Annotated in this window: 95 protein-coding genes and 1 tRNA gene (2 of these 96 only partly in view); 52 read left to right on the forward strand and 44 right to left on the reverse strand. The window is 60.7% G+C overall.

Translation table 11 applies throughout. The annotated features are described in order from the left end of the window. From VJ698_RS02435 to VJ698_RS02465, 7 genes are all read left to right on the forward strand, one after another. Positions 1–768, forward strand: partial view of a FecR family protein gene (locus tag VJ698_RS02435; RefSeq protein WP_324101067.1) — the 3' portion only. The gene continues 567 nt to the left of window position 1, outside the view; only the last 768 of its 1,335 coding nucleotides appear in the window; its start codon lies beyond the left edge, outside the window; its stop codon occupies positions 766–768. A 365-nt stretch (positions 769–1,133) separates the two neighbouring features. Further along, entirely contained in the window at positions 1,134–5,672 is a 4,539-nt protein-coding gene (locus tag VJ698_RS02440; protein WP_324101068.1) for a beta strand repeat-containing protein, read from the forward strand. Positions 5,673–6,061: 389 nt separating this feature from the next. Next, positions 6,062–6,310: a helix-turn-helix transcriptional regulator gene (locus VJ698_RS02445; RefSeq protein ID WP_324101069.1), complete on the forward strand. Its 249-nt coding sequence runs from the start codon at positions 6,062–6,064 to the stop codon at positions 6,308–6,310. Further along, positions 6,310–6,708 (forward strand): hypothetical protein, encoded by a 399-nt coding sequence (locus VJ698_RS02450; RefSeq protein WP_324101070.1) that lies wholly within the window; start codon positions 6,310–6,312, stop codon positions 6,706–6,708. The genes VJ698_RS02445 and VJ698_RS02450 overlap by 1 nt, the downstream gene beginning before the upstream one ends. Before the next feature lie 77 nt (positions 6,709–6,785). Then, complete coding sequence (locus tag VJ698_RS02455; protein ID WP_324101071.1) at positions 6,786–9,575, forward strand: hypothetical protein; 2,790 nt, start codon at positions 6,786–6,788, stop codon at positions 9,573–9,575. Positions 9,576–10,207: 632 nt separating this feature from the next. Beyond that, on the forward strand, positions 10,208–11,071 hold the full coding sequence (locus tag VJ698_RS02460; RefSeq protein WP_324101072.1) for an EAL and HDOD domain-containing protein: 864 nt from the start codon (positions 10,208–10,210) through the stop codon (positions 11,069–11,071). A gap of 451 nt (positions 11,072–11,522) precedes the next feature. Then, positions 11,523–11,729, forward strand: a complete 207-nt coding sequence (locus VJ698_RS02465; RefSeq protein ID WP_324101073.1) for a hypothetical protein — start codon at positions 11,523–11,525, stop codon at positions 11,727–11,729. Positions 11,730–11,987: 258 nt separating this feature from the next. Here the strand turns inward: VJ698_RS02465 and VJ698_RS02470 are convergent, their stop codons facing one another. Next, positions 11,988–13,175 carry a site-specific integrase gene (locus tag VJ698_RS02470; protein WP_324101074.1) on the reverse strand — a complete coding sequence of 396 codons (1,188 nt, stop codon included), beginning with the start codon at positions 13,173–13,175 and terminating at the stop codon, positions 11,988–11,990. 55 nt (positions 13,176–13,230) lie between these two features. Between VJ698_RS02470 and VJ698_RS02475 the strand changes: the two genes are divergently transcribed. The 3 genes from VJ698_RS02475 (at position 13,231) to VJ698_RS02485 (ending at position 19,514) form a co-directional block, all read left to right on the forward strand. Next, complete coding sequence (locus tag VJ698_RS02475; protein ID WP_324101075.1) at positions 13,231–13,569, forward strand: helix-turn-helix transcriptional regulator; 339 nt, start codon at positions 13,231–13,233, stop codon at positions 13,567–13,569. 270 nt (positions 13,570–13,839) lie between these two features. Further along, positions 13,840–17,562: a hypothetical protein gene (locus VJ698_RS02480; RefSeq protein ID WP_324101076.1), complete on the forward strand. Its 3,723-nt coding sequence runs from the start codon at positions 13,840–13,842 to the stop codon at positions 17,560–17,562. Positions 17,563–17,945: 383 nt separating this feature from the next. Continuing rightward, a complete protein-coding gene (locus VJ698_RS02485) occupies positions 17,946–19,514 on the forward strand; it encodes a hypothetical protein (RefSeq protein ID WP_324101077.1) in 1,569 nt (522 codons plus the stop codon). Between the two features lies 1 nt (position 19,515). On the opposite strand, the gene VJ698_RS02490 is transcribed toward VJ698_RS02485, so the two are convergent. Continuing rightward, positions 19,516–21,321 carry a chondroitinase-B domain-containing protein gene (locus VJ698_RS02490; protein ID WP_324101078.1) on the reverse strand — a complete coding sequence of 602 codons (1,806 nt, stop codon included), beginning with the start codon at positions 21,319–21,321 and terminating at the stop codon, positions 19,516–19,518. Between the two features lie 239 nt (positions 21,322–21,560). Between VJ698_RS02490 and VJ698_RS02495 the strand changes: the two genes are divergently transcribed. Next, positions 21,561–22,949, forward strand: coding sequence for a DUF4214 domain-containing protein (locus tag VJ698_RS02495; protein WP_324101079.1), 1,389 nt, complete (start codon positions 21,561–21,563; stop codon positions 22,947–22,949). Positions 22,950–23,121: 172 nt separating this feature from the next. On the opposite strand, the gene VJ698_RS02500 is transcribed toward VJ698_RS02495, so the two are convergent. Continuing rightward, on the reverse strand, positions 23,122–25,254 hold the full coding sequence (locus tag VJ698_RS02500; RefSeq protein WP_324101080.1) for a DUF4214 domain-containing protein: 2,133 nt from the start codon (positions 25,252–25,254) through the stop codon (positions 23,122–23,124). 592 nt (positions 25,255–25,846) lie between these two features. Here VJ698_RS02500 and VJ698_RS02505 point away from each other — a divergent pair. Genes VJ698_RS02505 through VJ698_RS02515 form a run of 3 tightly spaced genes read left to right on the forward strand, consistent with a single transcriptional unit; the run spans position 25,847 to position 30,497 of the window. Further along, the gene (locus VJ698_RS02505; RefSeq protein WP_324101081.1) at positions 25,847–27,655 is read left to right on the forward strand and encodes a type I secretion system permease/ATPase; all 1,809 of its coding nucleotides are present in this window, start codon (positions 25,847–25,849) and stop codon (positions 27,653–27,655) included. Further along, complete coding sequence (locus VJ698_RS02510) at positions 27,652–29,028, forward strand: HlyD family type I secretion periplasmic adaptor subunit (protein WP_324101082.1); 1,377 nt, start codon at positions 27,652–27,654, stop codon at positions 29,026–29,028. The genes VJ698_RS02505 and VJ698_RS02510 overlap by 4 nt, the downstream gene beginning before the upstream one ends. A 2-nt stretch (positions 29,029–29,030) precedes the next feature. Further along, positions 29,031–30,497, forward strand: a complete 1,467-nt coding sequence (locus VJ698_RS02515) for a TolC family outer membrane protein (RefSeq protein WP_324101083.1) — start codon at positions 29,031–29,033, stop codon at positions 30,495–30,497. Positions 30,498–30,803: 306 nt separating this feature from the next. On the opposite strand, the gene VJ698_RS02520 is transcribed toward VJ698_RS02515, so the two are convergent. Together VJ698_RS02520 and VJ698_RS02525 are read right to left on the reverse strand one after the other, a co-directional pair. Further along, positions 30,804–32,864 carry a DUF4214 domain-containing protein gene (locus tag VJ698_RS02520; protein WP_324101084.1) on the reverse strand — a complete coding sequence of 687 codons (2,061 nt, stop codon included), beginning with the start codon at positions 32,862–32,864 and terminating at the stop codon, positions 30,804–30,806. 147 nt (positions 32,865–33,011) lie between these two features. Next, on the reverse strand, positions 33,012–33,866 hold the full coding sequence (locus VJ698_RS02525) for a sulfurtransferase (RefSeq protein ID WP_324101085.1): 855 nt from the start codon (positions 33,864–33,866) through the stop codon (positions 33,012–33,014). Between the two features lie 230 nt (positions 33,867–34,096). On the opposite strand from VJ698_RS02525, the gene dnaE reads away from it, so the two are divergent. Next, complete coding sequence (gene dnaE / locus VJ698_RS02530; protein ID WP_324101086.1) at positions 34,097–37,549, forward strand: DNA polymerase III subunit alpha; 3,453 nt, start codon at positions 34,097–34,099, stop codon at positions 37,547–37,549. Between the two features lie 281 nt (positions 37,550–37,830). Here the strand turns inward: dnaE and VJ698_RS02535 are convergent, their stop codons facing one another. After that, on the reverse strand, positions 37,831–38,502 hold the full coding sequence (locus tag VJ698_RS02535) for a GNAT family N-acetyltransferase (RefSeq protein WP_324101087.1): 672 nt from the start codon (positions 38,500–38,502) through the stop codon (positions 37,831–37,833). 25 nt (positions 38,503–38,527) lie between these two features. Next, positions 38,528–38,911, reverse strand: a complete 384-nt coding sequence (locus VJ698_RS02540; RefSeq protein ID WP_324101088.1) for a DUF2917 domain-containing protein — start codon at positions 38,909–38,911, stop codon at positions 38,528–38,530. 127 nt (positions 38,912–39,038) lie between these two features. On the opposite strand from VJ698_RS02540, the gene VJ698_RS02545 reads away from it, so the two are divergent. Together VJ698_RS02545 and VJ698_RS02550 are read left to right on the forward strand one after the other, a co-directional pair. Next, positions 39,039–39,944, forward strand: coding sequence for a LysR family transcriptional regulator (locus VJ698_RS02545; RefSeq protein WP_324101089.1), 906 nt, complete (start codon positions 39,039–39,041; stop codon positions 39,942–39,944). A gap of 140 nt (positions 39,945–40,084) precedes the next feature. After that, the gene (locus VJ698_RS02550; protein WP_324101090.1) at positions 40,085–41,278 is read left to right on the forward strand and encodes a glycosyltransferase; all 1,194 of its coding nucleotides are present in this window, start codon (positions 40,085–40,087) and stop codon (positions 41,276–41,278) included. A 227-nt stretch (positions 41,279–41,505) separates the two neighbouring features. Here the strand turns inward: VJ698_RS02550 and VJ698_RS02555 are convergent, their stop codons facing one another. The 4 genes from VJ698_RS02555 to VJ698_RS02570 form a co-directional block, all read right to left on the reverse strand. Then, positions 41,506–42,336 (reverse strand): glycosyltransferase family 2 protein, encoded by an 831-nt coding sequence (locus tag VJ698_RS02555; protein ID WP_324101091.1) that lies wholly within the window; start codon positions 42,334–42,336, stop codon positions 41,506–41,508. Next, complete coding sequence (locus VJ698_RS02560) at positions 42,333–43,139, reverse strand: glycosyltransferase family 2 protein (protein ID WP_324101092.1); 807 nt, start codon at positions 43,137–43,139, stop codon at positions 42,333–42,335. The genes VJ698_RS02555 and VJ698_RS02560 overlap by 4 nt, the downstream gene beginning before the upstream one ends. Before the next feature lie 33 nt (positions 43,140–43,172). Further along, positions 43,173–44,492: an O-antigen ligase family protein gene (locus tag VJ698_RS02565; protein WP_324101093.1), complete on the reverse strand. Its 1,320-nt coding sequence runs from the start codon at positions 44,490–44,492 to the stop codon at positions 43,173–43,175. A 131-nt stretch (positions 44,493–44,623) separates the two neighbouring features. Continuing rightward, positions 44,624–44,782 carry a hypothetical protein gene (locus tag VJ698_RS02570; protein ID WP_324101199.1) on the reverse strand — a complete coding sequence of 53 codons (159 nt, stop codon included), beginning with the start codon at positions 44,780–44,782 and terminating at the stop codon, positions 44,624–44,626. On the opposite strand from VJ698_RS02570, the gene msbA reads away from it, so the two are divergent. Both msbA and VJ698_RS02580 read left to right on the forward strand, forming a co-directional pair. Beyond that, positions 44,745–46,481 (forward strand): lipid A export permease/ATP-binding protein MsbA, encoded by a 1,737-nt coding sequence (gene msbA, locus VJ698_RS02575; protein WP_324101094.1) that lies wholly within the window; start codon positions 44,745–44,747, stop codon positions 46,479–46,481. The two genes, VJ698_RS02570 and msbA, sit on opposite strands and share 38 nt — an antisense overlap. Then, complete coding sequence (locus tag VJ698_RS02580) at positions 46,481–47,071, forward strand: peroxidase-related enzyme (protein WP_324101095.1); 591 nt, start codon at positions 46,481–46,483, stop codon at positions 47,069–47,071. Before msbA ends, VJ698_RS02580 begins: the two co-directional genes overlap by 1 nt. A 504-nt stretch (positions 47,072–47,575) precedes the next feature. Here VJ698_RS02580 and hutI read toward each other — a convergent pair. From hutI to VJ698_RS02630, 10 genes are all read right to left on the reverse strand, one after another. Continuing rightward, entirely contained in the window at positions 47,576–48,808 is a 1,233-nt protein-coding gene (hutI, locus tag VJ698_RS02585) for an imidazolonepropionase (RefSeq protein ID WP_324101096.1), read from the reverse strand. Further along, positions 48,798–49,394 carry a HutD family protein gene (locus VJ698_RS02590; RefSeq protein ID WP_324101097.1) on the reverse strand — a complete coding sequence of 199 codons (597 nt, stop codon included), beginning with the start codon at positions 49,392–49,394 and terminating at the stop codon, positions 48,798–48,800. Before VJ698_RS02590 ends, hutI begins: the two co-directional genes overlap by 11 nt. A 6-nt stretch (positions 49,395–49,400) precedes the next feature. Continuing rightward, positions 49,401–50,354, reverse strand: a complete 954-nt coding sequence (gene hutG, locus VJ698_RS02595) for a formimidoylglutamase (RefSeq protein ID WP_324101098.1) — start codon at positions 50,352–50,354, stop codon at positions 49,401–49,403. Between the two features lies 1 nt (position 50,355). Then, on the reverse strand, positions 50,356–51,891 hold the full coding sequence (gene hutH, locus VJ698_RS02600) for a histidine ammonia-lyase (protein WP_324101099.1): 1,536 nt from the start codon (positions 51,889–51,891) through the stop codon (positions 50,356–50,358). 420 nt (positions 51,892–52,311) lie between these two features. Next, entirely contained in the window at positions 52,312–54,042 is a 1,731-nt protein-coding gene (hutU, locus tag VJ698_RS02605) for a urocanate hydratase (protein WP_324101100.1), read from the reverse strand. Between the two features lie 26 nt (positions 54,043–54,068). Further along, a complete protein-coding gene (locus tag VJ698_RS02610; RefSeq protein ID WP_324101101.1) occupies positions 54,069–54,773 on the reverse strand; it encodes an ABC transporter ATP-binding protein in 705 nt (234 codons plus the stop codon). Beyond that, positions 54,766–55,584, reverse strand: a complete 819-nt coding sequence (locus VJ698_RS02615) for an ABC transporter ATP-binding protein (protein WP_324101102.1) — start codon at positions 55,582–55,584, stop codon at positions 54,766–54,768. The genes VJ698_RS02610 and VJ698_RS02615 overlap by 8 nt, the downstream gene beginning before the upstream one ends. Beyond that, entirely contained in the window at positions 55,581–56,441 is an 861-nt protein-coding gene (locus tag VJ698_RS02620; protein WP_324101103.1) for a branched-chain amino acid ABC transporter permease, read from the reverse strand. Before VJ698_RS02620 ends, VJ698_RS02615 begins: the two co-directional genes overlap by 4 nt. Positions 56,442–56,443: 2 nt before the next feature. Beyond that, entirely contained in the window at positions 56,444–57,307 is an 864-nt protein-coding gene (locus VJ698_RS02625; RefSeq protein ID WP_324101104.1) for a branched-chain amino acid ABC transporter permease, read from the reverse strand. A gap of 64 nt (positions 57,308–57,371) precedes the next feature. Further along, positions 57,372–58,535 carry an ABC transporter substrate-binding protein gene (locus VJ698_RS02630; protein WP_324101105.1) on the reverse strand — a complete coding sequence of 388 codons (1,164 nt, stop codon included), beginning with the start codon at positions 58,533–58,535 and terminating at the stop codon, positions 57,372–57,374. A gap of 168 nt (positions 58,536–58,703) precedes the next feature. Between VJ698_RS02630 and hutC the strand changes: the two genes are divergently transcribed. After that, complete coding sequence (hutC, locus tag VJ698_RS02635; RefSeq protein WP_414691092.1) at positions 58,704–59,444, forward strand: histidine utilization repressor; 741 nt, start codon at positions 58,704–58,706, stop codon at positions 59,442–59,444. A gap of 200 nt (positions 59,445–59,644) precedes the next feature. On the opposite strand, the gene VJ698_RS02640 is transcribed toward hutC, so the two are convergent. The 12 genes from VJ698_RS02640 to VJ698_RS02695 form a co-directional block, all read right to left on the reverse strand. Continuing rightward, the gene (locus VJ698_RS02640) at positions 59,645–60,526 is read right to left on the reverse strand and encodes an ABC transporter ATP-binding protein (RefSeq protein ID WP_324101106.1); all 882 of its coding nucleotides are present in this window, start codon (positions 60,524–60,526) and stop codon (positions 59,645–59,647) included. 1 nt (position 60,527) lies between these two features. Then, on the reverse strand, positions 60,528–61,199 hold the full coding sequence (modB, locus tag VJ698_RS02645; protein ID WP_324101107.1) for a molybdate ABC transporter permease subunit: 672 nt from the start codon (positions 61,197–61,199) through the stop codon (positions 60,528–60,530). Then, positions 61,196–61,606: a TOBE domain-containing protein gene (locus VJ698_RS02650; RefSeq protein WP_324101108.1), complete on the reverse strand. Its 411-nt coding sequence runs from the start codon at positions 61,604–61,606 to the stop codon at positions 61,196–61,198. Before VJ698_RS02650 ends, modB begins: the two co-directional genes overlap by 4 nt. Beyond that, a complete protein-coding gene (modA, locus tag VJ698_RS02655) occupies positions 61,603–62,358 on the reverse strand; it encodes a molybdate ABC transporter substrate-binding protein (protein WP_324101109.1) in 756 nt (251 codons plus the stop codon). Before modA ends, VJ698_RS02650 begins: the two co-directional genes overlap by 4 nt. Positions 62,359–62,370: 12 nt before the next feature. Further along, positions 62,371–63,834: a ribonuclease G gene (rng, locus tag VJ698_RS02660; RefSeq protein WP_324101111.1), complete on the reverse strand. Its 1,464-nt coding sequence runs from the start codon at positions 63,832–63,834 to the stop codon at positions 62,371–62,373. Further along, positions 63,831–64,451: a Maf family protein gene (locus tag VJ698_RS02665; RefSeq protein WP_324101112.1), complete on the reverse strand. Its 621-nt coding sequence runs from the start codon at positions 64,449–64,451 to the stop codon at positions 63,831–63,833. Before VJ698_RS02665 ends, rng begins: the two co-directional genes overlap by 4 nt. 19 nt (positions 64,452–64,470) lie before the next feature. Beyond that, positions 64,471–64,941, reverse strand: a complete 471-nt coding sequence (gene rlmH, locus VJ698_RS02670; protein ID WP_324101113.1) for a 23S rRNA (pseudouridine(1915)-N(3))-methyltransferase RlmH — start codon at positions 64,939–64,941, stop codon at positions 64,471–64,473. Positions 64,942–64,959: 18 nt separating this feature from the next. After that, the gene (gene rsfS / locus VJ698_RS02675; protein ID WP_324101114.1) at positions 64,960–65,607 is read right to left on the reverse strand and encodes a ribosome silencing factor; all 648 of its coding nucleotides are present in this window, start codon (positions 65,605–65,607) and stop codon (positions 64,960–64,962) included. Further along, positions 65,607–66,254, reverse strand: coding sequence for a nicotinate-nucleotide adenylyltransferase (locus VJ698_RS02680; protein ID WP_324101115.1), 648 nt, complete (start codon positions 66,252–66,254; stop codon positions 65,607–65,609). The genes rsfS and VJ698_RS02680 overlap by 1 nt, the downstream gene beginning before the upstream one ends. Beyond that, positions 66,254–67,171 carry an oxygen-dependent coproporphyrinogen oxidase gene (gene hemF / locus VJ698_RS02685; protein WP_324101116.1) on the reverse strand — a complete coding sequence of 306 codons (918 nt, stop codon included), beginning with the start codon at positions 67,169–67,171 and terminating at the stop codon, positions 66,254–66,256. The genes VJ698_RS02680 and hemF overlap by 1 nt, the downstream gene beginning before the upstream one ends. A 148-nt stretch (positions 67,172–67,319) precedes the next feature. After that, on the reverse strand, positions 67,320–68,591 hold the full coding sequence (purD, locus tag VJ698_RS02690) for a phosphoribosylamine--glycine ligase (protein ID WP_324101117.1): 1,272 nt from the start codon (positions 68,589–68,591) through the stop codon (positions 67,320–67,322). A gap of 258 nt (positions 68,592–68,849) precedes the next feature. After that, complete coding sequence (locus VJ698_RS02695; protein WP_324101118.1) at positions 68,850–69,575, reverse strand: YebC/PmpR family DNA-binding transcriptional regulator; 726 nt, start codon at positions 69,573–69,575, stop codon at positions 68,850–68,852. Between the two features lie 153 nt (positions 69,576–69,728). Here VJ698_RS02695 and VJ698_RS02700 point away from each other — a divergent pair, with 153 nt between their 5' ends. The 7 genes from VJ698_RS02700 to VJ698_RS02730 all read left to right on the forward strand — a co-directional run bounded on the left by VJ698_RS02700 (position 69,729) and on the right by VJ698_RS02730 (position 76,748). Next, positions 69,729–71,279: a DUF853 domain-containing protein gene (locus VJ698_RS02700; protein ID WP_324101119.1), complete on the forward strand. Its 1,551-nt coding sequence runs from the start codon at positions 69,729–69,731 to the stop codon at positions 71,277–71,279. Positions 71,280–71,428: 149 nt separating this feature from the next. Then, on the forward strand, positions 71,429–72,340 hold the full coding sequence (locus VJ698_RS02705; RefSeq protein ID WP_324101120.1) for a DMT family transporter: 912 nt from the start codon (positions 71,429–71,431) through the stop codon (positions 72,338–72,340). Between the two features lie 9 nt (positions 72,341–72,349). Continuing rightward, positions 72,350–73,129 carry an SDR family oxidoreductase gene (locus VJ698_RS02710; protein WP_324101121.1) on the forward strand — a complete coding sequence of 260 codons (780 nt, stop codon included), beginning with the start codon at positions 72,350–72,352 and terminating at the stop codon, positions 73,127–73,129. 130 nt (positions 73,130–73,259) lie between these two features. Then, complete coding sequence (locus VJ698_RS02715; RefSeq protein WP_324101122.1) at positions 73,260–73,652, forward strand: methylglyoxal synthase; 393 nt, start codon at positions 73,260–73,262, stop codon at positions 73,650–73,652. Positions 73,653–73,661: 9 nt separating this feature from the next. Further along, on the forward strand, positions 73,662–74,636 hold the full coding sequence (locus VJ698_RS02720) for a quinone oxidoreductase (protein ID WP_324101123.1): 975 nt from the start codon (positions 73,662–73,664) through the stop codon (positions 74,634–74,636). 21 nt (positions 74,637–74,657) lie between these two features. After that, entirely contained in the window at positions 74,658–74,789 is a 132-nt protein-coding gene (locus tag VJ698_RS02725; protein ID WP_324101201.1) for a hypothetical protein, read from the forward strand. Positions 74,790–74,822: 33 nt separating this feature from the next. After that, positions 74,823–76,748: a DUF1631 family protein gene (locus VJ698_RS02730; protein ID WP_324101124.1), complete on the forward strand. Its 1,926-nt coding sequence runs from the start codon at positions 74,823–74,825 to the stop codon at positions 76,746–76,748. A 17-nt stretch (positions 76,749–76,765) separates the two neighbouring features. On the opposite strand, the gene VJ698_RS02735 is transcribed toward VJ698_RS02730, so the two are convergent. Together VJ698_RS02735 and VJ698_RS02740 are read right to left on the reverse strand one after the other, a co-directional pair. Next, positions 76,766–77,389, reverse strand: coding sequence for a DUF4136 domain-containing protein (locus tag VJ698_RS02735; protein ID WP_324101125.1), 624 nt, complete (start codon positions 77,387–77,389; stop codon positions 76,766–76,768). A gap of 84 nt (positions 77,390–77,473) precedes the next feature. Next, the gene (locus VJ698_RS02740) at positions 77,474–77,815 is read right to left on the reverse strand and encodes a hypothetical protein (RefSeq protein ID WP_324101126.1); all 342 of its coding nucleotides are present in this window, start codon (positions 77,813–77,815) and stop codon (positions 77,474–77,476) included. Positions 77,816–77,951: 136 nt separating this feature from the next. On the opposite strand from VJ698_RS02740, the gene pepN reads away from it, so the two are divergent. From pepN to VJ698_RS02770, 6 genes are all read left to right on the forward strand, one after another. Beyond that, complete coding sequence (pepN, locus tag VJ698_RS02745) at positions 77,952–80,621, forward strand: aminopeptidase N (RefSeq protein WP_324101127.1); 2,670 nt, start codon at positions 77,952–77,954, stop codon at positions 80,619–80,621. 16 nt (positions 80,622–80,637) lie between these two features. Continuing rightward, the gene (locus VJ698_RS02750) at positions 80,638–81,639 is read left to right on the forward strand and encodes a class 1 fructose-bisphosphatase (protein WP_324101128.1); all 1,002 of its coding nucleotides are present in this window, start codon (positions 80,638–80,640) and stop codon (positions 81,637–81,639) included. A 154-nt stretch (positions 81,640–81,793) separates the two neighbouring features. Continuing rightward, positions 81,794–81,869, forward strand: a tRNA-Thr gene (locus VJ698_RS02755). Between the two features lie 846 nt (positions 81,870–82,715). Then, a complete protein-coding gene (grpE, locus tag VJ698_RS02760) occupies positions 82,716–83,378 on the forward strand; it encodes a nucleotide exchange factor GrpE (RefSeq protein WP_324101129.1) in 663 nt (220 codons plus the stop codon). A gap of 74 nt (positions 83,379–83,452) precedes the next feature. Then, a complete protein-coding gene (gene dnaK, locus VJ698_RS02765) occupies positions 83,453–85,399 on the forward strand; it encodes a molecular chaperone DnaK (RefSeq protein WP_324101130.1) in 1,947 nt (648 codons plus the stop codon). Positions 85,400–85,474: 75 nt separating this feature from the next. Continuing rightward, positions 85,475–85,666, forward strand: a complete 192-nt coding sequence (locus tag VJ698_RS02770) for a DUF3460 family protein (protein ID WP_324101131.1) — start codon at positions 85,475–85,477, stop codon at positions 85,664–85,666. A 53-nt stretch (positions 85,667–85,719) separates the two neighbouring features. Here VJ698_RS02770 and VJ698_RS02775 read toward each other — a convergent pair whose 3' ends face one another. Beyond that, a complete protein-coding gene (locus tag VJ698_RS02775) occupies positions 85,720–86,328 on the reverse strand; it encodes a nicotinamidase (protein WP_324101132.1) in 609 nt (202 codons plus the stop codon). A gap of 213 nt (positions 86,329–86,541) precedes the next feature. On the opposite strand from VJ698_RS02775, the gene VJ698_RS02780 reads away from it, so the two are divergent. Both VJ698_RS02780 and VJ698_RS02785 read left to right on the forward strand, forming a co-directional pair. After that, the gene (locus tag VJ698_RS02780) at positions 86,542–87,930 is read left to right on the forward strand and encodes a nicotinate phosphoribosyltransferase (protein WP_324101198.1); all 1,389 of its coding nucleotides are present in this window, start codon (positions 86,542–86,544) and stop codon (positions 87,928–87,930) included. A gap of 70 nt (positions 87,931–88,000) precedes the next feature. Next, complete coding sequence (locus VJ698_RS02785; RefSeq protein WP_324101133.1) at positions 88,001–88,450, forward strand: CBS domain-containing protein; 450 nt, start codon at positions 88,001–88,003, stop codon at positions 88,448–88,450. A 16-nt stretch (positions 88,451–88,466) separates the two neighbouring features. Here VJ698_RS02785 and VJ698_RS02790 read toward each other — a convergent pair whose 3' ends face one another. Then, the gene (locus VJ698_RS02790; RefSeq protein ID WP_324101134.1) at positions 88,467–89,435 is read right to left on the reverse strand and encodes an acetyltransferase; all 969 of its coding nucleotides are present in this window, start codon (positions 89,433–89,435) and stop codon (positions 88,467–88,469) included. Between the two features lie 16 nt (positions 89,436–89,451). Here VJ698_RS02790 and VJ698_RS02795 point away from each other — a divergent pair, with 16 nt between their 5' ends. Then, entirely contained in the window at positions 89,452–90,504 is a 1,053-nt protein-coding gene (locus tag VJ698_RS02795) for a ribose-phosphate pyrophosphokinase (RefSeq protein WP_324101135.1), read from the forward strand. Here the strand turns inward: VJ698_RS02795 and VJ698_RS02800 are convergent. From VJ698_RS02800 to VJ698_RS02810, 3 genes are all read right to left on the reverse strand, one after another. After that, a complete protein-coding gene (locus VJ698_RS02800; RefSeq protein ID WP_324101136.1) occupies positions 90,496–91,512 on the reverse strand; it encodes a hypothetical protein in 1,017 nt (338 codons plus the stop codon). The two genes, VJ698_RS02795 and VJ698_RS02800, sit on opposite strands and share 9 nt — an antisense overlap. Continuing rightward, positions 91,499–92,164, reverse strand: coding sequence for a phosphoribosyltransferase (locus VJ698_RS02805; protein WP_324101137.1), 666 nt, complete (start codon positions 92,162–92,164; stop codon positions 91,499–91,501). Before VJ698_RS02805 ends, VJ698_RS02800 begins: the two co-directional genes overlap by 14 nt. 71 nt (positions 92,165–92,235) lie before the next feature. Next, positions 92,236–92,718 (reverse strand): YbhB/YbcL family Raf kinase inhibitor-like protein, encoded by a 483-nt coding sequence (locus VJ698_RS02810; protein WP_324101138.1) that lies wholly within the window; start codon positions 92,716–92,718, stop codon positions 92,236–92,238. 170 nt (positions 92,719–92,888) lie between these two features. Between VJ698_RS02810 and ftsH the strand changes: the two genes are divergently transcribed. Both ftsH and VJ698_RS02820 read left to right on the forward strand, forming a co-directional pair. Next, a complete protein-coding gene (ftsH, locus tag VJ698_RS02815; RefSeq protein WP_324101139.1) occupies positions 92,889–94,781 on the forward strand; it encodes an ATP-dependent zinc metalloprotease FtsH in 1,893 nt (630 codons plus the stop codon). Beyond that, positions 94,778–95,011 (forward strand): hypothetical protein, encoded by a 234-nt coding sequence (locus tag VJ698_RS02820; protein ID WP_324101140.1) that lies wholly within the window; start codon positions 94,778–94,780, stop codon positions 95,009–95,011. Before ftsH ends, VJ698_RS02820 begins: the two co-directional genes overlap by 4 nt. A 32-nt stretch (positions 95,012–95,043) precedes the next feature. Here VJ698_RS02820 and VJ698_RS02825 read toward each other — a convergent pair whose 3' ends face one another. After that, a complete protein-coding gene (locus tag VJ698_RS02825; protein WP_324101141.1) occupies positions 95,044–95,370 on the reverse strand; it encodes a hypothetical protein in 327 nt (108 codons plus the stop codon). Between the two features lie 265 nt (positions 95,371–95,635). Here VJ698_RS02825 and VJ698_RS02830 point away from each other — a divergent pair, with 265 nt between their 5' ends. Continuing rightward, positions 95,636–96,139, forward strand: coding sequence for a BCAM0308 family protein (locus VJ698_RS02830; protein ID WP_324101142.1), 504 nt, complete (start codon positions 95,636–95,638; stop codon positions 96,137–96,139). 361 nt (positions 96,140–96,500) lie between these two features. On the opposite strand, the gene VJ698_RS02835 is transcribed toward VJ698_RS02830, so the two are convergent. Then, positions 96,501–96,941: an RT0821/Lpp0805 family surface protein gene (locus VJ698_RS02835; protein WP_324101143.1), complete on the reverse strand. Its 441-nt coding sequence runs from the start codon at positions 96,939–96,941 to the stop codon at positions 96,501–96,503. A 318-nt stretch (positions 96,942–97,259) separates the two neighbouring features. Between VJ698_RS02835 and VJ698_RS02840 the strand changes: the two genes are divergently transcribed. The 4 genes from VJ698_RS02840 to VJ698_RS02855 are packed head-to-tail and all read left to right on the forward strand — an operon-like array spanning position 97,260 to position 102,750. Then, positions 97,260–99,059 (forward strand): adenosylcobalamin-dependent ribonucleoside-diphosphate reductase, encoded by a 1,800-nt coding sequence (locus VJ698_RS02840; RefSeq protein ID WP_324101144.1) that lies wholly within the window; start codon positions 97,260–97,262, stop codon positions 99,057–99,059. Positions 99,060–99,071: 12 nt separating this feature from the next. Continuing rightward, positions 99,072–100,826: a DNA polymerase/3'-5' exonuclease PolX gene (gene polX / locus VJ698_RS02845; RefSeq protein WP_324101146.1), complete on the forward strand. Its 1,755-nt coding sequence runs from the start codon at positions 99,072–99,074 to the stop codon at positions 100,824–100,826. A gap of 21 nt (positions 100,827–100,847) precedes the next feature. Beyond that, on the forward strand, positions 100,848–102,467 hold the full coding sequence (groL, locus tag VJ698_RS02850) for a chaperonin GroEL (protein ID WP_324101147.1): 1,620 nt from the start codon (positions 100,848–100,850) through the stop codon (positions 102,465–102,467). A 28-nt stretch (positions 102,468–102,495) separates the two neighbouring features. Then, positions 102,496–102,750: a DUF504 domain-containing protein gene (locus VJ698_RS02855; RefSeq protein WP_324101148.1), complete on the forward strand. Its 255-nt coding sequence runs from the start codon at positions 102,496–102,498 to the stop codon at positions 102,748–102,750. A gap of 212 nt (positions 102,751–102,962) precedes the next feature. Here the strand turns inward: VJ698_RS02855 and VJ698_RS02860 are convergent, their stop codons facing one another. Next, positions 102,963–103,802, reverse strand: coding sequence for a universal stress protein (locus VJ698_RS02860; protein ID WP_324101149.1), 840 nt, complete (start codon positions 103,800–103,802; stop codon positions 102,963–102,965). Positions 103,803–104,321: 519 nt separating this feature from the next. Here VJ698_RS02860 and VJ698_RS02865 point away from each other — a divergent pair. From VJ698_RS02865 to VJ698_RS02905, 9 genes are all read left to right on the forward strand, one after another. Next, complete coding sequence (locus tag VJ698_RS02865) at positions 104,322–105,518, forward strand: iron-containing alcohol dehydrogenase (RefSeq protein WP_324101150.1); 1,197 nt, start codon at positions 104,322–104,324, stop codon at positions 105,516–105,518. Positions 105,519–105,585: 67 nt separating this feature from the next. Next, entirely contained in the window at positions 105,586–106,485 is a 900-nt protein-coding gene (locus VJ698_RS02870; protein WP_324101152.1) for a LysR substrate-binding domain-containing protein, read from the forward strand. Positions 106,486–107,018: 533 nt separating this feature from the next. Continuing rightward, positions 107,019–107,861 (forward strand): FAS1-like dehydratase domain-containing protein, encoded by an 843-nt coding sequence (locus tag VJ698_RS02875; RefSeq protein WP_324101153.1) that lies wholly within the window; start codon positions 107,019–107,021, stop codon positions 107,859–107,861. 14 nt (positions 107,862–107,875) lie between these two features. Then, entirely contained in the window at positions 107,876–109,036 is a 1,161-nt protein-coding gene (locus VJ698_RS02880) for an acyl-CoA dehydrogenase family protein (RefSeq protein WP_324101154.1), read from the forward strand. 188 nt (positions 109,037–109,224) lie between these two features. Then, positions 109,225–110,403, forward strand: coding sequence for a CaiB/BaiF CoA-transferase family protein (locus VJ698_RS02885; RefSeq protein WP_324101155.1), 1,179 nt, complete (start codon positions 109,225–109,227; stop codon positions 110,401–110,403). A gap of 31 nt (positions 110,404–110,434) precedes the next feature. Continuing rightward, positions 110,435–111,790 (forward strand): MmgE/PrpD family protein, encoded by a 1,356-nt coding sequence (locus VJ698_RS02890; protein WP_324101156.1) that lies wholly within the window; start codon positions 110,435–110,437, stop codon positions 111,788–111,790. A gap of 11 nt (positions 111,791–111,801) precedes the next feature. Further along, complete coding sequence (locus tag VJ698_RS02895) at positions 111,802–112,623, forward strand: CoA ester lyase (RefSeq protein ID WP_324101157.1); 822 nt, start codon at positions 111,802–111,804, stop codon at positions 112,621–112,623. 47 nt (positions 112,624–112,670) lie between these two features. Then, positions 112,671–113,675, forward strand: coding sequence for a TRAP transporter substrate-binding protein (locus tag VJ698_RS02900; RefSeq protein WP_324101158.1), 1,005 nt, complete (start codon positions 112,671–112,673; stop codon positions 113,673–113,675). Positions 113,676–113,758: 83 nt separating this feature from the next. Further along, a complete protein-coding gene (locus VJ698_RS02905; RefSeq protein WP_324101159.1) occupies positions 113,759–114,469 on the forward strand; it encodes a class I SAM-dependent methyltransferase in 711 nt (236 codons plus the stop codon). A 189-nt stretch (positions 114,470–114,658) separates the two neighbouring features. Here VJ698_RS02905 and VJ698_RS02910 read toward each other — a convergent pair whose 3' ends face one another. Continuing rightward, positions 114,659–115,343, reverse strand: partial view of a CHASE domain-containing protein gene (locus tag VJ698_RS02910; protein ID WP_324101160.1) — the end only. Its footprint extends 1,445 nt past the window's final position; only the last 685 of its 2,130 coding nucleotides appear in the window; the start codon falls outside the window, past its right edge; its stop codon occupies positions 114,659–114,661.

Consider the following 115,343-nt stretch of genomic DNA (forward strand, 5'->3'; position numbering starts at 1 on the left):
CTCTTGCAGGTGCAGAAAGGGCAGGCTGCGCCGCAACTTCTGCGCAACAACAGCCTGTCGCCTGATTTGAGTGCGCCGCCGCGCAAGGACGAGCCGCCGGTCAAGTCGGCAGCGAGCGATGCTGCGCATGCAGGCAGTGACGTTAATCTGGAGCCCAAGAAGGGAAGCGATATCTTGTCCGGCTCGGCTCTGCCGCCGGCCCCGGTAACTCCACCGTCGCCGCAGCCGCCCGTGGTGGTTGTGCCGCCTCCGCCTCCCGTTCCCAAACCGCCTGAAATCCTGTGGGGAAGATGGAAGGCGATTGCCGATCTGCCGGCCGACTCGGCAGCGCTGGAAAAACTGCGCAACGGCAATTATGGGACTGGGATGAACGTCGAGGGCTACTTCATCAACCGCGTCAAGGATACGGAGCTTGTCCTACCACACGAAGGACGCGCAGCCTTCAACCTGGCCAGTAGCGAGGTATACATCCGCGGGGTAGGCGCATCGCCGGTGGTCGCCACCGTCCAGGACCCTCGCCTTGATGTTGATTTCGCCGCGCGCACATTCGCTACCAGCCTCATCGCGACGGGCGGCGGTGCCCGAGTCGACGTGCATTCCAAGGGTGATGTATGGTCGACGGGCGAACTTGTTGGCACCTATATCGGCTCAAATACGACCCTTCGCGGCTATCTTGGCGGCGCGGGCGCCAAAGAGGCAGGCTATATATTCAGTACTAATGAGAACTCCGGGCCCGGGGCGTTTGGGGCGACGCATTGGGCGAGGTGACGCGCTGACCCGGCAAGCCCCGCGAGAGCTCATCATGGCTGGTCTAAGCCCTCATGATCTTCGCGCTGGCGGCTACTGCATTTAACCACCAAAAAGAAGGCTGCATTTGCAGCCTTCCTGTCGTTTACTGTTCAAGGTCTGTTACCTTCGCCGAAGCGCATTCGCGCGAAGCAAGGCCTTGGCTCCCACGGCCTGCAAGAAAACAACAAAATTAATTTCCATGTGACAGCCGTCACAACATTGAAATGGCCGTGTGGCAATATACTCCCAGTTCTGCAAAAAGGACTCTGGCGGCCACAGCGCTGTGAGTCGTCGGAGACGCAGACTAACCCTGGTTAAATCAACTACCTTAAGGACCCAATACCATGGCAGCAACTGAATACTATCAAGTAGTGCAGCAGATTTATGTCTCCTACTTCGGTCGTCCGGCGGATCCGGTTGGCCTGGCGAACTTCGCCTCGCAACTCGACGCTGCTGGCGCCCCGAAGACGCTGAAGGACATCGACGCTGCCTACGCCAGCAACACGACGATCAAGACCCTGATCGACCAGTTCGGTTCCAGCACGGAATCCAACACGCTGTACGCTGGTGCTTCCACCGCTGCCTTCGTCAACGCGATTTATTCCAACATTCTGAACCGCGCTGCTGACTTTGACGGCCTGATCTTCTGGTCGTCCGCCATTGATCGCGGCGTTATCACCCGCGCCAAGGCTGCGCTGTCCATCATGTCTGGCGCGCTGAACGACACTTCCGCACAAGGTGTGATCGACGGACAAGTCGTCGCCAACAAGATTGCCGTCGCTGCCAACTTTACGACCAACCTCAACACGTCTGCTGAAGTCGTTTCGTATGCTGGCGACGCAGCTGCAGCATCTGCACGTGCAATGCTGACGTCGGTGACTAATACCACCAACACGACCACTTTCGATGTGGATTCCACGATCTCCCAGATCGGAAACATTGTCGTTCCTGGCACGACTTTTACGCTCACTACTGGTGTGGATACGCTCACTGGTACCGCTGGTAACGACACCTTTAACGCTGTCATCGATGCTGGTCCCGGCGGTGCAATTCCTCCTTCGACCACTTGGACGGCTCTCGATGTAATTGACGGTGGCGCGGGCACTGACACCCTGAAAATCAATGCGATCACGGATTTCGCCGTTCCTGGTAGCGCAACGGTTACCAATGTTGAGAACGTGACAATTGCAGCTGCAGCGAAACTCGGTACTTTTACCGCTAACGGCACTGGCAACGTTGATCTGTCGACCGTATTCGGTACTGTAAATAATCTGACCATCACTTCCGCTTCGGAAGCAGACTTCAAGGCCGGCACAAGCACAGCCGTTAATGTAAGCGGTGTGACCGGTGGTCTCGAGGTGGTTGGTGGCTCTGCGCAGACCGTCTCCCTGGCAGCCCAAGGCGGCGCTGTCAAACTGAGCGGCTCCACTGGCGCCATCAGCCTGACTTCCGCCAAACATGGCGCTAACAACATTGACATTGACGGTGGATCTACGGTCAACGTAACGACCACCTCGACTGTGAGCAACGGCAATACGGCCATCGGTGCCAACACTGCTGCAACTGGTGCCGTTACGGTTACCCAGAATCTTAATTCCGACGGCACCGCCGCTCTGAACGGTGGCACCATTGGCGTTACCGGCGGCACCTCGGTAAACGTGACGGTGAATGCAGTCAGCACGGCGAAGGACGAGAATGCCGACAGCGACATCACCATTGGTGCGATCACTGTGACCGGCAATGGCAAGACGACGGCAGTCACGGTTGATCAGAACAAGACCGAGACCACCTTCACCAAGGCAGCCGTCCCGGTAGTCAAGGAAACCAGCGTAGTTACCTTTGGTGCCATGAAGTCGGGCGAGGCACTGACCATTAACGGTTTGACGTTCACCGCTGCGAAGGATCTGACCGCTGAGCAGGCTGCACAAGCATTCTCCAACCTGACCGCCGCCGATACGCAAAGCGCTTCCGGTCCTGTCGCCAATGGCATTTACACCGGTGCTTTCAATTCGGCCGTATGGACCAGCGCTGCGGCATCTGGCAAGACCGTTACGTTCACCGCAAAGGATGATGACGAGACCGATCTGACCTTCACCGGTACCGCGACGACCAATGATGCGGGCGCACGGATTCCGACGCAGGTGAAGACTGCCGGTACGGTCGCAGTTGCCAAGGACACATCGACTAACGTCGTTACTTATAGTGACGTTCGCATTGATGATGCTGCCACTGCCGCTATCACTACGGTGACTGTTGACGGTTACAAGTCTGCTGATATCGGTGCCACGGGTAATGATCTGAATGCCCTCAAGACACTTTCGCTGGCTAACAGTGCGGGTACGGCCTCGGTTGCAACCTCCGCTACCACATTGGACCTGACAGTCAACAAGGTCAAGCACGCTGTTGATTTGGACCAGACTGGTGCGACGATTGCAACCCTTAACGTTACTACTACTGGCGCAAACTCCGCCTTCGCGCTGACTTCTGCTGCGACCAAGGACCTGACCGTTGCTGGCGATAAGGCCGTCGATCTGACCGGCTCCACTCTGACGGCACTGGAAAATGTCACCGTTACCGGCTCTGCTGGCCTGAACCTCGGTGCTTCCGTTGCTGCCAAGTCGATCAATACCACTGGTACAACCGGCACTGTCACTGCAACCATTGATGGTAATGCAGCGACCTATACCGGCGGTGCTGGCGTGGATAAGGTGACGCTGAACAACACTACTGTGTCTAAGGCCATTGACCTTGGCGACGGTGACGACACGCTGACCCTGGCATCCGGTACGTCTGCGTTGACATCCGATGTGAATGGCGGTGGCGGCACCGACACGCTGGTAATGACGGCTGCCGATGCAGCTACCCTTTCGGGTTCGACGGCGTTCGCAACCAAGATCGCCGGTTTCGATAAGCTGAGCCTGACTCAAGAGACCACAACCAAGACGGTTGATATGTCTAACATGGACGGTATCAACTACGTTATCAGCTCAGGTTCGGCTGGCGGTACAGGTGCAAATACAACATATGCAACGACCAAGTCCTTGCTGACCAACGGTGACACTTTTGCCTTTACCTACAACGGCGCAGCAAAAACCGCAACTATCGGCGCGACCGCTGGGGCGACCGCGACAGCAGCCGAGGTTCAGGCAGCGGTTGATGCACAGGTTGGAGCTGGCAAGGTGACCGCATCGTTCAGCGGAAACGACTTGGTGCTGACTGCAGTAGGCGACCCAGCCCACGACACCCTGACGGGTGGCAATTACACCAATGCTGGTGGCACGCGATCGACACTGGACGGTGCTGACACAGCGGGCACTGCCTATTCCACCAAGTGGGCGGGCCAAGCAGCGGCACTGACCCAGAATGACACGATTGCCTTTACCTACGATGGTACGGCCAAAACCGCAACCATCGGTGCGACTGCTGGAGCCTCCGCTACCGCAGCTGAGATCCAGGCCGCGGTTGACGCACAGATTGGCGCTGGTAAGGTGACCGCATCGTTCACGAATGGTGGTGCAGACTTGACTTTCACCGCAAATGCTCCCTATCACACACTGGTGGGAGGCAATTATACGGACGCCGATCACGTAGGTGGTGCTGCGACGGTTGCTGCGGCTGACACTGCAGGTGCGGCTGCCAATAGCGTCTATGCAGCAGAAGTTGCACTGTTGACCAAGGGCGACACCATTGCCTTTACTTATAATGGTACTGTGTATACCGCGACGATCGGCACGACAGCCGGTGCTACCGCAACCGATGTCGAGGTGAACGCTGCAATTGATGCGGCTGTCACTGCAGGTAATGTGGCATTGGGTGCGAACAAGGTCACCGCCTCCTTCACTAATGCTGGTGCTGATCTGACGCTCACGTCGGACGACGCTTCCAAGGCACTCGTCGGTGGCAACTTCACTGACGTTGGCGGTACCTATGCTACAACCGCAGGCGCCAATGCTGCTGCGACGGATACCACGCTGACCCTGACCAAGGTCGCCGACAACAGCACTCTTGAGCTGACCGGTGCTGGTACTGGCGTAATCGTCACCATGGCTGACGCGACTGGCTCTGCGGACACCTTGAACATCGTCACCAAAGTCTCGACGGCTGATCTGAACTTCGGAACGGTCACAACGACGAACGTGGAAACCATCCATCTCACGGTAACCGATACCTTGCTGGATAATAACGCCGATGGCGTTAATGATCCGGTGAGTGCAAGCACGGTGACCTTGAAGGATGCTGCGTTGACGACCGTGACGGTGACGGGTAACGGCAATGTCACCTTGAACCTGGATGCGAACGTAGTTGCGCTGACCAGCGTTGATGCTTCTGGTCTCACTGGGGCGCTGACGGCAACCACTAACGGTACCGTTGCCCAGACCATCAAGGGCGGTTCGGGCGATGATGTACTGACGTCCAAGGCAACCGGCTCGGTTGCTGACCAGCTCTTCGGCGGCGACGGCATGGACACGCTCGTGGCGAACAAGGGTATGTCTCAGATGACGGGCGGTGCTGGTCACGATATCTTCCAGATCAACGTGGCTTCGCTCAACGTCAACTCGGCATCGACGATCATGGATCTGGGTTCCGGCGACGTGATCAAGTTCGCAAATGCTGATGCGTTCAAGTCGGCAGCGGTGACGTTGGATTCCACCGCCGTGTTCCAAGACTTTGCTAACGCAGCAATCGCTACAATCACTTCCGACAACGATCTGGCTTGGTTCCAGTACGGCGGCAACACCTACATCGTTCAAGAGAAGTTTGGCGGTACGGGCAACCACGATACGTTCCTCAATAATCAAGACTTTATCGTCAAGATCGTTGGTACCGTTGACCTCAGCACCGCGTCGTTCAACGCAACTGCTGGCACGCTGGAAATCGCCTAATCTCTCTCAGAGACAAGCACCCGCCCTCGGGTAGGTGCTTGCGGTGAAAGCCTTTGGAACCCCTGTGACCCTGGTTGCAGGGGTTTTTTTCTTAACAAGCCGTGCGGTGAAGAGGGGAGCAGACCCAACTTGTCGCTTGCTCTCCGGACCTTAGCGTAGTAATCTGAAGTTCACCGAAGCAACACATCGTGCAGACGGGACCGCCGTGCTGCATGCGTAACACTCCAACATCGTGCAGGCGATCCATCGTGCTGCATGCCAGTAGCAATCACATCGTGCGGGCTGATCGCAGCGCTGCACGCCAGTAACAAAAATCAAACCTCAATCTAGTGCCGTGCATGCGCTGCCGTCGGGCTGCCGCATGCGGGGCCAACTGCAAGGACATTGTCATGGACAAGAAACTTTGTGCCGCAGGCAGCGGCACCCCCATCAATCGTGCCCAGCGCCGGGCCATTCGGTTTAAGCGAGTGCGCGAAATTGTCCCCTTCGGTGCGACACAGATTTATGCGCTGATCGCAGCGAATCGATTCCCACGACCGTTCAAATTAGTTCAAGGCGGTCGGGCATCGGCATTTTGGGAAGACGAAATTTACGATTGGCTCGAAACGCGCGCCGCTGCATCTCAGGAGGGCAAGTGATGAAAGACCTCGACCTTAAGGAATACCCCTATCTCCTCGCGCCAGACAGCAATAACCCCACCGCTCTCGCAGCTAGGCGGATGCGGCTCGAAGCATTCATCCATAGAACGTGTCTGCTGCCGTATAAACATATGGCCGGTCATCGGAAGATTGTAGAAACGATAGATCGCAGCGCTTCACTCTCTCACAGCTCATGTTGGCTTACCTACGGCGACGCCCCGATCTTGATGACTGAAGATTACTACCCTCCTGATCTCCACGACCTCGGCATGGCGGGAGTGTGCTGGATCGTTGTCGATCAGGCGCACTCGATCTATCACCAAGACACACACATGGTGCTGCTCACCCTACCGAGATACCGCGAACAACTTATCCGCGTTAGAGACAGGCTGAAGTAAGGCATCAGCGCGTAGTTATCCCAATCGAAAACACAAAGAAAAGCCCCGCTCCAAGGCGGGGCTGAAAGGTCTATTACATGAACGCTATTGTAGAGCAAACCAATCTTGATGTCCTCAGCGAGGCATTTAGCCTACTGTCTGCCACCCTCGACTGCACCGGATACATTGCAGTCCGCGGCTTTGGTGTTGGTGCAGCCAAGGACAGGCAGGCCCGTCAGAAATTCTTTGCGCCGGGTGATTATCAGGGAGCGTGCGCGGAAGCAGAACGGTTGTCGAACGCTGGATACGACGCCTATTTTGCTACGTGCACCTTCATGAGCAACAAGGCAGCGGACGCGGCCAACGTGCACGCTGTGAAGTGTTTCAAGATTGATCTGGACGTGGAGGAAGGAAATGAAGCGAAATACGGCAGCAAGCGCGAAGCGGTCGAGACTCTGGTCAATTTTTGCGATGGCGATAATTTACCTGTGCCTGTACTTGTCGACAGTGGTTATGGCGTACACGGCTACTGGATACTTTCTGAATCGCTCGACGCCGGAGACGGAAAACTCTACTCCGAAAAACTCAAAGCCCTGCTCATAGCACGCGGACTGAAGCACGACCGCACGGTGACAGGCGACGTGGTGCGCGTGCTGCGTGTGCCGGGCACATTGAACAGCAAGCAGGCTGTAGCCCGGCGCGTGAAGCTGAAGTCGCCCGTCACGACGGTGGACACGGACACGATGCTGGACAAGATCGATGCGCTGTATGCAGCCACGCCTGACATGCCGGTGCGCGAGGCCAAGCAGGACTTGATGCTCGGCGCGCTGCCAGCCCACCTGCGCGGCAGGAAGCTGGACAAGGATACGATCGGCCTTATCACTGGCAAGCCCAAATCGTTCGCTGTCATGGTAAAACGCATGAATGCCGGAGACAGCAAGGCGTGCGCGCAGATCGCGGACATCTACAACAAGCAGTGCAAGCAGGCCGAAAGTCGTTGGCGGGCAGGACTGTCAATCGCGCACTTCTGTGACGATGGAGAGTGGGCCATCCATGAAATCTCGAATCGCTACCCGAACTACGACCACGACGAGACGACGAAGAAAGCCGCGCTGATCAAGGGTCCGTACAAGTGCCAGACCTTTGAGAATTCGTGGCCAGAGTTGTGTAAAAATTGCCCACACAAAAACGTTATCACCAGCCCAATCCAGCTTTGCGAAGATGACAGACCTTTACCAAGGTTTGAGATGTCATTAGAGGCGGCCTTGGACGTTGCCCGTGCCGTCGAGAAGCTGACCAAGGATGGTGACGTAGGGGCGGTACTTGAACCAGACGCCGTCGTAGCACTGCAGGCGATCAAGAAACATGATCCCGCCGAGTTTCAGCGAGTACGCGCATCCCTAAAGGCGGCAAATCGTAAGCTTTCGATTGCTGCGCTCGATGAGGCTATACGCGGCGACGCCAAGAACACGGAGCGCACTATCGCTGACCTGCTAGTGAAGCTCGCATGTAATGAGTGCACATTCCTGCATGACGCAGACGATGAGTCCTACGCGACGTTCTTACGGGATGGGCATCGTGAGTGCTGGAAACTGGAAAGCAAGGGCTTCCGTGAATGGCTGTCTTACCAGTTCTTCCGCGAGCACAAGACCGCTCCGACGGATGTTTCAATGACGGCCGCGATTTCAACCTTGAGCGGTCAAGCGAAATTCGATGGGGAGGAGCGTTTATTCGCCGTACGCGTCGCAAAGCATGACGACGATTATTTCATCGATCTTTGCAATGAACAGTGGCAGGCGGCCCGGATCACCCGCTCAGGGTGGCAAGTCGTCGATGCGCCGCCGGTCATGTTCACGCGTACGAGCACAATGCGCGCGTTACCGACACCGACAACCGGCGGCAGCCTGGGCGATTTGTGGAAGCTTGCCAACATCGGCGTTGAGGACCGTGAGCTGCTATTGGCATGGATGATCGAAGCCTTTCGTCCGGACACACCGTACCCTGTTCTTGAACTGTTTGCGGAACAGGGTGCTGCGAAATCGAGCACGCAGTCTGTTATTCGTGAATTAATTGACCCGAATCGCGCGAACTTGCGGGCCAAACCAAAAACTATCGAGGACCTGTTCATCACCGCAAAAGCTTCGCACGTCACAAGTCTGGAAAACTTGTCGTATCTTTCACCTGATTTTCAGGACGCGTTGTGCGCATTGGCGACCGGCGCTGGCTATGGAGGACGCACCTTGTACACGAACAGCGAGGAAACCGTATTCGATCTGAAGCGGCCGGTCATGTTGAATGGAATCTCCGTCGTTGCGACCCGGCAGGATTTGATGGATCGCACTCTGCTGATCGACCTTCCCCCGCTTGTGTTTCGACGCGCCGAAGCGGATATCGACGCCGAATTCCAGCAGACCAAATCGCGAATATTTGGCGCGCTGCTGAGCCTGTTTTCCGCTTCGCTCGCGGTCCTCCCATCGGTGCAAATCGCACACGGCAATCTACCCCGCATGGCCGATTTTGCCCGACTTGGTGAAGCGGTATTCCGCGCATTGGGCCGACCGAACGGCGAGTTCTTGAAAAAATACCACGCAAAGCGCCAGCAAGGTGTTGCGCATACTATCGAGTCCAGCCCGATCGCGGCGGCAGTGATCGCATGGCTCGAACGTAACCCTGCCGGATTTTCCGGTCCGCTGAAATCGCTTTACGATGCGCTTACACCGTTCAGGAGTATTGGCGAACAGTGGCCAACGTCATTGCGGGGGTTTGGCGATGGTTTACGGCGCGTCGTTCCATCCCTACGCATTCTCGGATACGACGTGCAATACCTTGGACACCACCGTGACGGCCACCGCTGGCAGATCAAAAGCGATATATGTCCTCCGGCATGAAAAGTCCTAGTGTGACGGTCACGACGGTCACAATGGTCACGCGTCTGCATTGTCAGCAAATTTTTTGTGACCGTCGTGACCGTTGTGACCGGCATTCGGAAAGTTTTCAGGCCAGCAGACACATATCCGACAAATCACATAAATATTCGAAGCCCCGAAATGTTATGCAGTGCCGTCGGATTTGTATGAGGTCAGCGAAAAAATCGAACTTTGTTCGCCCTTTGGTTGGGCAATTGAGATGAGAAGGTGGAATGATGCCGATACCAAGCTTGAAACATGCCGTTCAGTGCCGCGCGATCGCAAAGAGCACGAACCAACGGTGCATGAATTTGGCAGTCCGGGGTTGGCCCGTTTGCCGCTTGCACGGCGTTCACAAAAAGATAGTACGAGGTGCTGAACATGGCGCGTTCAAGCATGGACAGGAAACGAGGGAGGCAAGAGCCGACAGCAAAAAAACCTCGGAACAACTCAGGCAGATCAAGGCGGCGCTAAAGAAACTTGGGCTTCTTTAGCCAGTCCGATATTTGAATAACTATATTTCGTACAAAAATTTATGTTTGAGATTACGCAAAGGCTGCGTAAACCGGGACGAGTAGCGTGTACACATCAATTCCACGAATCGCTGCTCCATCATGTCTGCTTCTGCCTACCACTCCCCCGCGCCGATGACGGACTACTTTCTGGCACGTCAGGCTATTCTTCATCCTGACAAAAGCCTTGCCGCGTACGAACTGCTCTACCGCCGCGCGGGCACCGGCCGGGCCGCTGTGCGCGACGACTTGCATGCCACCGCGTGCGTCATCGCCCATGCGTCCCTGCTCGGTATCGAAAACGTGATCGGCACATGCCGGGCTTTCGTGAATCTCGATGCCACCGCGCTGATGTGTGACTTCGTCCAGTTTCTACCCCGAGACAGGGTCGTGTTGGAAATTCTTGAAACAGTGCGTGCGACCGCCGATGTCACGGCGCGTATAACGGAACTGCGCCGCGCGGGATATGTGATTGCCCTTGATGACGTGATGGCCTACTCCGATGATGTAGCGAAGCTGGCGGAACTGGTCGACATCGTCAAGCTCGATATTCTCGCCACACCGCAAAGCGGCCTGCCACGGCTGTGCAGGCGTTTCAAGGCTGCAGGTAAAAAGCTTCTCGCGGAAAAAGTGGAAACGCGGGATCAGTACCTGCGTTGCATCGATCTCGGCTTTGATTATTTTCAGGGTTATTATTTTGGTATGCCTGACGTACTTACCGGCCGGAGGCCCATGCTGCCGACTGAGGCGACCATGCGCCTGCTGTTGCAGATAGTGAAACCTGGATCGAGCGCGGCCGACGCCGAACACAGCATCCTGCGTGAACCCGGCCTTACTGCGACATTCATGCAGCTCGTGCGCGATGCTACAGGGATCAGGCAGGCGCTGCTTGCCTTGGGAAGACTGCAGACAGAGCGCTGGCTGCTTGCCCTGCTCCATGCAGAGGAGGTGGCATGCATGCGGTAGGCGCGTTGACGTTTCTGCCGCCCTGCTCAACTGTCGATCGACAGCTACTTTTTGCGGAACCTAATCTTTATTGGTATGTCCGACGGGGGCATTTAACGCAGTAGCGGGCGATGTATCCCGGCGGATTACACCGGGTAGTAATTCAAGACAAGGCAAGTCAAGGCACTTCTCTTTTTAACTTGATGGAGGTGTCAAATGACGAAACGCGTAATGAAGTTGTTAGATGCATATTCCGGCCACATGATTTGCACGGTTTGTGGTAGCGAACATGACGCGAGCATAAAGCCAAGAAGCAACGGCAAATATCGCTATGGGTCTTGGCAGTGCGTACATAAATGTAAATTGCCAACAGCAGAGGAACATCTGGCCTTTAACGGTTGGACACATGCTTGGATTGAGCCCAAGCACATGCGTATCCCACCAAAAATTTAACGTCTTAAGAAAGCCTAGCATGACCCCTAATGCCGTTCAGTTGGAAGAGCTGGACGGCATTCTTGTTTTCAGATCTGGAATCGGGCGAGCGATGCTTTCCTTTGGCTGGAAGAGACAAAGCGCATACTATGCAGCCTGCTCCATGCAGAGCAATCGAACGCCGCCTTCTATGCACTTAGACCGATACTTCGAAATTTTTTTGCAAAAAATTTTTGCGGTGCACTAAGTACACATCACGGCATTTCAGGAATGCGAATTTGAAAAATTTGGTGCCCGTTCGGCTCGAATAGTAATCAAGGAAAACGGGACTCCTACCTCAATAGTGCCTCCCCCGGGTGGGGTGGGGTCGTGCCAGCCGCACCGCCAGGGCAAGGAAAAGATGCAGGAGAGTAGGTCGACGGCATCCCTAGGATGATGGAATCAACCTGAAAAGGGGCGGGGTACGGTCGCGAATTCGAAATTGAAAATGTGCCGTCTCGGATGCTCAGGCATTCGTCTCCAACAACGCAGGCGGAGCGAATACGGCACCCAACGAGTTGACGGCGGCGTTGGCAGCCTCGACCAGCGTCTCATGCGCCAGGTGCGAGTAGCGCTGCGTGGTCTTGACCTGCGTGTGGCCAAGGATCTTCTGCACTTCATAAAGCGAACGGCCGGCATTGATCAGAAAGCTGGCGAACGAGTGCCGCAGGTCGTGAATCCGCACGTCCGCCAAGCCCGCATTCGTGCGCGCCGTGTTCCACGCGTAGAAGATGGACACGAACGGCTTGTGCGTCTTCGGGTTGGCGAACACCCACGGGCAGCCGGGCAGGCGCGGCACCTGCTCCAGCAAGCGTAGCGCGCCGTCGGACAGCGGTACATGGCGTGCCTTGCCTGCCTTCGTCATCGGGATGCGCCACAAGCGACGCTGGACATCAAAATCCTCCCACCGTGCATCGAGCACCTCCCGCCGCCGCGCGCCGGTCAATAACAGCATCGGAATGATGTAGCGCAGCATCGGATTGTCGGAGCGGTTGAGCTGGTCGTATAAGGTGGCTGCCTCTTCCCGTGACAGGTAGCGTTCCCGCTTGTTGTTTTCTTCGAGCAGTGGAAATCCCGCAGTCGGATTGGCCTTCACGCCCGGAACGTCCCAACGCAGCGCCAGGTTGAACAGGTAGCGCAGCAGGATCAATAAACGGTTGCAGGAGCCGGGCGCGTGGGTTTGGCGCTGCTTCGTGATCAACGCAATTACGTCATGCTTGGCGATCTGATCCATGTAGCGCTTGCCCCAGACCGGCTCCACATGGTTGCGCAGCAGCCCCTCGTCGCATTGCCAAGAACGCTTGTAGTTTTTGACGAAGGGCAGGTACTGGTCATGAATGAACTCGGAGACGGTCGGCACCTGCCGTAGCGCCGCCTTTGTCTCGGCCGGATCTTCGCCCATGGCGATCTGGTTGCGATACTTTTCCGCCAACGTGCGCGCTTGAGCCAGCGACACATCATGGCCGTCAGCTATCCGCAGCTGGCGCGTACGTCCGCGCTCATTCTGGAAGCGCAGGTAATAGGTCTTGCGCCCGGTGGGGCTCACCGACAGCAGCAGGCCGCGCGTCTCGGTGTCGAACAAGTCCAGCTTAGGTTTGCCTGCCGGACAGATTGCGTTCTTGACCAGCTGCGGTGTGAGGGTTATCTTAGCCACAATGTTAGTCCTTTATGCGGGAATACAGCATAGTATACAACACTAATAGTAGCGTATGACTTTGGAAAATCAAGGCGAGATTTCGCTCGAAAACGTCAAGGTGGCGGTCGCATTGCGCGCCGCCCGCACGGCCTTGGGCTGGAACCAGCAGGAGTTTGCCGAAAAATTGGGGGTGGCCAAGTCCACCGTTGCGCGGATCGAGACGGCCGACAGCGTGGCCAGCGCGCCGGTGCTGATGAAGGCGCTGGGGCTATTGGCAACAGCCGGGGTGGAAGTCGATCTGCTGGGCACATCAGGGCTGAGATTTGCCGTCACGGCAGCGGCGCTACAGGAAGCCAAGGGCCGGTTGCAGGACGATCAAATGCGGCGGGCGGACCGCAAGCGCGGCAAGTGAGTGGATCAGGCTGTAGGTGATGCAGGAACGATGCAGGTGCGCAAGGCATTGATTCCAGGGTAGATTTTTCCGCACGCGGTGCCGCAAATGGTTCGCATGACGCGGGTGCTTGTAAACGGCGTGTAGTAAACCGAAGTGACGCGTCTATTAGTAGCGTCAATTTCGTTTACTTTCAACGACTTACCCAGGTCGTAAACAAGGTCGCTCACTACTGGTACGGATGCCGGTGCAGCGTTCACTGGCGCTGCTGGCAACGATAACTTCAACGGCGTGCTGCAAGCCGCGGGTGCAGCTGGTACAACGGTTCAGCCTGGTGACAACCTGACAGGTGGCGCAGGTACCGACACGCTGAATATTTCTGTTGCCGGTGACGCTGGTGGTGCTTACACGTTGTCTGCGGTGTCTACCAACGGTATCGAAAAAATTCTTCTGTCCAACTTTGACACCAACGCTGCTGCGACCACTGTTGATGCTGCATTGATGACAGGTGTGACGACCATGGGCCTGTCCTCGTCTTCGGCTACTGGCGACACTACCTTTGCAAACATCAAGAATCTTGTTGCTGGCGAAATGCGCAATGGCTCTGGTGACTTGACTCTCACATACAACGCTGACGTTGTTGCTGGTACCGCCGACACCCAAAATCTGACTGTTTCTGCTGTGACCGGTGGTACCTTCACCGCCAATGGTGCTGAAACTATTGCCGTTAAGACCGAGTTGGTGAAATCCACCCTGGATGCTGTTGTCTCTGACAAGCTGGCAAAACTGACCGTTACCGGCGACCAGGATTTGACCATCACCAACGCGCTGAGCTGGGCTGCTACCGCCAATGGCACCGCAATCGACGGTACTGTTGATGCATCTGCCTTTACCGGCAAGCTGACCGTTGATGTGTCTGGTACGACCTCCACTGTCAAGGTAACCGGCGGCTCTGGCGATGACACCATCAAGATGGCTGGTACCCTGACCAAGGATGACGTAATTGATGGTGGCGCTGGTGCCAACACGCTGACCATGAATGCTGCTGCGCTGACAGACCAGTTCACGAACGTCAAGAACATTCAAACCGTCGCATTTAATGCGGCATCAACTGTGTCTGTCGACGCTTCCAAACTGTCCGCAGGTGTAACGACGATTCAGGTTGACCTGAATGACAGCAGCGATAACGCCACCGTTGACGCGAGCACGATTACCAAATTGAATGGTCAGGCGGTCGTGATTAAGCACGGTACTGCTGATGCGTCGAATGCTGGCGATGCTGACGGCGTGAAGCTCACGATCACGAATGCAACCGACACGGCAAATGACAGCATTTCTGTTACTGCAAATGCAATCGGCACCACGGCCAACAAGCTGGGCATGGACGTTCTTGATGTCGGCAATTTCGAAGCAGTGACTCTTGCTAACAAGAAGTCGACTACCGTAACAGCCAACGAAATCCAGACGCTGACTGCTTCGTCTGCGGGTAAGTTGACCATCACTGGCGACGCAGATCTGACCATTGGTTCGATCACGGGCGGCAAGATGACTGAGCTGGATGCTTCCGGGCTTGCTGGCAAGTTAGTGGCGACCTTCGGCACCAATGACAAAGTCAAAGCGACGGCAGCTCAGAAGGACACGCAGTTCAACTTTGGTAGCACCCTCGACAACAACGATACGGTCGTTGGCGGGGCTAGCACCAAAGACGAAGTTACCGCTACGGTTACTGGCCTGACTGCTACCACTGGCAAGCTGAACATTTCCGGTGTTGAGACGATTACCCTGAACACCACTGGTAACAACACGCTGGATCTGAGCAGCGTCACCGGCGCAACCTCGGTGTCCGTCGCTGGCAATACGCAGACTATTACCGGTTTGGATCTTGCCACAAAGCTCGTTGATACCGCGGGTTCGACGTTGAAGGTAACGGCTGCCAACGCAACTGGTAGCAACGACACACTCACCGTGGAGCAAAAGCTTGATGGTGACCAGACTACCGTCGTTGAGGCCAAGGGCGGATCGGTGGAAAACCTGGCTCTGATCGTCAACGATACGGCCGCCACTGCGAACAACGCTGCCTTCACGCTGACTGGCTTTGAAGGCACGAAGGTTTCCGTTTCCCAGGCGGCCACTTCTGCAACCAATGTCAACGTGAACCTGGGCACGCTGTACAAAACAGTGACCACTGTTGATATGTCTGGTGTAAAGGGCACGCAAGCTGCTTCCGCCGCTAACGCAACGGCTGCAGTGACCTTTAACCTGTCGGGTAATGCGGCTGCCAATGTCACCGGCTCGGCTCAAGGTGACACCTTCAATATCGCTTCTACAGGTAACGTCGATCACACTATTGCCGGTAACGGTGGTACAGACACCACGAATATCACGGTGCAGGCAGGCTTCGTACGTGCCGATCATATCGCTACCAAGAACCTGAACATCTCGGTGAATGCAGGCGATAGCATCACGTTGAATCAAGCATTTAACGCGGCGTCTACCAACATTACTCTTGCAGGCGGTAATAGCTTGTCCGTGTTTACTCAAGCTCAGGGGTTGGCTGATGCAGTGACCGCATTTGACGCTACCAACTTCGGTGGTGACATCGCAGTTACCGTTGCAAACGACAAGCTGGACGACACCGTAACTATTACCGGCGGTGTTTCGGCCAAGGATACGGTCACCTCGACCTATGCGACGGCTGGCACCTACAAGCCGAAGACGGTTGGTGTTGAAACGCTGGCACTGACTGCATCAGACGGCGCCACTAGCTCTGCTGCTGTCACCGTAGACCTCTCCAATACAAGCGGCGTCAAGACTGTTGCAGCGTCTGTTGGCAATGCAGACACGATGACGATCGACAAGATCGGCAGCCAATTGATCCAAGTTATCGATATGCAAAATGATAACGGCGCAGTTACGCTGGAGGCCAAGTTGGCTGATGCAACTGGTGCTGCAGACGTGGTGAGCTTCGAACTGAAGGGTGCTGGTGCCGGTAATATCGATGATGGTGCCATTCTGAAGACCACCGATATCGAGACGGTCAACATTAAGGTGTCGTCGGCAGAGTCCATCAGCCTGGCAAACCTTGGCATGTCGGATGCGACCAAGTTTGAATCTGTCGTGCTGACTGGTGATAAGGCCCTGACGATTTCTGCTCTGAACGCCAACGTCAACACGATCGATGCTTCTGGTATGTCGACCGGTGGTTCTGTTATCCAGACCGGCCGTAGTGGCACCACCGCTGCGACCTACACCGGTTCGTCTGGTGATGACACCTTCATCATGAAGCACGCAGGCGACAACATTGCTGCCGGCAGTGGTACCGATACGCTGAAGGTTAGCTTCAACCAAGTGTTGGGTGGTCTGCAAGTCGACTTGAGCTCCACCGGCGACCAAGTGACTACCTTCAATGGTGCTGCCAACGCAGCTGTCCAATCTGGTTTTGAGAACGTCGACCTGTCTGGTATCACCGGCACGTTTGGTGCAGATATCACGGCAAACAAGGCGGGCTCGATTATCACCGGTACGATTAATTCCGACCAGATCACGTTGGGTGCCGGACAAGATACTGTTGTCTTCAATCCGGCAAGCCAGAATGGCAACGACACCATTATGTCGTTCGCAGCCGGTAGTGGTAAGGACATTTTGAAGGTGAGTCCCCTCGCCACTTTGATTGGCAGCACTTCCGGCGGTCTTGACGTTAAGCTCGACGCTGCCTCTGGCGGTAAGGGTGATACCGCGGCTTTTGAGGTGATTGGTATCAGTGCGACAGATAAAGCAAGTGCTGACTGGAGCAACGTCGTGTCGAAGATCGGTGGCGCTCTTACCATCGCTTCCGATACTACAGCTGGTAATGCTGCGACAGTTATCCTGATCGACAACGGAACGGATACTCGTATTTATCTGTTTAACGACGACGCTACGGCCAACGCCACTGTTGAGACTACGGAGTTGACCCTTGTCGGTACGCTGTCTGGCGTTCTGGTTGGTGCCCTGCACGCTACAAATTTTGCCTAATCTCCCCCGGAGACAAGCGCCCACCCTCGGGTGGGTGCTTGAGGTGAAAGCCTTTAAAACCCCTGTGACTTCGGTTGCAGGGGTTTTTTCTTGGAGGCCAAGGAAGCCAGGGTCAAGTCTTACATTCAAACATTCCTCCTTCCGCAACCAAACGCAACGCTTTCTCCACGTAAGCGCCTTCTCTGTTGGAGACAGGGTCAAGTCCTGCGATCCAGCATTTTGTAAGGTCATGGTTAAGATGATTGCCAGACTAGTGCCGGTATTGCAACGACGAGCCTTGCGGTGTGAGAAAGTAATTAGATCCACCAGCCAGCAAGCCAAAGAGTCCACATTCTGATTTTCATCGGAACCTGTTAGGCTTCATTTTTTCCTCTCTGCATGGCATGAATAACACCAACGCGTTTAACTGGCAGCAGGCTCTGCAAAAAGCCCTCCAGCATGCTCAGTGTGCCCGGTTCGACGTATTCCTCGATCGATGCCAGCGCATTATTGACATATGCCCCAGCGAGCTTGACGCGCTGCTTGCAGTGGCGTCGACTCTGACTTCCTTTGGTTTCCTGACCGCTGCAGAGAAGTGCTATCGCCATGCGCGGAAAATCGCTCCTGGCAACGTCCGCCCTGTCATGGGGCTTGCCGACATCGCCCGTGATGCCAGCGACCACGCCGAATGCCGGCGTTTGTATGCGGCATTGCTGCAGCATTTGCCGGACCATGAAATCGTTTGTCGCAACGCGCTGCTGAGTCTCGAATACGATCCGCAAGCCGACGACGAGACGCGTTTTGTACAGGCAAAGGCGTGGGGCGTATGGGCGCTGGCGAAGGCGGGCGGAGCGCGGCCGCGCCCGCCGTTGCGCCCTCTTGCGGGTCGGCCATTACGTATTGGCTATCTATCTGCCGATTTCTGTCAGCATACCGTCGGCCTGCTCGTCAAAGACATCCTCGCCGCGCACGATAGCACCCGGATTACTGCTTACGCCTATAGCGTAGGGCAGGTCACTGACTGGGTGACGGCCAAGATCAAGGCGGCATGCACGTTCCGCAACGTCACCGCGATCGACGATGTGGCGCTCGCAAACCTGATCCGGCAGGACGAAATAGATGTGCTGGTTGACTTGTCGGGACATACGGCTGGCTCACGCCTGACTGTGTTTGCGCATCGGCCTGCTCCGGTACAGGTGAGTTGGCTGGGTTACTTTGCAACGACAGGACTGTCCGCCATGGATGCAGTGCTGCTCGATCAATGGCACGCACCTCGCGAGGTCGAAAGCCTTTTTGTTGAACAAGTAATTCGATTGCCGGGAGGTCGTATTTGCTACACGCCGGTACACTTCGCGCCGGCGGAGGTTTCGGCACCGCCGTGTCTCCAGAACGGTTTTGTTACCTTTGGCTCGTTCAACAATACCGGCAAGCTCAACGACGAGGTGCTCGCGGTGTGGGCACAGATACTGGCCGCAGCCCCGCACTCGCGGCTTGTATTGAAGTGGCGCACATTCCAGGATGGCGGCCTTTGTCAGCGCGTCCGAGCGACCTTTGCCCGGCTTGGGATCGATCCTGCGCGGATCGAACTCCGGGGCGCATCGTTCCACGTGGACATGTTGAAGGAATATGGCGATGTGGATATCGCGCTCGACCCGTTTCCATTTACGGGCGGTCTGACGAGTTGCGAAGCATTGTGGATGGGTGTCCCTGTCGTGACCTGGCCTCAAAGCAGGGTCGTGAGCAGGCAGACATTCGCATTCTTGTCAGCAATTGGCTTGCCGGAACTCGCCGGTTCGAGCGCTGATGAGTACATTCGCATTGCGCTGAAACTGGCGAGGGATCCGGCACTGCTTACCCAATTAAGGCAGGGAATGCGAGCGCGTATGCGCGCGTCTTCCTTGATGGACGCTCCACAGTTTGCGCGACAGTTGGAGCACGCTTTAATTGGTCTATATAACGATCTTCAAATATAAATCAGTGACGGGCGTTTGGTCCGACGTCTGCCGTGCCGAGCGGGCGACGACGTGCCTGGGCGCTCGAATACTCGTCGGCACCGATGTCCATTGCCACGCGGGCTTGTCCGTCGATGTCGTCGGTGATGTAGCTGAACGTTCTCACGCCAGTATTGATCGCAGGGCTGTTCACGGACAGCTTCATCAGCCCGTTCCGCGCAACGAGCTTCGGATCGATATTGCGGATCTCGGAATCGTGGCGCGAAACGTTATCGATCTTGCTGCCGTAGCCGATGTTCGACATGAACTTCGTATCGGATGGGCGCGTTTCGTGGTAAAGAATCCCCTCGGTACCAACCACAATATTGTTGGCGATGTTGACGTCGACCGGTGCACGAGTGTGCCCGTTGCCGATCAATACGCCGATTGCGCTATCGACAATCGTGTTGTTGACGATGTCGGCGCGGTAGATCCGCCAGTGCCGCGCAAGCTGGTCTTCCGACGGATGCGTGCCATAGCCGCTTGATCCACCATCATAATCGCCGTAGTCAAGCTGAATGGCGGGGCCCGTCAGATTCTGCATGTAGTTATTGTAGATTTTGTGGTCGTTGCCATAGATGCGAAAGCCGCCGACATCTTGCTTCTTTCCGTCGCCAAAAAAGTAATTGCCGTAAAAACTGTTGCCGTGTCCGTGGCGCGAGGTCACCTGGGCGCGGTTGGTCACGAACGTGTTGTAGCGCACGATGTTGTGCCCGCTCTTGACCGATACGACTTCGTCGTCGCTGTCGCAATTTGAAAAGAGATTGTTTTGAATCACGTTATGGCCGTTGGACATCGACAGCGAGGACAAGCCGACGCGTATCGTCTCGCCGCCGTTGCTTGATTGCGGGTGCGCATCGTGAAAGTAGTTGTACTCGATGAGGGTGCGCTGGGCTACCTGGCCTTTGCCGTCACCATCGATGGAAATCATTTGTCCGAGGTCTCGCCGTGGCCCGAACTCATTGCGGTCGATGATGTTGTCGGTGACATTTGTCCCGTCCAGAGCAATCCACCTTGTTGGCGCGCTGTTCTTTGCGAGCGCGAATGTGTTGCGGGTGATACGAATGCCCTGTGAGCTGGAGATCGCGACGGCCGTTCCGCGGTTGGTAAACCGGAACCCGGAAATGATGATATTGGACGAATCACCGACCACAAAACCGGCATTGCCAGCGATGTTGGCCCGGCCTTGATGGGCGGCGTGAATGACGATGGGAGCATCGCTTCGGCCATTCCGTGCGTTGACCTCGAATGGCCCCGCGTACGTGCCGTCCTCGACGATGATTTCGGTTCCCTGCACAGCGCGGGAGAGCGCATTCTGCAATGATTTTCCCGATGAAACCGAGACTGTATATTTTCCTTGCGCGGACATCGCTGCTGATTGCGGCGCACCAGTATTGGTGTCTGCGACCATCGTCACTTCGGCAGCGTACCTGGGGGCAGCCTCTTGTCTCGGCGTTTCTCCGACCGTGGGTGCCGGGGCCTCTGTTGTTGCAATGGTTACCGCAACGGGTTGTGCTCCTGGCGCCGCAGCGGTACCTGCTACAGGGGCATTATCAAATTCGGTATCGACGCCGCCTCCGCAGCCGGTCAATACGATTACAACGGTGGATGCAGCAAGCAGTAAGGTGGTTCTCATCTCATTCTCCTGGGTTATGTAGCCCGGTGCCGCGCGGGTCATCAGATTTGAAATCGCCACGAGCGGTTTGCTGGTAAACCCTTGCCGAAGCAATGAGCAGAACCAGTTCCTAAGGGCAACTTGTTTATCTGTGGCAATCGTGGTGATGTTCACTCCGCCAGTGCCGCAGATTTGAGGATTGTTGAGAGTTGCAGAGAGAGGTGAACGTAGGGCGACGAACTATCGTGCAGGCAACCACGAGCTGGTGTATGCACGCGCCCGGTTTTTTATTTCTGCCGCTGATGTTCCGCACTTTGACCGGCATCATGGAGTTCGGAGAAGCCCTCATGATGTAATAAAAAACAACAAGAAAGCACAGGGAGCGTAGCAACCATCGCTCGGAGGATGCTCTCATGTCGCGCATACCTGCATTGCTTGTCTCGCTTGCGTTGTCCACGATACTGGTCGCCTGCGGAGGAAGTTCTTCCCGTACCGACGCGGGGGCTCAATCCGGCTCGACAGCCGGAACCATCACAGCAGCGGAAATGCAGGTGGCGGCGGATTATCATCCCATCGTGCAGCAGCTGTATGTCGCCTATTTCGGGCGACCTGCTGATCCATCGGGGTTGGCGAATTTTGCGGCGGAACTCGCGACGTTGCAGGCTCCAGCCGATATCCAGGCATTGAACGCGGCCTACGACAGCAATCCGGCCTTGCGCGCGCTCATTGATACCTTTGGCATCAGTGACGAATCGAAGGCCTTGTTTTCCGGCGATACAAGAACATTCATCACCGCTATCTACGATCATGTGCTGAACCGGACGCCGGACCAGGACGGGCTGACGTTCTGGGCGAACGCCGTTGACCGGGGAGCACTGACGAGGGCGCATGCATCCTTTTCGATCATGGCGGGCGCGCTGGCCAACGCCACGCCGCAGGGAAGGCTGGATGCGCAGCTGATTGGCTGGCGCATCACGGCGGCGACGGCTTTTACGGCATCGCTCACCGATGATGCCACGGTGAAGGCGTACAAGGGAAATACGGCTGCGACGATTGCGCGGAACATGCTGTCGACGATCACGGCGGCGAGTGACATGGCAAAGGTGCAGACGGCCATCGACTCGACGCGGCCCTTGCTCCTCGTCGCCGCACCGCCTCCGCCCTCATCGGCTCCTCCCGCGCCATTCTCGGCGGTGCTGGGCGTTGCACCCGCGGAGGGCGCGATCATCAGCGCGCCGGTACGCCTCGAGGTGCATGGCAATGCAATCGGAAACGCCGAACTCCTGCCGGCAAACGGCGTGATGCCGATCTACGCACGATTCAACGTTTCTTCCGACGGGACATTCGCCTGGCTGGATCTGGATCCGAAGGCACTTCCTGCGGCCACCTTGTCATTCCGCGTGGTCGTCTGGAATGTCCCGCCGGGCGATGCCGGGCAGTCGATTGAAGTGATGCCGTCGCGCACATGGACAATCCAGCACGTCGTGCCGCCACCACCGCTCGCCGTCGCGCTGGTGAAGGCACCGCCGGATGGCGCGACCCTGAGCGGCATCATCGAGCTGGAGGTACAGGGTACCAGCATGGAGAACGTTGAGCTGCTGCCGGAGGCCGGTTATACGCCGGTGCTGGCCAGGTTCGAGATTTCCGCAGACAAGACCACAGCCCGCGTGTCCTTCGACACGCGCAATCTACCGAATGCCTTGTTCCGCGTCAGGATCAGCGCCTTCGATGTCCCGCCCGGTAATTTAGGCGCAAGCGAGCTTATTGCCATGCCAGTGCGGAACTGGGTGATCAAGAACTGAATTCCTTGCGTGCGGGCTGGACCGCTGCACAATAAGGAGTGAGGGTCAAAGAGGGACGGAAGGTTTCGTGCAGAGAGCAGAAACTTTTATCCACGGAATACACAGAAAACACGGAAAGACATACGAGAATTTTTCCGTGTCTTCCGTGTTTTCCGTGGACACCCCTAACGGTCTAGTGATACGCCCAGAACGACGTCAGCAAGGAGGTCTGCTGATTGATCGCGTCCAGCTGCGCAGAATTCAACGAGCCGAGGCCGGCCCAGGATGGCAGCGACCATGATGAGCTCGTTCCGCTGATCGCCGACACATCGCTTGCGCTCAGAGACGGGATCGGCGTCGCTTTGTACAGCGTGACTTGCGGCGCGGTGTAGGTGGCGATGGTCGTCGAATTCTGCAGCATGCCGGGCGTGCCCGCCTTGAAAATCGCCGGCGTGGTCGAGTTCTGATACATGTTGATGGTGCTGCTCGCCGGGCATTGCGACTCGTAGGCGACCTTGCTGTTGTCGGCGCCGCAGATGTAGTAACTGCCCAGGTAGATTTGACCCGTCGACGTCCGTGTGCCGTCCCAGCAGGTCGGATTTCCTGACGTGTCCGTCACAAGCTGATAGCTGCCCGTGCAGGAATAGGTCGGCGCGGGTGTGCAACTCACATCGCCGGCCATCTTCTTGCCGTTGCAGACCGTGTACATGCCGACGAGAGGCGTGCCGTCGTCCGCCTTGGTGCCGTCCCAGCAGGTTGGCGAGCCGGAGCTCTCGTTGATCAGCGTATAGCCGGTGCTGCAGGAATAGCCGGCCGGCGGCGAGGCAATCGCCTTGGTGCTGGCGGTCTGCGGGTTGGCGTTGACCCAGGAGTTCAGGCTGGCGGGCGCCACGTTGTTGACGACGGAGACCATCGAGGAACGGATGTTCGAGAACATCTTGTCCTTGAGCGTGGTGCTCGTGACATTCGTCATCGTGCCGTACTGCAGGCTGGTGCTTCCTGACTTGCCGTCCAGCGTGCCGTCGGCAAAGTCGCTGCTGATCGTTTCGTAGACGGCATCCGTTGCCGTTGCGCCCACCGAGTGGGTAAAGCTTTCGAGGCCGACCAGGGCCATGGCGAGGGCGAAGCGGTCGGTGCTGGCCAAGCTGGGATTGAAGCTCGGCACGATCGTTTCAGGATCAGCGCTGAGGTTATACAAGGACCGCACGTCGGTGCGCGCCTTTGTCAGCGCAGTCGACAGCGTCGAGCCCTGCGTCACCAGTTTCTGGCAGCGTTTCACCACCATGTCCGACAGCGGCGTGACCGAGACATTGCTCGCGCCGCCGCTCGGCACGCTGTCGACGATGGCATCCATGCTCGCAGTCGATTGCACCTTGCTGCCGTCGTATTCACTGGCGTAGCTGCCGTTGCTGATCGAAACGGAGATCGGCGTGGTGGGTCGCGTGTGCAGCCCGACTGAGAACATGCCGGTATCGTCGGCGGACGTGGTGCCGCTGCCAAGCGCCGCGCCGCGCGTGCCGTCCGGGTTCAAGGCATAGATCGTGACCTTGGCGTCGTTCATCGGGCCCTTGGTGGCATAGCCGCTGATAAGGACCACGGTGCTGGACAGTGACGAGAGCGTGGCGTCGATATCGGCCTGGAAGGCGCTGACGTCGGTGGTCTTCGTGACCATGCCCAGCATGCTGCGCGCGCTTGCGGCGGCGTCATTGCCGTCGTAGGCCGCGACCAGGGTTGGCGTCGTGATCGTCGAGGTGAATTGCGTGGCCACGGCGATGCGTTTCTGGATTAGCGCAGCGTCGGCGAGCCCATCTGTCGTTGTGTTCGTCAGCGCTCCGGCCATGATTGACAGGGCGGCATTGCCGCGCGTCAGCACGCCTCGATCGATCACATCGACCCACCAGTCACGGCCAGCGGTATCGGGCGCCCGGTTGAGCACGTTGGTATAGATGGAGGTGACGAAGGAGCGCGTATCGCCGCTATAAAGCGCTTTGGATTCATCGCTGGTGCCGAAGCTGTCGATGGCCCATTTGACAGTAGCGTTCGTGGAATAGGCGGCGTTCAGGCCCTGGATGTCGCTCGGCGCTCCGGCGTTGGCCAGGATGGTCCTGAAGTTCGTTAGGCCCGTGCTATCCGCCGGACGGCCAAAGTAGGCTACATAGAGCTGCTGCACGGCCGCGGTGTAGTCCGCCGGCGCTGCAGCGGATTTCACGACGGCGGCAAGTCGCGTGGTGCCGCCCTGGTCGACGGTGGCCCTGTCCGTTCCCGAACCACCACATGCTGCGAGCAGCAATGTCGCGGTGCAAATCGAAATACCTAACTTTCGCATGCTTTGTCTCCAACGTTCGCGTGTGATGATCCGCCCGGCGAGCGCAACTCGCGGCAATGTGAAGGAGGTTATTAAAATTGCCAAGAAAAAACATTGATAGGCGTCAATTCGCGCCAGCAATCGTGGCCTGTCGCACCTGGATATGCGGCCTATACCGAGGCAATCGGGAGCCATCGCTGCCGCGTGTTTGGCAGAAACCGTAAATGGGGTTTGACAGTTCGCCAGGACGACGGAAATTGCCTTGCGTGAAGGCCGAACTATGGCGGGGAAAAGCGGGTTGACCGGTGAAGGAGAGGGCGGGAAATGTTGGCTTCTTGCGTCACATTCGGGTGTCGTCAATCCCCAACATGTAAAAAGTTGTTAGAAAACATTTCGCTGTGGTAAGCTTCAAAAAATGTGATGTACGTCACATTTTTTGAGGGGCGGGAAAGTCTTCGTGAGCCGGTCGATTGTCTTCGCGAAGGCCGGGTTTGTCGAAGCAACACGCCTCTCATTTGCTGCTGTAGGCCGTGGTGCGGTGCTCTTGTCTGTTGAGTCGCCAGCGTTGCGCAACATTTTCTCATGGGGTTGCACGGGAGTGCAAAAAATTCAGATGAAACCCAAATTCCAGGTTCCAAAAAACGAAATCGCGCAGGCGCTGGTGAGCTTCAAGAGCGCGTTTCGTACTGTCGGCGTGTTCAGCGCGATCATCAACATGCTGATGCTGGTGCCCTCGATCTACATGCTGCAGGTGTACGACCGCGTGGTGCCGAGCCGCAATGACGTGACGCTGTTGATGCTGACGCTGATGATGATGGGTGGCTATGCCTTGATGGGCGCGCTTGAATTCATCCGCAGCTTTGTCCTCGTTCGCGTTGGCGCGAAGCTGGACATGCATCTGAACAAGCGTGTCTATACGGCGGCTTTCGAACAGAACCTGAAGCGTGGCGGCGGCAATGCAGGCCAGTCGCTGCATGACCTGACCAATATCCGCCAGTTCCTCACCGGGAACGCGCTGTTCGCCTTCTTCGACGCGCCCTGGTTCCCGATCTACCTGATCGTGATTTTCTTCTTCGACATGTGGCTTGGCGTGTTCGCGCTGTGCGGAACTGCGATCATCGTCGGGCTCGCCTTTGTCAACGAATTTGTGTCGCGCAAGCCGCTGTCGGAGGCCAATGCGATGTCGATTGCTTCGGGCACGCTGGCCACCAACAACCTGCGCAATGCCGAGGTGATCGAGGCCATGGGCATGCTGCCCAACCTGATGCATCGCTGGTTCAAACTGCACGGCAAGTTCCTGACCCTGCAGGCGGAAGCGAGCGAGAAGGCAGGCATCGTGAGCGCCATCTCGAAATTCTTCCAGGTGTCATTTCAGTCAGGCGTGCTGGGCTTTGCGTCGCTGCTGGTCATCGACGGCAAAATGACGGCAGGCATGATGGTGGCGTCCTCCATCCTTGTGGGCCGCGCGATGAGCCCGGTGCAGATGCTGATTGGCGTCTGGAAGCAATGGAGCAGCACGCGCAGCGCCTACCAGCGCCTGACGCAACTCCTCGAAGCGAATCCGCCGCGCCACGGTGGCATGTCTCTGCCCAAGCCAAGCGGCATGATATCCGTGGAGGCCGTGACGGCGGCGCCTCCCGGCATGCCGGTGGCGGTGCTCAAGAATCTCAGCTTTGCCATTCAACCGGGTGACGCACTTGGCATCATCGGCCCGAGCGGTTCGGGCAAGTCGACCCTTGCGCGCCTGCTGGTCGGCGTGTGGCCGGCAGCCGGCGGCAAGGTGCGCCTCGACGGAGCAGACGTCTACCAGTGGAACAAGGATGAGCTGGGGCCGCACGTGGGCTATCTGCCCCAGGACATCGAGCTGTTCGCGGGGACGGTGGCGGAAAATATCGCGCGCTTCGGCGAGGTCGATTCCGAACAGGTCATCCTGGCGGCAAAACGTGCGGGCGTGCACGACATGATCCTGCATTTCCCGAAGGGTTATGACACGCAGCTTGGAGACGGCGGCGCCGGTCTGTCGGGCGGACAGAAGCAGCGCATCGGCCTGGCGCGCGCCATGTACGGCGATCCTTCGCTGCTGGTGCTCGATGAACCCAATTCCAACCTCGACGATGTGGGCGAACAGGCGCTGCTGATGGCAATCAATGACTTGCGCCAGCGCGGCAAGACGATCGTGCTGATCACGCACCGTACCAGCGTCATCGGCATCACCAACAAGCTGCTGTTGCTGCGAGAAGGCACGGCGCAGATGTTCGGACCGACCAACGACGTCCTCAAGGCATTGGCCGAGGTGAACCAGAAGCAGGCGCTGGCGGCCCAGCAGGCACAGCAGCAGGCGCAACTCGCGCGCCAGCAACAGATGGAAGCACAAAGCAAGGCCGCAGAGACGACGGAAGCGGCAGTCATTGAACAGGAATGATGATGCGCAAACTATTTACCAATAAACAGGCGAAAGAGACGACGCCCATCGACGTGACGGCGACCGAAGTGGTGGTGCCGATCGAGGTCAATACCGACGCGAGCAGCTACAGCCGCCTCGGCTGGCTGATCGTGCTGCTGGGCGTGGGTGGGTTCTTTCTCTGGGCGACGATCGCGCCGCTGGACAAGGGCGTGCCGGTGAACGGTACGGTGACGGTGTCCGGCAATCGCAAGGCGATCCAGCACCTGACTGGCGGAACGGTGGAGGATATCCTGGTCAAGGAAGGTGACCAGGTCAAGGCAGGGCAGGTCCTGGTGCGCATGAACGACGTGCAGGCCAAGGCCAATGCAGAGATGACACGGGTGCAGTACTTCACTGCGCGTGCCACCGAAGCCCGTCTGCTCGCCGAGCGCGACGGGAAAAAGTCGGTGAGCTTCCCGGCCGAACTCACGAATGCGAAATCGGATGCGCGCGTCGCAGCCAACATCGAGCTGCAGAACCAGTTGTTCACGTCGCGCCAGTCTGCGCTTCAGAACGAACTGGCGGCGTCGGAAGAAACGGTCGCCGGCCTGAAATCGCAGTTGCGCGGCCTGGAAGAATCCCGCGATACGCAGAAGGAGCAGCAGAAGATTCTGAAGGAGCAGCTCAATGACCTGCGCGACCTGGTAAAGGACGGCTACGTCGCCCGCAACCGCGTGCTGGACCTGGAGCGCACCTATGCGCAGATCAATGGTGCCATTGCCGAAACGATCGGCAATATCGGCCGTACGCAGCGCCAGATCCAGGAACTCGGCTTGCGCCGCATCCAGCGCCAGCAGGAATACCAGAAGGAAGTGCGGACGCAACTATCGGATGTGCAGAAGGAGGCGGAAGCACTCGAGAATCGTCTGAAGAGCCAGGATTTCGACCTTGCCAATGTCAATGTGAAAGCGCCCGTGGATGGCACGGTGGTGGGGCTGACGGTCTTTACGCGCGGCGGCGTGGTCGGGTCGGGCTTCAAGATGATGGATATCGTGCCGAGCGATGATCCCTTCATTATCGAAGGCATGGTGCCGGTCAACCTGATCGACAAGGTGCACGCGGGCTTGCAGGTCGAGCTGAATTTTGCGGCCTTCAATCGAAACAAGACGCCCCAGATCCCGGGCGTGGTCAAGCAGGTGTCGGCCGACCGGCTGGTGGATGAGAAGTCGGGCATGCCGTACTACAAGATGCAGGCCCAGGTCACACCGGAGGGCAAGAAGCTGCTGGCGAACCTGCGGGTGCGGCCGGGCATGCCGGTGGAGGTGTTCATCAAGACTGGTGAGCGGACCATGATGAGCTATCTGTTCAAGCCGATGATTGATCGTGCCGGAACAGCGCTGACTGAGGAGTGAGCGTGGTGCGAATCCTGAAACCGCGAGTGCTGGCTTCCGCACTTGCATCACTCTTCCTGTTGCAGGGCGGTGGCGCATCCGCGATGGGCCTGATGCAGGCCTACGAGGCTGCCTTGCAAAATGATCCGACCTATCAATCGGCACGCCACGAGAACGAAGCAGGACAGCAATACAGGGCGTTGGGCCGCTCCAACCTGTTGCCCAACGTGTCGGTCAGCTATTCGAAGAACAAGAACCGGGCCGACATCACGCAGCCGAATTTCCTGGGAAAGTTGAGTACCTCGCATCCGGAGTACACGAGCGAGTCCAAGGTGCTTGGCTTGCGGCAGCCGATCTTCAATCTGGACGGCCTTGCGCGCTACCGTGAAGGGATTGCACAGGCCAATCTGAGCGATGCGCAATTCTCCACCAAGAGCCAGGATCTTGCGCTGCGCCTGGTGGGAGCCTACGCGGATGCGAAGTTCGCCGAGGACCAGCTTGCGCTGGCAACGGCGCAACGCGAGACCTTCGCCGAGCAGAAACTGGCCAACGAGCGCATGTTCGAGAAGGGTGAAGGCACCCGCACAGACATGCTGGAAACCCAGGCCAAGTTCGACCTGGCGGAAGCGCAGCTGATTGAATCGCGCGACAACCTCACGACGGCGCGCAACAATCTCACCGCGATCATTGGCGGCGAGGTAACGCAGCTGGATGGATTGACCGACAGCTTCCGCGTCCAGGCCATGCAGCCGGCGACATTCGAGGAATGGAAGACGATTGCGATGGAACGCAATTCGGAGATTGCCACGCAGCGCTACAACGTCGAAGCCGCCGAACAGGAAATCGCGCGCAACCGCGCCGGGCATGCGCCGCGCCTCGATTTCGTCGCGCAGTACAGCAAGAGCGATTCGGAAACCTTGAGCACCTTGAACCAGGATGCGACGAACCGTGCCATCGGTCTGCAATTGAGCATCCCCATATATTCCGGCGGTTCGGTCAGCGCTGCGACTGCCCAGGCTGTGGCCAACCACCAGAAGGCAAAGTCCGACCTCGATGCAAAGACCAGTCAGGTCCTGGTGGAGTTGCGCAAGGAATACAACCTGGTGCTGAGCAGCGCATCGCGCATCGATGCCATGGTGAAGTCGGTCAAGTCGGCCGAGGCATTGGTCCTGGCGACGAAGCAGAGCGTCAAAGGTGGCGTACGCGTCAACCTGGATGTGCTGAACGCGCAACAGCAGTTGTTCTCCGCGCGGAAGGACCTGGCACAGGCGCGCTACAACTACCTGCTCGCCTACCTGCGCCTGCGCTTCGCAGCCGGAACGCTGACCGCTGAGGACCTGCAAACCGTGGCTGGCTATTTCGTGCCGTCATCGGGCAACAACGCAACCACAGCGGCTGTCCCGGTTTCCGTCCCCGGCGTGCTGTCCAAGGATGCAGTGAACAAACCGCGGCCGGATTCAAGGCCATCGCCAGCTCAAGCTAAAGGCTGAGGCTCAGTAAGTGGACTGAAGACGACGTAGTGTCCACGAAAAACACTCGGCGTGCCCCACGAAAAACACGAACGAGATGGAAAATTTTCGTGTCTTTCGTGGGGCACGCCGAGTGTTTTTCGTGGACAAATCAAACGGCACACATCTGGTCACGGAGATCGATGAGCCGCAGAAAAGGCGTCGTCCACAAAAGACACAAAAAACACAAAGTATTTCCGTGTCTTTCGTGTTTTCCGTGGACAAGAAAAACCACAGCAACCAATGAGGAGGCGCAAGAGATGATCATCATCCTTGCGCCTCTTTTTTTTACAGCTTCCGTGCGATGAAGCCGCCGAGCATGGTTGCGCCTGTCGCTGTATTGCGCAGCGTGAACGCGCCACCGATTTCCTCGGGGCCGGTGCCCGTTGTTCCACCGGTGACGGCAGGGCCGAAGAAGCGGCCGCTCAGCCCGCCGGTGAAGGCGCCGATGTTGACGCTGGCGGTGAAGTAATTCGCGACGTTCGTTCCCGCTCCGCCCATGGCTGCCGCGACATAGCTCGGCGTGTCGATGCGTGCCCCGGTGGAGTTGTAGGTGACTGCGTTGGCGAATGCGACATTCACCCGGCGCGTGGCGAAGTCGACGGTGATGGTTGCGATGCCGCGGAACACGGTCGGATCAACCGTGGCGCTACTGCTGCCGTCCCAGCCGTAGACGATGCCGGAATAGGTCGCGGTGCCTGATTGCGGAACGCTGGCCATCTCGGATACCTGGCCAAAGGTCATCAGGCCGCGACGGTTCTTGTTGTGTTCGTCGGTGGTGGCTCCCCAATCAGCCATCTGGACCGTGTCCTGCGTGATCCAGGTGGCGAGGTTCGCATAGTGCAGACCCCAGTTGAAGATCTGGCGGTAGCCCTTGGCGCCCGGGAAGGGCACGCCAAAACCGTTTCCGCCAGGGAGGTAGGTCGGACTACCGTCGGCATTGGGAAGGCCGTTGCCGGCGTGGATGTCGCCGTCTTCATGCAGGCGGGTTGCGCTGGTCGCATCCGGGTTCTTGCCGTCCGAAGATTGCCAGTGGCCGGCCACGAAGTGGATGCCATCGCTTTCCGTCGTCGGGCACGAGGTAATACTGGCGTCGCAGCGTGGCGGATTGCCGGTGCGCGGGAAGTAGGCGTTGTTGGCGTAATTCCCTTGTGTTGCCGCGACGCCTGCCGTCGCATAGTTGTAGAAGCTGAGGTCGGTGCTCGCCGGCAGCGCGCTGACGGTCACCGCACCGTTTGTGCCAAGCTGCACGCGCCCTTGCGTCTTCTGGAAGGTCTCGATGATCTGCGGACGTTCGGTCTTGCCGTCCCACATCAGCCCCAGGTCTTTCAGCAGCAGCGCGACGGTGGATACCGTGCCGGCAGTGTCCTTGGCCAGACGCACTTCTGCCATGCCTGCCGAAGAGGCCGCCAGGCCGTAGGCGCCGGTCTTGGTCGGGTTCGGCGTCAGCAGGTCGCTGGTCGAGTGCCCGAGCACCTGTACGCCGGAGCTCGTCAGGGCGACACCATTCTCAGTGCGGACTACGCTGTTTCCGCTGCAGAGCGTATTCGCACCATCCGGACAGGACATGGTCAGGGTGGCAGCGGCGGGCGGCGCCGGAATTTCGCTTGCCGCCGGTGCGCTCGCGGCTTGTCTCAGTAGCGCGATTGCCTGTGTCACTGCGGCCTGAATAGACGCTGCATCGCTGCTGGCGCTGATGCCGGCGAGCATGTCACGCGCGATCGCGGCGGCGTTGTCACCCTTGTACACATTGACCAGGTCGGGTGTAGAGAGCGCCGAGGTAAAGGTGGTTGCCGCCTGGATGCGCTTGTTGATCAGCATCCCATCGGCCAAGCCTTGCGTGGTCTTGTTCGCCAATGCGCCCGCCATGATGGAGAAAGAGGCATTGGCACGCGTCAGCCCGCCCTTGTCGACGGCATTGATCCAGAAGTTCAGACCCTCGGTATCGGGAGCACGATGCAGGACATTCCAGTAGATCGAGGTGATGAAGGTCGTCGTGTCTCCGGGGTAGAGCGACTTCGATTCATCGCTGTTCCCGAATCCGTTCACCAGCGCCTGCACCGTCGTGTTGCTGCCGTAGGCAGTGTTCAATGCCTGGATATCGGTGCTCGCTTGCAAGGTGTTGAGCTGCGCAGCGAAATTCGTGAGACCGCCGGGATCGGCCGGGCGACCAAAGTAGGCGACGTACAACTGCTGGACGATCGGCTGGTAGTCGGAAACAGTGACTGCCTGAGGTACCGATGTTGTCTGTCCCTTGAGTGTGGAACTTGTCAGGTCGCCGGGAGAGTCTCCTCCGCATCCTGCAAGCAAAAGTGCAACGAGGAAAGAACCTCCTATCGCATATCTCATGACTATCTCCCTGATGAGCAACCCTGATGGATAACAAAGGGAAATATAGTCGGCGTGGAAACCGTCCTTTTGCGATAGATAAAGAGATGATGCTTTTTATCAGCTTGAACGGCGAAAAGATTTCCAGGCGCTAACGATCTGGACGAATCAGCCTGGCAATGATTCTCTCGTGCAATGCGGACACGACTTCCCGGGAACGTAATGCGGCGATGACTGTTCGCTCGGCGTGACGACCGCGCGGCAGGCGAAGCACTGTCTGGTGCCGGCCGGCTCCAGTTGCGGATTCAGAGCGGTCCTGTAGTCGAACACGAAGCACTCGCCGGTGTAATGCGCGCCGCCGACTTCTTCGAAGTATTTCAGGATGCCGCCATCGAGCTGGTACACGCTCTCGTAGCCGACGTTCTGCATGTGGATCGCTGCCTTCTCGCAGCGAATGCCGCCGGTGCAGAAGGTCACGACCGTCTTGCCTCTGAGCTCATCCTTGTGATGCGCCACGGCTTCAGGAAATTCGCTGAACTTGCCGATGCGGTAATCGATGGTGTTGCGGAAAGTGCCGACATCAACTTCGAATGCGTTGCGCGTGTCCATCATCACGACCGGCTTGCCGTCGTCGTCGTGCCCCTGGTCGAGCCAGCGCTTGAGGGTCTGGGCATCGACCGCCGGCGCACGGCCTTCTTCCGGCCTGATCAAGGGGTGCTTCATCGTGATGATCTCGCGCTTGAGCTTGACCAGCATGCGCGTGAAGGGTTGACGGTCGGAGAGGCTTTCCTTCACTGCGATGTCGGCGAAGCGTTCATCCGCACGCAGCCAGGCGAGGAAGCGGTCGATCGGTTCGCGCAGGCCGGCGAGGAAGAGATTGATGCCTTCGGGGCTGAGCAGGATTGTGCCTTTCAGGCCGAGTTCTTCGCACAGCGCGCGGAATTGCGGGCGCATTTCGGCCGTATCGTCGAAGGTGACAAATTTGTAGGCGGCGATGTTGACGTAGGTGTTGCTGGGAGACATGAAATGCAAGGGATGTGTGGGGTGCGGTGTGCGCACGGGGCATCTGGTGGCTGGACGCCGAACCTCGGGCTGAACATTGTGCTACCCGCAGGCGAAAGTTCATGATCTGGGGCCATTATAGATGCGATGGACGGAATACCTGAGCGTATCCTTTCTCCATGCGTTTCATGCAATATGCAACAGCTTCCCAATTGCCGATCGGAACCCTCCGGGCGCGGTAAAATAGCGTGATGACCACGCCGCAATTCACCCACCTCCGTCTCCATACCGAATACTCGATCGTCGATGGCCTCGTGCGCATCGATGATGTTGTCAAAACAGCTGCCAAGGACGGGCAGCCCGCGCTTGCCATCACCGATCTCGCCAACCTGTTTGGCATGGTGAAGTTCTACAAGGCAGCGCGCGGCAAGGGCATCAAGCCGATCGCCGGCTGCGACGTGTGGATCACCAATGACGATGATCGCGACAAGCCCTCGCGCCTCCTGCTGTTCGTGAAGAATCGCAACGGCTATCTGCAGTTGTGCGAACTGCTGACCAAGGCATGGCTGACGAACGTGCATCGCGGTCGCGCCGAAATTCGCACGGAGTGGCTGGAGAACGGTGGCGCTGCTGACCTGATCGCGCTGTCGGGCGCGCACGCCGGCGACGTCGGCATCGCCATCGACAATGGCAACCCTGAAGCTGCGGAACGTTGCGCGCAACGCTGGGCGCAGATCTTCCCGAATCATTTTTATATCGAAATCCAGCGTTATGGCCAGCCCAACATGGAAAGCCATGTGCGGCAGGCGGTGGCGCTCGCAGCGAAGCTGAAGCTTCCCGTCGTTGCGACGCATCCGATGCAGTTCCTGAAGACGGAAGAGTTCATCGCGCACGAGGCGCGCACCTGTATCGCGGAAGGCGAGATTCTTGCCAACCCGCGCCGCGTGAAGCGCTTCAACGAGCAGCAGTGCTTCAAGACGCAGGCCGAGATGGCGGCGCTGTTCGCGGACATGCCGGCGGCCTTGCAGAACTCGGTCGAGATCGCGAAACGTTGTAACCTTCAGCTGGAACTGGGCAAGCCGAAGCTGCCGCTGTTCCCGACACCGGATGGCATGTCGCTCGACGACTTCCTCGTGCAGCAGGCGAAGGAAGGCCTGGAAGTGCGCCTGCGGCAGCTGTATCCGGACGACGAGAAGCGCGAGAAGAACCGGCAGCGCTATGAGGCACGCCTGAAGTTCGAGATGGACACAATCATCAAGATGGGCTTCCCTGGCTACTTCCTGATCGTGGCGGACTTCATCCAGTGGGGCAAGAACAATGGCGTGCCAGTCGGGCCGGGCCGCGGCTCCGGCGCCGGCTCGCTGGTGGCCTATGCGCTGAAGATCACCGACCTCGATCCGCTGGCCTACAACCTGCTGTTCGAACGCTTCCTGAATCCGGAGCGCGTGTCGATGCCTGACTTCGATATCGACTTCTGCCAGGAGAACCGCGACCGCGTCATCCAGTACGTGAAGGACCGCTACGGCCGCGATGCGGTGTCGCAGATCGCCACCTTCGGCACGATGGCGGCGAAGGGTGCAGTGCGTGACGTGGGCCGCGTGCTCGACATGGGCTACAACTTCTGCGACGGCATCTCCAAGCTGATTCCGTTCAAGCCCGGCAAGCAGGTGTCGATCGCCGAGGCGATCGAGGAAGAGCCGCTGCTCAAGGAACGCATGGAGAAGGAGGAAGAGGTCAAGCAACTGCTCGATCTCGCGCAGCAGGTGGAAGGCATCACGCGCAACATCGGCATGCATGCCGGCGGCGTGCTGATCGCACCCGGCAAGCTGACCGATTTCTGTCCGCTCTACACGCAGGGTGGCGATACCGGCGTGGTGTCGCAGTACGACAAGGACGATGTGGAAGCCGTCGGCCTGGTGAAGTTCGACTTTCTTGGCTTGACCACGCTGACGATCCTCGACCGTGCGGTGCGCTACATCAAGATGCTCGATCCGGCGCAGCAGGGTTTCGACCTGGCGAAACTGCCGCTGAACGACAAGCCATCCTACGAACTGCTGACCAAGGCCAAGACGGTCGCCGTGTTCCAGCTGGAAAGCCGCGGCATGCAGGGCATGCTGAAGGATGCACGCCCCGACCGCTTCGAGGACATCATCGCGCTGGTGGCCCTGTACCGACCTGGTCCGATGGACCTGATCCCCGATTTCTGCAAGCGCAAGCACGGCGAGAAATTCGATTATCCCGATCCGCGCACCGAAGGCATCCTGTCCGAAACCTACGGCATCATGGTGTACCAGGAGCAGGTGATGCAGATGGCGCAGGTGATCGGCGGCTACTCGCTTGGCGGCGCGGACTTGCTGCGGCGCGCGATGGGCAAGAAGAAGGCGGAAGAGATGGCCGAGCATCGCCAGATCTTCCGGGAGGGCGCGGCGAAAAATGGCCTGTCGCAAGAGAAGGCCGACGAGATCTTCGACCTGATGGAAAAGTTCGCAGGCTACGGCTTCAACAAGTCGCACGCCGCCGCGTACGCCTTGCTGTCGTATCACACCGCCTACCTGAAGGCACACCATCCCGCCGCGTTCATGGCGGCCAACATGTCGCTCGCGATGGATGATACCGACAAGGTGAAGATCCTTGTCGAGGACGCGATCGACATCTGCGGCCTCAAGATGCTGCCGCCGGACATCAATCAGTCGGATTACCGCTTCATGCCGGTCGGGGAACCGGGCAAGAAGGCAACGCAGATCCGCTACGGCCTCGGCGCAGTCAAGGGGTCAGGGCAGCATGCGATCGAAGCGATCGTCGCCGCGCGTGAAGCCGGCGGGCCGTTCAAGGACCTGTTCGACTTCGTCAAGCGCGTGGACAAGAAGCAGATGAATCGCCGCACCATCGAAGCCTTGATCCGTGCCGGCGCGATGGACTGCTTCAACGTCGACCGCGGCATCCTGATCGCGTCGGTCAACTTTGCGATGGAATGCGCGGAGCAGGCCGAGGCATCCGCCAACCAGGTGAGCCTGTTCGGCGATGAAAACGACGGCATGGAATCGCCGCCGGAATACCTGAAGGTGCCGCCGTGGAGCGAGAAGCAGCGGCTGACGGAAGAGAAGGGCGCGCTCGGCTTCTACTTGTCGGGGCACTTGTTCAATGCGTATGCGCAGGAGGTGCGCAAGTTCGTCAAGACCAAGCTGGCGAACCTCGAACCTGCGCGGGACGCGCGCCTGTTGGCCGGTATCATCAGCGGCGTGCGCGTGCAGATGACCCAGCGTGGCAAGATGGTGATCGTCACGCTCGATGATGGCACGGCGACGGTTGACGTCACGGTGTTCAACGAGCTGTATGAACCGAACCGTCAGCTGTTCAAGGAAGACGAATTCCTCGCGGTGCAGGGCAAGGTCTCCGAGGATCGCTTCTCAGGCGGCCTGCGCGTGACGGCGGACAAGGTGATGGACATCGCCATGGCGCGCGTCCAGTTCGGTCGGCAGTTCTCCTTCGCGCTGGCGGCGCAGACCGATCCCTCGCAGATCAAGTCCGTCCTCTCTCCGTATCGTTCGGAAACCGGCCTGCCGCTGCTGATGCGCTACACGCGTGATGGCGTGGGCAGCTGCGAGATCCGCTGGCCGGACGACTGGCGCATCGCGCCGGCGGATGCGTTGAAGCAGATGCTGGCGGAGAAGCTGGGAGTGAAGGGCGCGGAGGTCGAATATTGAATGCGGAGTGAGATTCTTCCCGCGCATCATTCGAAACATCCGGGCGGGTAGACATACGATATTTGGCATAAGTCCGAAAGCATTTCGGCCTTCGCCTACGGGCCATGGCACCCAGCGATGCTCTCACCTCTCCCCGTCGTTCCCGCGAAGGCGGAAACCCATGGTTCGTTGGATACAGTCCTGCATGTGTTCTCGTCAACTCAGCATGGGTTCCCGCCGTCGCGGGAACGACGATTTGAGAGGCGAGGATTGAGTACTGCCACAAGGCGTTTTCTGCCTGGTTAGCCCGCAATCATCTCCGCCGGCCTGTCGCGCCCGTGCACTCTCTCCGCTTCCGCCAACGGAGAACACTTCCACGCCGGCACATCGAGTACTTTCCTTGCCTTCACCAGGTACGCGCCATCCTGGTGCCGCATCAGGCTGAAGCCCAGGCTCGGCATCAGGCGCAGCATCGCCCTGTTCTCCGCCAGGATGTCGCCTTCGATGCGTTCGAACCCGGCTGCGCGCGCCAGGCAAACGAGCGCCTGGATCAGTCGCGTGCCGAGGCCGTGGCGCTGCCAATCATCGCCGACGACCACCGCGAATTCGCATCGGGCCGGGTACGTATCCGCCACATACTGACCCATCGCGATCAGCTGTTCGCGGCCTTGTCCCTGGATCACGACAAGCAGCGTCATGGCGGAGGTGGGCGTATTGTGGGTGAAGCGGTCGAGCATCGTTGGCGTCAGTTCGTGTACGGGATAGAAGAAGCGGTGATAGCGGCTTTCCATCGATAGCCCGTGCACGAATGCCTGCATCATTTCGCCGTCGGATTCGCGCGCGGCGCGCAGTGTCGCCGTTGTGCCGTCGCGCAGGCGCCAGCTGTCGTGCAATGCACTGGGCAATCCCGAAGCGGGCGTCGAGGCGCGCAGGGTTTGTTTCCAGCATCGCGGGAAGGGGAGAAAACTCCACATGGCAGTCTCCTTGCCGGTGTCGGCTTCATGCCGGTGATGCCTGTTCGGCACGCAAGGTCAGCCGATGCGCCGTCGCTTTTCGGACGGCCTTGTCCGCAACGGTATCGTGCTGGATGCATATCTTCACTTCCTTCAGCGGCGACACCAGCGCATCTCCGTCGCGATCCAGCACGAAGCTTTCACCGGCCTGCAGGACGATGTCGCGGAGGTCGTGGTCCTGCGTGATCCATGCAGTGCCGGCGAGGACGCGCAAGGTCCAGCCGGCTGCGCGGTGCAGACGCAGGAACTGTGGTCCTTGCAGGTGGACGAGTTCGCCGGCGGGATCGGGCTTGAGGTGCGAAACGGATTCAGCTGCAGCGGGGTGCTTGAAGCTGCCGGCTGTGAAAGTCTTGTGGACTGTGGCATGCATGATGGTCTCCTTGGTCAGTGGAGCGTTTGGCTCCATGAAGCACAGTATGATTTGTTCTCGAGTATTTACAATTATGCAAATTGGAATAATATTGTTTCCAATGGTGGACAATTAGAGGGAGCCTGACATGGAACGGCTGGCGGAAATGATGACCTTTGCCAAGGTGGTGGAAACCAGGAGCTTCTCGGCGGCGGCGCAGGCGCTTGGCACGTCGAAGTCGCTCGTGAGCAAGCAGATCGGTAGCCTGGAGCTGGCCCTGGGTGTGCGCCTGCTGAACCGCACCACGCGGCGCATGAGCCTGACGGAAATCGGTACGGCGTATTACGAGCATTGCGCCCGCATCGCGCAGGAAATCGATGCGGCAGCGGAAACTGTGACGCATCTGCAGGCGGAACCGCGCGGCGTGCTGCGCATCACCTCGCCGGTGATCTTTTCATCGCTGCATCTCGCGCCGGCCCTGGGCTCCTTCCTGAAGCAGCATGCGCAGGTGGATGTGGAACTCGATGCGAGCGACCGCGTGGTCGACCTGGTGGAGGAGGGCTACGACCTCGCAATTCGCATCACCGACAATCCTTCGCCGAACATGATCGCACGCAGAATTGCGCCGGTGCGCTGGGTGACCTGTGCTTCACCCGACTACCTCGAACGCCACGGGACACCGCACACGCCGCAGGACCTGCGCCAGCATCATTGCCTGGTGTATCGCGGCATTCCGGCGTTGCGCAGCGGATGGCGCTACGGCGTGGGCAACAAGGAAATCGCCTTGCACCTGCAGGGCCGGTGTCGCGTCAACAGTTCGGAAGTGATGATCCAGCTCGCGCTCGACGGCATGGGCATCGTGCTGCTGCCGACCTACATCATCGGCCAGCACCTGAAGAGCGGACGCCTGCGCGAAATCCTGCCCGACAGCATCGCCAATCCCGGCACGTCACTCTTCGCGACCTACCTGCCCAACAAGTACATGCAGCCCAAGGTGCGCGCCTTCATCGATCATCTGATGGCATGTTTCGGCCCGGTGCCACCGTGGGATTAGCTGCCATGTTTTTCGTGTTCGGGACCGCTGTCGAACACGGTAGAATGGCGGCCTGAATCGACCCGCCGGTGCGCACGGGCATGGGAATGCACGCACGTGCAGCGAACGCGCGGGAACAACAAGAAAAAGGGTGGACGACTTTGCGCAAGATCCGTGTACTTTTCCATGTGACCCATCTGCGGCGCGGTGGCGGCATCGAGACTTCGCTGATGAGCTGGCTGCGCATTCTTGACCGCGACCGGTTTGCGGTCGGGCTGTCGATTGCCTATCCCACCGAGGACATGGAGAGCGTCTACCGCGAGCGGATTCCCGAGGATGTCGCGCTGCACATCCTCGGGCCCGAAGCCTGGCTGTCGCATTGCAGGAACCTGAAGATCAAGGGGCAGCTTCGCTGGCCCGGGCGGCTGTATGAGGAGGTGCTGCTGCCGCAGCTGCGCAAGCGGGTTTTCCGCGATCGCATCGGCGGCATCGCGGACAATTACGACGTCGTGATCGACTACGACATGTCGCTCGCGCGCTTCGCGCATGGATTCGGCAAGCCGCTCATCGGCATCAGTCATTTCAGCCTGTCGCAGCGCCTCTCCGCGAGCAAGCGCAAGTACCGCACGGCGTCCCGCTATTTCCAGCGCTACGACGCCATCGTCGCGATCTGCGATGCGATGCGCGATGAGGGACGGCAGATGTTCCCGGCGCTCGCCGAGCGCTTCACCACCTTGTACCCTGGGTTCGATCTGGTGGAGACGCATCGCCGCGCCAACGAGCCGGCGAACGATATTCCCGATGCGCCGTACATCGTTTCCGTCACCCGCCTCGAGGAGACGCAGAAGGATGTGACGACGCTGATCAAGGCCTTTGCCTCGCTGGTGAAGCGGCACAGGATCGATGAATCGATGCTGATCGTCGGCGAGGGCCGCCATCGCGCCGAGCTGGAGACGCTGTGCGACGAACTGGGCGTGCGCGACCGGGTGCGATTCTTTGGTTTCACGACGAATCCGTTGCCTTATGTTCGCGGCGCGCGGCTCAAGGTATTGAGTTCGAAGTTCGAAGGCTTGCCCACTGCGCTCATCGAGGGATTGATCGTCGGCCAGGTCCTCGTCAGCTCGGACTGCCCGACCGGGCCGAGGGAAATCCTGAACCATGGGAAGGCGGGGTTGCTGGCGCCTGTGGGGGATGCCGATGCATTGGCGGAGGCGATCCTGCGCGGATTGCGCGATGGCGAGTTGCGGGATGCCTTGTCTACGCAAGCGGCGATGCACGCGCAGACGTTTGGCGTGAATGCGTTCGGAGAACGGTTTGAGATGCTGGTGCAGCGGATGTTCGAGAAGGCGGCGTAGCGCCAACCACCTTGGACCTGCTCCTTCCCCTGGCAGGGGGAAGGTTGGGATGGGGGGAGTGATCGAGCAACAGACTGAGATAGTTCGACCAGTCTACCCCCACCCTAACGTTCCACCTCGCAGCTTGCGCGCTGCTCGGACTTCGCAGGCGCAACGCATGCGTTGCGAAACCCCTGCTACGTCCCCCTGCAAGGGGGAGGGGACCCTCATACAACGCACGCTACCAATTAGTTTGTCGCCAAACTGCTTTCGCCAAGCCCGCGTTCCGCGCGCATCTCCCGGCTTTCGATCCTGCGCAATACCTTCTGCCGGTTCGGGCTTTCCTGATCCCGTTTCGCTTCCCGATGCCACAAGTGCAGCACTTCGGTACTCCAGAATCCCTTTTTCCGGCGCACGCCCGCGTTATGCAGGCGTGCCACGAAATCCGCATCTTCATGGCCCCAGCCGGTGAAGGTTTCGTCGAAGCCGTTGACCATTTCGATGTCGCTGCGCCATGCCGCCAGGTTGCATCCCTTGATGCCGCGCCATTTGAAGCCCGGCACCTGGCGTTGCGGCATGTCGGGCAGGCGGAAGAACAGCGGCAGGATCTTGTTGGCTTCGCCCCTGGCGCGCTGCGCGAGCCAGAACGCCGGCCCCTGGTCGAGGATGGGCAGGCCGTTCACGACTTGCGCGGTGAGTTGTTCGCCAAGAAGGATGCGGCTGCCGGTCATCATCATGCCCGGTTGCGCCAGCATGCGATGACGTGCGACGAAATCGGCTTGCGGGACGCAGTCGCCGTCGAGGAAGATCAGGTAGCTGCCTTTGGCTTGCAGGATGCCCTTGTTGCGGATGGCGGACAGGCGGAAGCCGTCATCGGGATGCCAGACGTGGTGCAGCGGCACCGGCGACTTCGCGGCGAATTCCTCGACGAGCGCACGGGTCGGTGCTTTCGAGCCGTCATCGGCGACGATGATTTCGTAATGGCGATCGGTTTGACGCAGCAGGCCATCCAGCACGACGCGCAGCGCATCGGGCCGGTTGTAGGTGCTGACGATGACGGAGATGAGGAAATCGTTCACCGGCCTTCCTTTGTGTCGCCGGATGCCTTGCTCCTGGCCTGCTGTTCGAGTTGCCAGATCTTGAGGTAGCGGTAATAACTGCCTTCCGCGTTGGACACGGCCAGGGCGAGGCCATGCGCGCCGTCCAGCAGGCCGAGGCGGAAGAAATAGGTGCGAATGAAGGCCCAGAAGCCGTGCAGCAGCGCATCGAGCACCGTGGCGCGGCGGCCCTTTTCATAGGCCTGGCGCGCGGACAGCGTTGAGTAGCTGTCGACCTTCTGCAGCACCTGCGAGAAATCGAGGAAGCTGTAATGCAGCATCAGGCCGTTCAGGTGCTTCACTGTGCCGGACGGGAGCAGGCGTTCATGCACGATATGGTCGGAAAAACGGGCGGTGCCGCGGCGGAACAGGCGCGTGACGTAATCGGGAGTCCAGCCCGAATGTTCGATGAATCGGCCGCAATACCAGGAACGGCGGGAAATGTCGTAGGCATCGGCGGAAGGGTTGCGGATCACCGTGCGGATCTCGTCGGCGAGTTCCGGCGTGATGCGCTCGTCGGCATCGATGGAGAGCACCCATTCGCCGGTAGCCGCGTCCAGCGCGCGGTTCTTCTGCGGGCCGAAGCCTGGCCAGTCCGTTTCGATCACTACCGCGCCGGCCTTGCGCGCGATATCCACTGTGCCGTCCGTGCTGCCGGAATCGACCACCACGATCTCGTCTGCAAAATTGACGGAATCGAGACAGGCCTGAAGGTTCGCCGCCTCGTTTTTCGTGATGATGATGACCGAAAGCAGATTCCGTTCCCCGGGCGATGCGCTAGCCATGCCGTTTTCTTCCTGTGCAGAAATGACGCCGCATTATATAACTGCGGCTTCCCGGGATGGTTTCTCTGTCGCGCCGTCACCGGCCGAAGCCGCCACCGGCAGCTTCTGCACGACCATCATGGCAAAACCGAGTGTCAGGAAGGCGAACAGCGAGGTAGTCACCTGGCGATCGAACACATTGTCGCTGACTGCAAAGAGTGCAAAAGAGGCAATGACAATCAACCCGCCCGTAGCGGCGTTGGCGTCGAAGCCCGGCCGTGAAAGATGGCGCAGAAACAGCAGGGTCGGAGCAAAGAACAACCAGAGCAGATAGGCAATGCCGATGAGGCCGCCGGTGGCCAGCGCTTCCAGGTACTCATTGTGCGTCTGCGAGAAAATCGCAACGAATTCCGGTGCCTGGCCCAGCGCCACCATTTCCCTCAGATGAGGGCCGAACTGGTTCATGCCGACGCCGACAATGGGATGGGCGAGGAACAATGCCCAGGCCGCTTTCCACATGACCAGTCGTCCGCCGATCGAGGTGTTCAGGTCGCCGCTGCGCATCACCGACAATTCGCCGACGGTGAACACATAGCGTTCATGCAATTCTTCATGGAACAGTGCGAAGAGCAGGGCCAGCAAGAGGACCGTTATTCCCGCAGCGATCAGCCGGCGCCTGCGGTCGAGTAGCATGACCTTCGCGCCGGCGATGGCGCTGCCGACAACGAGCAGGGCCAGCCACGGTCCGCGGCTGCCAATCACCAGGCAACCCCCCAGTCCGACCAGCACTCCGGCTGCATGCCACAGGCGGAACCGACGCGGCAAACATCCGTCCAGCGCAGCCTGCAGGGCGAGCAGCGTGAATACGGTGGTCACCATGCCGAACTTGATCGAGCCCGACAGGCCCAAGGCATTGATGCCGAACATGCCATACGGCCGGTCGATGCCGAGTCCAACGCGTTGAAAAATGGCAAGTGCACCGGCGCCGATCGCCGCGGCGCTCAGGCCGCACCAGAACAGCCTGCGCGATGGCAGGACTGCAAAGCATGCCGCGATGCCAAGGAAGTACAGCAGGTGAACGCCGTTGTCCGCCGAGCTGATGATGCCCTTGTGGATCCAGATGCCGAGCAGCGAGTAGGGCAGGTAAAGGCCGAATGCCAAAACGACAGGTTTCATCTCTCCGTAGCCTGTCCGCACTTCCTTGCTGGTGCGCAAGAGATGGACGGCGATGGCCAGTAACGCAAGATAGGGCACCACCTTGATTTCAAAGGGAAAGACAAAAGTGAGCGGAAAGACGGCAAGCGACCAGAGGGCAAGCACGCTCACGAAGGGCGGAACGGGGACGCGCTTGGGGGAAATCGGGTAGACGGGCATGTTCTTGAATTCGGGGCAATGGCTTGCCGGGCATGTCGAAGGGGCAGTATATCAGCAGCACCTGCGCGCGATTTGCGCTGGGGATATGTTCATGGAATTCGCTGACGAAGGCGTGCGCGCATCCATATCCACTATAATTTGCCCTCAAGAAAAGCCGACGGCAACGGCATGCCGCCCGTGCTTTTTAATGCTTCCATGCTTCGGCGGCCTGCATGAAAGGCTGCCTGACCGCTTGATCCTGTTTTCTGATCCATGATAATCCCACCGAACCTGAGGCGGGTCGTCCACATGATTGCGCCTTACAAGGCGCGTCTTGCGCTGGCCTTTGTCGGAATGATACTGACCGCGACCACAGAGCCCACCCTGTCCGCGCTGATGAAACTCCTGCTGGACAAGGGCTTCGTCGCCAAGCCGACCTTCTCGCTCTGGCTGGTGCCGCTCTTCGTGATCGGCATTTTCGCACTGCGCGGCGTGTCGACCTTCATGACCACCTACATGATGACCTGGGTGTCGACGCGCCTCCTGAGCGAGCTGCGCCAGCAGGCCTTCAACCGCATCCTCGACGTGCCGCTCGGATTCTACGTCACCACCTCCGTCGGCCGCGTCATCAACTCGCTGATGTTCGAGGTCGAGCAGATCATCGACATGCTCAAGAACGTGCTGACCTCGATGATCCGCGACTCGCTCACCGTCATCGGCCTGCTCTCCTACCTGTTCTGGCTGAACTGGCGCCTGACGCTCATCACGCTGGTGCTGATTCCCGTCATCGGCGTCGTGGTGCGCCTGACCGGCAAGCGCCTGCGCAAGCTGACGCAGAATTACCTCACCATCAACGCGCAGCTCACGCAGGTGATCGAGGAGACCACGCGCGCCAACCAGGTGATCAAGATCTTCGGCGGGCACGAGTACGAGCGCTCGCGCTTCGAGGAGCGCTCCGCGCGCCAGCGCAGCTATTCGATGCGCATGGCCAGCACCTTCGCCGCGACCGTGCCGATCACGCAGGTCATCACCGCCTTTGCGGTGTCGATCGTGATCGTGATCGCCTTGCACCAGTCCAGCCAGGGGCAGGCGACCGTAGGCGACTTCGTGTCTTTCATCACTGCCATGCTGATGCTGCTCACGCCGCTCAAACACATTGCCGAAGTGAATGGCCCGCTGCAGCGCGGCCTTGCGGCTTCCGAGGTCGTGTTCGGCCTGATCGACGCGCCCATCGAGCGCACCAGCGGCAAGCCGCTGACAGGTCGGGCATCGGGCCGGCTCGATTTCGTCAATGTCGGCTTCGCCTACCCCGGCCAGTCGCAAGCGGCTCTGTCGCACGTCGACCTGAGCGTGCAGCCGGGTGAGACAGTGGCTTTCGTCGGCATGTCGGGCGGGGGCAAGTCGACACTGGTGAACCTGGTGCCGAACTTCTATTCCGTCAGCGAGGGCGAGATCCGGCTGGACGGCCAGCCGATCGAGCAGATCACGCTGGAAAGCCTGCGCGCGCAGATCGCGATGGTCAGCCAAAACGTGGTGCTGTTCGACGACACGGTGGCGGCCAACATTGCCTATGGCGATGCGCACCCGGACCGGGCCCGCGTCGAAGCGGCGGCAAGGGCGGCGCACCTGAACGACGTGATCGCCGCGCTGCCGGAAGGGCTGGAAACGACCATCGGCGACAACGGCAGCCGCCTGTCGGGCGGGCAGCGGCAACGCCTGGCGATCGCCCGTGCGATCTACAAGGATGCGCCTATACTGATCCTTGACGAGGCGACATCGGCGCTGGATACCGAATCGGAACGCGCGGTGCAGGCGGCGCTGGATGAATTGATGCGCGGACGCACCACGCTCGTCATCGCGCACCGCCTGTCGACGATCGAACACGCGGACCGCATTGTCGTGCTGGTCGGCGGCCACATCGTCGAAACCGGTTCACACGCGGAATTGCTGGAAAAGAATGGGGTTTACGCCAACCTGTATCACCTTCAATTTGAAAAGGAAACCGCATAATGTCCGAGCCCAAACCGATCTCCCGCTTCCCCGTCCCCGACATCGGCGAACTGCCGGAGGACATCCGCCAGATGATCCTGCAGGTGCAGGAAAAAGCCGGCTTCGTGCCGAATGTATTCCTGACGCTGGCGCACCGCCCGGCCGAGTTTCGCGCCTTCTTCGCCTATCACGACGCGCTGATGCTGAAGGAAACCGGCACGCTGACCAAGGCCGACCGCGAAATGATCGTCACCGCCACCAGCGCGAAGAACGGCTGCCTGTACTGTGTGGTCGCGCACGGCGCGCTGCTGCGCATCTACGCGAAGCAGCCGCTGGTTGCCGACCAGGTGGCGGTCAACCACCTTAAGGCCGACATCACCCCGCGCCAGAAAGCCATGCTCGACTTCGCCATCAAGGTCTGCCTGCACTCTCAGGACATCAACGACGACGATTACGCCGCACTGCGCAAGCATGGTTTCGAGGACGAAGACATCTGGGACATCGCCGCGATCACGGCTTTCTTCGGCCTGTCGAACCGCATGGCCAATGCAATTTCGATGCGACCAAATGACGAGTTCTTCCTGATGGGACGCGTGCCGCGGAATAAGTGACTGGTGACTGGGGTTTGTCCACGGAAAATACTTGGCATGCCCAACGAGAAACACTAAAAATCTTTCTGTCCAATGCGGTCGTTGAGTTTCAAGGATGGATGCGAAAGATTTTCCTTCCGTGTTTTTCGTGTTTTCCGTGGACCTCGCCTTTCGTGGGCGCGGCGCGTCAGCTACGAGTGTTTTTGGATGTCCACAGAAAACACGAAAAACACGGAAAATCTTTTTGTCTGATGCGGTCCTTGAGTTTCAAGGATGGATGCGAAAGGTTTTCCTTTCGTGTTTTTTGTGTTTTTCGTGGACTAGCCCTTTGCTGAGGCGGCGCATTAGTTACGAGTGTTTTTGGGATGTCCACGAAAAACACGAAAGGCACGAAAAACACGAAAAACACGAAAGGCACGAAAAATCTTTTTTTGTCTGGTGCGGTTCTTGAACCTCAAGGATGGGTGTGATGGATTTTCCACTCGTGTTTGTTGTGTTTTCCGTGGACCCTCCTAGCGCTCAACGTCACTCACGCACGACGCCTGCGACCACCACCTCACGGCAGGGATTTCCGCCAATTGCATAGGCCAGATCACCTGGCCTTTCAATCGACCACAAGGCGAAATCCGCCGCTTTGCCGACCGCCAGGCTGCCCGTTTCTTGTTCCAGTCCGAGCGCTCGCGCCGCGTGCCGCGTCGTGCCCGCCAAGGCTTCCTGCGGCGTAAGACGGAACAGCGTGCACGCCATGTTCATCGCCAGCAGCAGCGAGGTCATCGGCGAGGTGCCGGGATTGCAGTCGGTGGAGATGGCGATCGGCACGCGAGCTTCGCGTAGCGCCTGTACCGGCGGCATCTTCGTCTCGCGCAGGAAATAAAACGCGCCGGGCAGAAGCACCGCGACGGTGCCGGCGTCGGCCATGGCATCGACGCCGGCCTGCGACAGATATTCCAAATGATCGGCCGAGAGGCCGCGATAGCGCGCGGTGAGCGTGGCACCGCCCTGATCGGACAACTGCTCGGCATGCAGTTTGACCGGCAGCCCGAGCGATTGCGCGGCACGGAACACGCGTTCGGTCTGATCTGCGGAGAAGCCGATCTTTTCGCAGAAGGCGTCAACCGCATCAACCAGGTTTTCGGCCGCCAGTGCAGGCAGCATTTCCTTGCAGACAAGATCGATATAATCATCCGCGCGGCCCCCATATTCCGGCGGCAGGGCGTGCGCACCAAGGAATGTGGTCCGAACGCGCAACGGCAGCATTTCTCCGAGGCGACGCGCGACGCGCAGCATCTTGCGTTCCGTCGCCAGATCAAGGCCATAGCCGGATTTGATTTCCAGCGTGGTTACGCCTTCCGCCAACAGGTTCTTCACGCGCGGCAGGCTGGCCGCCAGCAACTCCTGTTCCGATGCGGCGCGCGTCGCGCGCACCGTCGACATGATGCCGCCGCCGCGCCGCGCGATGTCCTCGTAGCTCGCGCCGTTCAGGCGTGCTTCGAATTCATCGCTGCGGTTGCCCGCGTAGACGATGTGGGTGTGGCAATCCACCAGCCCGGGCGTGAGCCAGTCGCCGCCGCCGTCATGCGTGGCCCTGGCCCGATGTCCGGAGGGAAGCGCGGCGCGCGGCCCGAGCCATGCGATACGGCCGTTGCGTACCGCAATCGCGGCGTCGCGGATTTCGCCGTAGCCCGCGGTCTCCGCCATCGTCGCCAGGTGAACGTTGACCCACAACGCATCCCATATGGCGTTTGCATCATTGGACATGATGTTCATCCTTGAAGGTAATCCTTGCGATATACACGGTCGCCGATGCCGACGAGAGAAGGATGCGTGCGCTTTCGCTGCGGTCGAGCAGAAGGGACTCGCCCTTGTCACAATGCATCGATTCGCCGGTCGCGTTGCGGCACTGAAGACTGCCATGCGCGATATAGGCAAACACCTGGTCGGCACGCTGCTTGAACTCCAGGCTTCCGTGGATCTGTATTGCTTGCAGCGCATGTTCGCAGCGGGCGCGGCGTGTCATGACGTTGAAATCGGCGAGAGGACCATCCGGCAGCTCTGTCTCGATCTGCTGCTCGCCACGGAACACGAAAACCTCGTTCCCGGCAGTGAGCAAGAACGCGGGCTCATCGTCGGCGACGATCGACAGTCTGCCGCGCAGCACGGCCAGCGAGCGATCGACGCCGGGGAAGAACGAGAACGGCCCGCCGGTGGCAATCTGCGCCGTGCTGATGCGCCAATCGAAATTGTCGAGGCCGGCGGAGGATGGAGACACTGCCAGTTGCGTGGTGCTGCCGCCTCCATTCTTCCATGGCATCGGAACGTAATCGGCAGCGGTCAGCTTGCGCATGGTGTCTCAGGCTCCGGATCGCTCCACGATGCGCGCCAGCAGGCGTGCCGCGACGCGCGCAGTGTGCTGTTCGATATCGAGGCCGGGATTGAGTTCGGCCAGGTCGGCCAGTCGCAGTTTGTCGCTGGCGCAAATCAGGTCGATGACGGGTTCGACGACTTCCAGCGGCACGCCGCGCGCGGCAGGCGCGCTGACGCCCGGCGCGACGCCGGCCGGCAGCACATCGAGGCAGATAGTGAAATAGACGTGGTCGACCTGGGCCAGGAAATCCGTGAGCGTCGCGCGTATCGCAGCCAGGTTCGCGACGTGCATGTCCTCGTCGAGCAGCCAGCGCACGCTGAGCGAACGCGCGCGGTCGAACAGGGCCTGCGTGTTGCCGAAGTCGCTGATGCCAAGCACGCAGTAGTGGAAGGGCCAGCCGCGCGACTGGCATTCTTCGGCGATCTGGCGAAATGGCGTGCCGGATGTCGCGCGGTCGGCCATGCGCAGGTCGAAATGCGCATCAAGGTTGACGATGCCGATGCGCGGCATGGCTTCCGTTGCGGCGAGATGGCGTGCCAGGCCGCCGAAGGAACCGAAGGCCATTTCATGCCCGCCGCCCATGGCAATCGGCAGCTTGCCGCGCGCCAGCAGATCGCTGATTCTTTCGGACAGTTCCTGCTGCGCGCTTTCCAGTTCGTCGCCGTTGCAGATCACATCGCCCGCATCGGCAATCGAGGTACAGCGGCGCACCGGCATGTTGCCGAGCGCTGCACGCAATGCCTGCGGCCCTTGTCGCGCTCCGGTGCGGCCGTGGTTGCGCGCCACACCCACATCGCAGGCGAAGCCGATCAACGCGACGCCGCCAGTGTCTGCCGCTGTCTCCAGCGGACGAACGATCTGGTGCCAGCGCTTGCCGCCTTCGCCTTCCGCTGCATCAATGCGTCCCTGCCAGCGGTTCATGTCTGCCGTCTGATGCATGTCAGTACAGTCCTCCAAACAAATCCTTGTTACTCGCGCCAAGATCGCCTTGAAGAACCATTTGCTTGGCTGCTTCAATATCCGGCGCGAAGAAGCGGTCCTTGTCATAGAAGGCCACGCGTTGGCGCAAGCCTTGTTGCACCTTCGCCAGGCGCGGCGAGGTCGCGAGCGGACGATGGAAATCGATGCCCTGCGCCGCAGCCAGCAGTTCGATGCCGACGATGGTGGCCGTGTTGTGTGCCATCTCGTGCAGGCGGCGGCCGGCGAAGGTCGCCATGCTCACGTGGTCTTCCTGGTTGGCAGAAGTCGGCAGGCTGTCCACGCTGGCGGGATGGGCGAGCGACTTGTTTTCCGAGGCGAGCGCGGCGGCGGTGACGTGCGCGATCATGAAGCCGGAGTTGAGGCCCGACGATGCGACGAGGAAGGGCGGCAGGCCGGACAGTGTGGAATCGATCAGGAGCGCGATGCGCCGCTCGGACAGCGCGCCGATTTCGGCGAGTGCCAGGGCGAGCGTATCGGCCGCGAAGGCGACCGGCTCGGCGTGGAAGTTGCCGCCGGAGATGACGTCTCCTTCCTCGGCGAAGACGAGCGGATTGTCGGTCACCGCGTTGGCTTCGATCAGCAGGGTACGGCCGGCGTTGCCGATCAGATCGAGACAGGCGCCCATCACTTGCGGCTGGCAGCGCAGGCTGTACGGATCCTGCACGCGTTCGTCGTTGACCAAATGGGATTTGCGGATCTCGCTGCCGGCAAGCAGTTCGCGATAGACATGCGCTACGGTAATCTGGCCGGGCTGGCCGCGCACCGCATGTACGCGCGGATCGAAGGGCGCGTCGCTGCCCTTGGCCGCATCGACCGCGAGCGCGCCGGACACCATCGCGGCTTCGAGCAGGCGTTCCGCCAGGAACAGGCCGTGCAGCGCAAGGGCCGTGGAGACTTGCGTGCCGTTGATCAGCGCGAGGCCTTCCTTGGAGGCGAGCCGGACGGGCTCAATGCCGGCCTGTTGCAAGGCTTCCTTCGCGGGTTGCAGCCCGCCGGCGACGCGCACATTGCCTTCGCCCATCAGTGCCAGCGTCATGTGCGACAGCGGTGCGAGGTCGCCGGATGCGCCTACTGAGCCCTTGCTGGGGATGCAGGGCATGATGCCGGCGTTGTAGAGCGCGATCATGGTGTCGATCACCGAGGCGCGGATGCCGGAATAGCCGCGTGCGAGGCTGCCGATTTTCATCGCGAGGATGAGGCGCGCCACTTCGTCTGCAATCAGTTCGCCGCTGCCGACGGAGTGCGACATGATGAGGTTGCGTTGCAGTTCTTCGAGCTTGTCGTTGGGGATGTGGGTCTTGGCGAGCTTGCCGAAGCCGGTGTTGATGCCATACGCGGGGGCGCCTTTTTCCACGATCTTGTGGATGGTGGAGGCGGAGGTGTTGATGGCGGTATAGGCTGATTTCGTCAATTCCAGCAGCGCGGCGTCGCGCCAGATATGGCGGAGGTTGTCGAGGCTGAGTTGGCCGGGGGTGATGGTGAGTTTGCTTGTCATTGGATGATGTTTTCTATGCGGCTTGTTCGTTGGTTGCGTTTTTTTGGCGCGATGGCTTTTTCCTCTTCCCCGTCATTCCCGCGAAGGCGGGAATCCAATGTGAGGTCTCTGTTTCTCTCTCCGGTAATGCAATGCGTTGTGCTCTCCGTGGAGACTTGCCGGGGGCGGCCCGGCAGCCGCTCACTTTTCTTGTCTCGCCAAGAAAAGTAAGCAAAAGAAGGCGGCCGCGGCGAGCTGCCCCTTCGGGGTTCCCGAAAATTTATGCAGCGAAGCGGGAAGCGAAATAACTCGCCCTCGCTACGCTCGGAGCTCAAACAGATTTCGCTTCTTTATCCGCTTCGCTGTATAAATTTTCGGCAGCTCACAGCGGAAACTGCAAAAGCCTCTAAGCGCGATCTGTTGAGGTCTTTGCTCGCCGCCTTACTTCACCATCGGCAATTTCAACCCGTTGCGCTTCGCGCACGCGATTGCCGTTTCATACCCGGCATCCGCATGCCGCATCACGCCCGACGCACTGTCATTCACCAGCACGCGCGCCAGTCGCTTCGCCGCCGCTTCCGTTCCATCCGCCACGATCACCATCCCGGCATGCTGCGAATACCCCATGCCGACGCCGCCGCCATGATGGAACGATACCCAGGTCGCGCCACCTGCCGTATTGAGCAGGGCATTGAGCAGCGGCCAGTCGGACACGGCGTCGGTGCCGTCCTTCATGCCTTCCGTTTCGCGGTTCGGGCTGGCGACCGATCCGGTGTCGAGATGGTCGCGGCCGATGACGATCGGGCCTTTCAGTTCGCCATTGCGGAACATCTCGTTGAATGCAAGCCCTGCGCGATGACGCTCGCCGAGGCCGAGCCAGCAGATGCGCGAAGGCAAACCCTGGAAGGCGATGCGGTCGTGTGCCATGTCGAGCCAGTTGTGCACGTGCTTGTTCTCCGGGAACAGTTCCTTGAGCTTCGCGTCCGTCTTGTAAATATCTTCCGGATCGCCGGAGAGCGCAACCCAGCGGAACGGACCCTTGCCTTCGCAGAACAACGGACGGATGTAGGCCGGCACGAAACCGGGGAAGTCAAAGGCGTTCTTCACGCCGGTGTCGAAGGCGACTTGGCGGATATTGTTGCCGTAATCCACCGTGGGGATGCCCATCGCGTGGAAGTCGAGCATGGCTTGCACATGCACGGCACAGGACTTCGCGGCGGCGGTGGTGAGCTGACCATGCTGCGCGTGATCGCGCTGCGCGGCCTTCCATTGCTCGACGGTCCAGCCGATGGGCAGGTAGCCGTTGACGAGGTCGTGCGCAGAGGTCTGGTCTGTGACGAGGTCGGGCTTGATGCCACCGGCCTTGGCCCGCTTCACCAGTTCCGGCAGGATTTCGGCGGCGTTGCCGAGCAGGCCGATGGAGATGGCTTCCTTGCGTGCGGTGTGGTGCTTGATGAGGGCGATGGCATCGTCGAGGTCCTTCGCCTGCTTGTCGAGGTAACGCGTACGCAGGCGGAAGTCGATGCTGCTTTGCTGGCATTCCACGACGAGCGATACCGCGCCGGCAAACGTTGCAGCCAGCGGCTGCGCACCGCCCATGCCGCCGAGCCCGGCGGTAAGAATCCAGCGGCCGGCCCAGTCGCCGTGGTAGTGCTGGCGGCCGGCTTCGGCGAAGGTTTCATAGGTGCCCTGTACGATGCCCTGGCTGCCGATGTAGATCCAGCTGCCCGCAGTCATCTGGCCATACATGAAGAGGCCTTTGTGGTCGAGTTCGTTGAAGTGTTCCCAGTTGGCCCATTTCGGCACGAGATTGGAGTTGGCGATCAGGACGCGCGGTGCGTCGGGATGCGTTTTGAATACGCCGACCGGCTTGCCGGACTGGATGAGCAGCGATTCATCGTCGTTCAGCTCCTTCAGCGTTTCCAGGATTTTGTCGAAGCATTCCCAGTTGCGCGCGGCGCGTCCGATGCCGCCGTACACCACGAGGTGCTTCGGATTTTCCGCGACTTCCGGATCGAGGTTGTTCTGGATCATGCGGTAGGCAGCTTCGGTCAGCCAGCTCTTGCACACCTTGTCGCTGCCGCGCGGTGCGCGGATGACCCGGCTTGCATCCCAGCGCGGATCCTTGTCCAGATCGTTGGCGAGATTGGTCGATTCGGTCATGGTATTCATGCTTGTTCCTTCCTTCGAATGAGGGTTCAGTGCAGGCCGAGGTAGGCCGCTGCCAAAGTGGGATCGTTGCGCGCGTCGCTCGCCTTGCCTTGCCAGACGGTGCGGCCGGATTCCAGCACGCAGACTTCGTCGGCGATGGACAGCACGCGGTCGGTGTTCTGTTCGACCAGCAGGATGGTCATGCCGTCCTGCTGCAGTTGCCTGAGTGCGCGATAGCACAGGTCGATGACCTTGGGCATCAGTCCGAGCGAGAGCTCGTCGATCATGATGAGCCTCGGTCGCGCCATCAGCGCGCGGCCGATGGCGAGCATCTGCTGCTCGCCGCCGGACAGGTTGCCGGCCAGCGACTGCAGGCGCTCGCCGAGACGCGGGAACAGGTTGAGCACATAGTCGCGGTCCTGCGCGAAGCGGCGGGCGGGTTGTGTCAATCCGCCGACGCGCAGGTTGTCTTCCACGCTCAGGTCCTTGAACAGGCGGCGGCCTTCCGGCGAGATGGCGATGCCGCGCCGCACGCGCTGGTCCGGCGCCAGCCTGCTGATGTCCTGGCCGTCGAACATGATGGCGCCGCCTTGCAGGGTGACATGACCAGCCACGCACATGAGCGTGGAGGACTTGCCGGCGCCGTTCGCGCCGATCAGGCCGGTGATGGTGCCCGGATGCAGCGTGAGCGACAGGTCGCCGACCGCCTGGAAAGCGCCATAGCCGCAGGAGAGATGATGGATTTCAAGCATGATGTCCTCCGGCAACGGCCAGGCCGGGGTGTTGCGCCTCTTCCGCTGGCTCGGCATCGCCACCGAGATACGCGGCGCGCACGGCCGGGTCTTCCATCACCGCGCGCGGCTCGCCGCTGGCGATCCTGCGGCCATTGTCGAGCACGACGAGCCGCTGGCAGATGCGCATGACTTCGCCGAGGTTGTGTTCGATCAGGATGATGCTGACGCCCTGGTGATTGATGTCGGCAATGGTGTCGGCGAGCGCGCGGGCTTCCTTCGAATTCAGTCCGGCCAGCGGTTCGTCGAGCAGCAGCAGCTTCGGCTTGAGCGCCAGCGCACGCGCCATTTCGAGGCGCTTGAGAACACCCAGCGGCTGGATGCCCGGCATCTGGTCCGCATAAGCGCCGATGCCGACGCGCTCCAGCATGGCGCGGCCGATTGCGGCTTCTTCGTCCTGCGCCACGTGCAGCAGGGCTCTCATCGGTGAACGCGTGCGGTCCATGCCGGCGGCGAGCGCCACGTTGTCGAGCACCGAGATTTCGCGGAAGGGTTTCACCAGTTGCTGCGAGAGCGACAGGCCTTTCCGGATGCGCTTGTGGATCGGCAAGTCGTTCAGCTTTTCACCTTCCAGCCGGACTTCACCGTGCGTGGCGCGCACCACACCGGTAATGGCGCGCAGCATGGTGGTCTTGCCCGCGCCGTTCGGCCCGATCAGGCCGAGCAGCTCGCCCGGACAGACATCGAAGGAGACGCGGTCGATTGCCGTCAGGCCACCGAAACGCACGGTCACATCCGACACGCTGAGCAGCGCCTGTTGAGTCTTGCTCATGCGCGGCCTCCTTGCGCGGTGCGCTTACGGTTCACCACGCGTGCAACCATGCTGGCCATACCGCCCGGCGAGAAGCGCATCATCAGGAACAGCAGGCCGCCATACACCAGCAGCTTGTAGTCGCCGATGAACTGGAACCACGCCGGGAGTGCGCTCATCACCGCCGCGCCGACGGCCACGCCCAGCACCGAGCCGATGCCGCCGACCACCACCATCGACAGCACGGTGACGGATTCCACGAAGCCGAAACTGTCCGGACCGATGAACTTCAGGTGCTGCGCATACAGACCGCCCGCAAGGCCCGCCAGGGCGGTGCCGATGGCGAAAGCCGCCAGCTTGTAGCGCGGCACGTCGATTCCGAGCACGCGCATGGTGTCCTCGTCTTCCGCCACGCCCTTGAAGACGCGGCCCATCCAGCACTTGCGGATGTAGATGCACAGCGCGGCAGTGGCGACGCACAGGATTACGCAGAGCAGCATGAAGCCGGTTTTCGACAGCCCGGAATCGGGAATCGCGGAGACGCCGAGTTCGCCGCCCAGCCATTCCTGCTGGCGGACCACGCCGACGAACAGGAAGCCAACGCCCATCGTCGTGATCGCGAGGAAGTCGGCGCGCACACGCAGGCTGGCCAGACCGACCACGACGCCGATCATGCCGGCCAGCAGCATCGCCAGCGGCAGCGTGGCAAGGAAGGGAATACCGTTCTTCGCCAGCAGCGCCGATAGGTAGGCGCCGATGCCAAGAAACGCCGCGTGGCCGAGGCTGATCTGGCCGCAGAAACCGGTGATCAGGTTCAGCGACAGCGCGAACAGCACGCTAATCGCCATCGAGGTGAGCAGGGAGATTTCGTATTCCATGCTTATCCCCTTGCGAACAGGCCTTGCGGGCGCACCATCAGCACCGCGATGAGGAAGGCAAAGGCGATGGCGTTGCGGTCGAGCAGCTTGCCGAGGTAGATCGTGCCGAACGATTCGATCACGCCCAGCACCAGTGCGGCGAGCAGGGTGCCGCGCACCGAGCCCATCCCGCCCAGCACGATGATCGCCAGCCCCTTGTAGGACGGCACGCTGCCCATGGTCGGCTCGACCAGGTTGTTCAGCAGTGCTACCCAGACGCCGGCGAATCCGGCCAGTGCGGAACCGATGAAGAAGTTGATGTCGCGCACCTGGCGCAGCCGGATGCCGAAGGATTCGGCCATCTGCGGATCGGATACGGTTGCCTGACAAGCAACGCCGACACGGGTCTTGTTCTGCAGGGAGCCGAGCAGGCCGATGATGACGGCCGTGCCGATCATGACCATGAGCTCCGCTTCCTTGAATTGCAGCCCGCCGAACAGCGCAACCTGCTGCTGCAGCGGTGGATTCTGGTAGGACAGGCCCGACGCGCCGAACACGATGCGGAACAATTCTTCGAAGGCGATGTACAGGCCGATCGACGCGATCAGCGCGACGAAGGGCGGCTGCTTCAGGATCGGTTCATAGCACAGGCGGAACATCGCGACGCCGGCCAGCCCCGATATCAGCATCGCCACGGCGAAGCCGAGCAGCAGGCTGCCGGTCGCGTTGGTGACCAGCACGCCGAGATAGCCGCCCAGCGTGAACAATGCGGCATGCGCCACATGAAGAATGCGCAGCAGGCCATACACCAGCGTCAGCCCCAGCGCCACCAGCGCATAAATGCTGCCCTGGACCAGGCCTTGCGCGGTCAGCTCGAGAAAGAGCATCTCCACTCCTCAACAATTGAATCATTGACGCGGGCGGTACGTGGCCGCCCGCGCTTTGCTCTTTTTACTTCGCGGGCTTCGACGGCGGCGTCAGCATCGGGCCGGTGAGCACCGAATGACGATGGAATGCCTTGTCCTTGACGATCTGCACCTGCACATCCTTCTTCACTTCATGCAGGTCATTGAAGGACAGCTTGCCGATCGGCGTGTCGTAGCTGCCGGCAGCCAGCGCATTCTTCAGCGCTTCGCCGCCCTTGCCACTGGTCTTCTTCAGGCCGTCGATCAGCACGCTCGTTGCGGTGTAGGCGGAAGCCGCGACCATGTCGGCGTTGGTGTTGGTCGCCTTGCGGAAATCGGCAAGGAAGGTCTTCGTCACTGGCGAGTCGGAATCGCGGTCAAGCGAGGTCGTGACGTAGACGCCTTCCGACGCCGGGCCGGCGATCTCCATGAACTTGTCTGAGTCGTAGCCTTCCTGGCCGATGATGGGCGCGCTCACGCCGGCCGAACGCAACTGGCTGACCAGCGGGCCGGCGGTGAAGTAGTAGCCGGAGGCGTAGATGATGTCCGGGTTGTCAGACTTCACTTTCGAGACGAGCGCACCGAACTGGCGATCCGCCATGCCGTATTCGTATTCATTGACGACCTGCAGGCCGAACTTCGGCGCACCCTCCTTGAAACCAGCGGCGAGCGCCTGGCCGAAGTCGTTCTTCAGCGTGATCATGACGACCTTCTTCTTGCCGAGGTTCTGCACCAGCATCGACCCGGCGCGGCCCTGCACTTCGCCCATCGCGGCGGTGCGGAACATGTAGTCGCCGGCCAGTGTGATTTCAGGATGGATCGCATAGGCGACCACGTACGGTACTTTGGCCTGCTGGAAAATCGACGCTGCTGCCCGCGTGGAACCGGAATACGAGCCGGATACCGCGCCCACCACCTTGTCCTTCTCCACCAGCTTGGTGGCGACCGGCACGGCCTCCTTCGGCGAGGCCTGGTCGTCATAGATCACCAGTTCCAGTTTTTGTCCGGCGACGCCGCCCTTGGCATTGGCCTGCGCCACGGCCAGCTTCGCGCCTTCGAGTGCGGACTTGCCGTCGGAGGCGGCAAAGCCGGTCAGCGGTACGTTGAAGCCGATCTTGATATCGGCAAAGGCCGGCGCAGCCGTGAAGGCCGTAAAGGCGGCGCCAAGGACTGTGAAAGTGAGTAGTTGCTTGCGGCGGAATGGAATCATTTATTGTCTCCTGAAGTTGCACCACACCATGCTTGAGCCCAATTGCGTACTCGACCCCGTCGAGTCGTCGGTGTATCATAAGTTGTATATACAACTCACGCAAGAAAAATCTTAATTGACAATACAAGTCGTTACCATAAAATGCAGGCTCACTGACAAGAGGGCGGGATGAAAGACGGTTCGGAAAGCGGGATGGCATCGGAAGAAACAGCGGAGCGCGTGCCTGCTTTTCAACACATCAAGAATTACCTGCTGGCAGAAATCCAGGCGGGCACCTGGAAGGAGGGCGAGGCGATTCCTTCCGAGCAGGCACTGGCGAAACAGTTCGGCGTGTCGCGCATGACCGTGAACCGCGCGGTGCGCGAACTGACCGACGAGCAGATCCTCACGCGCGTCCAGGGCTCCGGCACCTATGTCGCGCAGCACAAGTACCAGGCGACGCTGGTCGAGATCAAAAGCATTGCGGAAGAAGTGCGGGCACGCGGGGACGAGCATCGCAGCGAACTGCATTTGCTGGAACGCAGCAAGGCAAACGAATTGCTGGCGCAGCCCTTCGGCGTCAAGGCCGGCCATCCCTTGTTCCATTCGGTGATCGTTCACTTCGAGAACAACATCCCGATCCAGGTCGAAGACCGCTGGGTCAATCCTGAAGTCGCCCCCGACTATATGCAGCAGGACTTCTCGGCGATCACCCCGAACGAATACCTGATGGCCGCCGCCCCTCTGCAAGGCGTGCAGTACAGCATCGAAGCGCTGGTCGCCCCGCGCGAAATAGCCGAGATGCTGCACATCACATCACGCGAGCCCTGCCTCGTCCTCAAACGAAGAACTTTGTCAAAAGGCCAGGTCGCCACCGTCGCCACCATGTGGCACCCGGGCAGCCGTTACCAGTTCGCGGGGAGCTTTTAGGATCGCCCACGGAAAGCACGGAAAGCACGGAAAGAAAGACACGAATTTTTCCGTGTTTTTTGTGTTTTCCGTGGACAAAGATTTTTCAAGACCGTCCACGAAAAACACGAAAGACACGAACGACAAGAAAGACGTAAAAGATCCAGCTTTTCCTTTCGTGCTTTTCGTGCTTTTCGTGTTTTTCGTGGACAAAACGCCTTTCAGCGCACCGTCTTCTGCCTGAAGAGAAGCGGACTGAATGCCTTCGCGGATACCGAGACAAAATCCCCTTCGTGGAGACCCTCGATCTCGTCATCGGAGGCGATCACTTCGACGATGTCCTGGCCGATCAGCAGCGAGACGATGTGCACGACTTCTTCGTGGCGGATCGCCAGCACCTGCGCATGGACGTTGAGCTTGCCGGCGACCCGATGCTGCAGGAAGACTTCCGAGGGCGTGCCGGTTTCCGCGATGCGGCCATGTTCCAGTTTCAGCACGCGCTGCGAAAGCTTGAACACTTCGCCGATGTCGTGGCTGACGAGCAGGGTGGTGAGGCCGAGACGCTGGTGCAGGCGCAGCAGGTCGTCCTGCAGCTGGCTGCGCATAGCGGCATCGAGCGCGGACAGCGGTTCGTCGAGCAGCAGGAGTTTCGGCCTGCGTGCCACTGCGCGCGCGAGCGCGACGCGCTGCTTCTGCCCGCCCGACAATGAGCCGGGCAGACGATGCTGCAAGCCCGTCAGTCCGGCCAGTTCGAGCAGTTCATCCACCCATGCGCTGTCGTTCTTCGAGGTGGCGTAGGCCACGTTTTCGCGCACGCTCAGATTGGGGAACAGCGCATAATCCTGGAACACGAAGCCGATCGCGCGTTTCTGTGGCGGCAGGTTGATCCGCTTCTGCGCGTCGAACCAGATTTCGCCATTCACCACGAGACGGCCGCTGTCCGGTTCGGTCAGGCCAGCCAGCATGCGCAGTATCGTCGTCTTGCCGGCACCTGAAGCGCCGAAGAGCGTCACCAGGCTGCGGCTTTCGATGACGGCATCGACAGCGAGATCGAGCCGCCCCGACGCACTCTGCAAGCTCTTGTTGAGGACGAGGTCGATCATGTCAGCGCGCCACCAGCCATTTCTTGTTGACGACGTAGACGGTCAGCAGGATCGCGAAGCTGATCGCAAACAGCACGAAGGCGTAGAAGTTCGCAGCAGCGTAATTCAGGCTCTCCACTTCATCGTAAATGGCGATGGACGCGACCTTCGTCACGCCGGGAATGTTCCCGCCGATCATCAGGATCACGCCGAATTCACCGATGGTGTGCGCGAAGCTCAGCACCGCACCGGACAGCAGGGCGGGCTTGATGTTCGGCAGCAGCACACGGAACAGCGTCACAAGGTCGGATTTGCCCAGCGTGCGAGAGGCCTCGACCAGCGACGCAGGCAGGCCCTGGAAGCCGGACTGGATCGGATGGACCATGAAGGGCAGGCTGAAGATGATCGATCCGATGACCAGGCCCGCAAAGCTGAATACCAGCCGGACATGCAGCCATTGCTCCAGCCACTGGCCGAATGCATGCTGCGGACTGAAAGCGAGCAGCAGGTAGAAACCGAGTACCGAGGGTGGCAGCACCAGCGGCATGCTCACCAGTGTCTCGATCACCGGCTTGAAGCGGGTGCGCGTGGTGGCGATCCAGTAGGCGAGCGGAATGCCGACGAGGAACAGGATCAGCGTCGTGATCGCCGCGAGGCGGAAGGTCAGCAGCAGCGGTTGCCAGTCGTAAGTCATTGCGCCGTCTCCGGCACGAGCGTCATCTCGTTGGCTTTCACGAGGCCTTCGACTTCATCTCCGACGGTGAGCGACAGCGCGTGCGATGAGCGCGTCGTGATGACCGATTCGATCGCATGACCATGGAAATTCAGCGCCACCTTGCTCAGCAGCTTGCCGCGTTCGATGCCGGTAACGACGCAGGGAATGCGGTTGCGCATGCTGATGAGGCCGGACAGGTTCTTCGCAAGTGATACTTCCGTTTCCTTGAACAGCAGTGCCACCGCCATTCCTGGCTTCCACGCCGCGACTTCGTCGCCCGCGCCGATCATCGTCGCCGTGAAACGATAATCGCCTACGGCCGCTTCGACCACGGCGATGCTGCCATGCGCATCGACCGCGGAAATGACGGCGGGCAGGCGATTCATGGCAGCAGGTATCCGTAGCGCTCGAAGATGGCGCGCGCCTTCGCGGAGAGCACGAAGTCCTGGAACTGTTGCGCCAGCTTGGGATTCCCCTGCTGGCCGTGCTTGAGCACGACGATGCCCTGTGCAATCGGCCGGTACGCTGCCTTCGGCACGTCGATCCACTTGCCTTGGCCCTTCATTTCCGGCGAGAGCACGACCGACTTCGCGGTGAATCCTGCATCGGCTGCGCGGGAATGGATGTACTGGTTGGTCTGCGCGATGCTCTCGCCATACACCAGCTTGTCTTTCAAGGCAGTGTCGAGCCTGAAATAGGCCAGCGCCTTCATGGTTTCACGGCCATACGGTGCGGTCTTCGGATTGGCGACGGCGATCCGGCTGACCGCCGGGCTGGTGAGGGCATCCTGCCACTTGCCGAGATCGAGGTCCTTCATCGTCCACAGCACCAGTGCGCCGTACGCATACGGCTTCGGCGCAGCGGCGGCAAAACCTTCCGTGTGCAGTTTTTCCGGATAGTCCATGTCGGCTGACAGGAACACGTCAAAGGGTGCGCCGCTCATGATTTGGGCGGTCAGCTTGCCGGACGAGCTGAATACCGGCTTCAGGTCGTGGCCGGTGTCCTTCCTGAACGCTGCTTGCAATTCATCGAATGCGTACTGCACATTGGCGGCGACAGCAACCGTCAGTGTGTCGGCGAAGGCCGCCGGAGTAGCGAGGGACAGCAAGGCGGCAAAAAGAAAGAGAAAGCGCTTCATGCCGCCCCGCCTTTACATGAGGATGATGTCGTATTGTTCCTGGTGATAAATCGTTTCCACCTGCAGGGAAATCGGCTTGCCGATGAAGTCGCCCAGCATCGCGAGGTGCTGCGATTCTTCTTCCAGGAACATGTCGACCACGACTTGCGAGGCCAGGATGCGGAATTCGCGCGGATTGAACTGCTTGGCCTCGCGTAACAATTCCCGCAGGATTTCGTAGCAGATGGTGCGAGCCGTCTTCACCTGGCCCTTGCCACCGCAAGCCGGGCAGACTTCGCACAGGATATGCGCCAGCGATTCGCGCGTGCGCTTGCGTGTCATCTCGACCAGGCCGAGCTGGGAGAAGCCGGAGACCGACACCTTGGTGCGGTCGCGCGACAACGCCTTGTTCAACTCGTTGAGCACCGCATTGCGATGCTCGGTGTTTTCCATGTCGATGAAGTCGAGGATGATGATGCCGCCGAGATTGCGCAGGCGCAGCTGGCGTGCGATCGCGTGCGCGGCTTCCAGGTTGGTCTTGAAGATCGTGTCATCGAAGTTGCGGCCGGTGACATAGCTGCCGGTGTTGACGTCGATCGTGGTCATCGCCTCGGTCTGGTCGATGATCAGGTAGCCGCCCGACTTCAGGTCGACGCGGCGACCCAATGCACGCTGGATTTCCTCCTCGACGCCGTACAGGTCGAACAGCGGCCGCTCGCCGGTGTAATGCACCAGCTTTGACAGCACCGAAGGAGTGTAGGTCGCGCCGAACTGCTGCAGCTTCTGGAAGTTCTCGCGCGAGTCGATCTGGATGGTCGAGGTATCGTCGTTCACGAAATCGCGCAGCACGCGCTGCGCAAGGTTCAGGTCCTGGTACAGCAAGGTCGGCGCCGGGTTGGTCTTGGCCTGTTGCGTGATGGCGGACCAGGTCTTGCGCAGGTAGTCGATATCCATCTGCAGGTCGGCTTCAGAGGCATCTTCCGCCATGGTGCGGATGATGAAGCCGCCCTTTTCGTCGGTCGGCAGCAGCTTCTGCACGCGGCTTTTCAGCGCCTCGCGGTCGGATTCGTTCTCGATGCGTTGCGAGATGCCGATGTGCGAATCCTGTGGCAGGAAGACTAGCATGCGTCCTGCGATCGAGATCTGCGTCGACAGGCGCGCGCCCTTGGTGCCGATCGGATCCTTGATCACCTGCACCATGACGGACTGGCCGTCGTACAGCAGCTTTTCGATCGGCGTCTGGGGCGTGCTCGTATTGTCGTGCGGGCGCGCTTCCCAGATGTCGGCCACGTGGAGGAACGCAGCGCGTTCCAGGCCGATGTCGATGAAGGCCGATTGCATGCCGGGCAGCACGCGCACCACCTTGCCGAGGTAAATATTGCCTGCCATGCCGCGCGACAGCGTGCGTTCGATATGGAGTTCCTGTACCGCTCCCTGGAGTATCAATGCAACCCGCGTTTCCTGCGGGGTGATATTGATGAGGATGTCTTCGCTCATAAAACGGGTATACCGGCCTGATTTAATAATTCTGCGGTCTCGTGCAGCGGCAAGCCCATGATGCCGGTATAGCTGCCGGCAATGCGCTGGATGAATACCGCCGCCATGCCCTGGATGCCATAGCCGCCGGCCTTGTCGTAAGGCTCGGACGTCGCGCAGTAGGCGCGCATCGCGTCCTCGGTCAGCTTCGCCAGGGTCACATCGGAAATCTGGGTGAACTGGGTGATGTTGTCGTCCTTGTGCAGTGCCACGCTGGTCATGACCTGGTGCGTGCGCCCGGACAGCAGGCGCAGCATCTCCATCGCTTCGGTCTTGTCGGCCGGCTTGCCGAGAATGCGGCCATCGATGACCACTGTAGTGTCGGCGGTCAGGATCGCGCGAGCCGGGAGACGGCGCATCAGCATTACCTTGGCGGCATGCTCGACTTTCTCGCGTGTCACGCGCGACACGTAGACATCGGCTTGTTCATCAGGCAAGACTTCCTCGCTGACTTCCGGCCCGCGCGGCCCCTGGTCGCGCAACAGCATGAGTTCGAAGTCGACGCCGATCTGGCGCAGCAGCTCGCGGCGGCGGGGGCTCTTGGACGCGAGGTAAATCCTGGTTGGTGCCGATTTCATGAAGCCTTGTGTCTCAGTTTCATACCCGGTGGTACGGATGGTTTTGCGTGATGGACCAGGCGCGATACAGTTGCTCCGCAAGCAGGACGCGCACCATTCCATGCGGCAGGGTCAGGCTGGAAATCCGGACCAGCATATCGGCAGACGCCTTGAATCCGGCGTCCAGTCCGTCTGCACCGCCTATCACGAATGTAACATCCCGCCCGTCTTGTTGCCACTGCGTCAGAAGTTGCGAAAGTTGCATCGTGGTCAGGTCCTTGCCGCGCTCGTCCAGTGCAATGATGCGGGAACCCTTGGGAATGGCAGCCTCGATCTTCGTGCGCTCCTGCGCCATCACGGTTTCAGCGGTCCGACTGCCGGAACGTTCGACGGGCTTGATTTCCTTGAGCTGGATGCGGCATTCCGGCGGCATGCGTTTCGCATATTCGCCGAACCCGTCCTCGATCCAGGCAGGCATCTTGTGGCCTACCGCAGCGATGATGAGCTGCATGGATGCTGCCTGCCTCGCTTATTCGGCGGCTTTTCTGGTCGTGGCGCGCTTTGTGGCCGTCTTTCTCGGCGCGGCAGTCTTGGTGGCGGCGACCTTCACCGTCTTGCCGGCGGGCGTTCTTGCCGTCTTGGAAGCGGTCTTGGCGGCAGTCTTGGTCGCCGTTGTCTTGGTTGTCGCTGTCTTTGTTGCCGTTTTCTTGGCAGCCGTCTTGCGCGCAGGCTTCTTCGGCTCGTCGTCGAGTGTGGTCTGGCTGGCTGCGATGTGGCGCGAACGCTTCTTCGGGGCTTCCTCCACCTCTTCGGCCGTGCGCTTCGAGGTGCGCTTGGCGGCGCCGAGCCTGATTTCCTTGTCGCCCCAGATTTCTTCCAGGCGGTAGTACTCGCGGATCGCCGGTTGCATGATGTGCACCACCATGTCACCCAGGTCGACCAGTACCCACTCGCCGGTTTCTTCGCCCTCGATGCTGACGATGTTGCCACCATGCTCCTTGACCTTGTCGCGCACCGAGGCGGCCAGCGCCTTGGTCTGCCGGTTGGAGGTGCCGGAGGCGATCACGAGGCGATCGAACATGCTGGTCAGGTGCACGGTGTCGAATGCCCGGATCTCTTGCGCCTTGACGTCTTCCAGTGCGTCGATGACGATGGCTTGCAGTTTTTTGATGTCCATTAGGTATAAAGGTGGTGTTGTTGTATATAGTCTAGCACCCCGGCTGGGATGAACGCGTCGGGCCTTTCCCCGTGCTCGAGGGCGGCCCGTATGTCGGTGGCGGAAATATCGACTTCCAGATTGCCTGCGATGCAGGCCAGGCCGCGCGGTGTTTCGCGGATCTGCTGCGGCGTCGCAGTGCGACGGTCGAATTCCCGACGGACTTCTGCAGGAACGTGGGCAGAATCCATCGAGAAACCGGGGCGCGATGCGGCGCAGATATGCGCAAAGTCAAACAAGTGCTGCCATTCTTTCCAGGTATGTAACTGCTGCAGCTGGTCGGCGCCGATCAGGAATGCGATCGAAGCATCCGGTCCGAGTTCCGCGCGCACGGCACGCAAGGTGTCGATCGTGTAGGTCGGCGTGTCGCGCAGGATTTCCAGCGGATCCACCACGACCGGGACGGGCAGCCGCTCAAATGCAATCCGGAGCATCGCTGCGCGATGTTCGGGCGCTGCATGCAGTGTGTGTTTCTGCCATGGCTTCCCGGCAGGGATGACGCGCAGCTCATCCGGCGTCAGCAGCGTTGCGAAATACTTCCCGAGCGCGACGTGGCCGTTATGCACCGGGTCGAAACTGCCGCCCAGCAATGCTACGCAGCGGCGCATCACACCCAATCCCGCGGCGGCAGGAAGTCGGTGTACAGACTCGCTTCCGGCGTTCCCGGCTGCGGCTTCCAGTCGTAGCGCCATTTGACGACCGGCGGCATCGACATCAGGATCGACTCGGTGCGACCGCCCGATTGCAGGCCGAACAGGGTGCCGCGGTCGAATACCAGGTTGAATTCCACGTAGCGGCCGCGCCGGTACGCCTGGAAGTCGCGCTCGCGCTCGCCGTAGGGCGTATCCTTGCGCCGCTGCAGCAGCGGCAGGTAAGCGTCGATGAAATGGTCGCCCACGCTCCTGATCATGGCGAAGCTTTGCTCGAAGCCGAGTTCATTGAAATCGTCGAAGAAAATGCCGCCCACGCCGCGTGCTTCCTTGCGGTGCTTCAGGTAGAAATAGTCGTCGCACCATTTCTTGAAGCGCGGGTGCAGGTCGCTGCCGAAGGGCGCGAGCGCGTCGCGGCATGCCTGGTGGAAGTGCTTCACGTCTTCCTCGAAGCCGTAGTAGGGCGTCAGATCCATGCCGCCGCCGAACCACCAGACCGGTTCCTTGCCTTCCTCGGTGGCGATGAAAAAGCGCACATTCATGTGTGAGGTGGGCGCATACGGATTGCGCGGATGCATCACCAGCGACACGCCCATGGCTTCCCAGTGGCGGCCGGCGATCTCCGGGCGGTTGGCGGCCGCCGTCGGTGGCAGGCTGGTGCCGGTGACATGCGAGAAACCGATGCCGCCGCGTTCCAGCACATTGCCTTCCTCCAGGATGCGCGAGATGCCGCCGCCCATAATCGGGCCGGAACCTTCGGGGCGCACCCATTGGTCGGTGACGAACTGCTTGCCATCCACCTGATCGAGGGCGGCGACGATGCGCAGTTGCAGGTCGAGGAGGTAGGATTTGACGGTGTCGGGAGAGATGGTCACGGGTCTGGTCAGTGTGCAGGTTTGCCCTGTGCGTGGGCGAATTGCACGAATTGTATTTCAAATTGGCCACGCCGATGCGTGCAGCCCGAACCTCCCTTCGCCGCATTCCGTGCGGGGAAGGGAGGGCGACGACGCCTGTTGTGGCTGATCAGTGCCGCTTCAGGGCGCGCCAGCCGATATCGCGGCGGAACTGCGCGCCGTCGAAGTGGATGTTGTCGACCACGTCATAGGCATTTTTCTGGGCGATCCTGACGCTGTCACCCAGCCCCACCACGCACAGCACGCGGCCGCCGGAAGTGAGCAGCTTGCCGCCGCTCATTGTCGTTCCTGCATGAAAAGTGACGGAGTTCGCCGATTCTTCGGGAATGCCGGTAATCACATCCCCCTTGCGCGGCGCATCCGGGTAGCCCGCTGCGGCCATGACCACGCCGAGCGCGGTGCGGCGATCCCATTCCAGTTCGACCTGGTCCAGCGTGCCGTTGACGGCATGCTCCAGCACGCCCACAAAATCGGTCTTGAGACGGGCCATGATCGGCTGGGTTTCCGGGTCGCCCATGCGGCAGTTGAATTCCAGCGTCTTCGGATTGCCCTTTTCATCGATCATCAGACCGGCATACAGGAAGCCGGTGAACGGAATGCCGTCCTTCATCATGCCAAGCACGGTCGGATTGATGATTTCGCGCAGGATGCGCGCATGCAGCGAGGGCGTGACGATGGGCGCGGGCGAGTAGGCGCCCATGCCGCCGGTGTTCGGTCCTTCATCGGCGTCCTTCAGGCGCTTGTGATCCTGGCTGGTGGCCAGCGGCAGCACATGCTTGCCGTCGACCATCACGATGAAGCTGGCCTCCTCGCCGGTGAGGAATTCCTCGATGACCACGCGGGCGCCGGCGTCACCCAGCTTGTTATCGGAAAGCATCATGTCGACCGCCGCATGGGCTTCGTCGACGGTCATCGCGACCACCACGCCCTTGCCGGCGGCCAGGCCGTCAGCCTTGATGACGATCGGCGCACCTTTCTGGTTGATGTACTTGCGCGCGGCCTGCACGTCGGAGAAGGTCTGGTAATCGGCGGTGGGAATGCGGTGGCGCTTCATGAAAGCCTTGGCGAAATCCTTCGAGCTTTCCAGTTGCGCGGCTTCCTTCGTCGGGCCGAAAATCTTCAGGCCTTGTTCACGGAAGATGTTGACGATGCCGGCGGCCAGCGGGACTTCCGGTCCCACCACGGTCAGTGCGATATGTTCCTTGATCGCGAATTGCGCGAGCCAGGCCGGATCGGTGATGTCGACATTTTGCAGGCGCGGGTCGAGCGCCGTGCCACCGTTGCCCGGCGCAACATAAACCATTTGGATCCGCTCGGATTGTGCAAGCTTCCAAGCCAGGGCATGTTCGCGGCCGCCTGAGCCGACTACCAGAATTTTCATGAAATTTAAAACAGTTAGTGGGTGGTGCAAGGGTTTTGCATGCACTACCTAATTTACTTGTGAAACGGGTAAAGCGAAAGGCTGATTTCCTGATTGGGTGACTTGCTGCAACAGTGCAAGTCTGGCAATGCTGTCGTCCTGATCGTTACCCAGCGACCCGGTCATGCCGAGCCGCCTGGACGATTGCACCGTTTGCCAGAATGCGTCGCGAGCAGCGCAGGTTCGAGATTGCGGTGCGCAGCAGCATGACGACAAACTTTATTCTTCGATGACGGCGTTGGTGTACACCTCTTGCACGTCGTCGAGGTTTTCCAGCGCGTCAAGCAGTTTCTGCATCCTGGCCGCATCGTCGCCAGTGAACACGGTTTCAGTGGACGGCTTCATGATAACCTCGGCCATTTCCGCCTTGAAGCCTGCCTTTTCCAGTGCGTCCTTGACGTTCGAGAAATCGTTTGGCGCGGTGATGACTTCGATGCCTCCTTCGTCGTCGGTGACGACGTCCTCAGCGCCGGCTTCGAGCGCCGCTTCCATCAGCGCGTCTTCGCTCGTGCCTGGTGCGAAGTACAGCTGGCCGCAATGCTTGAACAGGAAAGCCACCGAACCTTCGGTGCCCATGTTGCCGCCGAACTTGGAAAAGGCATGTCGCACTTCGGCCACGGTACGCACCCGGTTGTCGGTCATGCAATCAACGATGATCGCCGCGCCGTTGATGCCATAGCCTTCGTAGCGGATTTCTTCGTAGTTCGCGCCTTCCAGGCCGCCGGTGCCGCGCTGGATCGCGCGCTGCACATTGTCCTTCGGCATGTTGGCATCGGCTGCCTTGTCGATTGCGAGGCGCAAGCGCGGATTGCTCGTGAGATCGCCGCCGCCCATGCGCGCCGCGACCGTGATCTCCTTGATCAGCCGCGTCCAGATTTTTCCGCGCTTGGCGTCGGTCGCAGCTTTTTTGTGTTTAATATTGGCCCATTTACTGTGTCCAGCCATGGCAAATCTTTCTTGGAAGTGAACGAGAAGAAGGCCGATCCCACGAAACCCGGCGCGAAACCTGATCCAAAATAAGTGAGTATCAAGCCGAAAACCAATCTACAATTTTACCATATCGCCCCTGTCAAAACCCCTCGGAAAGCGCGCCACACAATGCCAAAACCTCTGCTGATCGCCAAGCATCAAGACCAGGAGCTCGTCCTCCTGCCCAGCCTTGCCAACCGCCATGGCTGCATTACCGGCGCCACTGGCACCGGCAAGACCGTTACCTTGCAGGTCATGGCTCAGGCGCTCTCGGACATCGGCGTGCCGGTCTTCATGGCGGACGTCAAGGGCGACCTTTCCGGTTTGGCAAAGGCCGGAGCGGCGACGTCGCGCATCAAGGAACGGCTTGACCTGATGAAACTGGCGGAGCCGGCCTGGTCGGCCTGCCCGGTGACCTTCTGGGATGTGTTCGGCGAGAAGGGCCATCCGGTGCGCGCCACCATCTCGGACCTCGGCCCGCTCCTGTTGTCCCGCATGCTGAACCTGAACGAGGTGCAGCAGGGGGTGCTGCAACTGGTGTTCAAGGTGGCGGACGACCACGGACTGCTGCTGCTGGACACCAAGGACCTGCGCGCCATGCTGCAGCACGTCGCCGAACATTCCGCCGAACTGCAGACCGAATACGGCAACATTTCCGCCGCCAGCATTGGCGCGATCCAGCGCGGCCTGCTTGCCATCGACGAACAGGGCGGCGACCGCTTCTTCGGTGAACCGATGCTCAACATCGATGATTTCATGCAGACCGACCCGCAGGGCAAGGGCGTGGTGAACATCCTCGCCGCCGACAGGCTGCTGAATTCGCCGCGCCTGTATGCGGTTTTCCTGCTGTGGATGCTGTCGGAACTGTTCGAGCATCTGCCCGAGGTCGGCGATCTTGACAAGCCCAAGCTCGTGTTCTTCTTCGATGAAGCGCACCTGCTGTTCGACGAAGCGCCGAAGGCGTTGCTGCAGAAGATCGAGCAGGTGGTGCGCCTGATCCGTTCCAAGGGCGTCGGCGTCTACTTCGTCACGCAGAATCCGCTGGACATTCCCGACACCGTGCTCGGCCAGCTTGGCAATCGTGTGCAGCACGCGCTGCGCGCGTACACGCCGCGCGACCAGAAGGCGGTGCAGGCGGCGGCAGAAACCTTTCGCCCCAACCCGAAGCTCGACACCGCGCAGGCCATCACCGAACTTGCTGTCGGCGAGGCGCTGGTGTCCTTCCTCGACGAAAAAGGCCGACCGAACGTCGTGGAGCGCGCCTTCGTCTTGCCGCCCGCGTCGCAAATCGGCCCGATCACCGATGCCGAGCGCCGCGACGTCATGGCCAATTCGGTGGTGGACGGCGTGTACGAAAATGTCGTCGATCGCGAATCTGCCTACGAAAAACTGAAGGGCCGCGTCGCAACCGAGATGCCGAAGACGGCGAAGGTGCCGCCAGCCAACGGCGGCACTGCACAACCACAGCAACCACAGCAACCGCAAGCACCGCAGCCGAGTGGCCCCTCGATCGGCGATACCTTCAAGGACGCGCTCGGCGGCCTGTTCGGCGGCAGCGGCGTAGGCCGCCGCAAGGATACGATGGTCGAAGCCATGGTCAAGTCCGCCGCCCGCAGCATCGGTTCGCAAGTGGGCCGCGAGATCATCCGCGGCGTGCTGGGATCGATCATGAAACGCTGATAGGGTGTCCACGGAAAACACAGAAGGCACGGAAAAATTCGAACATATTTTTTCCGTGTCTTCCGTGTCTTCCGTGTTTTCCGTGGACCAAAAATCCCGCGTTTTCCCCGTGCAATGTAAGAAAATCATTCGCGGCGTAAAATCGCCGGATGTCTTCTGTACCCGCATCTTCTTCCGCACGCCAGGATTTCCTCTACGGCCTTGCCATCGCCATCCTTGGGGCGGTGCTGTTCTCCGCCAAGGCCATTGTTGCCAAGTTGATCTATCGCTACGACGTTGATGCCGTGACGCTGATCGCGTTCCGCATGTTGTTTGCGCTGCCGTTCTTTGCCGCCATTGCCTTCTGGCAGGCCGGAAAGTCCGCGCCGCTGACCAACGGGGAGCGCGTCCGCATCGCGGTGCTTGGCATGGTCGGCTATTACCTCTCCAGTTTTTTGGATTTTCTCGGCCTGCAACATATCTCGGCCGGGCTGGAGCGACTGATCCTGTTCCTCACGCCGTCCTTCGTGCTTCTGATTTCGGCGCTGTATCTGCACAAGAAAATCACCCGCGTCGAATGGCTGGCGCTGGGCACGGCCTATCTCGGCACGGTATTGGTTTTTTTGCACGATGTGCGCCTTGGCGGCGCGAATGTTGGCCTGGGGAGTGCCTTCGTGCTGGGGAGTGCGCTATTGTATGCGTTGTATCTGTTGCAATCGGGCCAGCTGGTGCGGCGCGTGGGCGCCATTCGGCTGGTTGCCTACGCGATGTGCGCGGCGAGCGTGGCATGCATCGTGCAATTCTTTGTGTTGCGCCCCGTGTCGCTGCTCGTGCAGCCGATGCCGGTGTACTGGCTATCCCTGGTGAATGCCGTGTTTTGCACGGTCTTCCCGGTATTTTTGACAATGGTCGCCGTTGCTCGTGTCGGCGCGCCGACCGCATCCCAGGCCGGCATGATCGGCCCGGTGTCGACCTTGTTCATGGGGGCGGTGATCCTGGGAGAGCCCGTCACCGGTATCCAGCTTGCCGGCACGGCGCTCGTGCTGGCGGGTATTTATTTATTGTCGAGAAAGAAAACATAGGAAACCGATATGGATCTTGGAATAAGCGGCAAGACGGCGCTGGTATGCGGCGCGAGCAAGGGACTGGGTCGCGGCTGCGCGGAGGCGCTGGCCGGCGAGGGCGTGAACGTGACATTGGTGGCCCGCACGGCGGACGTGCTGGAAGCCACCGCGGAGGAGATTCGCCGCAAGACCGGCGTCACGATTACCGCAGTGGCCTGCGACATTACTACACCGGACGGCCGCGCGAAGGCACTGGCCGCTTGCCCGCAGCCCGATATCCTCGTCAACAATGCCGGCGGCCCGCCGCCGGGCGATTTTCGCAACTGGACGCGCGACGACTGGATCGCCGCGCTGGATGCCAACATGCTGACGCCGATCGAACTGATCAAGGCGACCGTCGACGGCATGATCGCGCGCCGCTTCGGGCGTATCGTCAACATCACCTCGAGCGCCGTCAAGGCGCCCATCGACATCCTCGGCCTGTCCAACGGTGCGCGCTCCGGCCTGACCGGCTTCGTTGGCGGACTGGCACGCAAGACGGTTGCACATAACGTCACCATCAACAACTTGCTGCCGGGCCAGTTCGAGACCGATCGCCTGATCAAGACCATCGGGGCATCGGCCGCCGCAGCCGGGAAGGGTGTCGACGAAGCCGTCGCCGCGCGACGCAAGCAGATTCCCGCGCAGCGCTTCGGATCGCCGGCCGAATTCGGTGCGGTCTGCGCCTTCCTGTGCAGCGTCCATGCGAGCTACATGACCGGCCAGAACGTCCTGCTGGACGGCGGCAATTACCCGGGAACGTTTTAGGAGTTCACGGAAAACGCGGAAAGCACGGAAGGTTTTTTTCCCGGCAGGCTTTGCCAAAATATGATGGAACCATTTTCGTGTTTTTCGTGTGTTTCGTGGACTGACAAATCGCATATCGAACGGAGTTGAAGTGAAGAAGCGTATTGCATTGATTGCACACGACAGCAAGAAGGACGAGATGATCGATCTGGCAGCTGAGTTTGCCGACTTGCTGCGCCAGTGCATCCTCGTGGCAACGGGCACGACGGGCAAGCGCCTGCACGAGGAAGTCGGCCTGACGGTCGAGCGCAAATTGTCGGGCCCGTTCGGCGGCGACCTGCAGATCGGCGCGGAGCTGGTCGAAGGCAAGATCGACTGCGTCATCTTCCTGCGCGACCCGATGACCGCGCATCCGCACGAGCCGGATGTCAATGCGCTGGTGCGCGCCTGCGACGTGCATAACGTGCCATGCGCGACCAATATCGTCTCTGCGCGGCTGTTGCTGTCGCAGATGGTGCCGCATCATCATCACAATCACAATTAAGGAGCGAGCATGGCAAAGGCAATCAGGATCAGCAAGGTCGGCGGACCGGAAGTCATGGAGTATGTCGATGTCGAGGTCGGCGAACCGGGGCCGGGCGAGGTGCGCGTGCGCCAGGCGGCCTGCGGCCTGAACTACATCGATGTGTATTTCCGCACCGGCGCCTATCCGCAGCCGCTGCCGGCAGGCCTGGGCATGGAAGGCTCGGGCACCGTGGAGGCGGTCGGCGAAGGCGTCACCCATGTGAAGCCCGGTGATCGCGTGGCCTATGCGGAACGTCCGACCGGCGCCTATGCGGAGGCGCGCGTGATGCCGGCCGCCATCCTCGTCAAACTGCCGGATGCCATCGACTTCGAAACCGCTGCGGCGATGATGCTGCAGGGCCTGACGGTGCAATACCTGTTCCATCGCACCTTCCCGTTGCATGGCGGCGAAACCATCCTGTTCCATGCCGCGGCGGGCGGTGTCGGGCTGATCGCATGTCAATGGGCTCGCGCACTCGGCGTGACCATGATCGGCACGGTCGGCTCCGACGAGAAGGCGGAACTCGCGAAGGCGCACGGCTGCACGCATACCATCAACTACAACAAGGAAAACTTCGTCGAGCGGGTGAAGGACATTACTGGCGGCAAGGGCGTGCCCGTGGTCTACGATTCCATCGGCAAGGACACCTTCACCGGTTCGCTCGACTGCCTGTCGCCGCTCGGTATGATGGTCAGCTTCGGCAGCGCGTCCGGTCCGGTGCCGCCGTTCAGCCTGAATGAGCTGGCGTCGCGCGGATCGCTGTTCATCACGCGGCCTTCACTGTTTTCCTACATCGCAAAGCGCGAGGACCTCGACAAGTCGGCCGCCCAGCTGTTCGACATGGTGTCGAGCAAGAAGGTGAAGATTGAGATCAACCAGCGCTACGCGCTCAAGGACGTGGTGCAGGCGCACCGCGACCTCGAAGCGCGCAAGACGACCGGTTCCACCATCCTGCTGCCCTGAGCCAGTGCCATGGACAACCCCATGAATCATCCGCCCGAGCAGCCGACGGGTACCGACGGAACACCGAAGTTCGGCCGCCTGCTGCTCGTGCTGGCCGCCGTCGTGATGCTGATTGTCGCCATCACGTTTGCTTCGGAAGCGATGTATTCCTGACCGGCGCGCGCCGAGATGGCACAGGCCGGGATCATGGCAGACCACGACAGGCCGCAGCGCCATGAGAACCTTGCCGTGCCTGACCGGATGGCGCTGCTGCACACGCTGACGTTCACCGCGTTGCGCCTCTCCGCCGCGCAGCTTGATGGCTTCACCACGCGCCTGTGTGAAGCGCTCGCATCTCCGGGGTCGGATGCCGCACCGGACATCGCACCGGATGCAGGCCTGTACCGCCATGCAGCCGAACATCTGGCCCGGCAGCGCATGACTTTCCATCGGCTGTTCACGGAAAGCCTGCAGGAGTGCCTGCTGCAGGCCGTGCAGGTCGCCGGCATGCAGGGCGCATTGCGGCTGGAAAGCGGCGCGATGGACCTGTCGCTGATCGACTTCGCCGCCATGGAACGCAAGGTCTTGATCGACAACCTGAGTCAGGCCATCGATGCCGTCAACGCAGATGTCCTGGCGGTGCTCGGCATGCGCATTGCGCACTGGCTGCAGCCGGAGGAAACAGGCATTCCTGCACATACTGGTGCCAATCCATTTCGCGCGGAAACCTTCGTGACAGCCTTCGCCAAGGCATGGGGCAAGTTCGACCTGAACAGCGCCACACAGCATGTCATGCTGCAGCAGCTGCACCCCGAGATATTCCTGCAATGCGGCCCGATTCTGCAGGTGCTCAGCCAGGAACTCGCCATCCGCAACATCCTGCCCGACGCGGAGCAGGAATACCGACGCAGGTGTACGGCGCATGCGCTTCCCGCGCCTTCACGCCAGGAAAAGCTGCGGCGCTGGCTGGCACCGGACGGCATGCTCAACGTCATCGACGCGCGAGCCGCCGGCCTGATGGACAAGGCTTTCGACCGGCTTGGCCACGATGAAAGCATTCCGCCCGCCATCAGGGAACTGATCGACCGCTTGCGCGCGCCGTTGCGCAATCTGGCGCTGGCGGATATCGAATTCTTCTTTCGCGCAACGCATCCGGCCCGGAGTCTGGTCGACGCGGTACTTGCAGCCGGCCTTGCCTGCGATCCGGCCAAGGGACGCAACGATCCCCTGCACGTGAGCATTGCGCAGGTCCTGGATCGCCTCGAAGAAACGCCGAAGGCTGGGGCGTTCGAACAGGCCATCCGCGTTCTGCAGGCACTGGCAGCGCAGCGGGAGGACGCTTTCACGGCCCGGCTGGGCGAGACGGCCGCTGAAGCGGCCAGCCAGGAAAATATCTCGCATGCGATGGATCTTGCGCAGGACGATGTGCATGCGCGCATCGAGTCCGGCGAAGTGCCCGGCTTCGTCGAAGCCTTCCTGCAGGCCCAGTGGTCACGCGTGCTTGTGTTTGCCTACGGCACACGCGACAGCAAGCCGGAGTTGCTGGCGAAAGTGCTGCAAGCCATGGATGAGCTCATTTGGAGCGTGCAGCCAAAAGGCAGCGAGGCGGAACGCAAGGCGTTGGTCGAGCGTTTGCCTGCGCTGCTGTCAATGCTCAACGCCTGGCTCAATGTCGTGAAGTGGGACGGCACGGAGCGAGAGAGCTTCTTCGCAACCCTGGCAGAGCGCCATCAGGCCGCCATTCGCGCCCTGCCTGAACTGACGCCGCGTCACCAGCTGGAACTGCGGATGAACATGATGCAGAAAGCCAGCGAACACCAGTTGAGCCGGCGCGCGCAACAGCAGCAGGAAGAGGTGCTCGCCGAGTTCATGCGTCAGGCCGACACGTTAGTGCCGGGGAACTGGCTCACTTTCGTGCGAAATGATGGCAGCAAGATGAACTGCCGGTTGATGTGGGTGAGCCCCGGCCGCAGCCGTTTCATCTTCGCCGGGCGGCAGGGACAGCTGGTATTCACGCTGACCGACGAGTCGCTCGCGCAGGCAATGCGCGCCGGACGCACAAGCATCATTGCATCCAGCGACACACTCGCCCGCGCGCTCGACGCAGCGCTGACGGAGATTGTCGGCGACTGATCGTGTCGCGCCGACCGCTACTGCATTTTCAATTCGACTTGGTGCGGAACGCCGCTCTTGCCGGGGAAATCCGTGAATGCGGCGCGCACCATGTAAGGCATGACTGCCGCGAGAGATCCATTGGTGCCTTCGCTCACCACCGTCGTTTCATACAGCTGCTTTCCGTCCGACATGCGCGCGATGACGATGCGCAGGTGGCGCGTGTAGAGGCGATACTGGGAAACGCGCTGTTCCACCATGGGCGGGCCGTACCAGAACGGGTCGTAGAACGGCCCGTAATAGCCGCGCCAGGCCGGGCCGTACCAGTAGGGGTAGGGATAGGGATTGACGACGACCGGATAGACTTCACGCACGTCGCGGCTGTCGACGCTGTAGCCGAGGGAAACCTTGAGCGTTGGCGGTGTGGAGGGTGATGCCTCTGTAAAGCCGAGACGGTTCAGTTGTTCCCGGACCAGGTTCTCGTAATTGAGGTATTCGAGGTTATTGTTCTGCTCCTTGGTGCGTTCGAACACATAATGCTTGTCCGGCAGGCTGGCCGGCCATTCATGGAAGGTCGTCACATTGCTCTGGATCGTGGTGCCGCAGCCGCTAACCAGGATGGTCATTGCACCCATGACAACGGCGATCAGCCAGGCTTTCATTGATTTTCTCCAGCGTGCATTCTCTTCTTTTCGCCTTTCAGAATAGACAAGAGGCAAAGAAATTCCGTAAATTTTTGTAACGCTTCAGCGCGGGTTCTCGAAGAAGATATAGTTCGAGCCGAAGTCGCTGATTTCAAAATAGACCTTTTTTTCGCCGGGGTCAGCCACCATGTTCAAATTCTCGTCCAGCACGCCGTAGCCATAGCGATAGGAGCGCGGCCTGTTGTCATCAGTGCCCATCGCCGTGGAGATCTTGTCAATATGAATGAAACGCCGCACCAGCTTGTCGCCGGCATAAAACTCAAGCACGCCGTTCGTACCGGTCCAGTTCTGGATGTTGCGGCTGAGCTTGTTCTGTTGCTCCTGCGTACAGGCCGCGAGCAGCAATGCCGCTCCGGCCGCGAGTAATGCAAGTCCTGCTTTCATGCGATGGGCTCCTGCAGGTGCCTCGGCCTGCCAGCACGTCCGGCAGCCGGACGCCTATCGCAAGTCAATACACCCGCCATTCAACGGTTGGTAAAATACTAGTTTGCGCCATTTTCCCCTGATTCAAGCCCTCCCTATGCGTACCGATACTCCGCAGACGATTTATCGCAAGGATTACACCCCCCCGAGCTTTCTGGTCGATACGGTCGAAATGGGTTTCGACCTCGATCCGGAGGTGACGCGCGTCGCGACCCGCCTGACTATGCACCGCAATCCCGTCAGCCGCAGCAAGAGCCTGCTGCTGTACGGCGAAGCGCTGAGCCTGGTGCAGCTGCGCATGAACGGCAAGCAGCTGACCAAGCGCGGCTACACCCTTGGTCCCGGCAGCCTGGAAATCTTCAATCCGCCGGATCAGGTGATACTCGAAATCGAGACGGTCACGCATCCCAACCTGAACACCTCGCTGATGGGCCTGTACGTGTCCAATGGCAATTTCTTCACCCAATGCGAAGCCGAAGGCTTCCGCAAGATCACCTATTTCCCGGACCGTCCCGACGTGATGGCGAAATTCAAGGTGATGCTACGCGCCGACAAGGAAAGATATCCTGTCCTCCTGTCGAATGGCAACCTTGTGGAAGAGGGCGACCTCGGCGACGGCCGTCATTACGCCGTGTGGGAAGACCCATTCAAGAAGCCGTCCTACCTGTTCGCGCTGGTGGCCGGCAACCTGGTGCGCCAGGAAGAGAAGTACACCCTCAAGTCCGGCCGTGAAGTGGTGCTGCAGGTTTGGGTGGAAGAGGGCAATCTCGACAAGACCCAGCATGCGATGGATTCGCTCAAGAACAGCATCCGCTGGGATGAGGAACGCTTCGGCCTGGAGCTCGACCTCGACCGCTTCATGATCGTCGCCGTCAGCGACTTCAACATGGGCGCGATGGAGAACAAAGGCCTGAACATCTTCAACACCAAGTACGTGCTGGCCAATCCGCGCATCGCGACCGATACGGATTATGCCGGCATCGAATCGGTGGTCGGCCACGAATACTTCCACAACTGGACCGGCAACCGCGTCACCTGCCGCGACTGGTTCCAGCTCTCGCTCAAGGAAGGCCTGACGGTGTTCCGCGACCAGGAATTCTCCGCCGACATGATCGGCACCGACAGCGGCCGCGCCGTCAAGCGCATCGAGGACGTGCGCGTGCTGCGCCAGGCGCAGTTCCCGGAAGACGCCGGCCCGATGGCGCATCCGGTGCGCCCTGACTCCTATGTCGAGATCAACAACTTCTACACCGTCACCGTCTATGAAAAAGGCGCGGAAGTGGTACGCATGTACCAGACCCTGCTCGGCCGCGAAGGCTTCCGCAAGGGCATGGACCTGTACTTCCAGCGTCATGACGGTCAGGCGGTCGCCTGCAATGATTTCCGTGCCGCCATGGCCGATGCCAATGGCCGCGACCTGACGCAGTTCGAGAGCTGGTACAGCCAGTCCGGCACGCCGCGGGTGAAGGTGGAAACACAGTACGACGAAGCCGCGCAGGCCTACGCGATCACGCTGTCGCAAACCTGCCCGCCGACCCCGGGCCAGTCCGCCAAGGAATCGCTGCACATCCCGGTTGCCGTGGGCTTGCTCGACGGCAGCGGCAAGGACCTGCCGCTGCACCTGGAAGGCGCCGGCGATGCAGGCACAGCGCCGACAACGGTCGTGCTGGAACTGACGCAGCCGACGCAGACATTCCTCTTCACGCAGGTGCCGCAACGGCCCACGCCGTCCGTGCTGCGCAATTTCTCTGCACCGGTCATCCTCGATATCGAGTACACGGATGAAGAACTTGCCTTCCTGATGGCAAATGACAGCGACGCCTTCAACCGCTGGGAAGCAGGGCAGCGCCTCGCCATGCGCCGCATGCTCAAGCTCGCCTCCGCTGGGCTGGAGAACCATGCACTGAGCGATGCGGAGCTTGCGGAAAGTGTGCTCAACCAAGCGTTCCGCGCCACGCTTAACGACACGACGCTCGATCCGGCATTCCGCGAGCTCGCGCTCATCCTGCCGTCGGAAACCGTCGTGGCCGAGCAGATGGAGGTGATCGACCCGCACGCCATCCACGCCGTGCGCCAGTTCCTGCGTCGCTCGCTCGCCAGCGCGATGCGCGTCGACTGGGAGGTCGCGTACCAGTCCAGCCGCACGCCTGGCAGTTACAGCCCCGACCCGGAATCGGCCGGCAAGCGCGGGCTCAAGAACCTCGCGCTGGCCTACCTGATGGAACTCGACGATGTCGATGCCCACCAGCTCGCGCAGAACCAGTACGACCATGCCAACAACATGACCGACCGTATGGCTGCGCTCACCGCACTGGTGAACAGCAGCGCCCCGGGCAAGGTGGCGGCGCTGCAACGCTTCTACGAGGAATTCGAACAGGAAGCGCTGGTCATCGACAAATGGTTCTCGCTGCAGGCCACGGCGCGCACGAGCGACGTCAAGGCTGTGCGCCAGCTCATGAAACACCCGGCGTTCACGCTCAAGAACCCGAACCGCGCGCGCAGCCTGATCTTCAGTTTCTGCAACGCCAACCCCTCGCAGTTCCACGCCACCGACGGCAGCGGCTACGAATTCTGGGCCGAGCAGGTGATCGCCCTCAATGCCATCAACCCGCAAGTCGCCGCCCGCCTCGCGCGCAGCCTCGACCGCTGGCGCAAGTACGCGCCGGCCCTGCAGGAAAAGATGCATGCCGCTCTGAAGAAGGTTGCGGAAACCAAGGGTTTGTCGAAAGACGTGCTCGAAGTCGTGTCCAAGTCCCTCTCCAACTAACTCACTGGAATAACCTATGAAAAGAATCAGCCTCACGCAGCACCTTGTTGAAGAGCAGCGCCTGCATAACAGCATTCCGGCTGAATTGCGCCTGTTGATCGAAGTGGTCGCACGCGCCTGCAAAACCATCAGCCATGCGGTCGGCAAGGGAGCGTTGGGCGAGGTTCTCGGCAGCGCAGAAAGCGAGAACGTGCAGGGCGAGGTGCAGAAGAAGCTGGACATCCTGTCCAACGAAATGCTGCTCGAAGCAAACGAGTGGGGTGGTCACCTTGCGGCGATGGCCTCCGAGGAAATGGAAACCATCCATCCGATTCCGAACCGCTATCCGAAGGGCGAATACCTGCTGCTGTTCGATCCGCTCGATGGTTCGTCCAACATCGATGTCAATGTCTCGATCGGCACCATCTTCTCGGTGCTGAAAGCCCCGGAAGACATGAGCGAACCGACCGAGGAAGCCTTCCTGCAACCCGGCGCGAAGCAGGTTGCGGCAGGCTATGCCGTGTACGGCCCGCAGACCGTGCTGGTGCTCACCACCGGCGCCGGCGTGAACTGCTTCACGCTCGACCGCGAAATGGGCTCCTGGGTGCTCACGCACCGCGACATGAAGATTCCTGCAGAAACCAAGGAATTCGCGATCAACGCCTCCAATTCGCGCCACTGGTATCCGCCAGTCAAGCGTTATATCGACGAAATGCTCGCCGGCGAAACTGGCCCGCGCGGCAAGAATTTCAACATGCGCTGGATCGCCTCGATGGTCGCTGATGTGCACCGCATCCTCAATCGCGGTGGCGTCTTCATGTATCCGGCCGACGCGCGCGAACCGGAAAAGCCCGGCAAGCTGCGCCTGATGTACGAAGCCAACCCGATGGCCTTCATCGTTGAGCAGGCAGGCGGCGCGGCAACCAACGGCAAGCAGCGCATCCTCGACATTCAGCCGAAAAAGCTGCACGAGCGGGTGGCGGTGTTCCTGGGATCGAGGAGCGAAGTGGAGCGGGTGACGAGCTATCACTTCGAGTGAGCATCGTCGCGGATTCTCTGGAAACTTCGTGCAAATGTGGCAGCGCCGGGGTGCTTCGGCAAGCCACGATGCAAGGAAGAAGGGCTGAAGAAGCGAAAATGCCTGCCGGGTCCCTAGCGCAGTCGGAACTTTTCTTGTTAGAATACGCGCTTTCGCTGATGTAGCTCAGTTGGTAGAGCAACTGATTCGTAATCAGTAGGTCGGAGGTTCGACTCCTCTCATCAGCACCAGAAAATCAAGGGGCTAGCGTAATCGCTGGCCCCTTTTGCATTTCTGGTGCGCCGAAGGCTCGCCATTTGGCAGGACGTCAACCATCTCGGCAACCTCGGTCAACTGCCTTGGACTTCCTCGTGCTGCCAAATATCTCACTGACACAGTCGCATTCAGGTCCGCTGTCTCTGAAAATCCTTTCTCCCGTTCTCCCTGCGCCATGTCTTTCCGCTGGAAAGACGAATCCGAACGTGTTGCACTGCCTTGGTTATTGCACAGCGTAAAATCCAACTTGCGCGCAGACTGCTTCCAGGAAGACGCCGGCGTTCACATGGTTGCTTTTTTGCCAATCTAATTAAATGGCCCAACGTGAATCCGCAAGCACCGGCCTCGTCGGCTTGATGGTCAACATGAACGCGATTGCTTCGGCCAGTTTTACCGACATTTATGGCCGTTGAACATCATGAAGGGGGCCTTGTTGCCCTTCATTGCGTTCCTGGCTGCCACTCGCAGTCATTCCACGACAAATGGCCAAGGATGCGCTTGAGCGCACAGCATGTACATTGCGCGTGGTACCCCGTCTCTCCCGTCTCTGGCCGGCTGCCCCTTCACCAACTCCTCCAGTCAGTGTTGTGCGGCTCGTCGTTAATTCACCCGCCACCTGTGGTCCCGTCCATGCGCAAGAAGCCACGGCTTTGCGGCACGTAAAGCGGTAAAGCACCCTCCGCAATAAGCAAGCTTCCTCGCTGCCCGCGCATCGCTCGTGGTGCACGAATCATGATGCTTCGTTTTCTTGAACCGTGTCCGTCTTCCGATGTCACTCCTGTATCGAATCCCCATTTCTCATGTGCACAGGAGGATTTCACATGGAGACTCAGGAGAAATTTCGCCCGCAAGGGCAGGTAAGGCCCGGCGAACCGATCACACCTCCTTCGGAACCGGTCACGCCGCCGGGTGAGCCTGTCACTCCGTCCAGCGAGCCAGTCACACCGCCGCACGAACCATTCACACCGCCCACTGAACCCGCCACGCGCGGAGACGGGGCTGCTGATCCGGACAAGCAAGGGTTTGAACGGAAAATTGCCGAGACGAAAGCGCGTGCGGACGAATTGCAGGATGCGCTCCTGCGTGCAAGGGCTGAGGCGGAAAATCTGCGTCGTCGCACGCAGGACGATATTGCCAAGGCGCACAAATTCGCCGTCGAGGATTTCGCCGAAGCGCTGGTGCCGGTGAAGGACAGCCTGGAAGCGGCACTGAAGGTCGATACCGCATCCGTCGATTCATTCAAGCAGGGCGTGGAGATGACGCTGAAGCAGCTGTCGTCTGCCTTCGAAAAAAATCGCCTAACGGAGATCAGTCCCGATGCCGGGGAAAAATTCGATCCGATGAAACACCAAGCCATTTCCATGGTGCCGGCGAACCAGAGTGCGAACACGATCGTCAATGTCCTGCAGAAAGGCTACATGATTGCCGACCGTCTGTTGCGGCCCGCTCTGGTCACCGTCTCCGCCGAGAAGCAAGGCTCTTGAAAACACATGTCGGCTTTATATTCATAAGGGATCAATCAAAGGGAACAATTGTAATTACGTGAGAGGTAAGCATCATGGGCAAGATTATTGGCATTGACCTGGGTACCACCAATTCCTGTGTCGCGATCATGGAAGGCGGTCAGCCGAAAGTGATCGAGAATTCCGAAGGTTCGCGCACCACGCCTTCGGTCGTCGCCTATCAGGAAGACGGCGAAATTCTGGTCGGCGCACCGGCCAAGCGTCAGGCTGTGACCAACTCCAAGAATACGCTGTATGCGGTGAAACGCCTGATCGGACGCAAGTTCGATGAAAAGGAAGTGCAGAAGGATATCGGCCTGATGCCATACCAGATCATCCGGGCCGATAACGGTGATGCGTGGATCGAAGTGCGCGGCAAGAAGCTGGCGCCGCCGCAAGTGTCCGCGGAAGTGCTGCGCAAGATGAAGAAGACCGCCGAAGACTATCTCGGCGAGGAAGTGACCGAAGCCGTGATCACGGTGCCGGCTTACTTCAACGACTCGCAGCGCCAGGCGACCAAGGACGCCGGCCGCATTGCCGGTCTGGACGTGAAGCGCATCATCAACGAGCCGACCGCGGCTGCGCTGGCATTCGGTCTCGATAAGACCACCGGCGCCGAACACAAGATCGCCGTCTATGACCTCGGCGGCGGCACCTTCGACATTTCGATCATCGAGATTGCGGACATCAGCGGCGAGAAGCAGTTCGAGGTGCTGTCGACCAACGGCGATACTTTCCTCGGCGGCGAAGACTTCGACCAGCGCCTGATCAATTACATCATCGACGAATTCCGGAAGATCAACGGGATCGACCTGGGGAAGGATCCGATCGCGTTACAGCGCATCAAGAGCGCGGCGGAACGCGCGAAGATCGAGCTCTCCTCGACGCAGCAGACCGAGATCAATGAGCCGTACATCGCGATGGCGAACGGTGCGCCGGTGCACATGAACATGAAGCTCACGCGCGCCAAGCTCGAATCGCTGGTGGAAGACCTGATCCAGAACACCATCGAGCCATGCCGCATCGCGCTGAAGGATGCAGGCGTGAAGGCTTCCGATATCCACGATGTGATCCTGGTGGGCGGGCAGACGCGCATGCCGAAGGTGCAGGAGAAGGTGAAGGAATTCTTCGGCAAGGAGCCGCGCAAGGACGTCAACCCGGATGAAGCCGTGGCCGTCGGCGCTGCGGTACAGGGCTCGGTGCTGTCGGGCGAGCGCAAGGACGTACTGCTGCTGGATGTGACCCCGCTCTCGCTGGGCATCGAAACTCTGGGCGGCGTGATGTCGAAGATGATCGAGAAGAACACGACGATTCCGACCAAGTTCAGCCAGACGTTCTCCACCGCCGAAGACAACCAGCCAGCGGTCACGGTGAAGGTGTACCAGGGCGAGCGTGAGATGGCGAGCGGCAACAAGCTGCTGGGCGAATTCAACCTGGAGGGCATTCCGCCGGCACCACGCGGCATTCCGCAGATCGAGGTGACCTTCGACATCGACGCCAACGGCATCCTGCATGTCGGCGCGAAGGACAAGGCATCCGGCAAGGAAAACAAGATCACCATCAAGGCGAACTCCGGTCTGACGGAAGAGGAAATCAAGAAGATGGAGCGCGATGCCGAGCGTTACGCGGAAGAGGACAAGAAGCTGAAGGAACTGGCGGAAAGTCGCAACCAGGGCGATGCGCTGGTCCACACTACGCGCAAGGCATTGGAAGAGCATGGCGGCAAGTTGTCGGCCGGCGACAAGGAAAGGATCGAAGCGGCGATCAAGGACCTAGACGATGCCCTCAAGGGCAATGATAAGTCCGCCATCGATGCCAAGGTTGCTGCGCTGTCCACCGCTGCGCAAAAGATCGGCGAGGCGATGTATGCGGAAACGCAGGCGCAGCAGGCCGCCGGCGCCGCGGCCGCGGGCGAGCAGCAGCAAGCACAGCAGCAACAACAGCAACAACAGTCACAGCAGGAAGATGTGGTCGACGCCGAATTCAAGGAAGTCAAGAAGTAGCAGGCGAGTGCGGCGGGTTCGGCTGTGCGCCACCCGCCGTCCACGGAGCCGACATCCATGTGGAGGTGATCCACCATGAAGCACTTTCAGAACTACGAATCGGAATTTACGGAGTTCCTGCGCGACCTGAAGCAGGAACATCCGGATATTGACAAGCATCAGCGCGACGGTCGCAAGTTGCTGTGGGATAAGCCGCCGGTGCCGCCGGACGAACTGAAGCTGGCGATCAATTCGGAAGTCAAGCTGAAGCCTTACGTGTACGAGTAGCGTCGCAGCGTGCCGGCTGTAACAGTGGAGACAGCGGACACTGGGCCGGCTCTTCAGGACAGATGCATCGCCTGCGCCTGCTCGATGTCGGAAATGACGAGGGAACGCGCGCCTGATTGGCGCATTTCCATGATAGCGGTTTCGCCGTCGCCACGGCGCACTTCCACGGCGCGTGTGGCATCGAGAAGGAACGCGGTGTCGAAGCCTTCCCTGATGGCATCGATGACGGAATTCAACACGCAGTAATCAGTGGTGAGGCCGCCGATGAAGACACGCCTAATACCCGCGGCGCGCAGGCGGTCGGCGAGGTCTGTTCCTTCGAAGCCGGAATAGGCGTCCTTGTCCACGTCCTGCGCCTTGGAGATGATGATGGTGCCCTCGGGGAGCTGCAGTGCTGCGGGAAATTCCGCGCCATGACTGCCCGCAATGCAGTGTGGCGGCCAGATGCCGCCGTACGGCTTGAAGGAGCAATGGTTCGTCGGATGCCAGTCGCGTGTCGCGTAGATGGGCAGGCGCAGCTGGGTGAATAGCGCGATGTAGCGGTTGAGCACAGGAACCACTTCGTCTCCGCCGGCAACGGCGAGGTTTCCTCCGGGAAGGAAGTCGTTCTGCACATCGACGACCAGCAACGCATCGCCCGGGGTCAATTGCACTGGACGCATAAGCATTTCCTGGACATCGGGAGAGGATCTTCGTCTTGTGGAACAGGCAGGGACTTTCAGTTTTACGCTGCCCTGCATTGGAATCCTTGACCCAAATCAGGCGAAAGGTACCCCGGCCGGCTTTTTTTTCGGCGGGGATAGCGCTTCGATCCGTCGCAGAATAGACTGGAGTATGAGTTGAAACGTGTCGCCGTCCTTCCTTGCCCCGCCACCATGACACTCCATAGCGAAAGCGCGCTGCTGACGGATTTCTATGAACTCACGATGCTGCAGGCGTACTTCGCGCAGCAGATGAACGACACTGCGGTATTCGAATTCTTCGTGCGCCGCCTGCCCGAGCGGCGCAACTTCCTGATGGCGGCAGGACTCGAGCAGATCGTCTCTTACCTGACCGATCTGCATTTCACTGAAGACGATATTACGTGGCTGCGCGAGAGCGGCAGGTTCAGCGCGCCATTCCTCGAATCGCTGCGGGATTTCCGCTTTACCGGCGACGTGGACGCGATGCCGGAAGGCACGATCCTGTTCCAGGATGAGCCGATACTGCGCATCAGCGCACCGATGCGCGAGGCGCAGTTCGTTGAAAGCCGCGTGATGAACATGCTGCAGCTGGAAACCATGATTGCGTCCAAGGCCGTGCGCTGCGTGATGGTGGCGAACGGCAAGCGGCTCGTCGATTTCGGCCTGCGCCGCGCGCATGGTGCCGAAGCCGGCCTGCTGTCAGCACGCGCCAGTTACGTCGCCGGCTTCGATGCCACCGCCACCACCCTAGCGGGCGCGCTGTTTCGCATCCCGGTCTCGGGCACGATGGCACATTCCTACGTCCAGGCGCATGACTCTGAAACGGAGGCCTTCGCCGCCTTCGCGCGCGCCTTCCCCGACAACGCCACCTTGCTCATCGATACCTACGACACCGAAGCGGCGGCGCTGCAGGTGACGCGCCTCGCGCAGTGGCTGCAGGAAGAAGAGGGCATCCGGATCAAGGCGGTGCGCCTGGACAGCGGCGATCTCGGCACGCTCGCGTATCGCGTCAGGGAGATCCTCGATGCAGAAGACTGCCGCGCGATCGAGATTTTCGCCAGCGGCAATCTCGATGAATATGCAGTGCAGACATTGGTCGAAGGCGATGCGCCGATCGACGGCTTCGGCATCGGCACGCGCATGAACACCTCCGCCGATGCGCCTTTTCTCGACTGCGCCTACAAGCTGGTGGAATATGCCGGCCAGGCATGCCGCAAGCGTTCGCTCGGCAAGGTGAACTGGCCGGGCCGCAAACAGGTGTTCCGTCATTACGACGCGCACGGACTCATGCAGGGCGACCTGCTGGCGCTGCCGGATGAGGACGTGGGCGGCGAAGCGCTGCTGCGCCCGGTGATGCGCGGCGGCACGCTGTTGCAGGCATTGCCCACGCTGGCGGACATCCGCTCCCACGCGCGCGAGCAGCTCGCCCGCTTGCCGCCGTCTCTGTACAGCCTGGAACCCGCACCAAAATTCCCGCTGGAAGTGTCGCTCGGACTGCAGGCCCTGACGCGAGAGGTAGATGAGCGCCAGCGCCATCTCGCCGACAGCGACCGGCAGCGCTGGGGCGCGGAGGCGGGCTGAACGCGCTTCGAAATCCCCGGCGCAGCCGGCCGGGCCGCATATAGCCATTGTGGAAGCAAGGAGAAGCACTATGCCGATAGGCGAAATTTGCAACGTTGACGTCATATGCTGCGACGCCAGGGCGTCGGTATCCGAAGTGGCCAAGCTGATGCGCGAGCATCATGTCGGCGACGTGATCGTGACAGGCATGCAGGAGCAGGCCCGTGTGCCGCTCGGCATCGTGACCGACCGCGATATTGTGGTCGAGGCGGTGGCGCCGGGCATCGACCTGGACATGGTCACCGCCGGCGACGTGATGACCTCGCCGCTGATGACGGCCAGCGAAGCGGATGGCCTGTTCGAGACACTCGAGCTGATGCGCAGCCTGAAGGTGCGGCGGCTGCCGGTGGTGCGGGAAGACGGAACGCTGTTCGGCATCGTGACGGCAGATGATATCGTCAACCTCTTGTCGGTGGAACTGTCGATGGTGTCGCGGGTGATCATGAAGCAGCCGGACATCGAGCGGCGCGCGCGCAGGTAAGTGCCACGGTCACCGCTCAGGAAACGGTCTGCGGAAAAGCTTGCTCGAAGGCGTGGATGAAATCAGGCAGGCGGTCGCGCGGAAGGTCGGTGACGCCGGCAGCCGCCGCACGTCCACCGCCGGTATCGAACTGCTCGCACAGCAGGCGTGCGCCGCGCCGGGTGGTGAGCGGTGCGCGCACGCTGACGGTGAATCCCTCCTGCGGGTTCGGCGTCAGCACGGCGTGGGCACGGCGCGGATCCCTGTTCGCCAGCATGTTGGCGAATTCGCCGCGCACGCGCCGGCTCCATGCCGCATCCGGCAGCACGTGGATGCCGCCGCCCGGCAGCACGGTGTGCGGCTGCAGCTGGCAGGCGAGTTCGATGTCTTGCCGTCGTGCCTGCCTGAGCTGTTCGAAGACCGGCTCGGACTGCATGAATTCAAACGGGTCGTCGAATCGTTCGAGAATCGCATACAGGGAGGCAGGGTGGATCACGGGATCGCTGTCGATGTCTCCGTAGGCGTTGTAATTCAGGCATTCGCCGAGGTCCTGCAATGCCTCGATCTGCAGCGCATCCAGTGCAAGCGAGTGCGCCAGCGCACGCGCGGAGCGGCCGAAGTTGTCCCCGAATGCCGCCACGACAGCCCACCGCCGGTACCTGCCGCCGAGATAGCGGTCAACGATCATTCCTGTGCACACGGATGGCGCGAGGTCGATATGTGCCTCCAGGGCGGGATGGCGCGGAATGTCACCAGAGCCGTGATGATCGAAATACAGCACGCTGACGCCACCTTGCAACAGCGACATCACGGCCTCGCGATTGGTATCGAGCGAAATGTCGAGCGCCGTCACCGAGTCGCCCGCCTGGGCACGCACGCGCTGCAGGAGCGCAATTTCACGCTTGAGCCCGGTGATGCGCACGGAAGCGCGCGGTTCGGCGAGGCGCAGCTGGCGCAGCGCGCACATGCCGTCCGCGTCACCGTTGAAAACATCGTAATGAGCCATGTCAGGAGTGAAGTTTATGGTCAACCAGGTTACGCAAGGGGTATTGCAACAGGTGCCGCAACAGGTATCGCAACAGCCATACGCGCCGGCTGAGCTGCAGCTCTTCGCGCTGGAGCAAAGCAAGGGCTTCGGTGCCGCCGTGGCGGGCCATCTCGGCCTGGCGCTCAGTCCGCACGAGGAGCGCGAATTCGAGGACGGCGAGCACAAGGCGCGGCCGCTGGAAAGCGTGCGCGGGCGCGACGTGTTCGTGATCCATTCCCTGTACGGCGAGGAGCAACACAGCGGCAACGACAAGTTGTGCTGCCTGCTGTTCTTCATCGGCGCGCTCAAGGATGCGGGCGCCGCACGGGTCACCGCCGTCACGCCCTATCTCGCGTATGCGCGCAAGGACCGCAAGACCAAGCCGCGCGATCCCGTCACTACCCGCTATGTCGCGATGCTGTTCGAGGCGGTGGGCACAGATGCGGTGGTGACGATGGATGTGCATAATCTCGCCGCTTATCAGAATGCGTTCCGCTGCCACACCGAGAACCTGGAGGCGAACCCGCTGTTCGTCCGGCACTTCCTGCCGGCCATGCGCGGCGAGGACGTTGTCGTGGTATCTCCCGATGCCGGTGGCATCAAGCGCGCCGAGCTTTTCCGACAGCGTCTGTCGCGCGTGCTCGGCAGGCCGGTCGGGGCTGCGTTCGCGGAAAAGTATCGCAGCGGCGGCGTCGTGAGCGGCGAGATGCTGGTGGGCGATGTCGACGGCAAGCTGGCGCTGATCATTGATGACCTGATCAGCAGCGGCGGCACGATCGCCCGCACTGCGCGCGCCTGCCGGCAGCGCGGCGCGAAAACGGTGATCGCGGCGGCGACCCACGGCCTGTTCATGGCGGACGCCGAAACCGTGCTGGCCGACGCGGCGCTGGAGCAGATCGTGGTGGTCGATACCGTGCCGCCGCTGCGCGTGAGCGAAGGGCCGCTCAGGGAGAAGCTGCGCGTGCTCGACAGCACGGCCATGTTTGCCGACGCGATACGCAGGATGCATGAGGGCGGCTCCGTGGTCGATCTGCTGGAATCAGACTAAGCGTGCATGCGCCGCCTCCGCATGCGCTTCTGCCAGTTGCAGGTATTCCATCGCGCGGCGCGGCCACTCGGCGGAATAGCGGAACTGCTCTTCGAGCAGGTGGGAAATCGCGATGCGCGCGCGCAGGCAGGCACGCACGCTCTGGTAAAAGTGGATGACGGAAGGATCCGGCGCATCACCCGACAATTCCGTGTAGGTGCGCAGTAATCGCGCGCCATACTCCGGCTTGTCGAGCCGCTCGCATTCGAGCGCAAGAAAGGCCAGTTCGTCGAAGGTGTCCACCATCCTCAACTCGCGCGAGAATTCCAGGCAATCAATAATGGCCAGCCCGTTTTCCAGGCACACATGCTCGGCGCGCAGGTCGCCGTGACCTTCGACGACGCGTCCGTCATGCACGCGCGCATCAAGCAGATCACTGATGCGCTCCAGCCACGTCCTCTGCAGATTGCAGTGGGATTCGATGCGGCGCGCGGGCAGATGAAAGGCAGGCGTGCACAGGATCTCTTCGTTCTGCGCGATGTCGCGCTCGAAGCGGCGCCGGTATTCATCCGGGCCGCTGCGTACCGGCTCGCAACTGCGGTAGAAGCGCGCCAGCAGGGCGGCAATCCGCTGCATGTCGCTTTCCTGTGCCACGTTTGCCTTGATCATGTAATCCAGCATGCGGTGCGCGGGAAGGCGGCGCATCTTGACGAGCCAGTCGATGGCATCGCCTTCGCCGCCCAGCGCGAGGTGGTGTTGCGCATCGATCACGAGCGGCACGGCGGCGAGGTAGACATCCGGCGCCAGCCTGCGATTCAGCCGTACTTCTTCCTCGCAGAAAAAGCGCCGCGCTTCGAGCTTGCGGAAATCCAGCGGTCCGTAGTGCACGGGCTTCTTCAGCTTGTACGCATGGTCGTCGGTCAGGAATACCCAGGACATGTGAGTCTCGATCGCCTCCACGCGATACACAGGGTCCGGGTAGCTGCTCGGCTGCCGCAGGAACGCGAGTTTTGATTCAAGCGAGATCATGGTGCGTGCCTGCGCCGGCCTGTGACAGGATACGGATCACTTCCTCATCCTCGACCTGGCGGAAATCGCGGTAATACCTGCCGACGCTGCCCATGTGGATAAGGGGAAGGATGCATACGACCTTGTCCGCGAGCGGCTTGACGTATTCGAGGCTGTCGAGCGCTGCGACCGGCACCGCGCAGACGAGTTCGGCCGGTTCGCGGGCGCGGGTGGCATGCAGCGCGGCGATCATGGTGGCGCCGGTGGCAATGCCGTCATCGACCACGATCACGATGCGGCCCTTGGGGTCGATGGGCGGCCGGCAGGGCGTGTATCGTGCGCGCCGCTGCTTCAACACTTCCAGCTGGCGCTGCCTCTCCTCCTGCACGTAGCTGCGGCTCGCGCCGTATTGTTCGGCGTCAGGCGTCAGGTAGGTCCAGCCGGTCTCATCTACCGCGCCCAGCGCAAATTCCGGATCGTAGGGCGCGCCGAACTTGTGCACCAGCACGACATCGAGTTCACCGTCCAGTTCGTCCGCCAGCACCTTGGCCATCGGCAGCGCGCCGCGCGGAATCGCCAGCACGAGCGGATGGCGGCCACGATACTTCTCGAGGCGCTGCACGAGCATTTTTGCCGCCTGCACGCGGTCGTCGAACTGGTCAGGGAGATGCATGCGATTCCTCACTCGTTGCGCGCATTCGCTGCGCTGACTGAGCGTGATCCGGCAGCAGGTTGGCAGCAGTATTACTTGTGCTGCCCGCGCTGATAGGTCCCGATCAGTTCCGCATGGGCAATGATATGCCCGTGCATGGCCTTCTCGAGCTGCGCCTTGTCCGGCCTGTGAAGGTCAGGCAACAGCTTGTCGAGGGCGTAGAGCTTGTGGAAGTAGCGATGGCGTCCGATCGGCGGGCAGGGGCCGCCGTAGCCGGCTCGTTTCCAGTCATTCGTGCCTTCATGCGTGCCCGCCGGCAAGGCATGCGCAGACGCGCCTTGCGTCAGGCCGGTGGCATCCGGAGGAATGTTGTAGAGGACCCAGTGCACCCACGTCCTTTGCGGCGCGGCAGGGTCTGGCGCATCCGGATCGTCGACAATCAATGCGAGGCTTTTCGTGCCCGGCGGAAGGCCGGACCAGGACAGGGCCGGGGAGACGTCGCTTCCATCGCAGGTGTGCAACGCCGGTATGCTGCCGTTGGCGTCAAATGCTGGTGAGGTGAGAATCATGCTCATTGCTTTCCCTCCGTGCGCAAGGCCGATCCAGTTCATTCTATATCCGGATTTTTTCGTCCGCGTTGTCCGCCGCGGCGAGGCTGGAATTTCTTGATTACGGTCAAAGGCGAAGCGGCCCGGGGCAGTGTAAGTTGGCCGGAGGAGCCTGCGCGGCGCACCGGACAGCAACCATGCCAGAACCTGACAATAACAACACCAGGAAAGTCTTTCGCATACCGATCTGGTACCTGCTGCTTCTGCCGCTTGTCTTCCTCCTCATGCAGGCCCTGTTCCAGGGAGAGCGCACGCAGATTGCCTACAGCGATTTCAAGAACCTGCTGCAGGCGGGAAAGGTCAGCGAAGCGACGGTGGCGGATGACGTGATCAGCGGAACGCTGAAGAACGAGGGGCTGGATCAGATCCTTCCGCGGGAGAAGCTTGCGCAGATGCGCTGCAAGGCAGAGCGTGGCTGCGACTTCATCACGGTGCGCGTCGCCGATCCGCAACTGGTGGAGCAGATGCAGGACCAGGGCGTGCGCTTCACGGGCCAGCAGAAGAGCGAATGGTTTTCCACGCTGCTGTCATGGATCATTCCGCTCGGTCTCTTTTTCTGGATCTGGAACGGGATGGCAAAGCGCGCCGGCATGTCGTCCGTCTTCGATATCGGCAAGAGCAAGGCGCGAGTGTATGTCGCCAGCAAGACCGGCGTCACGTTCGGCGACGTGGCCGGCATCGACGAGGCCAAGGATGAGCTGATGGAAATCGTCGAGTTCCTGAAGAACCCGGAACGCTACCGGCGCCTGGGCGGAAAGATTCCGAAGGGCGTACTGATCGTCGGCGCGCCCGGCACGGGCAAGACGCTGCTGGCCAAGGCGGTCGCCGGCGAGGCGGGCGTGCCTTTCTTCTCGATCAGCGGCTCGGAGTTCGTGGAGATGTTCGTGGGCGTCGGCGCGGCGCGCGTGCGCGATCTGTTCGCGCAGGCGGAAGAGAAGGCGCCCTGTATCATCTTCATCGATGAGCTCGACGCGCTCGGCAAGGCGCGCGGCATCTCGGTCGTCAGCGGCGCCAACAGCGAGCAGGAGCAGACCTTGAACCAGCTGCTGGTGGAGATGGACGGCTTCGACACCAACAAGGGCGTGATCATCCTGGCCGCCACCAACCGGCCGGAGATCCTCGATCCCGCGCTGCTGCGTCCCGGCCGCTTCGACCGTCACATTGCGCTCGACCGGCCCGATCTCAAGGGGCGGGAAAGGATCCTGCAAGTGCATGTGAAGCATATCGTGCTGTCGCCGCAGGTCGATCTGTCGGTGATCGCGGCACGCACGGCCGGGTTCGCGGGTGCCGACCTTGCGAACCTGGTCAACGAGGCGGCGTTGCTCGCCGCGCGGCGCGGCAAGGACAGTGTCGAGATGGCCGACTTCGACGAAGCCATCGACCGCATCATCGCCGGCCTCGAAAAGAAGACCCGCGTGATGAATCCGAAGGAAAAGGAAACCGTCGCCTATCACGAGGCGGGGCATGCGCTGATTGCCGAGCTGCGGCCCAACGCCGACCACGTGAACAAGATCTCCATCATCCCGCGCGGCATCGCTGCGCTCGGCTACACCCAGCAGCAACCGACGGAAGACCGCTACCTGCTGAAGAAAAGCGAGCTGCTCGACAGGCTGGATGTCTACCTCGGCGGGCGCGTCGCGGAAGAGCTGGTCTTCGGCGACATCTCCACCGGTGCGCAGAACGATCTGCAGATGGCGACCGACATGGCGCGCCATATGGTGACGCAGTACGGCATGAGCGATCGACTCGGCATGGCCGCCTTCGAGGAAGCGCGCGCGGCTTTCCTGCATCCCGCCGCCGCGCAGGAAAGGAAGGGTTACAGCGAGAATACCGCGCAAGTGATCGACGCAGAGATCGGACGCCTGATTGAAGACGCGCACCAGCGCGTGAAGCAGACGCTGCTACGACAGCGCGAACTGCTCGACAGGCTGGCGCATGCCTTGCTTGAAAAGGAAACGCTGGACAGAGATGAGCTGCGAGCCTTGATGCAGGAAGTGCAGGAAAGGAAGGAATCGGCGGCGGGAGAATGATGGCAGCAGGTCTGGCTGCCGGTGAGATGTTTCCACGCTACATGGCGCAGGGCGGAGAGAAGAACTCTCTTCTCGCCGATGCACCAAGGACGTCGGGAAATCAACGATTCCCGTTCATCCGATTAACAACGCAAGCGATCCCGTGCTTGCGGATCGCGCTTTCCCTCATTCTTCCCATTCCCTTGGCGCTCCTGGCGCCTTGGCGAGAGAAAAAATGGTGTCAGGAATAAAGACGAGGGTAATCCTCAGCAAAGGCGGGCGCTTACACCATGCCCAGGATCCTGCCGATCTCGGTAATGTAAGGCGTGTCCCTGAGCACTTCACCTTCGATCCGCGCTGTGACGTCCTGCAGCGCATCGCGCACTGCATGCAGCCGTTCGCCGATCTGGTCCTCCTGTCCTGCGGGTGAAGCCAGCACATGCTTGAGCGTATCAATCTCTTCCCGCAGATCCTGCACGTGCGGCGTTTCGACCGGCGCCTTGGCGAGTTCCTGCTCGAGATCGGCGACGAGCCGGCTGATGCGTTCGAGGCTGAATTCCTGGTGCTGGGCGCTGCTGGCGCCGGATTGCGTGTTTTCCCGTGTTGTCATGGCGGCTGGCCTTCCTCTCCATCGGTATGCATGGACGCGTCATCCACGTATTGATTGTATACCCTTGAAAATGTTTGCGGTCGAGCATGCCGCGCGAAAACTGCATCGCCGGGAATTTTTTCCACCACCCACATCGGATTTGATATTTCAGCTATTCCGCGCCGCAAAAAGATATAGAGTGAAAACAGAACCGTTGCCGGAAATATGCAGCAAGCGGAAGCAGGATCGACCCGCCGCGTGCGGTGCTTGTGAAAGGAGAAATGCAATGAAATCGGGACAAACACCGGGTTCCGCGTTTCAACCCGGACGCCACTTGCAGATACTTGACGACCCTTCGCATGATCCTTACCAGGATCGCGAAAAGCTGGCGGAGCCTTCCGTCTGCGCAGATTGCGGCGCCGTGTTCCATGAAGGCCGCTGGCAATGGGCCGCCGTGCCCGCCCATGCGCACAAGGCACACTGCACTGCATGCCGGCGCATTCATGACAAGTTCCCTGCGGGTTATGTGTCGATAGAGGGGAGCTTCGCGCAGGCGCACAAGGCAGAGCTGATCAACCTCGCACGCCACCTGGAATCGCGTGAAAAGGCGGACCATCCGCTGCAACGGATCATGGCGATCGAGGAGCAGGATGGCCACATGATGATCACGACCACTGACATCCACCTTGCCCGCACAATCGGCGAAGCGCTGCATCGGGCTTACAAGGGCGAGCTGGACTACCAGTACAACAAGGAAGAGTACCTGTTGCGTGTGCGCTGGAAGCACTGACTCTATTGCGTCTTAAGTCGGCAATGAATGGTTCCCTCCCCTTTGCAGGGGGAGGGCTAGGGTGGGGGTAGAGTGGTTGACTCATCGTAGTCGAAAGCTCAACCACTCCACCCCCCGCTGGGCGCCCCCATCCCAACCTTCCCCCTTGCAGGGGAAAGGAGCCATTCATTGCCGATTTTTGACGCAGTAGAACTAGCGCGCTGTTGAAAAACTCCTGTGCGAGCCGATTTCGGGGCACTGCGGCGCTCTGCGTACTCATCGCACGCGTGCGCTCCTTGCATCCAAGCTCGGCCTGCGCGCGATGTTTTTCAGCCTTGGCATGGCAGGAATCAGCCGGCAGTCCATGGTTGCCGACCCGGTTTCACTGACTGACTGTGCGCCAGCTGCCATCCGGCTGGCGGCACGCGGTGCCGTAGATCTTTTCCTTCTTGCCACCGACTCGGCCGTCGACCGTGTACTCGCGGCAGGGTTCGCCTCGGCTCTCGTAAGTGCGCGTCGGCGTCACTGCATACTCGTTGCCGGTGTCAGGATTGCGCCAGTGTGATGTCGCGCCGGTACGCGCACTCTCCAGCGAATGCGTCATCTTGAGCCGGTCCGTGTCGTCCATGGAACGGCCGACGGCGCCGCCGACTGCTGCGCCAAGCAGTGTGCCGGCAACGGCTGCAGCGGTCCTGCCATGGCCGCCGCCCACTTGCGATCCAAGCGCACCGCCTAGCACGCCACCGAGCACCATGCCGCTTTGTTCCTGCGTCGGCGGCGCGGCGCAGCCCGCGAGCGCTGCAGTGACGACGAGGGCTGTCATACGAGGAAATCTTGCTTGCATGGGAAGGTTCTCCTGTAAGGCAAACTGTACTCAGCATACCCGCAGGCACCAAGCACAGGTGCAGGCAATGCATCGACATTGACGAGCGTTAAGAGCCATGTGCGCGGCGCGTGCGACCATGGCTGCCGAAAGGAAACAGAGGGCACAGAAACAGAAGGCACAGCACCGAAAGCGGACCGCTTCCCGTTGCCAATCCTTGAGCTAGATCACTTTGATTCCGGCCTGCGCCCTTCTAAGCTGTAATGTGCACCTGCACACAATTCCACGCGAGTCGCATCCCTCTCAGCGGAGACCATCATGCCCACCACCATGTTTTCCGAGCCAGTCGCGGAACAGGTCTGGCGCGCCAAGTACCGCCTGGTTGAAGACGGCCACAGCAGCGAGCAAGCCATCACCGACACCTGGTCGCGCCTCGCGCTGGCTTTGTCGAAACCGGAAGCCCATCATCGCGACGAATGGCGCGCGCGCTTCGAAGCCGCGCTGGCGCATTTTCGCTTCCTGCCAGGAGGACGTATCCTCGCCGGCGCAGGCTCGGGTCGGCGCACCACGCTGTTCAACTGTTTCGTGATGGGCACGCTGCAGGACTCGATCGAAGGCATTTTTTCGTCACTGGCCGAGACCATGCTCACCATGCAGGCAGGAGGCGGTGTCGGCTGCGATTTCTCCACGCTGCGCCCGGCCGGCATGCCTGCATCGGAGTCGGGCAACATCGCGTCCGGCCCGGTGTCCTTCATGCAGATCTGGGACCAGGCCGCCGCCACGCTGGTGTCCACCGGCAGTCGTCGCGGCGCGATGATGGCGACGCTGCGCTGCGACCATCCGGACATCGAACGCTTCATCGATGCCAAGCGCGACGCGCATTCCCTGCAGCATTTCAACCTGTCCGTACTGGTGACCGATGCCTTCATGCAGGCAGTGGAAAAGGACGAGCCATGGCCGCTCATGTTCCCGCTGAATGGCCGGTCCGCGCCGTCCGGGGCGATGGTCTGCGAGCGGCGCTGGTCCGGCTCGGTCGCGACGGAACCCTGCGTGGTGATGCGCACCGTGCAGGCCCGGGCGCTCTGGGAACAGATTCAGCGGGCGGCATTCGACACCGGCGATCCCGGCGTGATCTTCATCGACCGCGTTGAACGCGACAACAATCTGTTCTACGCCGAAACCATCAGCGCCACCAATCCTTGCGGCGAAGTGCCGCTGCCGCCGCATGGCGCCTGCAACCTCGGCTCGATCAATCTGACGCAGTTTGTCCATGATCCCTTCGGCGCTCATCCGAAGCTTGACTTGCAGGGCATCGCCGGCACGACCGCCGTGGCGACGCGCATGCTGGACAACGTGTACGAGGTGTCATCCTTCCCGCTCAAGTCACAGGAAAAGGCAGCGCATGCATCGCGCCGCATCGGGATCGGCATCACCGGGCTGGCCGATGCCCTGGCGATGCTGGGCCTGCGCTACGGATCTGCCGCCGCTCTCGACGTCGCCCGTACGGCGATGCAGACGATCTGCCATGCCGCTTACCGCACCTCGATCGAGCTGGCGCAGGAACGCGGTGCTTTCCCCGGCTGCCAGCCGCAGAAGTTCATTGAGGCCGGCTTCGCGCGTACACTGCCGCGCGACATCCTCGATGCGATCCGGCACAAGGGCATCCGCAACAGCCATCTCACCGCGATTGCGCCGGCAGGGTCGATCAGCCTGCTCGCAAATAACGTCTCTAGCGGCATTGAACCCATTTACGCGCTGCAATACGAGCGCAGCGTGAAATCCGCCGACGGCACCATCACCTCCGTGCCGGTGCGCGATTATGCCTGGGCGCTGTTCCGCAAGCTCAAGGGCGACAACGCACCATTGCCTGATGCCTTCGTGGAGTCGTGCGATATCGATCCTTTAGCGCAGCTGAAGATGCAGAGCGCATTGCAGGAGTTTGTTGATCAGTCGATTTCCAAGACGCTCAACCTGCCTGACGACGCTCCATTCGATATGTGCCGCAACCTGTTTGCGCAGGCCTACGTCCTGGGCCTGAAAGGCTGCACCATGTTCCGGCCGAGGCCGGAAAAGCGCGGGGTGATGTCCGCCGCGGGAGAGAAGCAGAATTGTCCCTGAGCACAGCGACTCATGAAGCACCCGGTTCTCATCCATAACGCGGATGTCGCCGCCATCTTCCAGCAGATCGCCGACCTGCTGGAAATCGAAGGCGACAATCCGTTTCGCATCCGCGCCTATCGCAACGCCGCGCGCATGTTAAGCACGCTGGCGCCGAGCGTGCAGACCATGGTGGAAGAGAGCCGTGACCTAAAGGAACTGCCGGGGATTGGCCCGGACCTCGCGGCGAAGATCATCGAAATCGTGGCGACCGGTACCTGTGCCTTGCGCGAGGAACTGCGGAACGAAATGCCGCCTGCGATCCATGAACTGCTGACCGTGCCCGGCCTCGGGCCACGGCGTGTGAAGACGCTGTACGACGAGCGCAACATCCAGACGCTGGACCAGCTTGCCAAGGCGGCGCGCGATGGCGAAATCAGCACCATTCCCGGCTTCGGCAAGCGCACCGAGCAGCGCATCCTCGAGGCAGTGCAGGCGAAGCTTTCCAAGGCGCGCCGCTTCCGCATCGACACTGCCGCGCAGATCGCGGAATCGCTGGTGCCATATCTGCGCGAAGGCGGAGACGTCAACCAGATCGAAGTCGCGGGCAGTTATCGGCGCAGGCAGGAAACCGTGGGCGATCTGGACATCGTTGCCAGTTCCGCGCGACCGGTGCGGCTGCTCGAACGCTTCGTCGCCTTCGGTGATGTGGCTAACGTACAGTCACATGGCACGACGCGTGCCAGCGTTGTGCTGCGACAGGGGATCCAGATCGATGCGCGTGCCGTGGCCGACAAGAGCTTCGGTGCGGCGCTGCATTACTTCACCGGATCGAAGGCGCACAACATCGCGGTGCGCCGGCTTGCGCAATCACGCGGTCTGAAGCTGAACGAATACGGCCTCTTCTCGAACGAGCGACGCATCGCGGGCGACACGGAAGCCTCGGTGTTCAAGGCCGTGGGCTTGCCATTCATCGAGCCCGAGCTGCGTGAAAACCGCGGCGAGATCGAGGCGGCGCAGGCAGGTCACTTGCCGACGCTGGTGCAGCTGTCCGACCTGAAGGGCGACCTGCACGCGCACACCAGGGCATCGGACGGCAGGAACAGTCTGAAGGAAATGGCGCTCGATGCGCAGCGCCGCGGCTTCGCCTATCTTGCGATCACCGACCATTCGCAGCGCCTGAAGATTGCGCACGGCCTCGACAGCACGGCCTTGTCGAAGCAGATCGACGAGATCGACCGATTGAACGATGAGCTGAACGGAATCACCCTGCTGAAGGGCATCGAGGTCGATATCAACGAGGACGGCAGCCTGGACATGCCCGACGCCGTGCTCGCGCGGCTGGACATTGTGGTCGGCGCAGTACATGGCAAGTTCGGCCTGCCGCGCGAGAAGCAGACGGAGCGCATCCTGCGTGCGATGGATCATCCCTGTTTCACCATTCTCGCGCATCCGACCGGGCGCATGATCTTCGAGCGCGATGCCTATGACGTCGACATTTTGCGCATCATCCGTCATGCGAAAGAGCGCGGCTGCTTCCTCGAACTGAACGCCCAGCCTGAGCGGCTGGACATGACCGATACCTGGTGCATGGCGGCCAGACGCGAAGGCGTGCTGGTGAGTATCGGCTCGGATGCGCACAGCACATTCGATTTCGACGATCTGCGTTTCGGCATCGGGCAGGCACGGCGCGGTTGGCTGGAGAAGAAGGATGTGCTGAATACGCGGACGCTGCGGGAGCTGAAAGCGATTCTTTCGCGCTCGCGGCTGACCGTCGCGTCGACATGAATCACCCTCAGGGAGGCAGTCATGGCGGCAAAGAGATTGTTGTTCCACGAAGAGGCGCGCGGCAGGCTGTGCACAGGGCTGAACATCCTGGCAGATGCTGTCAGGGTCACGCTCGGCCCGAAGGGAAGGACGGTCGCCATCGGCAATCAGTATGGCGCGCCGATTGTCATCAATTCCGGCGTGGTGGTCGCGCGCGAAATCAGCCTGCCCGATCCGTTCGAGAATGTCGGCGCGCAGATGGCGCGCGAAGTGGCGTCGAAGACATCGGAGATGGCGGGTGACGGCACGACAACCGCAACCGTGCTCGCGCAGGCCATGGTGCAGCAGGGCATGAAATACGTCGTTGCCGGCTTCGATCCGATGGATCTCAAGCGCGGCATCGATGCGGCGGTGGAGGCCGTGGTCGCGCGCCTGAAGGAGAATTCGCGGACGATCGCGTCCAGTCAGGAAACGGTGCATGTCGGCACGATTTCCGCGAATGGCGATGCCTCCATCGGCGAGATGATCGGGCAGGCGATGGAGCGCGTCGGCCGCGACGGTGCGATCAAGGCGGAGGAAGGGCGCGGCATGAAGAACGAACTGGAAATCGTCGAAGGCTTGCAGTTCGATCGCGGCTTCCTGTCGCCGTACTTCATCAACGAAGAGGAAAAGACGCGCGTCGTGCTGGACGATGTGCTGGTGCTGTTGTACGAGAAGCAGATTTCCTCCATCAACACCCTGCTGCCGGCGCTGGAGCATGTGGTCAAGGCCGGGCATCCCTTGCTGCTGATCACCGAGGACGTCAGCGGCGATGCACTGGCCACGCTGGTCGTCAATGCGTTGCGCGGCGCGCTGAAGGTGTGCGCCGTCAAGTCGCCCGGTTTCGGCGACAACCGCAAGGCGCAGCTGGAAGATATCGCCATCGTCACCGGGGCCAAGGTGATTTCGGAAGAGGCCGGTCTTTCACTGGAGAAGATTTCTGCGCAGGATTTCGGCCACGCGCGGCGCGTCGAAGTGGATCGTGAGAACACGACATTGATCGGTGGCGGCGGCGACCCGGAACGGATACGCCAGCGCATCGCGCAGATCCGGCAGGAAACCGAACGTGCCCCGAGCAGCTTTGAACGCAACCGCCTGGAAGAACGCGCGGCGAAGCTGGCCGGCGGCGTGGCGCTGATCAAGATCGGCGCGTCGACGGAAACCGAGATGAAGGAAAAGCGATCCCGTGTGGAAGATGCGCTGCACGCGACGCGCGCTGCGGTGGAGGAGGGGGTCGCGGCGGGCGGCGGCGTTGCCCTGCTGCGCACCCGTCCTGCACTGGATGAACTCAGGCTCGCCAACCTCGCGCAGCAGTCCGGCGTGAAGATCGTGCATCGCGCGCTGGAAGAGCCTTTGCGGCAGATCCTGCGAAACGCGGGCAAGGATCCGGACGTGATCGTCGATGAAGTCGCCAGGGGTGACGGGAACTTCGGCTACAATGCCGCGACCGAAGAATATGGCGACATGATCGCCATGGGCGTCATCGACCCGACCAAGGTGACGCGCCTCGGCCTGCAGAACGCCGCATCGATTGCCGGCCTGATCCTCACTACGGATTGCGTCGTCGTGGAAATGCCCGGCCAGGCGGAACGCGGTGACGAAATGGCGGGTATGGGAATGTGATGCAGGATGTGATGCAGATTGAATCGCGATGATCCCGATCCAGGACCTGCTCCATCGCATCCAGTGGGACCCGGTATTCGGCAAGGCAGATTTCCTGATCGGCTACCATGACCGTGTAGCCGACCAGATCATCCGCGTGCCCTTCCGCAGCATTCAACTCGCGCGCGGCGAACACTTCTCGTTCGATATCATTGATGAGGAAGGCACTCCTCGCATGGTGCCCTTCCATCGCGTGCGCGAAGTCTGGCGCAACGGCGAACTGATCTGGGAGCGACGACTGTGAGCGTGTCCACGAAAGAGACGGAAATTTCTGTGCTTCTTTCGTGCTTTTCGTGTTTTTCGTGGACTGCCGGGTCTTGACGTCCTGTGTACATCTGCGGATCTGAAAAGCGATTGTCCACGGAAAACACTCGGCGTGCCCCACGAAAAGCACGAAAGGATCGGAAAATTTCGTGAGATCTTTCCGTGCCTTCCGTGTTTTCCGTGGACAAAAAATCAATGCCCCATGAACACCGGCACCGTCATTGACCGCAGCATGGTGCGGGTGACCCCGCCGAGCATGACTTCGCGGAAGCGCGAATGGCCGTAGCAGCCCATGACGATCATGTCCGAGCCGAGGTCGGCGGCGAGTGAGAGCAGGGCTTCGCCGACATCGATGTCCGTGGTTTCCTGTGTGACTTCCACCTTGATGCCGTGGCGTGCGAGGAACAGCGCGATGTCGGCGCCGGGCTGTTCGCCGTGTGCGTCGGGCAGGTCGTTCGGGTAGAACACGGCGACGTGCACAATCTTCGCGCGGCGCAGGATCGGGATCGCGCTGTGGACGGCGCGTGTCGATTCAGCGCTCGCATTCCACGCGATCAGGACGGTGTCGCCGGTCTGCATGCGCTCGGCTGCGTAGGGAACCATCAGCACCGGGCAGCCGCAGTTCATGGCGACGTATTCGGGGAAGTTCCCATACAGCATGGGTGACGGTTCATCCGGATCGGTCTGGCCGATCACTGCGAGATCCGCGTAGCGGCCCTGCACGCTGATGCCGCCGAGCGGTTCGTCGTCAACCAGGCGACGCTCGAAGGAGGCGACGCCTGCCGCGTTGGCCAGCGCTTCGAAGCGGTCGAGGGTCTGGTTGGCGCGGTCCTGCGCAATCTTCAGGTATTTGTCGAAATAGGGATCGACCTGGCCGAAGGCCATGGATTCATACACGATCTTCGAGACGCCGGTGACGGCCGCGCCGATCAGGTGCGCGCCTTCGGCCATCGCCAGCTTCGCCGCGATGCCGACCCGGGTGTCGAGATGACTGGAACCGTCCACATGGACCAGGATGGTTTTGTAGGGCATGTTGTCCTCCCGCGTGATGAGAGCGGCGGCGCGTGGCGTCCGGCCGCAGTTTCCGGTTGCCATATCAAGCTAAGCCGTATCCGGCGCATTTGCAATAAGCTGGGCGACGGTGCGGGCGCCAAGATGGACGGAACTTATCGCACATCAAGTGCCCGTGTGAAACTCACGGCCTCTGGCAGTAATGCCGTTCAGTCGAGCGAGCATTTAGAAGGGATGTCGGCCCGCGCAGGCGGGGAACCGTAAGGAATCAGATCCGGAAGCTCAGCATGGATCCCTGCCTTCGCGGGGACGACGCAACAAAGGAAAACGTTGAGTGAACGGCATTTCGGCCCCAGGCAGGCGTTTCCGATTGCTGTGACCAGAAGAAGCACGTCCTCTCTTTTTGCCAGCTTATCGAAGATGCTGCCGGGCATGCCATCCGCCACGATTTCTGCAAATGCTGTCACGCATGCAAAGGTTCAGCGCGAGCAATTCGCGTTATAGTGCAAGGCAATCCACCTCTCCACAGCACGCACAACAATGATTGCCATTCCCCCCTTTTCCGTAGCACGCCTGCCCGAGATCCGCTTTGGCGCCGGGCGACTGAAGGAGCTCGCCGAGGTCACGGCGCAATACGGCCGCAAGGCGCTGCTGGTGACGGGCGGGCGTTCATTCGTGTCCACGTTGCATTGGCAGGAAGTGCAGGCTGCGTTGCAGGCGAAAGGCATTGCCTGGGAATGCCTGCAGGTGACGCAGGAACCATCGCCCGACCTGGTGGATCAGGCTGTCGCGAAGTTTCTCCGGTCCGGGATAGAGGTGGTGATCGGCATCGGTGGCGGCAGCGTGCTGGATGCGGCCAAGGCGATCGCCGGCCTGTTACCCGCCGGGCATTCGGTGATGAATTACCTCGAAGGCGTCGGCCATGGGCTGGCGTATGAAGGGCCGGCGCTGCCTTTCATCGCGGTGCCGACCACCGCCGGCACCGGCAGTGAAGCGACGAAGAATGCAGTGCTCAGCCTGCAGGGCGATACCGGGTTCAAGAAATCCTTCCGGCATGACGTGCTGGTGCCGCGCGTGGCCATTGTCGATCCGGAACTGCTCGTGTCCTGTCCGAAGGATCTGATCGCGGCCAATGGCATGGATGCGTTCACGCAGTTGCTGGAATCGTATGTCTCGAGCAATGCCAGCCCGTTCACTGATGCGCTTGCCCGCTCCGGGCTGGAAGCGTTTCGTGACGGATTCTGGAAGGCATGGGATGGCGACCCTGCGCACCGCATGGAGGGCCTCTCCTCGGTGGCCTATGCGGCGCTGCTCTCCGGAATCACGCTGGCGCAGGCGGGGCTCGGCTCGGTGCACGGGCTCGCATCCCCGCTCGGCGCCTTCTTTCCCATTCCGCACGGCGTGGTCTGCGGCACGCTCGTCGCGCAGGCGACAGAGGTGAATATCCGCGCATTGCGCGAGCGTGATCCGCACGCGCGGACATTGAAGAAATATGCCGAGGTCGGTCGTCTCCTGAGCGGCATGCAGCACAGCGACGACATAGCGGCCGCCGACACGCTGGTGCGCATGCTGCATGCTTGGACGGAGCGGCTGCAGCTGCCACGGCTGAGCGCATTCGGCATGGGCGCGGAGCATGTCGACAAGGTCGTCGAGAATTGCCGCGGCGGCAGCATGCGCACCAATCCGATTGTGCTTACCTACGAAGAACTGGCGCAGCTGCTGCTTGCCCGGCTCTGAATGTCCGGCTGAGAAACAGCGCCTGTGCCACAATGAAACCTTCAGACCACGCTTTCCGCCAGTTTCCATGGCCATGCATTTCGACCTGACCGACCTGCGCCTGTTCGCCAACATCGCGGAGGAGAACAGCCTCACGCGCGGCGCCGAGCGCTCACACATGTCGCTGCCCGCAGCCAGCACCCGCATCAAGAATCTGGAAGACAGCGTCGGTGCCAAGCTGCTCATCCGTACCAGCCAAGGCGTCACGCTCACGCCGCCGGGGCAGGCCTTCCTGCACCACGCGCGCCTTGTGCTGCAGCAGCTGGAATACCTGCGCAGCGAGCTGCAGGAATATGCGCGGGGCATGAAAGGGCATGTGCGGGTGTTTGCAAATACGACCGCGATCACGGAATTTCTGCCGGCGATCCTGCCGGCCTTCCTCGCTGCCCATCCGGATGTCAGCGTCGACCTGCGCGAGCGGCTCAGCCATGACATCGTGCGTGCCGTGAGCGAAGGCAAGACCGACATCGGCATCGTCGCAGGCAACGTGCGCACCGAAGGGCTGGAGGTCCTGCCGTATCGCGAAGATCGGCTCGTGCTGGTTGCTGCGCCGGCACACCCGCTGGCACGCCAGGACATGACCAGCTTCGAGGCCACGCTGGAATACGACCACGTCGGCCTGCATGAGGCCAGCGCGATCCATACCTTCATGAACCGTGCGGCGAGCGAATTGAGCATGACGGTGAAGACGCGCATTCGTGTCGGCAATTTCGAAGCGGTCTGTCGCATGGTGGAAGCCAATGTCGGGATCGGCATGCTGCCGGAGTCCGCGGCGCGGAGGCATGCGAAGAACATGGCGATCAGGATCGTGCGGCTGAGTGATGAGTGGGCATTGCGGAAGCTGCAGATTTGCGTGCGGAGCATGCAGTTGTTGCCGCATTTTGCGCGGGAGTTGGTGGAGATGCTGGTGGAGGATAGCGCGGGGTGAGAGGGCTGTGGCGGGAATCCGGTGTGAGCTTGCTGTTTCTCTCTCCGTTGATTCAACGCCTCTTCCTCTTCGTGGGGACTCGCCGGGGGCGGCCCGGCAGCCGCTCACTTTCTTTGCTTCGCCAAAGAAAGTAAGCAAAGAAAGGCGACCGCACCTCGCCGCCCCTTCGGGGTTCCCGAAAAATCGGATGCCGAAGCGGGAAGCGAAACAAACTCGCCTTCGGCTCAGACAGGTTTCGCTTCTTTATCCGCTTCGGCGTCCGATTTTTCGGCGGCTCACAGCGGAAAAACTAACAGCAACAGCCTCTATGCGCTGACATTGCTTCCTCTCCGTGTTGCTTGCTTTGCGCTTTGACAATCTTCGGCCCTGTTCTTGCCCGGGGTTAATCTGCGCGGAAGTCCGCCTTCCAGATTTTCAAATTGTGCCTCCGCGGCTCTTCCTTCACACTTGACCTGTTGTTCTGCCAACCCTGATTCCGGGGCGTGGCCTTTGCCGTCGCGCCCGTTTCCACCATCTTCAGCATTCGATACCATATGGACATGCCTTATTTGCGCGAATGGCTCGGGCGCACTGAGACGTACGAGGACGAGGTCACGCGCACTCCCATTGCCTCCTTGTCGGCGACACTCGACCGGCCCGACGCACCGCCGCACAAGGGCGATATCCTGCCGCCGCTGTGGCATTGGTTGTATTTCCTGCCGGTGCATCGCCAGTCCGAACTCGGGCCGGACGGGCATGCGGCGCGGGGCGGCTTCTTGCCCCCGGTGCCGCTGCCGCGCCGCATGTGGGCCGGCGGGCGCCTGCAGTTCCATCACCCGCTGCGCGTGGGCGAGGCGATCACGCGCGAATCGCGCATCGTCGACGTCAGTTACAAGGAAGGTCGCACAGGGCCGCTGGTGTTCGTGCTGGTGCGGCATGAAATCAGCAATGCGGAGGGCGTCGCGCTGACCGAGGAACACGACATCGTTTACCGCGACAATCCGAAGCCGGACGATCCGGCGCCGAAGCCAGTGACCGCGCGCGGCGACCATGACTGGCTGCGCGAGATTCGGCCGGACGATGTGCTGCTGTTCCGCTATTCCGCGCTGACCTTCAACGGCCATCGCATCCACTATGACCGCCGCTATGTCACCGGCGTGGAAGGCTATCCCGGCCTCGTCGTGCATGGCCCGCTGATCGCGACCCTGCTGCTGGACCTGTTGCGCCGGAACCTGCCGGATGCCGTGGTCGCGAATTTTTCCTTCCGCGCGATCAAGCCGCTGTTCGATATTGCGCCGTTCTTCGTGTGCGGCAAGGTAGAAGGCAAGACGGTGACGCTGTGGGCGAAGGACGAAAGCGGGGCGCTGACCATGGATGCGAGTGCGACGCTCGCTTGATAAAAGAAGACTCAATGTTGCAATCCACCGACCAATACCACGACGTGCGCGACGCGATACGCGACTTGTGCGCGCAGTTCCCGGCTGAATATTTCCGCAAGATCGACGAAGCGCGCGGTTATCCCGAAGAATTCGTCAACGCGCTGACCAAGGCGGGCTGGCTGGCCGCGCTGATTCCGCAGGAATACGGCGGATCCGGCCTCGGCCTGACCGAGGCATCGGTCATCATGGAAGAGATCAACCGCGCGGGCGGCAACTCCGGCGCCTGTCACGGCCAGATGTACAACATGGGCACGCTGCTGCGCCACGGCTCGGAAGAGCAGAAGCGCACCTATTTGCCGAAGATCGCCAGCGGCGAACTTCGCCTGCAGTCGATGGCCGTCACCGAGCCGACCACTGGCACCGACACCACGAAGATCAAGACGGTCGCAGTGAAGAAGGGCGACCGTTATGTGGTCAACGGCCAGAAGGTATGGATCTCGCGCGTGCAGCACTCCGACCTGATGATCCTGCTGGCACGCACCACGCCGCTGTCGGATGTGAAGAAGAAATCGGAAGGCATGTCGATCTTCATCGTCGATTTGCATGAAGCGATCGGCAAGGGCATGTCGGTGCAGCCCATCCTCAATATGGTGAACCACGAGACCAACGAGTTGTTCTTCGAGAACCTCGAAATCCCGGCGGAGAACCTGATCGGCGAGGAAGGCAAGGGCTTCAAGTACATCCTCGACGGCCTCAACGCCGAGCGCACGCTGATCGCTGCCGAATGCATCGGCGACGGCTACTGGTTCATCGACAAGGTCACGAAATACGTGAACGAACGCATGGTGTTCGGCCGGCCGATCGGACAGAACCAGGGCGTGCAGTTCCCGATCGCGAAAGCGTATGTGAACGTGGAAGCGGCCAGTCTGATGCGCTACAAGGCGTGCCAGCTGTTCGATGCGCACAAGGCCTGCGGCGCCGAGGCGAACATGGCGAAGATGCTGGCCGCCGACGCGTCGTGGGAAGCGGCCAACGCCTGCCTGCAGTTCCATGGTGGCTTCGGTTTCGCCTGCGAATACGACGTTGAGCGCAAGTTCCGTGAAACGCGTTTGTACCAGGTGGCGCCGATCTCGACCAACCTGATTTTGTCGTACGTCGCGGAACACGTGCTTGGATTGCCGCGATCGTTTTAGCGCAAGTTCGGCGGGAACTTTTTTGTTCCCTCCCCCTTGCGGGGGGGAGGGCTAGGGTGGGGGTAGAGTGTTTGAACTCTTAAATACGAGTGCGGCACCACACCGCCCCTTCGCGGGCCGCCCCATCCCAACCTTCCCCTGCAAGGGGAAGGAGCAACTTAGATGAAATTGGAATACGAGGAGAAAAAATGCGTCCTCTCGACGGCATCACCGTCATCACACTGGAACACGCGATCGCCGCGCCGTTCTGCACGCGCCAGCTGGCCGACCTCGGCGCCCGCGTGATCAAGGTCGAGCGTCCCGGCGTGGGCGACTTCGCGCGCGCCTACGATAGTCGCGTGCACGGTCTTGCCTCGCACTTCGTCTGGACCAACCGTTCGAAGGAAAGCCTGACGCTCGACGTCAAGCACGAAGAAGCCGACCGCATCCTGCACAAGCTGCTGGCCGGCGCCGACGTGCTGGTGCAGAACCTCGCGCCCGGCGCCGCGGAACGCCTCGGCCTGGGCTACGAAGCCTTGCAGGAAAAATATCCGCGCCTGATCGTGTGCGACATTTCCGGGTACGGCAACGACGGCCCGTACCGCGACAAGAAAGCCTACGACCTGCTGATCCAGAGCGAATCCGGCTTTCTCTCGATCACCGGCACAGGCGACGAGCCGGCCAAGGCTGGCTGCTCGATTGCGGACATCGCGGCCGGCATGTATGCCTACACCAATGTCCTTGCCGCCCTGATCCAGCGCGGCAAGACCGGACGCGGCAGCCACATCGATGTCTCCATGCTGGAAGGCATGGCGGAGTGGATGAGCTATCCGCTGTACTACGCCTTCGACGGCGCGCCCCCGCCGCCACGCGCAGGCGCTGCGCACGCCACCATCTATCCGTATGGCCCGTTTCCTGGGGGAGACGGCAAGACCGTGATGCTCGGTCTTCAGAACGAACGCGAGTGGCTGCTGTTCTGCGAAAAGGTATTGCAGCAGCCGGCGCTGGCGACTGATCCGCGCTTCTTCAACAATGCTGCCCGCAGCGCGGCGCGCGCCGAACTGCGCGCACTCATCGTCGAGGTGTTCTCGAAGCTGACAGCGGAACAAGTGATCGAACGGCTGGATGCGGCGCAAATTGCGAATGCGCACATGAACGACATGCATGATCTGTGGCAGCACCCGCAATTGAAAGCGCGCGAGCGCTGGGTGGACGTGGATACGCCCGCAGGCAAGATACCGGCGCTGCTGCCGCCCGGAGTGCCCGAGACCTACGAACCGCGCATGGATCCGGTCCCGGCGCTTGGCCAGCACACCGACGCGATCCTGGCCGAACTCGGCTATGACGTTGCCGCCATCGCGGCATTGCGCGAAGAGAAGGCGATCTGAACACACTGCACATCACTCCGAAAGACAACGCATGAGCAACTCCCCCAGCAAGACACTCGCCGCGTTCGCCGCCGGCCTGCGCTTTGAAGATATTCCCGCATCCGTTGTGCGCCGCACGGAAGACCTGTTCCTCGACTGGTTCGGCTCCGCGCTCGCCGGCAAGGGCGCCCGCCCGGTGGAAACCATCGAGCGCTTTGCCCTGCAGATGGCGTCGAGCAACGGCGAATCCGAAGTGCTGATCTCGCGCCGGCGCACCACGCCGATGTTCGCGGCCATGGTCAATGCCGCCGCATCGCATTTCGTCGAACAGGACGATGTGCACAACGGCTCCGTGTTTCATCCGGCAACCGTCGTGTTCCCGCCGGTGCTCGCGGTCGCGCAGGCACTCGGCTGCTCCGGTCGCGAACTGCTCACCGCATCAGTGGCAGGCTACGAAGTCGGCATTCGCGTCGGCGAATTCCTCGGCCGCTCGCATTACCGCATCTTCCACACCACCGGCACGGCAGGCACGGTAGCGGCAGCTGCCGCCGTCGGCCGCCTGCTGCAGCTCACACCCGATCAAATGCTCGATGCGATCGGTTCCGCCGGCACACAAGCGGCCGGCCTGTGGGAATTCCTGCGCGACGCCGCCGATTCCAAGCAACTGCACACGGCGCACGCCTCCACTTCCGGCCTGATGGCCGCCTATCTTGCCAAGGACGGTTTCACAGGCGCGAAGCATATCCTCGAAGGCAAGCAGGGCATGGCCGTCGGCATGTCGAGCGATGCGGACCCCGCGCGCCTGACCGACCGTCTCGGCCAACGCTGGGCGCTGGCAGAAACATCCTTCAAGTTCCATGCTTCCTGCCGCCACACGCATCCCGTCGCCGACGCGCTGCTGCAAGTGGTGCAGGAGCACAACTTGGCGCCGCAACAGATCGGACGCGTCACCACGCACGTGCATCAGGGCGCGATCGACGTGCTCGGCCCGGTGGTGAATCCGCAAACCGTGCACCAGGCCAAGTTCTCGATGGGTACCGTGCTCGGCCTGATCGCGCATTTCCAGCGCGCCGGCCTGAAGGAATTCGAGGAGTCGTACAACGATGCGCGCATCGCGGAATTCCGAGGCAAGGTGCAGATGGAACTCGACAGCGAAGTCGACACCGCCTATCCGGCACGCTGGATCGGCAAGGTGACGGTAGAGACGACTGATGGCCGCACGCTGCACGGCCGCGTGGACGAACCGAAAGGCGATCCCGGCAACACCTTGAGCCGCGAAGAGCTGGAGCAGAAGGCCTTGCGCCTGGCGGAATTCAGCCATGCCGCCTCTGCGGAAGAGATGCGCGCTGCGTTTGCACTCATCTGGAATGTTGAGCAGGGCGGCAAGATTGGCCGCTTCTTCGCCTGATGGAGGTCCGCATGAAAAATACCGTTGCGCGCACTTATCTGTTCGTTCCCGGCGATCGTCCGGAACGTTTCGCCAAGGCATGCGCTGCCGGTGCGCATGCGGTGATCATCGACCTGGAAGACGCGGTTCCGCCCGCCGCCAAGCAGGCTGCGCGCGCGGCGGCTGCGGGCTGGGTGTCGCCCGACCATCCGGTCTTCGTGCGCGTCAACGGCGCGGGCAGCGAATGGTTCACCGATGACCTCGCCTTATGCGGACTGCCCGGCGTTGCAGGCATCGTTCTTCCCAAGGCGGAAAGCCCGGCCGATGTGGCCCGCATCAAGGCAGCGGGCGCGACGCTGGTGCTGCCGCTGATCGAAACCGCGCAAGGCGTGTGGAACGCGCATGCGCTGGCAACGACGTCCGGCGTGCAGCGCCTGATGTTCGGTTCGATCGATTTCCAGCTTGATGCCGGCTTCGATGGCGACGTGGATGAACTGCTGTATGTGCGTTCGCAACTGGTGCTGGTGTCGCGCGTGGCCGGGATCCAGTCGCCGGTGGACGGTGTCACGACCGCGATCGATGATCCGGAGCAGTTGCGCGCCGATACGCAGCGCGCGCGCCGGCTCGGTTTCGGCGGCAAGCTGTGCATTCATCCAAAACAGGTGGAGCCGGTGAACCGCTACTTCATGCCGGGCGACGAAGACATCGCGTGGGCACGTCGCGTGCTGCAGGCAGCGGAAGCAGCGCAGGGCGCTGCAGTCGCACTGGATGGAAAGATGGTTGATCTCCCGGTGATACGGAAAGCAGAAGAAATCATGAGTGAAGCAGAGCGAGCAGAGAAAGCAGGGAATTAGGAACCGTCCTTATGGCGGCATTTATTTCAATAACGAAGGAGACAGACATGCAGAAAACACGTTTCACACTGGTTGCCCTGGCCGCATTCGCGTTGGCCGGCAGTGCCATGGCGCAGGCGCCGATCGTGATCAAGTTCAGCCACGTCGTGGCCAACGACACGCCGAAGGGCAAGGGCGCGGAGCGCTTCAAGGAACTCGCCGAGAAGCTGACCAACGGCCGCGTCAAGGTCGAGGTGTATCCGAACAGTACGTTGTACAAGGACAAGGAAGAGATGGAGGCGCTGCAGCTCGGCGCGGTGCAGATGCTGGCTCCCTCTGTTTCGAAATTCGGCCCGCTGGGCGCGAAGGAATTCGAGGTGTTCGACTTGCCGTACATCTTCCCGAGCAAGGCGGTGCTGTATCGCGTAACCGAAGGCCCGATCGGCAAGCAGCTGTTCAAGAAGCTGGAACCGAAGGGCATCACCGGCCTGGCATACTGGGATAACGGCTTCAAGGTGATGACCGCTAATCGCCCGATGCGTACGCCCGCCGATTTCAAGGGACTGAAGATGCGCATCCAGTCCTCGAAGGTGCTCGACGCCCAGATGCGCACGCTCGGCGCGAATCCGCAGATGCTTGCTTTCTCGGAGGTCTACCAGGCGATGCAGACCGGCGTGGTCGATGGTGGCGAGAACACGCCGTCCAACGTCTACACCCAGAAGATGCATGAAGTGCAAAAGCACCTTACGGTGTCGGACCATGGCTACATCGGCTACGCCGTGATCGTGAACAAGAAGTTCTGGGACGGCTTGCCGCCGGACATCCGCGGCCAGCTGGAGGAGGCGATGCGCGGTGCGACCAAGTATGCCAACTCGATTTCCCAACTCGACAACGACGCGGCGCTGGAAGCCATCAAGAAGTCCGGCAAGACCACGGTCTACACCTTGTCGGAAAAGGAAAAGGCGGACTGGCGCAAGGCGCTGCTGCCGGTACAGAAGGAAATGGAAGGCCGCATCGGCAAGGACCTGATCCAGGCCGTCAACAAGGAGTCGGCGGCGTTGGGCTACAAGTGATATAAAGCTGGAATAACGTTGGACGTGGCGCACATGGCACGCAGGTCCTGCGTGCCATTTCCATTTGATAATGAGAGGAAAAGATGCAACTGGCTCCGGATCGTATCGAGCTCGCACTCGATGAAATGCAACTGGTCAACGAGACGGTGCCGCAGGGCGCGTGCGTGCTCGAACTCGGCTGCGGCAAGGCGGACAAGACGCGCCAGATCGCGCAGGGCGGCAAGGCAAGTTCCATCCTCGCGCTGGAGGTAGACCAGATCCAGCATGAAAAGAACCTGCGTATCACCGACCTTCCCAACGTCCGTTTCGCGCTCGGCGGCGCCGAGGAAATCCCGGCCGAGGATGCGAGCTTCGACATCGTCATGATGTTCAAGTCGCTGCACCACGTGCCCGTGGAGAAGATGGACCTTGCGTTGCAGGAAATTCGCCGCGTGCTCAAGCCCGGCGGACTGGCTTATCTGTCGGAGCCGATCTTCGCTGGCGAGTACAACGACATCCTGCGCCTGTTCCACAACGAGGAAGCGGTGCGCCAGGCAGCTTTCGAAGCCATCAAGCGGTCGGTGGATTCGGGACAGCTGAACCTTGTACGAGAAGTGTTTTTCAACGCCACAGTGCGCTACCAGGACTTCGCCCAGTTCGATCGCGCCGTACTGAAGGTGACGCACACCAGCCATGTGCTGTCGCCCGAATTGTATGAAGAAGTGCGCACAAAATTCGAGCAGCACATGACACCCGAGGGCGCCGTGTTCAAGGTGCCGATGCGTGTTGACCTGTTACGCAAGGATGCGACATAAGTTGAGTCAAGAATTTCTTGTCCACGGAAGACACGGAAAACACGGAAAGCACCAACATTGTTATGTTTTCCGTGGTTTCCGTGTTTTCCGTGGACATCCATAATGACGCCTCAATCATAGCCGCGATACGTCAAGACCCAAGCTGAAAATACATCTGAAGGCCGCTCCCGCGCGCCGCAGGTGCCTTACTCAGTCCGAGCTGACCAGCGTCGCCGGAGAAGGCAGTTCTTTTTCCGTTTCGATCGGAAGGTAAACCGTCAGCGTCGTGCCCTTGCCGGGCGCGCTGTTGATGCGGAACTCGCCGTTGAGCGCGTGGATGCGCTCTTCCACGCCAACCAGTCCGAATGATTGTGATGCCTTGCGGCGATCCGGGTAGATGCCCACGCCGTTATCGGTCACGGTCATGACGAGCCGGTCGTTTTCCTGGTACAGCTCGATCGTCACATGCGTCGCGTTGGCATGGCGGATCACGTTGGTCAGCGACTCCTGCAGAATGCGGAACAGGGAAGTGGCGCGGGCGTCGTCGACAATGAATTCCTTGTCGCCGATGAGCAGGTCGCATGCGATGCCGCTGCGGCGCCGGAATTCCGCGACCTGCCATTCGATGGCGGCGGTCAGGCCGAGGTCGAGCACGGCCGGGCGCAGGTTGTTGATGATGGTGCGGATGGTCTTGACGGTCGCGTCGATATGGTTGAGCGCCCCGCGCACCTTCTCGTTCAGGTGCGGATGCGAATGCGCGGTGCGCGCGTCGAGCATGGAGACATCGATACGCAGGGCAAGCAGGGTCTGTCCGAGCTCGTCATGGATTTCGCGTGCGATGCGCTTGCGCTCATCTTCCTTCACGCGGTCCTGGTAGGCGGTCAGCTCGCGCAGC

Source organism: Noviherbaspirillum sp. (assembly GCF_035254685.1).
GTDB lineage: Bacteria > Pseudomonadota > Gammaproteobacteria > Burkholderiales > Burkholderiaceae_D > Noviherbaspirillum.

Bases quoted from the DNA above. Each gene is read 5' to 3' on its own strand.
- VJ698_RS02800 (WP_324101136.1), bottom strand. From the start codon at position 91,512: ATGATCTCGCTTGAATCAAAACTCGCGTTCCTGCGGCAGCCGAGCAGC.
- VJ698_RS02790 (WP_324101134.1), bottom strand. From the start codon at position 89,435: ATGGCTCATTACGATGTTTTCAACGGTGACGCGGACGGCATGTGCGCG.
- VJ698_RS02615 (WP_324101102.1), bottom strand. From the start codon at position 55,584: ATGAGCAAGACTCAACAGGCGCTGCTCAGCGTGTCGGATGTGACCGTG.
- rng (WP_324101111.1), bottom strand. From the start codon at position 63,834: ATGAGCGAAGACATCCTCATCAATATCACCCCGCAGGAAACGCGGGTT.
- VJ698_RS02475 (WP_324101075.1), top strand. From the start codon at position 13,231: ATGACTTTGGAAAATCAAGGCGAGATTTCGCTCGAAAACGTCAAGGTG.
- VJ698_RS02525 (WP_324101085.1), bottom strand. From the start codon at position 33,866: ATGTCTCCCAGCAACACCTACGTCAACATCGCCGCCTACAAATTTGTC.
- VJ698_RS02825 (WP_324101141.1), bottom strand. From the start codon at position 95,370: ATGACAACACGGGAAAACACGCAATCCGGCGCCAGCAGCGCCCAGCAC.
- hutG (WP_324101098.1), bottom strand. From the start codon at position 50,354: ATGCATCAGACGGCAGACATGAACCGCTGGCAGGGACGCATTGATGCA.
- VJ698_RS02830 (WP_324101142.1), top strand. From the start codon at position 95,636: ATGAAATCGGGACAAACACCGGGTTCCGCGTTTCAACCCGGACGCCAC.
- VJ698_RS02450 (WP_324101070.1), top strand. From the start codon at position 6,310: ATGAAAGACCTCGACCTTAAGGAATACCCCTATCTCCTCGCGCCAGAC.
- VJ698_RS02775 (WP_324101132.1), bottom strand. From the start codon at position 86,328: ATGCGTCCAGTGCAATTGACCCCGGGCGATGCGTTGCTGGTCGTCGAT.
- VJ698_RS02495 (WP_324101079.1), top strand. From the start codon at position 21,561: ATGTCGCGCATACCTGCATTGCTTGTCTCGCTTGCGTTGTCCACGATA.
- VJ698_RS02740 (WP_324101126.1), bottom strand. From the start codon at position 77,815: ATGAAAGCAGGACTTGCATTACTCGCGGCCGGAGCGGCATTGCTGCTC.
- VJ698_RS02860 (WP_324101149.1), bottom strand. From the start codon at position 103,802: ATGCCCTACAAAACCATCCTGGTCCATGTGGACGGTTCCAGTCATCTC.
- hutI (WP_324101096.1), bottom strand. From the start codon at position 48,808: ATGTCCAATGATGCAAACGCCATATGGGATGCGTTGTGGGTCAACGTT.
- groL (WP_324101147.1), top strand. From the start codon at position 100,848: ATGGCGGCAAAGAGATTGTTGTTCCACGAAGAGGCGCGCGGCAGGCTG.
- hutH (WP_324101099.1), bottom strand. From the start codon at position 51,891: ATGACAAGCAAACTCACCATCACCCCCGGCCAACTCAGCCTCGACAAC.
- VJ698_RS02730 (WP_324101124.1), top strand. From the start codon at position 74,823: ATGGCAGACCACGACAGGCCGCAGCGCCATGAGAACCTTGCCGTGCCT.
- VJ698_RS02570 (WP_324101199.1), bottom strand. From the start codon at position 44,782: ATGTGGACGACCCGCCTCAGGTTCGGTGGGATTATCATGGATCAGAAA.
- rsfS (WP_324101114.1), bottom strand. From the start codon at position 65,607: ATGGACATCAAAAAACTGCAAGCCATCGTCATCGACGCACTGGAAGAC.
- VJ698_RS02520 (WP_324101084.1), bottom strand. From the start codon at position 32,864: ATGAGATATGCGATAGGAGGTTCTTTCCTCGTTGCACTTTTGCTTGCA.
- VJ698_RS02650 (WP_324101108.1), bottom strand. From the start codon at position 61,606: ATGAATCGCCTGCCCGCCGTCATTTCCGCGGTCGATGCGCATGGCAGC.
- VJ698_RS02795 (WP_324101135.1), top strand. From the start codon at position 89,452: ATGGTCAACCAGGTTACGCAAGGGGTATTGCAACAGGTGCCGCAACAG.
- VJ698_RS02705 (WP_324101120.1), top strand. From the start codon at position 71,429: ATGTCTTCTGTACCCGCATCTTCTTCCGCACGCCAGGATTTCCTCTAC.
- VJ698_RS02895 (WP_324101157.1), top strand. From the start codon at position 111,802: ATGAAAAATACCGTTGCGCGCACTTATCTGTTCGTTCCCGGCGATCGT.
- VJ698_RS02460 (WP_324101072.1), top strand. From the start codon at position 10,208: ATGTCTGCTTCTGCCTACCACTCCCCCGCGCCGATGACGGACTACTTT.
- VJ698_RS02545 (WP_324101089.1), top strand. From the start codon at position 39,039: ATGGAACGGCTGGCGGAAATGATGACCTTTGCCAAGGTGGTGGAAACC.
- VJ698_RS02880 (WP_324101154.1), top strand. From the start codon at position 107,876: ATGTTGCAATCCACCGACCAATACCACGACGTGCGCGACGCGATACGC.
- VJ698_RS02885 (WP_324101155.1), top strand. From the start codon at position 109,225: ATGCGTCCTCTCGACGGCATCACCGTCATCACACTGGAACACGCGATC.
- VJ698_RS02665 (WP_324101112.1), bottom strand. From the start codon at position 64,451: ATGAAATCGGCACCAACCAGGATTTACCTCGCGTCCAAGAGCCCCCGC.
- VJ698_RS02500 (WP_324101080.1), bottom strand. From the start codon at position 25,254: ATGCGAAAGTTAGGTATTTCGATTTGCACCGCGACATTGCTGCTCGCA.
- VJ698_RS02445 (WP_324101069.1), top strand. From the start codon at position 6,062: ATGGACAAGAAACTTTGTGCCGCAGGCAGCGGCACCCCCATCAATCGT.
- VJ698_RS02485 (WP_324101077.1), top strand. From the start codon at position 17,946: ATGAATAACACCAACGCGTTTAACTGGCAGCAGGCTCTGCAAAAAGCC.
- dnaE (WP_324101086.1), top strand. From the start codon at position 34,097: ATGACCACGCCGCAATTCACCCACCTCCGTCTCCATACCGAATACTCG.
- VJ698_RS02900 (WP_324101158.1), top strand. From the start codon at position 112,671: ATGCAGAAAACACGTTTCACACTGGTTGCCCTGGCCGCATTCGCGTTG.
- VJ698_RS02710 (WP_324101121.1), top strand. From the start codon at position 72,350: ATGGATCTTGGAATAAGCGGCAAGACGGCGCTGGTATGCGGCGCGAGC.
- VJ698_RS02725 (WP_324101201.1), top strand. From the start codon at position 74,658: ATGAATCATCCGCCCGAGCAGCCGACGGGTACCGACGGAACACCGAAG.
- VJ698_RS02735 (WP_324101125.1), bottom strand. From the start codon at position 77,389: ATGAAAGCCTGGCTGATCGCCGTTGTCATGGGTGCAATGACCATCCTG.
- modA (WP_324101109.1), bottom strand. From the start codon at position 62,358: ATGAAGCGCTTTCTCTTTCTTTTTGCCGCCTTGCTGTCCCTCGCTACT.
- VJ698_RS02610 (WP_324101101.1), bottom strand. From the start codon at position 54,773: ATGCTTGAAATCCATCATCTCTCCTGCGGCTATGGCGCTTTCCAGGCG.
- VJ698_RS02890 (WP_324101156.1), top strand. From the start codon at position 110,435: ATGAGCAACTCCCCCAGCAAGACACTCGCCGCGTTCGCCGCCGGCCTG.
- VJ698_RS02720 (WP_324101123.1), top strand. From the start codon at position 73,662: ATGGCAAAGGCAATCAGGATCAGCAAGGTCGGCGGACCGGAAGTCATG.
- VJ698_RS02510 (WP_324101082.1), top strand. From the start codon at position 27,652: ATGATGATGCGCAAACTATTTACCAATAAACAGGCGAAAGAGACGACG.
- hutC (WP_414691092.1), top strand. From the start codon at position 58,704: ATGAAAGACGGTTCGGAAAGCGGGATGGCATCGGAAGAAACAGCGGAG.
- VJ698_RS02805 (WP_324101137.1), bottom strand. From the start codon at position 92,164: ATGCATCTCCCTGACCAGTTCGACGACCGCGTGCAGGCGGCAAAAATG.
- VJ698_RS02620 (WP_324101103.1), bottom strand. From the start codon at position 56,441: ATGGAATACGAAATCTCCCTGCTCACCTCGATGGCGATTAGCGTGCTG.
- VJ698_RS02835 (WP_324101143.1), bottom strand. From the start codon at position 96,941: ATGACAGCCCTCGTCGTCACTGCAGCGCTCGCGGGCTGCGCCGCGCCG.
- VJ698_RS02560 (WP_324101092.1), bottom strand. From the start codon at position 43,139: ATGGCTAGCGCATCGCCCGGGGAACGGAATCTGCTTTCGGTCATCATC.
- VJ698_RS02855 (WP_324101148.1), top strand. From the start codon at position 102,496: ATGATCCCGATCCAGGACCTGCTCCATCGCATCCAGTGGGACCCGGTA.
- VJ698_RS02905 (WP_324101159.1), top strand. From the start codon at position 113,759: ATGCAACTGGCTCCGGATCGTATCGAGCTCGCACTCGATGAAATGCAA.
- VJ698_RS02870 (WP_324101152.1), top strand. From the start codon at position 105,586: ATGGCCATGCATTTCGACCTGACCGACCTGCGCCTGTTCGCCAACATC.
- msbA (WP_324101094.1), top strand. From the start codon at position 44,745: ATGATAATCCCACCGAACCTGAGGCGGGTCGTCCACATGATTGCGCCT.
- modB (WP_324101107.1), bottom strand. From the start codon at position 61,199: ATGACTTACGACTGGCAACCGCTGCTGCTGACCTTCCGCCTCGCGGCG.
- pepN (WP_324101127.1), top strand. From the start codon at position 77,952: ATGCGTACCGATACTCCGCAGACGATTTATCGCAAGGATTACACCCCC.
- VJ698_RS02780 (WP_324101198.1), top strand. From the start codon at position 86,542: ATGACACTCCATAGCGAAAGCGCGCTGCTGACGGATTTCTATGAACTC.
- VJ698_RS02565 (WP_324101093.1), bottom strand. From the start codon at position 44,492: ATGCCCGTCTACCCGATTTCCCCCAAGCGCGTCCCCGTTCCGCCCTTC.
- grpE (WP_324101129.1), top strand. From the start codon at position 82,716: ATGGAGACTCAGGAGAAATTTCGCCCGCAAGGGCAGGTAAGGCCCGGC.
- VJ698_RS02820 (WP_324101140.1), top strand. From the start codon at position 94,778: ATGATGGCAGCAGGTCTGGCTGCCGGTGAGATGTTTCCACGCTACATG.
- VJ698_RS02770 (WP_324101131.1), top strand. From the start codon at position 85,475: ATGAAGCACTTTCAGAACTACGAATCGGAATTTACGGAGTTCCTGCGC.
- VJ698_RS02540 (WP_324101088.1), bottom strand. From the start codon at position 38,911: ATGCATGCCACAGTCCACAAGACTTTCACAGCCGGCAGCTTCAAGCAC.
- rlmH (WP_324101113.1), bottom strand. From the start codon at position 64,941: ATGCAGCTCATCATCGCTGCGGTAGGCCACAAGATGCCTGCCTGGATC.
- VJ698_RS02680 (WP_324101115.1), bottom strand. From the start codon at position 66,254: ATGCGCCGCTGCGTAGCATTGCTGGGCGGCAGTTTCGACCCGGTGCAT.
- VJ698_RS02590 (WP_324101097.1), bottom strand. From the start codon at position 49,394: ATGCGCAAGCTGACCGCTGCCGATTACGTTCCGATGCCATGGAAGAAT.
- VJ698_RS02630 (WP_324101105.1), bottom strand. From the start codon at position 58,535: ATGATTCCATTCCGCCGCAAGCAACTACTCACTTTCACAGTCCTTGGC.
- polX (WP_324101146.1), top strand. From the start codon at position 99,072: ATGAAGCACCCGGTTCTCATCCATAACGCGGATGTCGCCGCCATCTTC.
- VJ698_RS02695 (WP_324101118.1), bottom strand. From the start codon at position 69,575: ATGGCTGGACACAGTAAATGGGCCAATATTAAACACAAAAAAGCTGCG.
- ftsH (WP_324101139.1), top strand. From the start codon at position 92,889: ATGCCAGAACCTGACAATAACAACACCAGGAAAGTCTTTCGCATACCG.
- VJ698_RS02455 (WP_324101071.1), top strand. From the start codon at position 6,786: ATGAACGCTATTGTAGAGCAAACCAATCTTGATGTCCTCAGCGAGGCA.
- VJ698_RS02535 (WP_324101087.1), bottom strand. From the start codon at position 38,502: ATGTGGAGTTTTCTCCCCTTCCCGCGATGCTGGAAACAAACCCTGCGC.
- VJ698_RS02640 (WP_324101106.1), bottom strand. From the start codon at position 60,526: ATGATCGACCTCGTCCTCAACAAGAGCTTGCAGAGTGCGTCGGGGCGG.
- dnaK (WP_324101130.1), top strand. From the start codon at position 83,453: ATGGGCAAGATTATTGGCATTGACCTGGGTACCACCAATTCCTGTGTC.
- VJ698_RS02785 (WP_324101133.1), top strand. From the start codon at position 88,001: ATGCCGATAGGCGAAATTTGCAACGTTGACGTCATATGCTGCGACGCC.
- VJ698_RS02440 (WP_324101068.1), top strand. From the start codon at position 1,134: ATGGCAGCAACTGAATACTATCAAGTAGTGCAGCAGATTTATGTCTCC.
- VJ698_RS02865 (WP_324101150.1), top strand. From the start codon at position 104,322: ATGATTGCCATTCCCCCCTTTTCCGTAGCACGCCTGCCCGAGATCCGC.
- VJ698_RS02875 (WP_324101153.1), top strand. From the start codon at position 107,019: ATGGACATGCCTTATTTGCGCGAATGGCTCGGGCGCACTGAGACGTAC.
- VJ698_RS02580 (WP_324101095.1), top strand. From the start codon at position 46,481: ATGTCCGAGCCCAAACCGATCTCCCGCTTCCCCGTCCCCGACATCGGC.
- VJ698_RS02505 (WP_324101081.1), top strand. From the start codon at position 25,847: ATGAAACCCAAATTCCAGGTTCCAAAAAACGAAATCGCGCAGGCGCTG.
- purD (WP_324101117.1), bottom strand. From the start codon at position 68,591: ATGAAAATTCTGGTAGTCGGCTCAGGCGGCCGCGAACATGCCCTGGCT.
- hutU (WP_324101100.1), bottom strand. From the start codon at position 54,042: ATGAATACCATGACCGAATCGACCAATCTCGCCAACGATCTGGACAAG.
- VJ698_RS02625 (WP_324101104.1), bottom strand. From the start codon at position 57,307: ATGCTCTTTCTCGAGCTGACCGCGCAAGGCCTGGTCCAGGGCAGCATT.
- VJ698_RS02750 (WP_324101128.1), top strand. From the start codon at position 80,638: ATGAAAAGAATCAGCCTCACGCAGCACCTTGTTGAAGAGCAGCGCCTG.
- VJ698_RS02840 (WP_324101144.1), top strand. From the start codon at position 97,260: ATGCCCACCACCATGTTTTCCGAGCCAGTCGCGGAACAGGTCTGGCGC.
- VJ698_RS02810 (WP_324101138.1), bottom strand. From the start codon at position 92,718: ATGAGCATGATTCTCACCTCACCAGCATTTGACGCCAACGGCAGCATA.
- VJ698_RS02465 (WP_324101073.1), top strand. From the start codon at position 11,523: ATGACCCCTAATGCCGTTCAGTTGGAAGAGCTGGACGGCATTCTTGTT.
- VJ698_RS02700 (WP_324101119.1), top strand. From the start codon at position 69,729: ATGCCAAAACCTCTGCTGATCGCCAAGCATCAAGACCAGGAGCTCGTC.